The sequence below is a fragment of the Bacillus sp. GW823-FHT06B01 genome (assembly GCF_058952315.1).
The window spans coordinates 171,790-285,013 of record NZ_JBXAHR010000003.1 but is presented as its reverse complement, the minus strand read 5'-3'; the positions used below and the strand labels follow the sequence as shown (position 1 = coordinate 285,013).

Annotated in this window: 127 protein-coding genes, 1 tRNA gene, 7 pseudogenes and 1 riboswitch (2 of these 136 running past the window's edge); of the genes and pseudogenes, 46 read left to right on the top strand and 89 right to left on the bottom strand. The window is 34.5% G+C overall.

The window, feature by feature from the left end:
- A protein-coding gene (ecsB, locus tag AC1Q8N_RS14680; protein WP_098079714.1) for an ABC transporter permease EcsB crosses the window boundary here: on the bottom strand, positions 1-529 show its beginning. The gene continues 683 nt to the left of window position 1, outside the view; 529 of the gene's 1,212 nt are visible here — the first part of the coding sequence; the start codon lies at positions 527-529; the stop codon falls past the left edge of the window.
- On the bottom strand, positions 522-1,265 hold the full coding sequence (ecsA, locus tag AC1Q8N_RS14675) for an ABC transporter ATP-binding protein EcsA (protein ID WP_071711167.1): 744 nt from the start codon (positions 1,263-1,265) through the stop codon (positions 522-524). Before ecsA ends, ecsB begins: the two co-directional genes overlap by 8 nt.
- A 559-nt stretch (positions 1,266-1,824) precedes the next feature.
- Between ecsA and AC1Q8N_RS14670 the strand changes: the two genes are divergently transcribed.
- From AC1Q8N_RS14670 to AC1Q8N_RS14660, 3 genes are all read left to right on the top strand, one after another.
- The gene (locus AC1Q8N_RS14670) at positions 1,825-2,259 is read left to right on the top strand and encodes an HIT family protein (RefSeq protein ID WP_001016839.1); all 435 of its coding nucleotides are present in this window, start codon (positions 1,825-1,827) and stop codon (positions 2,257-2,259) included.
- A 185-nt stretch (positions 2,260-2,444) separates the two neighbouring features.
- Positions 2,445-2,807: a YtxH domain-containing protein gene (locus tag AC1Q8N_RS14665; RefSeq protein ID WP_000030297.1), complete on the top strand. Its 363-nt coding sequence runs from the start codon at positions 2,445-2,447 to the stop codon at positions 2,805-2,807.
- Positions 2,808-3,105: 298 nt separating this feature from the next.
- Positions 3,106-3,663, top strand: coding sequence for an HTH-type transcriptional regulator Hpr (locus AC1Q8N_RS14660; RefSeq protein ID WP_000834920.1), 558 nt, complete (start codon positions 3,106-3,108; stop codon positions 3,661-3,663).
- A gap of 5 nt (positions 3,664-3,668) precedes the next feature.
- Here AC1Q8N_RS14660 and AC1Q8N_RS14655 read toward each other — a convergent pair whose 3' ends face one another.
- The gene (locus tag AC1Q8N_RS14655) at positions 3,669-4,004 is read right to left on the bottom strand and encodes a DUF1878 family protein (RefSeq protein WP_000383652.1); all 336 of its coding nucleotides are present in this window, start codon (positions 4,002-4,004) and stop codon (positions 3,669-3,671) included.
- Positions 4,005-4,121: 117 nt separating this feature from the next.
- On the opposite strand from AC1Q8N_RS14655, the gene AC1Q8N_RS14650 reads away from it, so the two are divergent.
- Positions 4,122-4,316, top strand: coding sequence for a hypothetical protein (locus AC1Q8N_RS14650; protein ID WP_000172690.1), 195 nt, complete (start codon positions 4,122-4,124; stop codon positions 4,314-4,316).
- Positions 4,317-4,346: 30 nt separating this feature from the next.
- Here the strand turns inward: AC1Q8N_RS14650 and AC1Q8N_RS14645 are convergent, their stop codons facing one another.
- Complete coding sequence (locus AC1Q8N_RS14645; RefSeq protein WP_002007073.1) at positions 4,347-4,460, bottom strand: hypothetical protein; 114 nt, start codon at positions 4,458-4,460, stop codon at positions 4,347-4,349.
- 280 nt (positions 4,461-4,740) lie between these two features.
- On the opposite strand from AC1Q8N_RS14645, the gene prsA reads away from it, so the two are divergent.
- The 3 genes from prsA (at position 4,741) to helD (ending at position 8,952) form a co-directional block, all read left to right on the top strand.
- On the top strand, positions 4,741-5,607 hold the full coding sequence (gene prsA / locus AC1Q8N_RS14640) for a peptidylprolyl isomerase PrsA (protein WP_098079716.1): 867 nt from the start codon (positions 4,741-4,743) through the stop codon (positions 5,605-5,607).
- A 128-nt stretch (positions 5,608-5,735) separates the two neighbouring features.
- Positions 5,736-6,353 carry a hypothetical protein gene (locus AC1Q8N_RS14635; protein ID WP_098132263.1) on the top strand — a complete coding sequence of 206 codons (618 nt, stop codon included), beginning with the start codon at positions 5,736-5,738 and terminating at the stop codon, positions 6,351-6,353.
- 262 nt (positions 6,354-6,615) lie between these two features.
- Entirely contained in the window at positions 6,616-8,952 is a 2,337-nt protein-coding gene (helD, locus tag AC1Q8N_RS14630) for an RNA polymerase recycling motor HelD (protein ID WP_493521251.1), read from the top strand.
- Positions 8,953-9,049: 97 nt separating this feature from the next.
- Here helD and AC1Q8N_RS14625 read toward each other — a convergent pair.
- The 5 genes and pseudogenes from AC1Q8N_RS14625 to AC1Q8N_RS14605 form a co-directional block, all read right to left on the bottom strand.
- Positions 9,050-9,883, bottom strand: a pseudogene (locus AC1Q8N_RS14625) (Rpn family recombination-promoting nuclease/putative transposase); the annotation flags it as partial.
- Between the two features lie 29 nt (positions 9,884-9,912).
- Positions 9,913-11,184, bottom strand: a complete 1,272-nt coding sequence (locus AC1Q8N_RS14620; protein ID WP_098079722.1) for an FtsW/RodA/SpoVE family cell cycle protein — start codon at positions 11,182-11,184, stop codon at positions 9,913-9,915.
- Between the two features lie 7 nt (positions 11,185-11,191).
- Positions 11,192-11,599: a PadR family transcriptional regulator gene (locus AC1Q8N_RS14615; RefSeq protein WP_098079724.1), complete on the bottom strand. Its 408-nt coding sequence runs from the start codon at positions 11,597-11,599 to the stop codon at positions 11,192-11,194.
- 4 nt (positions 11,600-11,603) lie between these two features.
- Positions 11,604-12,137, bottom strand: coding sequence for a sigma-70 family RNA polymerase sigma factor (locus tag AC1Q8N_RS14610; protein WP_493521250.1), 534 nt, complete (start codon positions 12,135-12,137; stop codon positions 11,604-11,606).
- A 278-nt stretch (positions 12,138-12,415) separates the two neighbouring features.
- Positions 12,416-12,826 carry a DUF2283 domain-containing protein gene (locus tag AC1Q8N_RS14605; protein WP_493521249.1) on the bottom strand — a complete coding sequence of 137 codons (411 nt, stop codon included), beginning with the start codon at positions 12,824-12,826 and terminating at the stop codon, positions 12,416-12,418.
- A gap of 138 nt (positions 12,827-12,964) precedes the next feature.
- On the opposite strand from AC1Q8N_RS14605, the gene AC1Q8N_RS14600 reads away from it, so the two are divergent.
- Entirely contained in the window at positions 12,965-13,129 is a 165-nt protein-coding gene (locus AC1Q8N_RS14600; RefSeq protein ID WP_000561154.1) for a hypothetical protein, read from the top strand.
- A 197-nt stretch (positions 13,130-13,326) separates the two neighbouring features.
- Here the strand turns inward: AC1Q8N_RS14600 and glpD are convergent, their stop codons facing one another.
- The 11 genes from glpD to AC1Q8N_RS14545 form a co-directional block, all read right to left on the bottom strand.
- Entirely contained in the window at positions 13,327-15,009 is a 1,683-nt protein-coding gene (glpD, locus tag AC1Q8N_RS14595) for an aerobic glycerol-3-phosphate dehydrogenase (protein ID WP_000672824.1), read from the bottom strand.
- Between the two features lie 133 nt (positions 15,010-15,142).
- The gene (gene glpK / locus AC1Q8N_RS14590) at positions 15,143-16,633 is read right to left on the bottom strand and encodes a glycerol kinase GlpK (RefSeq protein WP_000760000.1); all 1,491 of its coding nucleotides are present in this window, start codon (positions 16,631-16,633) and stop codon (positions 15,143-15,145) included.
- 12 nt (positions 16,634-16,645) lie between these two features.
- Positions 16,646-17,467, bottom strand: a complete 822-nt coding sequence (gene glpF / locus AC1Q8N_RS14585; RefSeq protein WP_001272205.1) for a glycerol uptake facilitator protein GlpF — start codon at positions 17,465-17,467, stop codon at positions 16,646-16,648.
- A gap of 228 nt (positions 17,468-17,695) precedes the next feature.
- Positions 17,696-18,256 carry a glycerol uptake operon antiterminator GlpP gene (gene glpP, locus AC1Q8N_RS14580; protein WP_000394296.1) on the bottom strand — a complete coding sequence of 187 codons (561 nt, stop codon included), beginning with the start codon at positions 18,254-18,256 and terminating at the stop codon, positions 17,696-17,698.
- Between the two features lie 87 nt (positions 18,257-18,343).
- Positions 18,344-18,793, bottom strand: a complete 450-nt coding sequence (locus AC1Q8N_RS14575) for a helix-turn-helix domain-containing protein (RefSeq protein ID WP_493521248.1) — start codon at positions 18,791-18,793, stop codon at positions 18,344-18,346.
- Between the two features lie 343 nt (positions 18,794-19,136).
- Positions 19,137-19,337, bottom strand: coding sequence for a sporulation YhaL family protein (locus tag AC1Q8N_RS14570; RefSeq protein ID WP_000449229.1), 201 nt, complete (start codon positions 19,335-19,337; stop codon positions 19,137-19,139).
- Between the two features lie 76 nt (positions 19,338-19,413).
- The gene (locus AC1Q8N_RS14565; protein ID WP_493521247.1) at positions 19,414-20,286 is read right to left on the bottom strand and encodes an alpha/beta fold hydrolase; all 873 of its coding nucleotides are present in this window, start codon (positions 20,284-20,286) and stop codon (positions 19,414-19,416) included.
- 239 nt (positions 20,287-20,525) lie between these two features.
- Positions 20,526-20,756, bottom strand: a complete 231-nt coding sequence (locus AC1Q8N_RS14560) for a Phr family secreted Rap phosphatase inhibitor (RefSeq protein ID WP_048545392.1) — start codon at positions 20,754-20,756, stop codon at positions 20,526-20,528.
- Complete coding sequence (locus AC1Q8N_RS14555) at positions 20,756-21,850, bottom strand: response regulator aspartate phosphatase (protein WP_000500581.1); 1,095 nt, start codon at positions 21,848-21,850, stop codon at positions 20,756-20,758. Before AC1Q8N_RS14555 ends, AC1Q8N_RS14560 begins: the two co-directional genes overlap by 1 nt.
- Before the next feature lie 256 nt (positions 21,851-22,106).
- Complete coding sequence (locus AC1Q8N_RS14550) at positions 22,107-23,084, bottom strand: ring-cleaving dioxygenase (protein WP_098847863.1); 978 nt, start codon at positions 23,082-23,084, stop codon at positions 22,107-22,109.
- Between the two features lie 44 nt (positions 23,085-23,128).
- A complete protein-coding gene (locus AC1Q8N_RS14545) occupies positions 23,129-24,073 on the bottom strand; it encodes a ring-cleaving dioxygenase (RefSeq protein ID WP_098079739.1) in 945 nt (314 codons plus the stop codon).
- 428 nt (positions 24,074-24,501) lie between these two features.
- Between AC1Q8N_RS14545 and AC1Q8N_RS14540 the strand changes: the two genes are divergently transcribed.
- Positions 24,502-25,014, top strand: a complete 513-nt coding sequence (locus AC1Q8N_RS14540) for a hypothetical protein (RefSeq protein ID WP_076535881.1) — start codon at positions 24,502-24,504, stop codon at positions 25,012-25,014.
- A gap of 270 nt (positions 25,015-25,284) precedes the next feature.
- Here the strand turns inward: AC1Q8N_RS14540 and AC1Q8N_RS14535 are convergent, their stop codons facing one another.
- The 4 genes from AC1Q8N_RS14535 to AC1Q8N_RS14520 form a co-directional block, all read right to left on the bottom strand.
- The gene (locus tag AC1Q8N_RS14535) at positions 25,285-26,712 is read right to left on the bottom strand and encodes a serine hydrolase domain-containing protein (RefSeq protein WP_098079741.1); all 1,428 of its coding nucleotides are present in this window, start codon (positions 26,710-26,712) and stop codon (positions 25,285-25,287) included.
- 413 nt (positions 26,713-27,125) lie between these two features.
- A complete protein-coding gene (gene yhaM / locus AC1Q8N_RS14530; RefSeq protein WP_064473804.1) occupies positions 27,126-28,070 on the bottom strand; it encodes a 3'-5' exoribonuclease YhaM in 945 nt (314 codons plus the stop codon).
- 41 nt (positions 28,071-28,111) lie between these two features.
- Entirely contained in the window at positions 28,112-31,036 is a 2,925-nt protein-coding gene (locus tag AC1Q8N_RS14525) for an ATP-binding protein (protein WP_493521246.1), read from the bottom strand.
- Positions 31,033-32,274 carry a metallophosphoesterase family protein gene (locus AC1Q8N_RS14520; RefSeq protein ID WP_048545406.1) on the bottom strand — a complete coding sequence of 414 codons (1,242 nt, stop codon included), beginning with the start codon at positions 32,272-32,274 and terminating at the stop codon, positions 31,033-31,035. The genes AC1Q8N_RS14525 and AC1Q8N_RS14520 overlap by 4 nt, the downstream gene beginning before the upstream one ends.
- A gap of 208 nt (positions 32,275-32,482) precedes the next feature.
- Here AC1Q8N_RS14520 and AC1Q8N_RS14515 point away from each other — a divergent pair, with 208 nt between their 5' ends.
- Entirely contained in the window at positions 32,483-32,668 is a 186-nt protein-coding gene (locus tag AC1Q8N_RS14515; protein WP_000539551.1) for a YhzD family protein, read from the top strand.
- Between the two features lie 26 nt (positions 32,669-32,694).
- On the opposite strand, the gene AC1Q8N_RS14510 is transcribed toward AC1Q8N_RS14515, so the two are convergent.
- Positions 32,695-33,057, bottom strand: a complete 363-nt coding sequence (locus AC1Q8N_RS14510; RefSeq protein ID WP_016136590.1) for a hypothetical protein — start codon at positions 33,055-33,057, stop codon at positions 32,695-32,697.
- Positions 33,058-33,211: 154 nt separating this feature from the next.
- Between AC1Q8N_RS14510 and AC1Q8N_RS14505 the strand changes: the two genes are divergently transcribed.
- The gene (locus tag AC1Q8N_RS14505) at positions 33,212-33,352 is read left to right on the top strand and encodes a YflJ family protein (RefSeq protein WP_000273537.1); all 141 of its coding nucleotides are present in this window, start codon (positions 33,212-33,214) and stop codon (positions 33,350-33,352) included.
- A 65-nt stretch (positions 33,353-33,417) separates the two neighbouring features.
- Here the strand turns inward: AC1Q8N_RS14505 and AC1Q8N_RS14500 are convergent, their stop codons facing one another.
- The 4 genes from AC1Q8N_RS14500 to AC1Q8N_RS14485 all read right to left on the bottom strand — a co-directional run bounded on the left by AC1Q8N_RS14500 (position 33,418) and on the right by AC1Q8N_RS14485 (position 36,369).
- Complete coding sequence (locus AC1Q8N_RS14500) at positions 33,418-33,816, bottom strand: hypothetical protein (protein WP_098079744.1); 399 nt, start codon at positions 33,814-33,816, stop codon at positions 33,418-33,420.
- Positions 33,817-33,923: 107 nt separating this feature from the next.
- A complete protein-coding gene (locus tag AC1Q8N_RS14495; RefSeq protein ID WP_098079746.1) occupies positions 33,924-34,358 on the bottom strand; it encodes a hypothetical protein in 435 nt (144 codons plus the stop codon).
- Between the two features lie 159 nt (positions 34,359-34,517).
- The gene (locus AC1Q8N_RS14490) at positions 34,518-35,162 is read right to left on the bottom strand and encodes a response regulator (protein WP_000876838.1); all 645 of its coding nucleotides are present in this window, start codon (positions 35,160-35,162) and stop codon (positions 34,518-34,520) included.
- Positions 35,152-36,369, bottom strand: coding sequence for a sensor histidine kinase (locus tag AC1Q8N_RS14485; protein ID WP_098079748.1), 1,218 nt, complete (start codon positions 36,367-36,369; stop codon positions 35,152-35,154). Before AC1Q8N_RS14485 ends, AC1Q8N_RS14490 begins: the two co-directional genes overlap by 11 nt.
- Before the next feature lie 103 nt (positions 36,370-36,472).
- Between AC1Q8N_RS14485 and AC1Q8N_RS14480 the strand changes: the two are divergent.
- From AC1Q8N_RS14480 to AC1Q8N_RS14465, 4 genes and pseudogenes are all read left to right on the top strand, one after another.
- Positions 36,473-36,657, top strand: a pseudogene (locus AC1Q8N_RS14480) (hypothetical protein).
- A gap of 325 nt (positions 36,658-36,982) precedes the next feature.
- A complete protein-coding gene (locus AC1Q8N_RS14475) occupies positions 36,983-37,663 on the top strand; it encodes a FadR/GntR family transcriptional regulator (RefSeq protein ID WP_098079750.1) in 681 nt (226 codons plus the stop codon).
- Between the two features lie 76 nt (positions 37,664-37,739).
- Positions 37,740-38,924 (top strand): MFS transporter, encoded by a 1,185-nt coding sequence (locus AC1Q8N_RS14470; protein ID WP_493521245.1) that lies wholly within the window; start codon positions 37,740-37,742, stop codon positions 38,922-38,924.
- Positions 38,925-38,979: 55 nt separating this feature from the next.
- A complete protein-coding gene (locus AC1Q8N_RS14465; protein ID WP_098079754.1) occupies positions 38,980-39,285 on the top strand; it encodes a hypothetical protein in 306 nt (101 codons plus the stop codon).
- Between the two features lie 428 nt (positions 39,286-39,713).
- Here AC1Q8N_RS14465 and AC1Q8N_RS14460 read toward each other — a convergent pair whose 3' ends face one another.
- From AC1Q8N_RS14460 to AC1Q8N_RS14445, 4 genes are all read right to left on the bottom strand, one after another.
- Positions 39,714-40,025 (bottom strand): YbjQ family protein, encoded by a 312-nt coding sequence (locus AC1Q8N_RS14460; RefSeq protein ID WP_000637510.1) that lies wholly within the window; start codon positions 40,023-40,025, stop codon positions 39,714-39,716.
- 134 nt (positions 40,026-40,159) lie between these two features.
- Entirely contained in the window at positions 40,160-40,363 is a 204-nt protein-coding gene (locus AC1Q8N_RS14455) for a DUF4028 family protein (RefSeq protein WP_048545425.1), read from the bottom strand.
- A 137-nt stretch (positions 40,364-40,500) separates the two neighbouring features.
- Positions 40,501-41,031 carry a general stress protein gene (locus AC1Q8N_RS14450; protein ID WP_001100081.1) on the bottom strand — a complete coding sequence of 177 codons (531 nt, stop codon included), beginning with the start codon at positions 41,029-41,031 and terminating at the stop codon, positions 40,501-40,503.
- A gap of 36 nt (positions 41,032-41,067) precedes the next feature.
- The gene (locus AC1Q8N_RS14445; RefSeq protein ID WP_098079759.1) at positions 41,068-41,208 is read right to left on the bottom strand and encodes a hypothetical protein; all 141 of its coding nucleotides are present in this window, start codon (positions 41,206-41,208) and stop codon (positions 41,068-41,070) included.
- Between the two features lie 222 nt (positions 41,209-41,430).
- On the opposite strand from AC1Q8N_RS14445, the gene AC1Q8N_RS14440 reads away from it, so the two are divergent.
- The 3 genes from AC1Q8N_RS14440 (at position 41,431) to AC1Q8N_RS14430 (ending at position 45,452) form a co-directional block, all read left to right on the top strand.
- Positions 41,431-41,682 (top strand): hypothetical protein, encoded by a 252-nt coding sequence (locus tag AC1Q8N_RS14440; protein WP_097845240.1) that lies wholly within the window; start codon positions 41,431-41,433, stop codon positions 41,680-41,682.
- A 205-nt stretch (positions 41,683-41,887) separates the two neighbouring features.
- Positions 41,888-44,578: an ATP-binding protein gene (locus tag AC1Q8N_RS14435; RefSeq protein WP_493521244.1), complete on the top strand. Its 2,691-nt coding sequence runs from the start codon at positions 41,888-41,890 to the stop codon at positions 44,576-44,578.
- Positions 44,579-44,594: 16 nt separating this feature from the next.
- Entirely contained in the window at positions 44,595-45,452 is an 858-nt protein-coding gene (locus AC1Q8N_RS14430) for a CheR family methyltransferase (RefSeq protein ID WP_048545431.1), read from the top strand.
- A 38-nt stretch (positions 45,453-45,490) separates the two neighbouring features.
- Here the strand turns inward: AC1Q8N_RS14430 and AC1Q8N_RS14425 are convergent, their stop codons facing one another.
- From AC1Q8N_RS14425 to rsbV, 5 genes are all read right to left on the bottom strand, one after another.
- Positions 45,491-46,633 (bottom strand): SpoIIE family protein phosphatase, encoded by a 1,143-nt coding sequence (locus tag AC1Q8N_RS14425; RefSeq protein WP_493521243.1) that lies wholly within the window; start codon positions 46,631-46,633, stop codon positions 45,491-45,493.
- 164 nt (positions 46,634-46,797) lie between these two features.
- Positions 46,798-47,238: a ferritin-like domain-containing protein gene (locus AC1Q8N_RS14420; RefSeq protein WP_048545435.1), complete on the bottom strand. Its 441-nt coding sequence runs from the start codon at positions 47,236-47,238 to the stop codon at positions 46,798-46,800.
- A 70-nt stretch (positions 47,239-47,308) separates the two neighbouring features.
- Positions 47,309-48,085 carry an RNA polymerase sigma factor SigB gene (sigB, locus tag AC1Q8N_RS14415; protein WP_098049000.1) on the bottom strand — a complete coding sequence of 259 codons (777 nt, stop codon included), beginning with the start codon at positions 48,083-48,085 and terminating at the stop codon, positions 47,309-47,311.
- Positions 48,048-48,530, bottom strand: coding sequence for an anti-sigma B factor RsbW (gene rsbW, locus AC1Q8N_RS14410; RefSeq protein ID WP_048545439.1), 483 nt, complete (start codon positions 48,528-48,530; stop codon positions 48,048-48,050). The genes sigB and rsbW overlap by 38 nt, the downstream gene beginning before the upstream one ends.
- Positions 48,531-48,536: 6 nt before the next feature.
- A complete protein-coding gene (rsbV, locus tag AC1Q8N_RS14405) occupies positions 48,537-48,875 on the bottom strand; it encodes an anti sigma b factor antagonist RsbV (RefSeq protein WP_141499271.1) in 339 nt (112 codons plus the stop codon).
- 349 nt (positions 48,876-49,224) lie between these two features.
- On the opposite strand from rsbV, the gene AC1Q8N_RS14400 reads away from it, so the two are divergent.
- Positions 49,225-49,425, top strand: coding sequence for a methyltransferase (locus tag AC1Q8N_RS14400; RefSeq protein ID WP_098080285.1), 201 nt, complete (start codon positions 49,225-49,227; stop codon positions 49,423-49,425).
- A 181-nt stretch (positions 49,426-49,606) separates the two neighbouring features.
- Here the strand turns inward: AC1Q8N_RS14400 and AC1Q8N_RS14395 are convergent, their stop codons facing one another.
- The 3 genes from AC1Q8N_RS14395 to AC1Q8N_RS14385 all read right to left on the bottom strand — a co-directional run bounded on the left by AC1Q8N_RS14395 (position 49,607) and on the right by AC1Q8N_RS14385 (position 50,566).
- A complete protein-coding gene (locus AC1Q8N_RS14395) occupies positions 49,607-49,858 on the bottom strand; it encodes a GlsB/YeaQ/YmgE family stress response membrane protein (RefSeq protein WP_000522902.1) in 252 nt (83 codons plus the stop codon).
- A 75-nt stretch (positions 49,859-49,933) separates the two neighbouring features.
- Positions 49,934-50,134: a CsbD family protein gene (locus tag AC1Q8N_RS14390; RefSeq protein WP_048545449.1), complete on the bottom strand. Its 201-nt coding sequence runs from the start codon at positions 50,132-50,134 to the stop codon at positions 49,934-49,936.
- A 42-nt stretch (positions 50,135-50,176) separates the two neighbouring features.
- Positions 50,177-50,566, bottom strand: coding sequence for a YflT domain-containing protein (locus tag AC1Q8N_RS14385; protein WP_098080287.1), 390 nt, complete (start codon positions 50,564-50,566; stop codon positions 50,177-50,179).
- A 212-nt stretch (positions 50,567-50,778) separates the two neighbouring features.
- Here AC1Q8N_RS14385 and AC1Q8N_RS14380 point away from each other — a divergent pair, with 212 nt between their 5' ends.
- Positions 50,779-51,246 carry an LptM family lipoprotein gene (locus AC1Q8N_RS14380; protein ID WP_098847855.1) on the top strand — a complete coding sequence of 156 codons (468 nt, stop codon included), beginning with the start codon at positions 50,779-50,781 and terminating at the stop codon, positions 51,244-51,246.
- Between the two features lie 260 nt (positions 51,247-51,506).
- Here the strand turns inward: AC1Q8N_RS14380 and AC1Q8N_RS14375 are convergent, their stop codons facing one another.
- The 9 genes and pseudogenes from AC1Q8N_RS14375 to AC1Q8N_RS14335 form a co-directional block, all read right to left on the bottom strand.
- Complete coding sequence (locus AC1Q8N_RS14375) at positions 51,507-52,118, bottom strand: DUF2812 domain-containing protein (protein ID WP_098080291.1); 612 nt, start codon at positions 52,116-52,118, stop codon at positions 51,507-51,509.
- A 13-nt stretch (positions 52,119-52,131) separates the two neighbouring features.
- On the bottom strand, positions 52,132-52,446 hold the full coding sequence (locus AC1Q8N_RS14370; protein ID WP_048545456.1) for a PadR family transcriptional regulator: 315 nt from the start codon (positions 52,444-52,446) through the stop codon (positions 52,132-52,134).
- Between the two features lie 142 nt (positions 52,447-52,588).
- Positions 52,589-53,035 (bottom strand): annotated as a pseudogene (locus tag AC1Q8N_RS14365) (S-layer homology domain-containing protein); the annotation flags it as partial.
- Positions 53,036-53,043: 8 nt separating this feature from the next.
- Entirely contained in the window at positions 53,044-53,187 is a 144-nt protein-coding gene (locus tag AC1Q8N_RS14360; protein WP_000471229.1) for a hypothetical protein, read from the bottom strand.
- A 37-nt stretch (positions 53,188-53,224) separates the two neighbouring features.
- The gene (locus AC1Q8N_RS14355; protein ID WP_255258464.1) at positions 53,225-53,470 is read right to left on the bottom strand and encodes a hypothetical protein; all 246 of its coding nucleotides are present in this window, start codon (positions 53,468-53,470) and stop codon (positions 53,225-53,227) included.
- Between the two features lie 207 nt (positions 53,471-53,677).
- Entirely contained in the window at positions 53,678-53,839 is a 162-nt protein-coding gene (locus AC1Q8N_RS14350) for a class IIb bacteriocin, lactobin A/cerein 7B family (protein ID WP_098068737.1), read from the bottom strand.
- A gap of 134 nt (positions 53,840-53,973) precedes the next feature.
- Complete coding sequence (locus tag AC1Q8N_RS14345; protein ID WP_000069042.1) at positions 53,974-54,114, bottom strand: hypothetical protein; 141 nt, start codon at positions 54,112-54,114, stop codon at positions 53,974-53,976.
- Between the two features lie 538 nt (positions 54,115-54,652).
- Entirely contained in the window at positions 54,653-55,609 is a 957-nt protein-coding gene (locus AC1Q8N_RS14340) for an ATP-grasp domain-containing protein (RefSeq protein ID WP_098068736.1), read from the bottom strand.
- Positions 55,602-56,660 carry an LLM class flavin-dependent oxidoreductase gene (locus AC1Q8N_RS14335; RefSeq protein WP_098847853.1) on the bottom strand — a complete coding sequence of 353 codons (1,059 nt, stop codon included), beginning with the start codon at positions 56,658-56,660 and terminating at the stop codon, positions 55,602-55,604. The genes AC1Q8N_RS14340 and AC1Q8N_RS14335 overlap by 8 nt, the downstream gene beginning before the upstream one ends.
- Positions 56,661-56,742: 82 nt before the next feature.
- A riboswitch (SAM riboswitch) is annotated at positions 56,743-56,849 on the bottom strand.
- 240 nt (positions 56,850-57,089) lie between these two features.
- Between AC1Q8N_RS14335 and AC1Q8N_RS14330 the strand changes: the two genes are divergently transcribed.
- Positions 57,090-57,296: a hypothetical protein gene (locus AC1Q8N_RS14330; RefSeq protein ID WP_000792082.1), complete on the top strand. Its 207-nt coding sequence runs from the start codon at positions 57,090-57,092 to the stop codon at positions 57,294-57,296.
- Positions 57,297-57,620: 324 nt separating this feature from the next.
- Here AC1Q8N_RS14330 and AC1Q8N_RS14325 read toward each other — a convergent pair whose 3' ends face one another.
- Positions 57,621-58,010: a hypothetical protein gene (locus AC1Q8N_RS14325; RefSeq protein ID WP_000940657.1), complete on the bottom strand. Its 390-nt coding sequence runs from the start codon at positions 58,008-58,010 to the stop codon at positions 57,621-57,623.
- Positions 58,011-58,301: 291 nt separating this feature from the next.
- On the opposite strand from AC1Q8N_RS14325, the gene AC1Q8N_RS14320 reads away from it, so the two are divergent.
- A complete protein-coding gene (locus AC1Q8N_RS14320; protein ID WP_098847851.1) occupies positions 58,302-58,853 on the top strand; it encodes a DUF4352 domain-containing protein in 552 nt (183 codons plus the stop codon).
- Between the two features lie 192 nt (positions 58,854-59,045).
- On the opposite strand, the gene AC1Q8N_RS14315 is transcribed toward AC1Q8N_RS14320, so the two are convergent.
- From AC1Q8N_RS14315 to AC1Q8N_RS14305, 3 genes are all read right to left on the bottom strand, one after another.
- Complete coding sequence (locus AC1Q8N_RS14315) at positions 59,046-59,396, bottom strand: SH3 domain-containing protein (protein ID WP_098642527.1); 351 nt, start codon at positions 59,394-59,396, stop codon at positions 59,046-59,048.
- A gap of 222 nt (positions 59,397-59,618) precedes the next feature.
- Positions 59,619-59,780 carry a DAK2 domain-containing protein gene (locus AC1Q8N_RS14310; RefSeq protein WP_371411172.1) on the bottom strand — a complete coding sequence of 54 codons (162 nt, stop codon included), beginning with the start codon at positions 59,778-59,780 and terminating at the stop codon, positions 59,619-59,621.
- Positions 59,781-59,980: 200 nt separating this feature from the next.
- A complete protein-coding gene (locus AC1Q8N_RS14305; protein WP_404518727.1) occupies positions 59,981-60,487 on the bottom strand; it encodes an RrF2 family transcriptional regulator in 507 nt (168 codons plus the stop codon).
- A gap of 210 nt (positions 60,488-60,697) precedes the next feature.
- On the opposite strand from AC1Q8N_RS14305, the gene AC1Q8N_RS14300 reads away from it, so the two are divergent.
- The gene (locus AC1Q8N_RS14300) at positions 60,698-61,339 is read left to right on the top strand and encodes an FMN-dependent NADH-azoreductase (RefSeq protein ID WP_001044358.1); all 642 of its coding nucleotides are present in this window, start codon (positions 60,698-60,700) and stop codon (positions 61,337-61,339) included.
- A gap of 74 nt (positions 61,340-61,413) precedes the next feature.
- On the opposite strand, the gene dhaK is transcribed toward AC1Q8N_RS14300, so the two are convergent.
- Positions 61,414-63,165: a dihydroxyacetone kinase subunit DhaK gene (gene dhaK / locus AC1Q8N_RS14295; protein ID WP_098075987.1), complete on the bottom strand. Its 1,752-nt coding sequence runs from the start codon at positions 63,163-63,165 to the stop codon at positions 61,414-61,416.
- A gap of 178 nt (positions 63,166-63,343) precedes the next feature.
- On the opposite strand from dhaK, the gene dhaS reads away from it, so the two are divergent.
- Together dhaS and dhaQ are read left to right on the top strand one after the other, a co-directional pair.
- Entirely contained in the window at positions 63,344-63,910 is a 567-nt protein-coding gene (gene dhaS, locus AC1Q8N_RS14290) for a dihydroxyacetone kinase transcriptional activator DhaS (protein ID WP_000204220.1), read from the top strand.
- A gap of 19 nt (positions 63,911-63,929) precedes the next feature.
- A complete protein-coding gene (gene dhaQ, locus AC1Q8N_RS14285; RefSeq protein WP_098642530.1) occupies positions 63,930-64,928 on the top strand; it encodes a DhaKLM operon coactivator DhaQ in 999 nt (332 codons plus the stop codon).
- Between the two features lie 313 nt (positions 64,929-65,241).
- Here the strand turns inward: dhaQ and AC1Q8N_RS14280 are convergent, their stop codons facing one another.
- The 4 genes from AC1Q8N_RS14280 to AC1Q8N_RS14265 form a co-directional block, all read right to left on the bottom strand.
- Entirely contained in the window at positions 65,242-65,871 is a 630-nt protein-coding gene (locus AC1Q8N_RS14280; RefSeq protein ID WP_042513157.1) for a LysE family translocator, read from the bottom strand.
- Between the two features lie 181 nt (positions 65,872-66,052).
- Positions 66,053-66,706: a DUF2306 domain-containing protein gene (locus tag AC1Q8N_RS14275; protein WP_493521242.1), complete on the bottom strand. Its 654-nt coding sequence runs from the start codon at positions 66,704-66,706 to the stop codon at positions 66,053-66,055.
- A gap of 342 nt (positions 66,707-67,048) precedes the next feature.
- Positions 67,049-67,684 (bottom strand): hypothetical protein, encoded by a 636-nt coding sequence (locus AC1Q8N_RS14270; RefSeq protein WP_098642531.1) that lies wholly within the window; start codon positions 67,682-67,684, stop codon positions 67,049-67,051.
- Between the two features lie 126 nt (positions 67,685-67,810).
- Complete coding sequence (locus AC1Q8N_RS14265; protein ID WP_493521241.1) at positions 67,811-68,440, bottom strand: VanZ family protein; 630 nt, start codon at positions 68,438-68,440, stop codon at positions 67,811-67,813.
- Positions 68,441-68,702: 262 nt separating this feature from the next.
- On the opposite strand from AC1Q8N_RS14265, the gene AC1Q8N_RS14260 reads away from it, so the two are divergent.
- From AC1Q8N_RS14260 to AC1Q8N_RS14230, 7 genes and pseudogenes are all read left to right on the top strand, one after another.
- Positions 68,703-69,143: a hypothetical protein gene (locus AC1Q8N_RS14260; RefSeq protein ID WP_098075977.1), complete on the top strand. Its 441-nt coding sequence runs from the start codon at positions 68,703-68,705 to the stop codon at positions 69,141-69,143.
- Between the two features lie 5 nt (positions 69,144-69,148).
- Positions 69,149-69,301, top strand: a pseudogene (locus tag AC1Q8N_RS14255) (DhaKLM operon coactivator DhaQ); the annotation flags it as partial.
- 362 nt (positions 69,302-69,663) lie between these two features.
- The gene (locus AC1Q8N_RS14250) at positions 69,664-70,164 is read left to right on the top strand and encodes a hypothetical protein (protein WP_048545478.1); all 501 of its coding nucleotides are present in this window, start codon (positions 69,664-69,666) and stop codon (positions 70,162-70,164) included.
- Positions 70,165-70,167: 3 nt separating this feature from the next.
- Positions 70,168-70,647 (top strand): hypothetical protein, encoded by a 480-nt coding sequence (locus AC1Q8N_RS14245; RefSeq protein ID WP_002064076.1) that lies wholly within the window; start codon positions 70,168-70,170, stop codon positions 70,645-70,647.
- A 286-nt stretch (positions 70,648-70,933) separates the two neighbouring features.
- On the top strand, positions 70,934-71,245 hold the full coding sequence (locus AC1Q8N_RS14240) for an ArsR/SmtB family transcription factor (protein WP_000433539.1): 312 nt from the start codon (positions 70,934-70,936) through the stop codon (positions 71,243-71,245).
- 286 nt (positions 71,246-71,531) lie between these two features.
- Positions 71,532-72,707 carry an MFS transporter gene (locus AC1Q8N_RS14235; protein WP_098075975.1) on the top strand — a complete coding sequence of 392 codons (1,176 nt, stop codon included), beginning with the start codon at positions 71,532-71,534 and terminating at the stop codon, positions 72,705-72,707.
- Positions 72,708-73,421: 714 nt separating this feature from the next.
- A complete protein-coding gene (locus tag AC1Q8N_RS14230) occupies positions 73,422-73,526 on the top strand; it encodes a YjcZ family sporulation protein (protein ID WP_000505689.1) in 105 nt (34 codons plus the stop codon).
- A gap of 105 nt (positions 73,527-73,631) precedes the next feature.
- Here the strand turns inward: AC1Q8N_RS14230 and AC1Q8N_RS14225 are convergent, their stop codons facing one another.
- The 6 genes from AC1Q8N_RS14225 to licT form a co-directional block, all read right to left on the bottom strand.
- Complete coding sequence (locus AC1Q8N_RS14225) at positions 73,632-74,003, bottom strand: ATP synthase subunit I (RefSeq protein WP_098847842.1); 372 nt, start codon at positions 74,001-74,003, stop codon at positions 73,632-73,634.
- A 22-nt stretch (positions 74,004-74,025) separates the two neighbouring features.
- Positions 74,026-74,610: a CDP-diacylglycerol--serine O-phosphatidyltransferase gene (pssA, locus tag AC1Q8N_RS14220; protein ID WP_098847841.1), complete on the bottom strand. Its 585-nt coding sequence runs from the start codon at positions 74,608-74,610 to the stop codon at positions 74,026-74,028.
- A complete protein-coding gene (locus tag AC1Q8N_RS14215) occupies positions 74,603-75,061 on the bottom strand; it encodes a MarR family winged helix-turn-helix transcriptional regulator (protein ID WP_098068727.1) in 459 nt (152 codons plus the stop codon). The genes pssA and AC1Q8N_RS14215 overlap by 8 nt, the downstream gene beginning before the upstream one ends.
- 160 nt (positions 75,062-75,221) lie before the next feature.
- A complete protein-coding gene (locus AC1Q8N_RS14210) occupies positions 75,222-76,661 on the bottom strand; it encodes a 6-phospho-beta-glucosidase (RefSeq protein WP_098080446.1) in 1,440 nt (479 codons plus the stop codon).
- Positions 76,662-76,756: 95 nt separating this feature from the next.
- Positions 76,757-78,649 (bottom strand): beta-glucoside-specific PTS transporter subunit IIABC, encoded by a 1,893-nt coding sequence (locus AC1Q8N_RS14205; protein WP_098847839.1) that lies wholly within the window; start codon positions 78,647-78,649, stop codon positions 76,757-76,759.
- Between the two features lie 147 nt (positions 78,650-78,796).
- Entirely contained in the window at positions 78,797-79,645 is an 849-nt protein-coding gene (gene licT, locus AC1Q8N_RS14200) for a BglG family transcription antiterminator LicT (protein WP_098080450.1), read from the bottom strand.
- 557 nt (positions 79,646-80,202) lie between these two features.
- Here licT and AC1Q8N_RS14195 point away from each other — a divergent pair.
- Complete coding sequence (locus tag AC1Q8N_RS14195; RefSeq protein WP_098847838.1) at positions 80,203-80,472, top strand: YmzC family protein; 270 nt, start codon at positions 80,203-80,205, stop codon at positions 80,470-80,472.
- Between the two features lie 148 nt (positions 80,473-80,620).
- Entirely contained in the window at positions 80,621-80,731 is a 111-nt protein-coding gene (locus AC1Q8N_RS14190) for a YjcZ family sporulation protein (RefSeq protein WP_000505686.1), read from the top strand.
- Positions 80,732-80,897: 166 nt separating this feature from the next.
- Here the strand turns inward: AC1Q8N_RS14190 and AC1Q8N_RS14185 are convergent, their stop codons facing one another.
- The 3 genes from AC1Q8N_RS14185 to AC1Q8N_RS14175 all read right to left on the bottom strand — a co-directional run bounded on the left by AC1Q8N_RS14185 (position 80,898) and on the right by AC1Q8N_RS14175 (position 83,066).
- Positions 80,898-81,452: an HPP family protein gene (locus AC1Q8N_RS14185; RefSeq protein WP_098847837.1), complete on the bottom strand. Its 555-nt coding sequence runs from the start codon at positions 81,450-81,452 to the stop codon at positions 80,898-80,900.
- A 119-nt stretch (positions 81,453-81,571) separates the two neighbouring features.
- The gene (locus AC1Q8N_RS14180; RefSeq protein ID WP_098080454.1) at positions 81,572-82,156 is read right to left on the bottom strand and encodes a CGNR zinc finger domain-containing protein; all 585 of its coding nucleotides are present in this window, start codon (positions 82,154-82,156) and stop codon (positions 81,572-81,574) included.
- 664 nt (positions 82,157-82,820) lie between these two features.
- Positions 82,821-83,066, bottom strand: a complete 246-nt coding sequence (locus AC1Q8N_RS14175) for a hypothetical protein (protein WP_141520089.1) — start codon at positions 83,064-83,066, stop codon at positions 82,821-82,823.
- A 200-nt stretch (positions 83,067-83,266) separates the two neighbouring features.
- Here AC1Q8N_RS14175 and AC1Q8N_RS14170 point away from each other — a divergent pair, with 200 nt between their 5' ends.
- From AC1Q8N_RS14170 to AC1Q8N_RS14155, 4 genes are all read left to right on the top strand, one after another.
- Positions 83,267-83,392, top strand: a complete 126-nt coding sequence (locus tag AC1Q8N_RS14170; RefSeq protein ID WP_000540377.1) for a YjcZ family sporulation protein — start codon at positions 83,267-83,269, stop codon at positions 83,390-83,392.
- Positions 83,393-83,622: 230 nt separating this feature from the next.
- Entirely contained in the window at positions 83,623-83,964 is a 342-nt protein-coding gene (locus AC1Q8N_RS14165; protein WP_098642539.1) for a PadR family transcriptional regulator, read from the top strand.
- Positions 83,957-84,439 carry a hypothetical protein gene (locus AC1Q8N_RS14160; RefSeq protein WP_098048610.1) on the top strand — a complete coding sequence of 161 codons (483 nt, stop codon included), beginning with the start codon at positions 83,957-83,959 and terminating at the stop codon, positions 84,437-84,439. Before AC1Q8N_RS14165 ends, AC1Q8N_RS14160 begins: the two co-directional genes overlap by 8 nt.
- Positions 84,436-84,963, top strand: coding sequence for a permease (locus AC1Q8N_RS14155; protein WP_141559084.1), 528 nt, complete (start codon positions 84,436-84,438; stop codon positions 84,961-84,963). Before AC1Q8N_RS14160 ends, AC1Q8N_RS14155 begins: the two co-directional genes overlap by 4 nt.
- A gap of 42 nt (positions 84,964-85,005) precedes the next feature.
- Here AC1Q8N_RS14155 and AC1Q8N_RS14150 read toward each other — a convergent pair whose 3' ends face one another.
- The gene (locus tag AC1Q8N_RS14150) at positions 85,006-86,481 is read right to left on the bottom strand and encodes an MDR family MFS transporter (RefSeq protein WP_098150573.1); all 1,476 of its coding nucleotides are present in this window, start codon (positions 86,479-86,481) and stop codon (positions 85,006-85,008) included.
- A 142-nt stretch (positions 86,482-86,623) separates the two neighbouring features.
- Between AC1Q8N_RS14150 and AC1Q8N_RS14145 the strand changes: the two genes are divergently transcribed.
- The gene (locus AC1Q8N_RS14145) at positions 86,624-87,199 is read left to right on the top strand and encodes a TetR/AcrR family transcriptional regulator (RefSeq protein WP_493521240.1); all 576 of its coding nucleotides are present in this window, start codon (positions 86,624-86,626) and stop codon (positions 87,197-87,199) included.
- Between the two features lie 51 nt (positions 87,200-87,250).
- On the opposite strand, the pseudogene AC1Q8N_RS14140 reads toward AC1Q8N_RS14145, so the two are convergent.
- The 3 genes and pseudogenes from AC1Q8N_RS14140 to AC1Q8N_RS14130 form a co-directional block, all read right to left on the bottom strand.
- Positions 87,251-87,328 (bottom strand): annotated as a pseudogene (locus AC1Q8N_RS14140) (epimerase); the annotation flags it as partial.
- Between the two features lie 2 nt (positions 87,329-87,330).
- Positions 87,331-88,236 carry a hypothetical protein gene (locus tag AC1Q8N_RS14135; RefSeq protein ID WP_098080467.1) on the bottom strand — a complete coding sequence of 302 codons (906 nt, stop codon included), beginning with the start codon at positions 88,234-88,236 and terminating at the stop codon, positions 87,331-87,333.
- Between the two features lie 40 nt (positions 88,237-88,276).
- Positions 88,277-88,516, bottom strand: a complete 240-nt coding sequence (locus AC1Q8N_RS14130; RefSeq protein WP_098080469.1) for a hypothetical protein — start codon at positions 88,514-88,516, stop codon at positions 88,277-88,279.
- A gap of 28 nt (positions 88,517-88,544) precedes the next feature.
- Here AC1Q8N_RS14130 and AC1Q8N_RS14125 point away from each other — a divergent pair, with 28 nt between their 5' ends.
- Positions 88,545-88,787 (top strand): TetR-like C-terminal domain-containing protein, encoded by a 243-nt coding sequence (locus AC1Q8N_RS14125; RefSeq protein WP_493521239.1) that lies wholly within the window; start codon positions 88,545-88,547, stop codon positions 88,785-88,787.
- 170 nt (positions 88,788-88,957) lie between these two features.
- Positions 88,958-89,845, top strand: a complete 888-nt coding sequence (locus AC1Q8N_RS14120) for a DMT family transporter (protein WP_098048612.1) — start codon at positions 88,958-88,960, stop codon at positions 89,843-89,845.
- A gap of 168 nt (positions 89,846-90,013) precedes the next feature.
- Here AC1Q8N_RS14120 and AC1Q8N_RS14115 read toward each other — a convergent pair whose 3' ends face one another.
- Positions 90,014-90,781 (bottom strand): TSUP family transporter, encoded by a 768-nt coding sequence (locus tag AC1Q8N_RS14115; protein WP_493521238.1) that lies wholly within the window; start codon positions 90,779-90,781, stop codon positions 90,014-90,016.
- 265 nt (positions 90,782-91,046) lie between these two features.
- Between AC1Q8N_RS14115 and AC1Q8N_RS14110 the strand changes: the two genes are divergently transcribed.
- Positions 91,047-91,832 carry a TrmB family transcriptional regulator gene (locus AC1Q8N_RS14110; protein WP_493521237.1) on the top strand — a complete coding sequence of 262 codons (786 nt, stop codon included), beginning with the start codon at positions 91,047-91,049 and terminating at the stop codon, positions 91,830-91,832.
- Between the two features lie 96 nt (positions 91,833-91,928).
- Here AC1Q8N_RS14110 and dnaB read toward each other — a convergent pair whose 3' ends face one another.
- The 6 genes and pseudogenes from dnaB to AC1Q8N_RS14080 form a co-directional block, all read right to left on the bottom strand.
- Positions 91,929-93,215: a replicative DNA helicase gene (gene dnaB, locus AC1Q8N_RS14105; RefSeq protein WP_493521236.1), complete on the bottom strand. Its 1,287-nt coding sequence runs from the start codon at positions 93,213-93,215 to the stop codon at positions 91,929-91,931.
- Positions 93,212-94,075 carry a DnaD domain-containing protein gene (locus AC1Q8N_RS14100; protein WP_493521235.1) on the bottom strand — a complete coding sequence of 288 codons (864 nt, stop codon included), beginning with the start codon at positions 94,073-94,075 and terminating at the stop codon, positions 93,212-93,214. Before AC1Q8N_RS14100 ends, dnaB begins: the two co-directional genes overlap by 4 nt.
- Positions 94,076-94,272: 197 nt before the next feature.
- A complete protein-coding gene (locus AC1Q8N_RS14095) occupies positions 94,273-94,599 on the bottom strand; it encodes a nucleoside triphosphate pyrophosphohydrolase (protein WP_493521234.1) in 327 nt (108 codons plus the stop codon).
- A 44-nt stretch (positions 94,600-94,643) separates the two neighbouring features.
- Positions 94,644-95,148, bottom strand: a pseudogene (locus AC1Q8N_RS14090) (IS3 family transposase); the annotation flags it as partial.
- 85 nt (positions 95,149-95,233) lie between these two features.
- Positions 95,234-96,313, bottom strand: a complete 1,080-nt coding sequence (locus tag AC1Q8N_RS14085; protein WP_493521233.1) for a hypothetical protein — start codon at positions 96,311-96,313, stop codon at positions 95,234-95,236.
- A gap of 189 nt (positions 96,314-96,502) precedes the next feature.
- On the bottom strand, positions 96,503-97,570 hold the full coding sequence (locus AC1Q8N_RS14080; protein WP_493521232.1) for a hypothetical protein: 1,068 nt from the start codon (positions 97,568-97,570) through the stop codon (positions 96,503-96,505).
- A gap of 112 nt (positions 97,571-97,682) precedes the next feature.
- Between AC1Q8N_RS14080 and AC1Q8N_RS14075 the strand changes: the two genes are divergently transcribed.
- Positions 97,683-97,754, top strand: a tRNA-Glu gene (locus tag AC1Q8N_RS14075).
- Positions 97,755-97,793: 39 nt separating this feature from the next.
- Here the strand turns inward: AC1Q8N_RS14075 and AC1Q8N_RS14070 are convergent.
- Positions 97,794-98,630 carry a pentapeptide repeat-containing protein gene (locus AC1Q8N_RS14070; protein WP_493521231.1) on the bottom strand — a complete coding sequence of 279 codons (837 nt, stop codon included), beginning with the start codon at positions 98,628-98,630 and terminating at the stop codon, positions 97,794-97,796.
- 542 nt (positions 98,631-99,172) lie between these two features.
- On the opposite strand from AC1Q8N_RS14070, the pseudogene AC1Q8N_RS14065 reads away from it, so the two are divergent.
- Positions 99,173-100,141, top strand: a pseudogene (locus AC1Q8N_RS14065) (IS3 family transposase).
- Between the two features lie 251 nt (positions 100,142-100,392).
- Here AC1Q8N_RS14065 and AC1Q8N_RS14060 read toward each other — a convergent pair.
- The 5 genes from AC1Q8N_RS14060 to AC1Q8N_RS14040 form a co-directional block, all read right to left on the bottom strand.
- Positions 100,393-100,731: a nucleotide pyrophosphohydrolase gene (locus AC1Q8N_RS14060; RefSeq protein ID WP_170961105.1), complete on the bottom strand. Its 339-nt coding sequence runs from the start codon at positions 100,729-100,731 to the stop codon at positions 100,393-100,395.
- 420 nt (positions 100,732-101,151) lie between these two features.
- Entirely contained in the window at positions 101,152-102,897 is a 1,746-nt protein-coding gene (locus AC1Q8N_RS14055) for a DNA/RNA helicase domain-containing protein (RefSeq protein WP_493521230.1), read from the bottom strand.
- Between the two features lie 339 nt (positions 102,898-103,236).
- Positions 103,237-103,470, bottom strand: coding sequence for a hypothetical protein (locus AC1Q8N_RS14050; protein ID WP_493521229.1), 234 nt, complete (start codon positions 103,468-103,470; stop codon positions 103,237-103,239).
- A gap of 88 nt (positions 103,471-103,558) precedes the next feature.
- Positions 103,559-106,459: a DEAD/DEAH box helicase gene (locus tag AC1Q8N_RS14045; RefSeq protein WP_493521228.1), complete on the bottom strand. Its 2,901-nt coding sequence runs from the start codon at positions 106,457-106,459 to the stop codon at positions 103,559-103,561.
- Between the two features lie 114 nt (positions 106,460-106,573).
- Positions 106,574-106,975: a (deoxy)nucleoside triphosphate pyrophosphohydrolase gene (locus AC1Q8N_RS14040; RefSeq protein WP_000739608.1), complete on the bottom strand. Its 402-nt coding sequence runs from the start codon at positions 106,973-106,975 to the stop codon at positions 106,574-106,576.
- A 725-nt stretch (positions 106,976-107,700) separates the two neighbouring features.
- On the opposite strand from AC1Q8N_RS14040, the gene AC1Q8N_RS14035 reads away from it, so the two are divergent.
- Positions 107,701-108,060: a tyrosine-type recombinase/integrase gene (locus AC1Q8N_RS14035; RefSeq protein WP_241670157.1), complete on the top strand. Its 360-nt coding sequence runs from the start codon at positions 107,701-107,703 to the stop codon at positions 108,058-108,060.
- Between the two features lie 157 nt (positions 108,061-108,217).
- Here the strand turns inward: AC1Q8N_RS14035 and AC1Q8N_RS14030 are convergent, their stop codons facing one another.
- Positions 108,218-108,580: a hypothetical protein gene (locus tag AC1Q8N_RS14030; protein ID WP_098829779.1), complete on the bottom strand. Its 363-nt coding sequence runs from the start codon at positions 108,578-108,580 to the stop codon at positions 108,218-108,220.
- Between the two features lie 540 nt (positions 108,581-109,120).
- On the opposite strand from AC1Q8N_RS14030, the gene AC1Q8N_RS14025 reads away from it, so the two are divergent.
- The gene (locus tag AC1Q8N_RS14025) at positions 109,121-109,480 is read left to right on the top strand and encodes a hypothetical protein (RefSeq protein WP_493521227.1); all 360 of its coding nucleotides are present in this window, start codon (positions 109,121-109,123) and stop codon (positions 109,478-109,480) included.
- 249 nt (positions 109,481-109,729) lie between these two features.
- Here AC1Q8N_RS14025 and AC1Q8N_RS14020 read toward each other — a convergent pair whose 3' ends face one another.
- From AC1Q8N_RS14020 to AC1Q8N_RS14010, 3 genes are all read right to left on the bottom strand, one after another.
- Complete coding sequence (locus AC1Q8N_RS14020; protein ID WP_493521226.1) at positions 109,730-110,065, bottom strand: hypothetical protein; 336 nt, start codon at positions 110,063-110,065, stop codon at positions 109,730-109,732.
- Positions 110,066-110,467: 402 nt separating this feature from the next.
- Positions 110,468-111,673 carry a TerD family protein gene (locus AC1Q8N_RS14015; protein WP_493521225.1) on the bottom strand — a complete coding sequence of 402 codons (1,206 nt, stop codon included), beginning with the start codon at positions 111,671-111,673 and terminating at the stop codon, positions 110,468-110,470.
- A 79-nt stretch (positions 111,674-111,752) separates the two neighbouring features.
- A protein-coding gene (locus AC1Q8N_RS14010) for a UvrD-helicase domain-containing protein (protein WP_493521224.1) crosses the window boundary here: on the bottom strand, positions 111,753-113,224 show its 3' portion. It continues 295 nt past the right edge of the window; the window shows 1,472 of its 1,767 coding nt (coding positions 296-1,767); its start codon lies beyond the right edge, outside the window — the gene reads right to left on this strand; its stop codon occupies positions 111,753-111,755.

The following is a 113,224-nucleotide window of genomic DNA, read 5'->3' as shown; positions in this document are numbered from 1 at the left end:
CGTTTAAAATAAAACGAATGAACCAATCAGCTCTTTGTATATTTTGATCTGTTAAAAATGATTTTTCCCATGCTACGAATAAGTTCCATGCTTTTACAATGACAAACGCGAGTACAATCCATATGTAAGCCGCTCCTGTTTGCTTCATTTGCTGGAAGTATAACGGGGCAAGCGCTGCCGCTACGATTGCGATTATGTATAACTGAATCATAAACGTAAAGAGAAATGCCTTTGTGAAGTACGGTTTTAACTTTTCTTCAACTGGCAGCAAGTAAACGAGATCTGCTTCTTTTAATAACGTTTGAATAGATCCGGCCGTTAATACGAGTCCGAGCAACACTGCCATAACGAGCGCCGCCGGAAACGAAGGTGTTAACGTTTGTAACCATTGCTGGTAATAATACGCTCCTGCGCCGATGATAAATACGAAAATAAATTTCAAATGATCATTAAATACGTATTTACTATATGTACGAACTTCTTTTAGAAAGTGACGAAATCGTTCTTTCCATAATGCTGTGCTATTCATAATCTTCTTCCTTCGTTAATGCAATATAAATATCATCTAACGTTGCACCTGGCATATTAAAATCGGATTGCAGTTCAGATAATGTTCCCTTCGCTCTTACTTCGCCTTGATGCAAAATAATAAACGAATCACAATAACGCTCTGCCGTCGCTAAAATATGTGTACTCATTAAAATACCTGCACCGCTCTTTTTCATTTGATCCATCATTTGAAGGAGTGATTGAATCGCTAACGGATCAAGCCCAACGAAAGGTTCGTCCACAATGTAAAGAGATGGTTCCACTAAAAAGGCACTCATAATCATTACTTTTTGTTTCATCCCTTTTGAGAAATGAGACGGAAACCATTTTAAACGATTTTTCATACGAAATTCTTGTAATAGTTGTCCTACACGTTCTTCATATTGTTTTTCATCGACACCGTACGCCATCGCTGTTAACTTCAAATGTTCTTCTAACGTTAGCTCATCATATAATACTGGTGTTTCTGGGATGAACGAAAAACTAGAACGGTACGCTGTCATATCGTCACGAATTGTTTTCCCATTAATTGTGACAGTTCCTTTTTTCGGTTCCATTAAACCGATAATATGTTTAATCGTCGTACTTTTACCCGCTCCATTTAAACCGATTAAGCCGACAAGTTCACCTTTATTCACAGAGAACGAAACATCTTTTAGTACAGGTCGTTTCGTATATCCTCCTGTAACATTTTCTACACGCAATAACTCGCTCATACGACACCACTTTCTTCATTTATATTCGTTCTATATTCATCTTACCAAAAATTACGCTGTACTACATAGTATCGATGCGTTCAAAAAAAATTTAAATTTGTTCGCATATATTTTTACGAAAGCGGACATCATAATTAGTGAAGAAGGAACACATTGAAAAAGCAACCACCTATTGATGAGTACAACAACATAGTGAAGTCATCATGAAATGGGGTGTCCATGTTGGACAAAGAAATTTACACATAACCAGATCATTTGTTTCATTTTAGAAACGGGGTGTCTCCGAAAGAGCATATACTGTTTTAAAAAATAAACAATTTCCTTTTATAAAGATTGCAATTCATTTCACTTGAAAATGGGGTGTCTACGGCAGAAACTTTAGCCGATTTACCGTGCATTTCTTAAATAAATGAGGTGTCTGCGAAACGTAAATTACGATAATGCTTTTTCAATCCCTCTTCAGAAAACAGGAAGCTGAGTCAGCTTCCTGTTTTTCGTGTTTGTTCTCTTATATAATTATGGTAAAATACGGCTAAGGCTACTTGAAAGGATGAGATCAATGAACCATACAGCGGACAATTGTATTTTTTGTAAAATTATTGACGGGCAAATCCCTTGCTCAAAAGTATACGAAGATGAACATGTGCTTGCATTTTTAGATATTAGTCAAGTAACAAAAGGACATACTCTTGTTATTCCAAAAGTTCACAAACAAGACATTTTTGCGTTAACGCCAGAAATCGCATCACACATTTTTTCTGTCGTTCCGAAAATCGCAAATGCGATTAAAGCAGAGTTTAATCCAGTTGGCTTTAACCTACTTAACAATAACGGTGAAAAAGCTGGACAAACTGTGTTCCACTTCCACCTTCATTTAATTCCACGCTACGGTGAAAACGATGGTTTCGGTGCTGTTTGGAAATCACATCAAAATGAATACACAATGGAAAATTTACAGAACATCGCAAGTACAATTGCAAATAGTGTGGAATAGTGACACTATAATAAGAAGTAATACATAACAAGCCACTTTCCTAAAGTGATTACATATTGCATGGCTTGTTTCTCCATTCAAGATGCTGGGGACTGTGCACTGCACACTTTTCTTTCCCTTGTCTTAAAGATATGCATATTTTTTCACATCATGAATACGAACAAAAAATAAGGAGGTTTCCTTTTATGTCAAAAGCTAAATCCTTTATTACAGGTGTCATTTGCGGCGGAGCAGTTGCTGGATTAGCCGTTCTTTTCTCTACTCCTTCTTCTGGTAAAGCTATGCGCGGTAAGCTGAAAGAAAAAGGAACTGATATTAAAAAGACTTTAGCTGATATTACAGCTGATACAAAATTATTAAAACGTCAAATCGTTGAAACTGCTTCGGAAGGTAAAGAAGTGTTTCAAGAATTAAAAGAAGATATGCAAGACACGCTTTCTAACTGGAAGCAAGATATTTCTCAAAACAAACGACATATTGAGCAAGAAATTTTGGACATTCAAAAATCCATTGAGAAACTACAAGAAGCTGTTCCGGAAAAAGCGTAAACAAATTCCTGCTTAGTTTTTTGCATATAACAAATATTTTTTATATAAATTGACCTTAACACGGCATATCACATAGATATGCCGTGTTTTTATGCATTTACAATATATGTTATCACTTAACATGTAAGGACAACACATGTATTCACGACTCATAAAACGCTTCCATAGTTATGCATGATTTGTATAGAATGTCATTTTTCCGAAAAATTTTCACAATTCTCACAAAAAGACTTTATTAATTTTTACTTTACTGGCATAATAGATAGTAATGAAAAAGAATGTTAAAGTGGGTGAGTAAATGAAAAGTGGAGAAAAAGATTACTCGGTAAAAGAAGCGATGATTTTCAGCCAACGCATTGCTCAATTATCGAAAGCGTTATGGAAATGTGTAGAGAAAGATTGGCAACAGTGGATTAAGCCTTACGATTTAAACATTAATGAGCATCATATTTTGTCAATCGCTTATCATTTAAAAGGGGCTTCTATTTCTGAGATTGCTAAGTTTGGAGTTATGCACGTATCAACGGCGTTTAACTTCTCGAAAAAGCTGGAAGAACGCGGCTATCTTGTATTCTCGAAAAAAGAAGATGATAAACGAAATACGTACATTGAGATTACAGACAAAGGGGAAGAATTACTACTTCGCTTAATGGAGGAGTATGATCCTGAAAATAACTCTGTATTTAATGGGGCTCTTGCACTTCGTAATTTCTATGGTAAGTTCCCAGAAAATATCGAACTTATCGCTATCTTGCGCAACATTTACGGACAAGACTTCATCGATATTTTTGAGAAATCATTAGAGAATATTGAGGAGAATTTTACGGAATCCGATCAGAAGTTAGTTAAGAAGTAATCTATTTATTGTTTCGCAATCATGCTTAAGAATTCATTCATAAGCGGCTTAAATAAACCTTGTTTTGCTAGCGCTTCCGCAGTTTCGTGTACTTCGAGCTGATGTGGAAGCGCTTTTTCAAATTGATCTAACAGCGCATCGAACAAAAGAAGCCCTTCTGCTTTCTCCACTACATATTGCTCGTTCAATATTTCACAAAGATTTAGTATACGTTCAATATCTTTTTTACGAGCTTTTTTCTTTATGATCAAAGAATAAAATGGACACTTTTCTTCATCAATCATTTTAAATAGTAGGTCTACGTAGTATTCAGCTTGTTCTAATCTTCTAACAACGTCCATTTTCTCCCTCTCTTTCTAACACAAAGTCTTCTATTTCTGAATTTTATAACACGAACAAAATATCGTATGATACAATATATAAAGTATATGTATTTTACCAAAAGGAGGTCTCGCCTCATGACACTTATAACAGTTGTTTTTGTCGCATTCGCACTTCTTGTTATATTTTACACGAATTTCATGACACATACACTGTGTGAACGAAAACAAATAGCTGCGAGCCGCCAACCCGGTGTCTTTCGGGTTATTAATGTATGTATAACAATTTTATTAATTTCTAGTTATATAGAAATTATATTTCATGGAAAGTGAGGAAGGAAGCCCCTTCCTCACTTTTTTCCTCTATAAGCAAATTATACCTACTATAACCAATAAAATAAACAGTACAAGTAATAAAATAAGTTGAGAATTCATCCCCATCCCCTCCTCTTTTCTGTATATGCGGCATGCGCCCAATATGGAACACCTTCAAAATCTGACACGTACTGGTTAAATTTTCTTTATCAATATGAAATCGAGTCGAAATATGATATATTAAATTTTGTACATATTGCTTATACTATGAAATAAATGACACGCATCTTAACTTTATCCTCAAGCCTCGGTAAGCCCTGTTAAGCGCGCTTTACCAATATACAAAGCAAAAGTATCAGTGAGACTTAATCGGGCTCTTATGAACTAAAATTCATTGGTGTAGGATAAATTAAAAATACATAATAGTAGGAGTGTTTATCGAATGAAGAAAGCTATGCTTGCCTTAGCCGCAACAAGTGTAATCGCATTATCAGCATGTGGAACAGGATCATCATCAGACAAAATCGTTACATCTAAAGCTGGTGACATTACAAAAGACGAGTTCTACAATCAAATGAAGACACAAGCTGGTAAACAAGTACTAAACAACATGGTTATGGAAAAAGTACTTATTAAAAACTACAAAGTTGAAGACAAAGAAGTAGACAAAAAGTTCGATGAAATGAAAAAACAATACGGTGATCAATTCGATACACTATTAAAACAACAAGGTATTAAAGAAGAAACTTTAAAAACTGGTGTGCGTGCTCAATTAGCGCAAGAAAAAGCTATCGAGAAAACAATCACTGATAAAGAATTAAAAGATAACTACAAGCCTCAAGTTAAGGCAAGCCACATTCTTGTAAAAGATGAAGCGACTGCTAAAAAGGTTAAAGAAGAACTTGGACAAGGTAAATCTTTCGAAGAGTTAGCGAAACAATACTCTGAAGATACTGGTTCAAAAGAAAAAGGTGGCGACTTAGGATTCTTCGAACATGGTAAAATGGTTAAAGAATTCGAAGATGCTGCTTATAAACTGAAAAAAGATGAAGTAAGCGAACCTGTAAAAACACAATTCGGTTACCACATCATTAAAGTTACAGACATTAAAGAGCCAGAAAAATCATTCGAGCAATCAAAAGCTGACCTGAAAAAAGAGTTAGTTGCGAAGAAAGCACAAGACGGCGAATTCATGAACGATCTTATGATGAAAGAAATCAAAAAAGCTGACGTAAAAGTTGACGATAAAGATTTAAAAGATCTTTTCGAAGAGAAAAAAACTGACGCTAAGAAAGACGAAAAGAAATAATGAATTGAAAAAAGCTTGGGCTTAGGCCCGAGCTTTTTTATTTTGCAATTTTTATCCTGCTATTTGCGAGCAACAGGATAAATGAATATGGTTTGGTAAGAATATACCTTAAAAAAAGGTGTGCGGAAATGAAAAAAATAATCTTTCCCTTCTTACTTATAATATTTTCTATTGGAACCGTTGAGAAAACCTCTGCTCATTCTACAAAATCAGTTAAAGATACATCAGAAGTCTTTGAACAGCAACAATTATCAGTAAAACAAGCAATTGAGTTGGCATCCCCCTCTGCACTTAAATGGAATAAAAAAGCTCAATTATTACAGGTAATTAATATAGACAAAGATAAACCCGAGAAGTCAATTGGGAGCAATGGTAAAAGAAAGTACTGGAACATTGATTTTGGAGTGCCAAATACTAACAAAATATTTTTAATCACAATCTACGAAGGAATAATTGTTGAAGCGCAGGATGTAACCCGAGATGGTGTTTCACCTTATTCTAGAGAAGAACTTATAAGATTAGAAGATGTTAACTACGATTCTCCTCAGTTACTTAAAAAAGCATTAAAAATAGGTGATATCCATCCCGGTAAAGATTGGGCAAAAGGTTATAATTTCATGCTAAAAAAAGACACTGAGATGAACATCCCTTTAATGTTAGTAATAGGTTGGAATAAAGAACAGACAAAAATGAAGGCTGCTGGTTTTCATGTAACAACCGGAGAATATATTCCACCAAAAAATTGATTTTTTGTTCTCCCCTTTTAACTAATAGATGCTAAAAATCGAACTGAAACAGACTATAATCTACAACAAAAAACCTTGATTCCATCACACATGGAACCAAGGTTTATCTTATTATCATTGATTAAATGAAAAAACTATGTTAAATTAGTACAGAAACACGTTTTCAAAAATATATAGAACGTATTTATCCGTATCTTAATTGTACACCAAAACACATCTTCAGTCAATCTCTATTTTTCACTTTTAAAGGAGTGCTTACCGTATGAACAAAAAACTTGATTTAGAGCAAAAACGATTGGATACCGTAATAGAAACGATTACGGAGCAAATTGATAAACTGGAAAACGAAACTGGCAGACGCCGGGCAGAAGTAATCAATATTCGTAAACACTTTTGGGATGACGTGAAAGTGAATACTGATACTTTCGATGATTACCTTGAAACAGTTATCAACTTAAGACAACAAGCTCAGTCACTAGCTGTCACACAAATTACCCATAAGCACACCTTTAATCGACTTGCCGCATTAAGACGTATGCATAAAGCACCTTATTTCGGACGAATTGATTTCAAAGAAGAAGGAGAATCTGCTGCGGATCAAATTTATATCGGCGTAGCTACACTTACTGATGCAAGCGGAGAAAACTTTCTTATATATGACTGGCGCGCACCTATTTCGAGTGTGTACTACGATTATCCACCAGGGCCAGCTGAATACAGTACACCAGGCGGCGTAATTCACGGTAATGTGGAGAAAAAATTACAATACATTATTCAAAATGGCGAGATTGATTCTATGTTCGATACGAGCCTTACAATTGGCGATGAAATTTTGCAACAAGCGCTCGGAAAAGGTACGAACAAACATATGCAAAGCATCGTCGCTACAATTCAGCGCGAGCAAAATGAAATTATCCGTCACGATGAAGGCCGACTACTTATCGTGCAAGGAGCTGCTGGTAGCGGGAAAACGTCAGCTGCATTGCAACGAATCGCCTACTTACTATATAAATATCGTGAATGGTTAAAAGCAGATCAAATTATTCTCTTCTCCCCTAACTCTATGTTCAATAGCTACGTTTCTAACGTACTACCTGAACTCGGCGAAGAAAATATGCAGCAAGTTACATTCCAAGAATATTTAAACCATAGACTCAGTAAGGCATTCGACGTTGAAGACCCTTATGAACAATTAGAATATATGTTAACTGAAACGAATAGCCCTACCTATAAAACGAGAAATGCTAGCATTCGCTTTAAAGCATCTACTCAATTTTTCGAAATGATTAGAGCGTACAGACAATCTCTTGAATCTTCAGGTATGCTATTTAGAGGAATGAAATTTAGAGGAAAGTTAATTGTTTCTGCTAAAGAAATTACAGAACAATTTTATAATACGGACTCCTCCCTCCGCTTCCATAATCGAATTGAAAAGTTAACGGATTGGCTAAATAAACAAATAGATGCAATTGAAAAAACAGAACTGAAAAAGCCTTGGGTAGAAGAAGAAATTGAATTACTTAGTAAAGATGAATACCAAAAGGCTTATAAATATTTACAGAAAAAAGGCGAGTTCGAAGACAACTCCTTTCATGATTATGAGAAAGAAACGAAAGTACTTGGACGTATGATTGTCCGTAAAAAATTGAAGCCACTTCGTAAAGGCGTTCAAACATTGCGCTTCATCAATTTCACAGGCATATATAAACAACTCTTCACAGATGCATCATGGGTTACTGGGGAAAAACCGAAAGAGTGGGATGACATTTGCTCATTAACAGTAAACATGCTTGATGAAGGAAAGCTATATTATGAGGATGCGACTCCATTTTTACTTTTAAAAGAATTAATTGAAGGCTTCCAAACGAACAGATCGATTAAACACGTACTCGTAGACGAAGCGCAAGATTACTCGCCGTTTCAGTTTGAGTTTTTAAAACGCCTCTTCCCTGCTGCAAGAATGACTGTACTCGGGGACTTTAACCAAGCGATATTTGCCCATGCGAGTGAAGCAGTGAATTTCAATACACTTACTAGCTTATACGGACCAGATGAAACGAACGGTATCAACTTAACTCGTAGCTATCGCTCAACAAAACCGATTATTGAATTTACACGTGCTCTCGTACCGGAAGGAGAGAACATTCACGCCTTTGAACGTGACGGCGAGAAACCTACAGTGACGAAAGTATCAAATGACAGCGAACTGCATGAACATATTACTGCCAAAGTTGCTGAACTACAAAAACAACAGCACAATACGATCGCAATTATATGTAAATCTGCAGCTGAAAGCGCCGCTGCCTACGAAGCACTTAGTCATATCGAGAATATTAAACTTGTGAAAAGTAACTCAGCCGAGTATGAGCAAGGCATTGTCGTGATTCCTGCTTACTTAGCAAAAGGTATCGAATTTGATGCTGTTATTATTTACAATGCTTCTAAAGATGTATACAGCGACGAGAGCGTTCGTAGATTGTTCTACACTGCTTGCACGCGTGCAATGCATGAATTGCAACTTTATAGCGTTGGCGAGGTTAGTCCTTTTATACTTGGGGCTGATGCGGAGAGTTTTGAGCTTATAATGAAAACACCTTGATAATTGAAGTGAGCCCCGAAAACGGGACACATATTAAAACACCTCCCGAATTCGCATATTAAGTATGCAAATTTAATGGAGGTGTTCTTTTTATCATTTAGACTTGTAAAATGCTTCGTATTTCTTCTAAACGTAAATTTGTAAACTTTGCAATATCTTCGATTGTCATTCCATTTTTATGCATTCCACGAATTAATTGAATCTTACCTTCTTCAATCCCCTCTTTCTTTCCTTCATTACGAGCATGAGCGAACTTTGCAGCTTCATCCATCAAAGCTTTCTCTCTTGCCTCATATGCTTGTCGGAAAGAAGAATCTTGACTCATACGCTCCCATTTATTCATCGCTTTTTGTAAAATCGGATCTTGGTTCATCGCAATGTCCTCCAATGTTTGGGTTAGTTGTTCATCCTCGTTTGCCGGAAGTAATAATAACCAACGAACAAACAAATCTTCCCAAGGATTTACTTGTTCATTCCGCCACTGTTGCATAAGTTTCGAAATCTCTACAATGTGAACTTCGATATCACTACTCAACATTTTATGTTGTTGTCGATTCCATAAAACTCCTGTTGTGTGGAATGCCTCGTATTCAGGAAACATAACGAAATTTAACAAATTGATTGTAATTGTTTTATGAAGAGAGCTGTATGGCATTCCCTTTTGAAGTTGAGATGTGTATAGCCTTCCCCAATAATATAAACTACGTTTAATCATATCATGATTATTATTGAGTTGTATTTCTACATTGACTTTTGTTCCTGTGTCTAATGTAGCTGAAATATCTAAGATAGATAACTTATCTTCTTCATGTTCCCTGTGTAAATGTGGATCTGCAAATTGTAACGAAACAATGGGTGATTCTAAAGAATCCTGTAACATCGCATTTAAAAAAGCAATTAAAATATCTTCATTTCCACTTGTGCCAAATAATGAATTTCATATACAACTTATAATAAGTATCAAGGTGTTTTTCTCATTCTAAACGACATATCTTTACGTCGATATACACTCAGCACAATCCCCATTATAAGCGCATGAAATACAGTCGGCGTTAATCCGTAGCTAATAAAAGGTAAGGATATAGCAGCATGCGGCAATAATCCTAGTATCATTCCAACATTATAAATGAACTGGAATACAAAAAGAGTCACTCCACCAACAAGTAGCAATTTACCATACCGATCATTTATTTTATAAGATATGACTACTAATCTTGCTGCAAAAAGAGAAAGAACGAAGACAAGAATGAGCGCAAGCCAATACCCATAATAGTAAGTCAAACTTGCAAACACAAAATCAGTATCCGCAGCAGGGATGAACTTTGTATCTCCAGCTGTACCAAACCAACCTGCTGACGACATTACCTCTTTTAAACGTATATACATAAACCCTGCGCCATGTGCATCACGCTCTGGATTTATATACCCTAAAAATCTCTCCAAGTAATATCTTTTTGCTGAGACCATGGAAAAGGATACCTTAATAATAAATAAACAAATGGGTACAACCGTAATAATCAATGCCTTTTTCTTTCCTAACTTACTCCACCAAAGCATAACGAATACCATCGTGATATAAATAAAAATTGTTGAAATATCTGATCCAAATAAAAATAAATACAAAGAAAATAAATATAAAGCCACAAAGTATCTAACTTTCAACCTACTATTATTGAAAAAAGAAGCCCAAGCTAGAAAAAAGAACGGCAATACCATTAAACGACCAATTGCAACGGGACCAATTTTTATTAACGGTTCTCCATTCACGTAAGCACTCGGAAAACAATTTAATATTAACAAAATAAGTGCACCAATTGTATAAAATAGCCATCCTAATCTTTCTAATTTCCGATAATCAGTCAGCATCATAACTACAACTGTTACAATACCGAGAATAACAGATATCACTTTATTCATTAGTAAATCATTCATATATCCAAAAGCTATAACCGGTAAAAACCCTAACCCCATAGCAGCCACTAATAAAATAAGTAAGAACCAATCCACCTTTGGCTTATGCAGTTTATTAAGCTCCTGCCCTAGTTTAATTGGACTTCCCATTTGTTCCACAGCTTTATTTTCAGCAACTTCCTCACTTAAACCTTTTTCTGTCCATGTGTTCTTCGCCTGTTTTAAGTGAAACTCTAGTTCAGTTGCTACAAAGCTCTTTGCTTCTTTTGATTTAATATGATTCGTAACTTCGCTTACAAAACGCTCCCCTTTTTTATTCAATTTCGCCTCACTCCTGTACTAAGCCTTTTAATATAAATTGTACCTTCGTAGCATTTTTTTCTGCCTTTCGCAGCATCTTTCTTCCTTTATCATTTAGTTGATAATATTTCGCTCCTTCATGATCCCAACTTGAGTGGATAAAACGATTCTGTTCTAGACGATGTAATACGGTATATAAAAACCCTTCATTTCCTTCGAATTTTCGAATCCCTCTCCCTCTTAGTAGCTGTGACAATTCGTATCCTGTTTTTTCATTACTGAGGAGTTGTAAAATCGCTAAAGAGATGTCCTCTTCTTTTTCGTTTGACGCATTGATTTTTTCGCGCACCTGCTTTCGATGTTGATCAGAAAAACTCAAATGTTTAAACGTTGTATTCTCCATTGATTTTCGCAGGCCTTTTAATCGATCTTCCATTTGATTATTCCTCCAATCCTTTCTTCAAAAGCTCCTTCGCTTTTTTCAGTCTCGTTTTTATTGTGTTTTCTTTCACGTCTATTACAATAGCAATTTCTTTAATTGTTAGTTCTTCATAATAAAATAGATAAATGACTTCTCGATATTTTATCGGTAAACTCATCACTGCAGAAGCGAGCTCACGGTCCTCCGCATTTTGAATGACAATTTGTTCGACACTATCATTTTGAACCCCAATATAAGCAGATTCATCCTCTGCCACGATCACCTTTTTGTTATACCAACTCTTTATATAGTCCTTACATTGATTAATCGCAATTCTCCATAACCACGTTTTCACATTCGACTTCCCTTTGTATGTATGAAGAGATTTATAACATTTCACAAATATATCTTGCGTTACATCCTCAGCAACCTCTTTATTATTCACATATGAATACACAAGTTGTAAGACTTCTTGTCCATACTTGTTCATGATTTCATCGATAAGGAGTTCCTTATCTTCTATTTCAAACGCTTCTACCGTTAATTCATCCACATCATTTCCTCCTTCCCATATATTAGACGACGCACTGTATGGAAAAGTTTTATAAATTCATAAAAAAATACGGATGGCAATAATATTTTTATAAAACACTTTCCAGCTACTTACATATAATAAACCGAATAGTCGTTATAATACATTTACTTAAAGAGCGCCTCTCTCCCAAGGCGCTCTTTAAGTTTGTGATAAGGATTTTTATAGTCAAGATTCCCCTCAGCTCTAAAGACCGCTAAATGAAAAAGAGAACCCATTTAATCGAGTCCTCCTTCTTCCTAACGCTCACTTAAAGAATCTAATATTTCATGGCCATACAAAGAGGGCTTCATAATATCAAAACCAATAAAGTCTTCATACTGCTTATCTGAAAAATAAAATACAACATTTTGAAATAACACTTTTTGCAAATAATTATCCTGAGAAACTCTAAATGAATATATGTATGCATTATCGTTTGAAGCTTTCTTTATATATATTTTACTCCTATTTGTTAATTCTTTTAATTTATGAGCATTTTCTCCAAAAAACTCAATCCCCACTATACGATCAAATTGATCTATATCTAAATTTAGTTTTGGATTTTCTTCCAATTCTTCAGTCGATTCAATCTCAATTTCTGAAGTGAATGGAATTACATACAGATATGCCATCTGGATTTCAGAATCATACGTAATTAATTTTTTCATGCTGCACCTCATATCCGTATTCATTTGTCTTGTTCCCTATTTTAAAACATAATACAATTGAAATGTAACTTAATAAGCTATAACTAGTAGGTGTGATAATCATCTCTTCCATTTTGAAAAAAAGGGGGAGGTGATAAAATGATCGCGATGTTTGTAATTAAATTAGTGTATGGTATCCTAACCGGAGCTGGCGTTGTCATCGGTAGAAGATACGTCGGTCCGTGGCTAATTTCTGTATACAAAAAAGCGAGAACCACCCTGCTTCGTGGAAAAGGTAAGGGCGGTTCTCGGCTAAAACGTTAATGTAATTGTCTTATAACCGCACCTACTACCACCACAATAGCAAGTTAGGTTACACAAGGCAGAAGTTTCTCAGGCTTCTGTCTTCTTTATTTTATGCAAAATTCATACTATATACTCTATCATCATTGTAACACATTTTATTTATTTTTAGTCAAGATAAAAACCACCTAAAGGCTCCCCTTCAGGTGGTTTCTATTTTACGCTAATGCAGCTGCTTGTTCTTGTTGATCTACAGGAATGACAGCGTCTGTTAATGCTTTTTCTAATTCTGCTGTGTATTTCATTTGCTCTTCTTTGCTCCAGCCTAGTTTCGCAGCCATGTAGTTGATTACTGCTTCTTTCCACTCGTATACCCAGTGAATGTTGAAGAATACAGCGCCTCTGCGGCGTACGAAGAAGTCAACTGGTTTTGCTGTCATTTCGTAATCCATTGCGTATACAAGTGGGATTAGAACGTCTAGCGGCATGTTGTATTCTTTCGCTTCGTCTTTATGTTTTTTCGCTAAGTCGAACAGTACGTCAACGTTAGAGCCATAGAATTTCGCGAATTCTTCTGCTTGTGCTTTCGTTAAACCAGATTTCGTACCTTCGTCTGCTTTTTTCGCAACGAATGCTGGGAATCCGTGTGAACCACTTACATGTCCACCAGAGATTGGCATATGTTTCGTGTCGCTCTTCGGATATGCACTATGACCCTCTTTTTGTAGTAAGTTCGTTACGTAGTCTACTACCATTTCAGCCATTTTACGGTATCCTGTTAATTTACCACCAGCGATTGTAATTAAACCAGATTCAGAAGTCCAAATTTCATCTTTACGAGAAATTTCAGATGCATTCTTACCTTCTTCATAAATTAACGGACGTACACCAGCCCAGCTTGACTCCACATCTTTTTCTGTAATTTTCACACTTGGGAACATGTAGTTAATCGCATTAATGATATATGTGCGATCTTCTGTTGTCATGTGCGGTACAGCTGCGTCTTTATCATAGAACGTATCTGTTGTACCTACGTATGTTTTTCCGCCGCGAGGAATCGCGAACACCATACGTTTATCTGGTGTATCGAAGTAAATAGCTTGCCCTAATGGGAAACGTTTTTGGTCAATTACTAAATGCACACCTTTTGATAACTGAAGTACTTTCCCTTTTTTCGAGTTATCTTTTTCACGAAGTGTATCTACCCAAGGGCCAGCTGCGTTTACAATTTTCTTACCGTACACTTCATATACTTCGCCATCTAGTAAATCGATTACACGTACACCGCATACTTTTCCATCTTTATATAAGAAACTGTCTACTTTTGCGTAGTTAACAGCTTTCGCACCGTGTTCAATCGCTTCTTTCATTACTTCAATTGTAAGACGCGCATCGTCTGTACGATATTCTACGTAGTAACCGCCGCCTTTTAATCCTTCTTTTTTTACAAGAGGCTCTTTGTTTAATGTTTCTTCACGGTTAAACATTTTTCTGCGCTCGCTTCGTTTTACGCCTGCTAAGAAGTCATATACACGAAGACCAATTGATGTACTGAATGATCCGAACGTACCGCCTGTATGGAACGGAAGTAACATCCACTCTGGTGTTGTTACATGGGGACCGTTCTCATATACGATCGCACGCTCTTTCCCCACCTCTGCTACCATTTTCACTTCAAGTTGTTTTAAATAACGTAGACCACCGTGTACAAGCTTCGTTGAACGACTTGATGTACCTGCTGCAAAGTCCTGCATTTCAAACACAATTGTTGATAACCCGCGTGTTGCTCCATCTAATGCAATACCAGAACCAGTAATACCTCCACCAATTACGATCACATCTAACTCTTGTTTATTTACTCCGTTTAATACGTCTTTACGTTGTTTACTTGAAAATTTCATGGTAATTCCTCCCTTTGATAACGAAAAAAGAGACCACGAACTCCGCTATAGATTTCGCCTCTATAGCGTGTTGTGGTCTCTCCAAATCTCCTACCGAATTATTAACTTGTCACCATTATAACACTGTTTATGATTATTTGAAAGCTTTTGTTGCTTCAATCGCTTTTTTCCATCCAGCATATAGCTCTTCGCTTGTTTCCGCTTCCATCGTTGGTTCAAAGCGTTTGTCCATATGCCACTGTTCTTTAATTTCATCTTGGTTTTTCCAATATCCAACCGCAAGACCAGCTAAGTATGCTGCACCTAAAGCTGTCGTTTCATTGATTACTGGACGCTCTACAGGAACATCTAAAATATCACTTTGGAACTTCATTAAGAAGTTATTTTTAACTGCTCCGCCATCAACGCGTAATGTTTTCAGTTCAATACCTGAATCTGCTTCCATTGCACATAATACATCTTTCGTTTGGTACGCTAAAGATTCTAGTGTTGCACGAATGAAATGCTCTTTCGTCGTACCGCGCGTTACACCAAACATAGCGCCGCGTACTTCACTATCCCAGTATGGTGTACCTAATCCTACGAATGCTGGTACAACGTATACACCGTCAGTTGATTCAACGCGAGAAGCATATACTTCACTCTCACTTGCATCTTTAAACATGCGCATTCCGTCACGTAACCATTGAATTGCAGAACCTGCTACGAAAATACTTCCTTCTAATGCATAGTTTACTTTACCATCTATACCCCATGCAATTGTTGTTAATAGACCATGCTCAGAAGCTACTGCTTTTTCACCTGTGTTCATTAACATGAAGCAACCAGTTCCGTAAGTGTTCTTCGCCATACCTTCACCGAAACAAGCTTGTCCAAATAATGCTGCTTGTTGGTCACCAGCTACACCTGCGATCGGTACATTTTGACCGAAGAAGTGATAATCAATTGTTTCGCCATATATTTCAGATGATGGACGTACTTCTGGAAGCATGCTCTTTGGCACTGTTAACATGTCTAGAAGCTCATCATCCCACTGTAAGTCGTGAATGTTAAACATTAATGTACGTGATGCATTTGAGTAATCCGTTACGTGCGCTTTACCGCCAGACAATTTCCATACAAGCCACGTATCAATCGTTCCGAATAATAGATCGCCGTTTTCTGCTTTTTCTCTAGCACCTTCAACATTATCTAAAATCCATTTTACTTTCGTACCAGAGAAGTATGCGTCAATTAAAAGACCTGTTTTTTCGCGAACCATTTCGCTATAACCTTTTTCTTTTAGCTCATCACAAATTTCAACTGTTTGACGAGATTGCCATACGATTGCGTTGTAAATTGGTTTTCCAGTCGTTTTATCCCATACAACCGCTGTTTCACGTTGGTTCGTAATACCGATACCAGCGATTTGTTCTGGTTTTACATCTGCTTCACTTAAGCAAGTTGCGATAACTGCTAAAATAGATCCCCAAATTTCTTGTGCGTTATGCTCTACCCAGCCTGGCTTTGGAAAATGTTGTGTAAACTCTTTTTGAGCTGAATGAACAATTTCACCTTTTTTATTGAAAAGAATTGCGCGTGAGCTAGTTGTTCCTTGGTCTAAAGAAAGAATATATTTTTTCATAATGGTTTCCCCCTATGCTACTTTTCTACTATTTGTATTGCTTTCACTTTTTTTACTTGTCATATAAGAGATTGCTAGTACAATCACAGTTGCAATAATCACATAAATAAGTGCTGCATTTTGTTTTCCTTCGAATACAACTTGATGGAATAATCCTGCAAGTGATCCACCTAGAATTGGACCAACTACTGGAATCCATGCATACTTCCAGTTCGAACCGCCTTTTCCTGCAATCGGAAGGAAGAAGTGTGCGATACGCGGACCTAAATCACGAGCTGGGTTAATCGCGTATCCTGTCGTTCCACCTAATGATAAACCAATACTTACAATTAAGAAACCTACGATAAATGGATTTAATCCATCTGCAAATTTATTTGCTCCAATTGCTAATATACCAAATACTAAAACGAATGTTCCAATCATTTCACTTAAAAGGTTTGTAAATGTGTTCGGAATTGCTGGGCCTGTTGCAAATACACCTAATTTTGTTCCTGGATCTTCTGTTTCTTTCCAGTGTGGTAAGTAATGTAAATATACAAGAACTGCCCCGATAATTGCCCCAATCATTTGTGCTGCGATATAACCTGGTACGTCACTCCATGGGAACGCTCCCTTAAATGCTAATCCTATCGTTAAAGCCGGATTCAAATGTGCCCCACTAATTGATCCAACTGCATACGCTGCCATAGCAACTGCTAAGCCCCAGCCCATTGTAATAACAATCCAACCAGAATCTTTCGCAAACGATTTCTTTAAACTTACACCAGCGCAAACGCCGCCACCAAGTAAGATTAACAACGCAGTCCCTACTAACTCTCCTAAAAATGCTGACATAGTATCCCTCCACAATCAATTTAAATGCGTTCAAATGTGATAGAGGTAAAATGAATGGCCATTCGTTTTTGTCAAAAGAAAAAGACCCACAGCTTTGCACGCTTCTATATAAATTTATATAGAAACAATGAAATGTGGATCTCTTCTTTTCTCCGTCACGTTTATTAACTTGTCTATAATGTTAACCTTTCATGAAAGCGGTGTCAACAGAATTTTTTCACATTTTCGTCACTTTTTTTGGTAATGTTTCCATAGTTCTTTTTTTGATGTCGTAATTGCTGTCGCACCAGCACTTAAAGCTCTTTCAACATCTTGCACAGTACGAATGAAACCACCCGCTAAAATCGGGACACCAGTACGCTCTTTCACTTCAGCAATCACATCCGTTAGCGCACCAGGGAGCACCTCTATATAATCCGGCTTCGTCTTTTCTAGCAAATTACAGCTCTTTTCCATCGCGCTAGAATCAATTAAAAAGATGCGTTGAATTGAGACGACACCCTTTTGCTTCGCCTTCATAATCACGCTCGCCTTTGTCGACAGTAACCCGTACGGTTTATATTCTTGGCATAAAAACTCCGTCGCATGCCCATCACTTTGTAATCCATGGATTAAATCAACATGTAAAAACACCTTTTTACTATGCTGCTTCGCAAGTGACACAACACTCTTCAATTGACCAACATGAATATCTAAAATAACAATATACTCATATGAACTATGTAATAGCTTTTCCAAATCTTTAATTTGCCTCACTGCCGGCAAAATCTTCTGTTCATGAAATTCCATTCTAAATTTCCCCTTCTTTATGTCATCCTATCCTTTATAGTACACAATTTGAGTAGAAAGAACAGCTAGTGCGGGGAATTATTTCTTCTATCTATATATTTTCTTCAACTTATCAGAAGCCATGCCACCTACAACCATTAAGATGAGGGGTAAAAAATTCATTACATACGGTGCATCTGCTACAAGTGTAATGCTCGCTCCGGCAAACTTATTTAGCATCCATACAACGATTTTTGTAATAAATAAAAATACGCCCACCATAAATAAACTATCGAAAAACACCTTCCATTTTGGATATGCTAACTGTTTACTATCGTTAATTACTTTTTGCGTCAACTCTTCATCACTCCTTAGCAACTCATCAATCGTAATACCGAACAGATCACTTAAATGAATAATAATTTCAATGCTCGGATAGTTCTTTCCTGTCTCCCATTTCGAAACAGATTGTCTACTTACATGAATTTTTTCAGCCAAATCATGTTGCGACCAATTTCGTTTTTCTCGTTCTTCTTTTAAACGTTCACTAAAAATCATACTGTGTTTATCACCTCTCTCCGTCTAGTATGGTCAAATAACGGATGAAGAGTAAAGCGAGTTGTCGTTGCGTAGGTGGTGCAACTTGTGCGTTACAGGTTGTAATGGGGCTATGTAGTGTGTCGATTTCATATATTTTTCTTCTATAATAATTTCCCGAACAATAATTGCGCTCCTTAACATTGTCGTTTCGTGTCGATAAGTCGATATCCCATGTCGAATCGTCGATATATTGAAAAAATCGTTGATATATTCCAAGTTGTGTTCGATATATTTGAAAAATCGTCGATATATTTCAGGAAATAAAAAAGTGGATAACAATACGTTATCCACTCTTCTCTAATTATAATAAAACCGAATCCTTATCACTATCCTGATTCCGCTTCTCTCGCTCTTCTTCTAAACGCTTCATATACACTTCGCCTTCTTTTTCGATAAACTCATTATCCATCTCTTGCTCTTTTTTTGAAGTATATAAAACCATGTAGCCACTTAATACGATCCCGACGATTACAAGATACACCCACCATGGTAAAGTTTCCACTGTACTTCATTCCTTTCCTTAGACAAGCCTTATTAGTTTCACTGTATGAGGAAAGAAGTGGATTTATGCTTAAATTTTATTGTGGATTCTTCGCGAAGAACGCTTGTACATATTCCATAAACTCTATTGGTTCCTGGCGAAACGGTGCGTGGTATCCTTTCTCAATGATATGGAACGTACTATCCGTAAATAGCTGATGATACAGTTCACCATTTTTCCAAGAAACGCTCTTATCGTGTCGTCCCCATATAATTAAAGTCGGCACCTTAATTTTGTCTGCTTCCATCGCAATGCGGCGCTCTCTCATTTTCGTAAGCTGATCATAATGTTCTTTATCGTCGCGACTATTTTTCACCGCACTTTTATTATAATCCGTAATCTCTGTTACAGTTTGTAAGTCTGTCGATAATGGCGGCACTTCATAACTTTCTTTTTGCTGGAAAGACTCTATCCCTGTAGAATCCGCTAAAATGAGATGCGTTACTGCATCCGGATATAAATACGCTAAATTTAGAGACATCTCTCCGCCCATCGAATGACCAAGTACTGCGAATTGATCGTATCCGAGTTTCTTCATTAACTTATAATATAAATTCACTTGCGCAGGAAACGAATACTGAAAATCAACCGGCTTAGAAGAACGACCAAACCCTAAAATATCAACCGCTATAATCGTATGGTCCTTTACAAGTTCCGGATAAATATCACTAAATCCATCAGATGAACCACCAAATCCGTGCAGCATAAGTAAAGGCGGCTTCCCCTCACCAATTTGCTTAAAATAAATCGTCTGTCCATCAATTTGCGCCATACTCTCTTTCGTATTCAGCTTCATCATAACAGTATTTTTCACTTCTCCAACTTTCGCAATCGGCTTATCAACGAAGTTACATACGATTAACAAAACGAGCACAATACCGCTAATAAAATAAAATTTAAACCGTTTCAAAATTCCCGTCTCCTTTCTCTTGTTGCTATTTAAAGTTTTTACATTATTTGGTTGTTTTATGATTAATTTTAATTGTAACTACTTTAGTTACAATTATACTAAAAAAATATTACTTACTTCTATTAATGATGTTCGTTTTGTAACTATTATAGTTACACATTTAAAGTAAGTCAATTCTTTTCTCTACATAGCCTCATAACAAAGAAAGGGACTTCATGTTGAAGTCCCTTTCTTTATCATTATAGTTGGCTTACTTCGCCGTCTCCTCTATTATCTGCTGGTGCTCCTCCATCTCCTTTATTGAAGTTGGCTGGCGCTCCTCCTGTGTCTCCTATATTAACATAGTCTGGTTTTGCTGGTGCTGGAACATCACCGTGCTCCGCTTGTTGTACAAAAGAACTATTTAAACCGACAGATACAATACCAACTAACACTATACCAGTTACAGCCATACCTATTTTTTTAAACATTATTTTAATGCTCCTCTCTCTATCTTCTTCTCTTTTGCCTGTAATGCTTTGTAAAAATAATCACTTGCTTTCATGTAATTAGCATCCTCACGAAACTTTATTGCAAGTTTTTCCACATATTCCTGAGTGTAACTATATAAAGATTCTTTATCAAAATAAGTAATTCCTTTAAGGATAATCTGCTCTAATTCTTTAATAGGAACATTACCATTTACTGCTTTTAAAATACTAAAATGATGTATATACTCTTCATTTTCTAACTCCATACAAATATTTAATCCTCTATCAATTAATTCTTCAGCAATGTTTGTTTCTCCCAGTTTAAAATGTTCCCTAGCTTGTAGGAAAATCGCTTTGAAATGTGCTGGGAATTTCTCTGTTACTTCCGAAAGATGTCGAATAGCTAGTGCAGAAAGGTTTTGACTTGCGTATAGCCATCCTAAATTATGACGTACCCTTAAAAGCAATATAGCGTTATCCTGTTTTTGTAGAATATCTATCGCTGAATTTAGACACTCTTCTGCTTGTTCATATTGCTTTATTTGTATGGCAGTTAGTCCTAAAAGATTTTGAGATAAAGCAATATTCATATCTTGTCCTGCTTGTTTTGAAAAAATTTCTTTAGCTTTATTTACATATTTTATTGTATTCATTGGTTGCCTTGTATTGTAGAAAAATGCAGAAAGACGATAACAGAATTCCCCATATTCTAATTCATCAGGAATATATTTTATTAGTGTTTTGGCCTTCTCATAACATCTACTTGCATCATTGTAATTTGATATTAGAGTTGCATGCATTGCCTTAAAAAAATAATAGTAATATGACAAACGATTTTCAGACGTTTTATAAATTTCATCAATTTTATCAAAACTATTTTTAGTAATTTGTAAGCCATCCGCCAGCACTTTATATCTAAAATCTAATAAAGAGTAATATAGCCATAAATCCCCATCCTCTTTTACATTAGAAAACTCACTCTCAATATCTTCCTTCATTTCCCTAGCTTTCTCTATATTTTGCTGCAACATTACACGATACCAATCATCTAAAGAATGTTTCATTTGCTCCCTTGTTACTACATCTGCTCCCATACACTCGCATCCCCTTTTCTCCAAACTTACAAAATTAGGATATTTATACAATTATCCAAATTGTATATTACCACCCCTTTTCTATGTATTGAAAAATAATTATCAGAAAATTAAATATTTTAATTAATTATACCAAAGTTTTCCTTTTTGATAACTTGAGAAAAAATTGTCAGAAAACTTTATAAAACAAATAAAAAAGCAAGCAGTTCCAGCGATCAGCTAAAACTACTTGCTCTCCTACTTACTATCTCTATTGTTACTCTTTAATAAATTCCTTCGTGCTTCTTACTGTATCAATTGGACGAACTAATTTTTCGATTTCTTCACGTTTTGGCTCTAGGAACGGAGGTAAAGATAATTTTTCGCCAAGTGTTTCATATGGCTCATCTCCCATAAATCCTGGACCATCTGTTGCAAATTCAAATAAGATTTGTGGTGCAACTCTTGCGTATAATGACTCGAAGAAGTGACGATTTACATAGCCAGATGAAGGAATCCCAACGCTACCAATTCTCTCAATCCATTCTTCTAGTACAGCCCGATCTTCTACGCGGAATGCAGCATGGTGCACTGTACCAAAACCTTGTTGCGCTTCTGGAAGAACCGTATTATGTTCTACAATAACAGATGCACCGTTTCCACCTTCGTTTACTTCAAATAAATAGAATTCTCCTTCTTGCGCAATCTCTTTAAATAATAAAACTTTTTCTAACACTTCTTTGAAGAAACTAAAGTTTGCGATACGAATAAATACAGGTCCTAAGCCAGTAATTGCATATTCTAATGGAACTGGACCGTTTTGCCACGGTGTACCTGATTCTATCCCTTTATCTAATTCATCAGAGATTAGTTGATAGTGTTGGTCATCAAAATCAACGAAAGAAAGAGTTTTCTTACCAAATTGTTCTTTAATTCCTGTATGCTCCACTTCAAGACGGTCAAAACGGTTCACCCAATACGCTAATGCTGCATCAGTTGGAACACGGAATGAAGTTTTTGAAATCTCATTTGTACCGTGGATCCCTTTTGGAACACCTGGGAAGTCAAAGAATGTCATATCTGTTCCTGCGCTACCTTTATCATCTGCGAAGAATAAATGGTACGTTTGAATATCATCTTGGTTTACTGTTTTTTTAACTAAACGCATTCCTAAAACGTGAGTGAAAAACTCATAGTTCTTTTCTGCACTACTTGTAATTGCTGTAACGTGGTGAATTCCTTTTAATTGGTTCATTTTATATTCCTCCAGTTGTTTTTAAAGTTTTATTTTTTCTTCTATTATTTCTCTTCAATAGGTGCTAATTTCGCTTCAATTTCTGCTCGCTTTTCTTCTAAGAACGGCGGTAAATCAAGTTTTTCTCCTAAATGCTCTACATCTCCATCAACTGTAAATCCTGGTCCATCTGTCGCAATTTCAAATAGGATTCCATTTGATTCGCGGAAGTATAAGCTTTTAAAGTAGAAACGGTCGATAATTCCAGAAGAATGGAAACCTTTTTGTATCACCTGTTCTTCCCAATAAGCTAGCTCTGCATCGTTTTTTACACGAATTGCTAAATGGTGAATGCTACCGCGGCCCGGTTTTTCAGTAGGACCATCTAAATATTTCACAACGATTTCTCCAAAGGCTTCTCCTTTAATAGACTGGAAAATCGCTTCTTCATCGCTTCGGCTAACTTCTGTATAACCAAATATGTCTGTTAGTGTACTCGCCAGTTTATCAAGTCTACGCACTGTCATTTCCACTGAACCCATTCCTTGAATTTGATGTTCAGCAGGAACTTCTGATTTCTCCCACGTCTCCCAGTGCTCCACTTTTTCTCCGTTTGAAACGATTAGCACGAGGCGAAGACCTTCAGCATCCTCAAATTGCAAAGCAGGACGATTTGCATATGTTGTTATTTCGCTATGTTTCACACCAAATTTCTCAAATCTTTCTTTCCAGTAATGTAAGCTTTCCTCTGAAGGAACGAGTAATCCGATTCGCGTAATTGCATTCGTACCACGGTATGTTTTTCCTACTAAAGGCATTTCAAAAAATGATAGTTCCGTACCTGGGCTTCCTGTTCTATCTCCGTAAAATAAGTGATACATCGATGGATCATCTTGGTTTACCGTCATTTTCACACGACGTAAACCAAGTACGTTTTTATAAAAATGATTATTCTCACTTCCGTTTTTTGTAACCATTGAAATGTGATGATGCCCTTTAATTTCATACATTGATAATTCCTCCGTTTCATTTTACTAGTCAAGTGATATCTAAAAAATAATATGCTTCTTAGCTTTTCAATTTATTCTCATTATGTTTTTGTAAATTCATCTTAGTTTTTACTGAATAAGTTACTTCGTTTTTTTAATCGAAAGCAAGTGAGTGTATGTTTTTCATATGACTCAATCGCTTTCGTTACTATCACTTTACAACTCAAGTGATTAAAAAGCAAGTAATTTATCTCGAATTCGAGATATTTTTTTATTGGATAACATTTTGAACTGGAGAATGATAAAGTGAAGGCTAATAATCAGTGGGGTTTTACTGTCCATTAACGCGGGATAAAGTATTCATACGAAGAGTAGACAACTTCTCCCCTTTAAAAAGGTTTATTACATGGTGAAAAGGAATGTTATCTATAAAAGAAAGGGGTTAATTTATGAATAAAAATATATCATTACTGACCTTATCATTATTCCTATATCTATCCGCTTGTTCGACTGAGACAAACACTGGTAGTACATCTACTACTGAACAACCAAAAGTAAAAACTGCCTCAATACAACAAGAGGAAAATCGTAAACCTATTTTCTTTCAAGGCAAGGAAATAAAGAAAATTGAGCTTATATCCACTAAGGTAAAAAATACAAAAGCAGTTATAAATCTAGAGTTTGATCAAATTATTAAATCCATGGAACATACAGGAATAGATAAGGATCGAGAAAGAGTTATTCCTCTTTTGCTAGATGATGAGGCTAAAGCAAATATTGATTATCAAATGAATGTAAATTACCAAGATCATTCCAATGAAACATATTTAATTTGGCTAGAGGATAAAAAAGTTATAATTGCTCGTCAAGATAATGAAGAACAAAAAAATCTAGAACATTACATAATAAGGGATACAGATGCTCAACAAATATTAAGTTTATTTAAGAACAATGTAGAATAACAATAAGCTGCCCATATGGACAGCTTATTGTATTTTTTCTGAACTGCTGGCGGTACTCAATTAAAAAATTGATATGCTCCCATTCTAGTGGCAAGATATGTTTTATTTGTTCTTCGTTACGCCCATGCGTACTTCTTAACTATTTTATTTTATTTTTAATAAAGTGAAACTTTAATCAGTAGGGGTTTTCTTCACCCCCCACTGATTATCAGCCCTCACCAATCGGACTTTAATGACTTAACATTATGCTTATCTTAGGAGCGAGGTATTTTATCGGTGAGTGTATACAAACCATGTAATGCTTGCTGTTAATAATGCTGACGAAATCAAAGCTGTAAGAACACTATATGTTTGCCACATAAGTATTGTTGACCAATCGAAAGCACAGCACAGTATAACCAGGGCAATCGTAGCGGTCAGGAAAATAACTGTTACGGTTATTCTCTTTTTTGTCATTGGCTGCCGCTCATTCGTTCTCCTTCTGCGTAATCCTAAGAGAAATAGCAAAACAGCCAATAGGAAAAGAATAATTGTGATAGACGACAAAATGATATCCAAAAGCTGTGTGCCGCTTATTTCATATGACTGAGTTAGATTGCCTTCTAATATATCTTTAACTTTTAGTACCATGTTTGTATTGGTATTTGCACCGTTGCTCAGCAAGGAGACGGCTGTTCGTTCATTTAGCAGTATGGCTACTTCGGTTCTGAAATTTGGATTGCCCCCAGTGTGTTCTATAATCGTTTGTTCGGCGTTTACGGACCAGCCTGCCGCATAATACATACCGTTGACAGCCGAAACAGACATATCACCCCTATGTGATTTTTCGATAACCGTGTGAAATATTTCGGGTATGTCCTGCACGATACCCATCTGTATGCCCATCCAACGCGCCATATCTTTTGTATTAGAAATGATGTAGCCTGCGGGTTTATTCCCAGCATAATCCGGAGCTTTAAATGGAGTTGTCATAAAAAAGGAAGAACGGTAGCCCTGTGCCAACTGTCCAGTGGCTTGAGCATCTTCTTTATAAGCATACGTCTGGTGAAGACCTAACGGCTGAAATACCTGTTCCTTCATAAAGTCTTCATAGCTTTGTCGCGACACAATCTCAATAATCAAACCCAATACGTCATAATTAACGGTTCCATAGTTATACTGTTCACCGGGAGGGAACGCCAATTCAGCATCCACGAGCATTTCCACAGTCTTTTGCAACATATCCGGTGTATTGCCTTGTGGAATATTTTGAGTATGCCTAATATTTGTTAGACCACTGGTATGGTGAAGAAAGTTATTTAGTGTAAGACTTTGCATATCAACAGGTTTCCCTTGATACTTTAACGTAAACCAAGGTAAATATTTTTGGACAGGGTCAGTCATTGAGAGCAGCCCTTGCTCTTCCAACAGCATAATACCCATACCGGTAAAAGCTTTACTGACCGAGGCTAACTCATAGAGTGTATTTTCACTTGCAGACAACCCATTTTCACGGTCTGCATACCCTGAAGAAAAGTAGAACACTTCATCATCAGCAAGTATTGAGATTGACATTCCCGGCACACCTGATATACGACAGGCATCATCTAGCAACGCTTGTATTGCCGCAGATTGCGAATCTGACAACGCATAACTTTGTGTTGCAAATCCTGAGAATAATATAAATATCGTTAATACAAAAACAATAATCTTTTTCATAAACCCTCCTTTTTGGAAAATTATAAGAGAATAATATAAAGTGAACCTATAATCAGCCCTCACCAATCGGACGTTTACGGGCAGCCCGACCCCCACCTAACTTCTTTGCTCCAACCAAATTTTGAGGTGGGAGTTTTACTGCCCGTTAATGTCGGATAAATAACCTCCTTTTACAACTACGAAACTAAATTTTAATATATCTTTCTATTCACCTGTATAATATCAAATAATTACGAATAGTTACACTTGAACGGACAGATGGATGTAATTTGAAACAACTTTAAAGAGCCTTGCTACGTAGAATGTAGTAAGGCTCTTAGCTTTTAATAATCAAAATTCAATAACTTTATTATCATTATACAACAGCCCCACTAAGCTTATTAACACTTAATGAGGCCACTTTATTCACACTATTAATTATGGAACGTCGGTTTATAGAACGAACGATTATCAAGAGCAAAGACACGCTCTGTGTATTCACCTGGTTTTGTGCGTCCTAATGCGCGGTCCATCATGTTCATTTTTGCATCTAAGTTATCGATGTAGTGCAGAATTTCTGCTTCTTTTACTAATGGTGGTTTTGGGCTACCCCATTCTGCTTTTCCGTGGTGAGAAAGCACGATGTGTTGAAGAATTAATACTTCTTCTGCATCGATGTTCAGCTCATCTGCCGCTTTACCAATTTCGTTCACCATAATAGAAATGTGGCCTAGTAAATTTCCTTCTAACGTGTACGTCGTAGAAATTGGGCCAGATAATTCGATTACTTTACCAAGGTCGTGTAAAATAACGCCTGCATATAGTAAGTCTTTATCTAACGATGGGTATAAAGCCGCAATAGCTTTCGCTAAATCAAGCATCGATACGACGTGATAAGCTAGTCCAGATACGAACTCGTGATGGTTCTTTGTCGCTGCTGGATATTCTAAAAATTCGTTTTGATGCTTATTTAACAAATGTCTTGTTAGACGCTGAATGTTCGGGTTTCTCATTTCAAATATGTATTGCGTAATTTTTTCAACCATATCTTCTTTTTTCACTGGTGCTTTTTCTACGAAATCCGAGATATCTGTTACTTCATTTTCATTCGCAACACGGATTTGTTTCACACGTAATTGAATACGTCCTTTGTAGTTTAAAATGTCACCAGCTACTTTAACGATTGTTTCTGCTACATATTGTTTCTCAACTTCTGGCGATACGTCCCATAGCTTCGCTTCAATATCTCCACTTGGATCTTGTAAGATTACTGTTAAAAATGGTTTCCCATTGCTTGCTAAACCTTTTGTCGCTGTTTTAATTAACAAGAAAACATCGACTTGTTCACCAACTTCATATTCTGCAATTTTCTTTTTCATTCGAATTCCTCCACCATATCAATTACTTTTAGTATAGCACACTACAACTCATTTTCTTTACGCTTACGCACTAATTTTATAATCTGTTTTTCTGTAAAATACGTTAGTAAATGCGCATGACATGTAAAGAAGATGACTTGTCTATCTTTCGCAATTTCCTTTATTAGTTCAATCGTACGATTCGTCCTTACCGCATCAAAATGTACAAAACTATCATCAATAATAAATGGATAATCATGCTCAAACGTTTTCGCTAACGCAAATCGTAACGATAAATATAACTGCTCTGCTGTCGCTTGACTTAGTTCATGACTGTAAAAACGCATACCGTCATTACGCTCAACAATGAACGGTTCTGCCTCTGACGGTGAAAAGATTTTACTATATCGTCCGCCTGTTAAATAGACGAAATACTCTTCTGATTTTTGTAAAATACGAGGAAGATGTACTTCATGATAATATTGCTTCGTTTTCGTTAATACTGTCTTTGCGGCCGCATAAGCAGCCCACTTCTTCACTTGTTCACGCACTTGCGCTTTTTTCATTTCCCATTCGTGCAGTAAATCACCGTACGTACTACCTTCTTCTAAATTCGCGATTTCCATACGATGTTTCGCAATACGCTCTGTCAGTTCTTTCTCTTTCATAAGACAATTTTGCGCATCTGTCATTTCTTGCTTTAATTTTTCATCATAACCGTCAGCTTCATAATGTTCAGCTAATGATAAACTCGTTAAACGTTGTTCTAACAGATCAATTTGCGGTAATAAACGCCCGATTTGCTGCTCAGCATCTTCACGTTTTTCTGCCAGTTTACCTGCTTTTAAAAACATCTCTTCATCTGTAGAATACGCGATATGCCATAAACTATCTCGTTCTACTAACAGTTGTTTTAATTGCTCTTGCATGAACTCATATTCTTCTTGCCATTCCGTGAGCTTCTCTTTTAGCTGCTTACAAGTTTGTCGCTTTTCTTTCTCATTTTGCATACGGATTTGCGCCTCGTGCAGCTTACTATATTCCGCACTACCGATAACAGTTTCTAGTTTATGTTCAAAATGCGAAATCATTTCATACAATGAAGATTTGCGCTCACTTTTCTTCTCTAAATCACGATATAATTGCTGCATCTTTTCCATACGCTCAAACGCCGGCAATATGTGTGCATACGTATAAAATTCAGGGAACATATAGCGCACTTTATACACATTTACTTGTTCGCTAATGCGGAACGTTTCTCTCTCCCATTCCTCATACGATGAAACGACTTTATCATACGCTCGCTCTATTTGCTGTAACTTATACGACTCACGCTCAAATAATTTACGTATCTCTTCATCTTTTTCTAATCGATAACGAACTGACATTGCTTCTTCACTTTGTCTCCCACCAGCACTTTGCTGAAGAGTAAGAAGCTCTTCTTGTAATCCACTTGACGGATCTTTATATAAAACGAGGGCAAGAACAATCCCTACAAAAATAATAACACTAATAAATAAGAGTAGGCGGTTGTCTATAAATAAGCTTGTGAATAAAACGACTGTGTTAATAAGAAGTAACAGAAGACAAACTCTTTGCCACTGTTTTTTCTTTTGCACTGCCGCTCCTGCCTTCTCTTCATACTTGCGCTTCATTCTCTCTGCGCTCATACTGATAAACGCCGCATCTTGGAATGACTTTTCTTTCTCAACTAGCGTATTTCGTTCTTCATCCGCTAACATTTGTTGCTTAACCTGTTTTATGTTTCCTTCTTGTTCTTCTAATTGCTCCTGCGCTACTTTAAAACGCTCATCAAGCTGTGTTTTTTGCGTTTCTAGTTCGCGCGCCTTTTGCACCGTTTGCGTAATTAACTCTTTCGTTGCCAAACTCATATCAAACGAAAGGACTGTTTCTTTTTCAAAAGTAGCACCGATTTGTTGCTCTAGTTCTGCCAGTTCTTCTTTTATATTCGTAATTGTTCCTATCATGTCACGCATTTCTTGGCGTGCATTTTCATAAGACATATGCTGCATACGAAGTTCTTCTACATAACTTTCTTTTTGTAAAAACTCTTCATCTATTTGAATCGATTCAATTTCCGTTTGCACAGTCTCTATTTTCTTATGGAGTGAATCCACTTGTAATTGAAGCGGCTCCATCTTCGCCTTAATCGCTTCATAGCGTGCCATCCCGTTTACAGGAAACTGCCCGCTCTCGTTTTCTAACACTTTCTCATGCGCACGCTTTTCAATAACGAGAGGCTCTAGCACTGCTAATATTTCATAATCTTGCTTTCGCTTTTCTGCACTCTCTTTTTCCGCACGAACAGAAGCAAGTTTCTCTTCACTTTCTTTTAACTGCTCCACTTGCTTTTCATACGTGCCAATTTTCCCTTGCCACTCTTTCATCTTCTCTTCAAGCTTCTTCATTTCTTGCAGTGACACGTTAATTTCAGGTTTACGCCCGCTCGGCTTAAAGCGCTGATCCATTTCCTTTTCTAGCTTTTTATCTAGTTGTAATAACGCATCGCTTCCGACTGCGCTTGCTGAAAATAAATAATTTCCGATATCCGTTTCGCCGAGCTGATGAATATTTTGAAGGCCGTGCATATCAAATGAAAAGACAGATTCAAATAAACTTTCATTCATCCCGCTTAATATATCGTTTAAAATTTCTTCGCCGCCCGTTTTCCCGTCTTCAAAGTAAACGGTCACCTCGCCAGCTGCCGTCTTTGGCAACCGTTCAATTTTCAAACGGCCGTACTTCTCTGTTTGCACAGTCATCGCACCGCCATACTTGCCGCCTTCTTTCGGCTCATAACGGCGCTGTCCTCTCGTCGGAAAACCGAATAAAATACTTTTCATAAATGAGCGAATTGTCGATTTTCCCGCTTCATTTTCACCGTATAACACTGTCAGCATTGATAGATCCATTTCCACATTTTCTAATTTTCCGTACCCATAAATATGGAGTTTTTCAATTCTCATTTCTTATCCCTCTCTTGCTGGAATAATTGCTCTAAAATAATATTTTCTGCTTCCTTTTGAATCTCTTTCTTCTCTTCTTCTGTAAAAGATTCAATACTATTACGCGCTACAGGAGATGTCCAAATACTGCGCAATACGCCGTCCATATTGGTGAAAGCTTCTAACTCTTTTAGCACACTACCGACGAAATGATTTTCCTCTTTCAAACGCTCGATTTCCGCAAAAGAAACCGTCTCATTTTTCCACTTCATCGCATATACAAAGTCTTTTCGCTCTTCGCCAGCTGCTAAAATATGAAAGATCTCTTCCACACGCTTTTCATCACGTAAATAAGGAGAAAGTGGGCCTTGTCCTGTAAATACGACAGTAAGTAGCGTCCCTTCCTCTTCTCTTCGGCACTCATTCATCGCATTCGATGCGCTCGTCATAAGTTCATCAACAGTTTCAAGTCCATCAATATTCACTTCTATCTCATCCCACACAACATCCGCCGTATGGAAAAATGAACAGTGCGACCCTTGTTTCGTGAGTTCAATCAGGTATGCACCCTTCTCTCCTGTTTCCTTACGATGACGTCCTTGTATATTACCTGGATAAATAATGCACGGCTCTTCTGATAAAATTTCACGTTTATGTATATGACCAAGAGCCCAATAATCAAACTGCTTTTCTTTCAGCTCACGAATTTGAAACGGTGCATAGCGATTATGCTCTGCATCCCCTTCCACACTTCCGTGAAGCATGCCAATATGAAAAGGCGCATCACTCATTTTCGTATACTGCGCTGTCATATTATCCGTTACCGCTTGCTGCAAATAACTAAAACCGTAAATAGAAGCTAACAACTCACCATTTTTATAAAATGATTTCTCTTCTACGTAAGGCTCCGTAAACACGTGAACATTTTCCGGAAACTCAATTGCTGCCCAGCTTCCCCCTAAATGATCGTGGTTACCGTGAATAATAAAAACAGGGATATCGTACTGCGAAAGTCTCTTCATTTGCTCGCGCACAAACACTTGCGCTCTCAAACTTCTCGTCTCCGCATCATACAAATCCCCGGCTAGTAATACGAAATCAACGCGCTCTTGAATCGCTTTATCAACAATACGCTCAAACGATTCAAACGTACTTTGCTTCATTCTTTCCCAAACAGACTGCGGTACATTCATCTCCATTCCTTTAAACGGACTATCCAAATGCAAATCAGCCGCATGTATAAACTTCACTTGTTTCACAAATAACGATCCTTTCTATCTTTCAAAAGTTTCATTTTATCAATATTAAAATTGCTGAAAACTTTAATAAGTAGGCATGAATAGACTCCCCACTAGTTAAAGTTTCACCTTATTGTAACACGCAATGTCATATATTTCTTTGCATATTCTAGTGATTTATGCCAAAATAGTTATAAGATTCTGATTTTTATTATTGGAGGGAATTTTCATGGGAGTATACGTTCTAACAGTCTTTGAAAAAGATGGTTCAAAAGCATTAGACGAATCATTCGAGGCGGCAACTGAAAAAGAAGCGAAAGCAAAAGGTGAATCTATTTTACAAGAAAAAGGATTGTATGAAAAAACACATCGCTGCACATCTTCTGCAGGTAAGCTCGTTTTATTCCAGCGCTAAAAAAAGAAGCGTCCTCCGCTTCTTTTTCACTCTACTATATCTTCGTCACACCACGTAAACACCACATCTAGAATGCGATTACCGATACGTACGCGCTTATTCCATTTTCCTGTTTGGATCTGATGTTGCAATTCTGCTTTCATCTTTTCCGTCCAGTCGTGAATCGTTTCACTACCGTCGTACGGATATACGCTCGGAAACTCTTCCTGCAGTAGATGCAAGCTCTCTGCATCAAAATGAAAATGGAAGAAGTAGTTTGCTGTAAGCGATGGTTCTTGCAATCGTAAAAAATGATCATCAACTTGCTTTCTATTTCTATAGAAAGTAAAGATATTCACTTTACCGCTCGTAATTTGGTCAATTTGAATTTCGTGCTTCTCTATAATCACGTCTTGCCCACCTCGTTATATACTATCCTTAGTATATATGTCTTTTGCAACAAAGTTAACCATTTTCGCGCGAAATTCATTTCCTTCATTATATTACCTGTACCTCCATATGCAATCAGAACAACTAAAAACAAAGTTGAAGGGGAGCGATCACATGTATTTCGGAAGCAAAGGTTGGTATGTAAAAGAACTTAAAAAATTAGGTATCCGTACTTATGAAGGTAAAAAACTAGAATCGTATCGTACGCATGTGTTATCTAGTTTACTTGAAAGAATGAAGAGAGCTTCGGCTTAATTGATGTAGGAAGCGACTACGGTTGCTTCCTTTTTATATAGTGGAAAAAAAGAAATAATCCTATCTTAACGTTCTATCTTTACCGTTATACTCTCTTGATAAAAACCACCCATTATCAACTGCATCTCTATTACCAAATGCTCTTCCAGATAATCATTCGTATATATTTTAAATTCTCCATACTTATTAACCCGTCCACTTCCAACAAACGTATCGCCACTTGTTATGACAATTATTGAATGCGGTTCCGCACAGCCCGATACATAATTAGCACCACATTTTACAAAATCTATATTTATTTCCTTATGAATTTTAGTAACCGAATCTATATATTTCTTGTTACGCAAATTATCATCTTGCTCTTCAGCCCTCAAAAGCGTTTGATTTTTGCTAACTTTTTCTGAAGAGAAAGCAACATTCCCCAGCCAAATAAACCTATCAAATGTAGTAATAGGTAGAAACATCTACGCTAACTCCCCCATTCTTCTTTCCTGTTTTTATCGTCTACAATCTTTTGATGAACTTACAGTAATAATTTCTATATTAATATAAAAAAATATTCTTTTTCCATTCAATTTCGCACTGTTAATTTGTACAGAATACATAGAATACTGTTTTTCACCCCAGATGCAATGGCAACGCTACACAAAATAATCCACGATCCATTAAATGTAAATTCTCCTTCAAATGTGTTAATAATAATTATGTTGCCGATTATTAAAAGAATCCATGAAATGGAATACTGTTTTCCATTTGTAATATATAAAATTCCATCCTCATTACAAACTGTAATTCCTCCACCTTGCCAAACACCAATAGCGAAAGAAAAAATCGTAGCTGCCAATAACTCTGCTTGTAAATCTCTAGTCACTGGTTGCGGCGCCGTATAAGTAATAATCCCTATCATCATGAGAAAAGTAATAATATGTATCCAGTTTAATTTTGTTTGTTTACTTTGCAGCCAAATAAAGAAAATTACTACAGAAATTAAAAACAAAGTTGCCATTTAATTATTCTTCTTCCTTTCCCATATTAAAAACGTCTGTGTAATGCAATTAGAGCGTTCTTAAATCTCTCATACTTTCTAAAGCATAACATGAGAAAATAATAAAAAAATCGTACAAAAGGGCAAGCCTATAATGTACGATTGGGCATATATAATGTTTTAAAAATGAATTAACTTCCTTTCAATAGATACAGCTACTGCTTCTGACCTTGAATTAACACCTAATTTATTGTATATATTTGTTAAATACGCTTTTACTGTTCGCTCAGCTATTCCCATATCGAATGCAATTTCTTTATTCTTATTTCCACGCGCTATAGCTTTCAACACAAACAATTCTTTTTCTGTTAAATTATTTTCTTCAACCTTATCAGCATATACTTCTTTCCTTTTATAATTCACTATCTTTTCCATAATATTGGGTTGTAGTAAAATCTCACCTCGAATAGCCGCTTCCAATGTTCGAAACAAATTCTCACGATCCGTATCTTTTAGCAAATATCCTTTTGCTCCTAACTCAATTCCCTTTAACATTAATTCGTCTTCGTTATAAGTAGTTAATATAATAATCGGCGTATGATTTTGTTTTTTATTTAAAGCTTCAATTGTTTCTAACCCACTCATTTTAGGCATATTTAAATCCATTAAAATAACATCAGGTTTCTTTTTTTCTATGAAAGAAAGGGCTTCTTCTCCATTTGCAGCCTCACCTATAATTTGAAATGAATCACTCGTTTCTATTATTAATTTCAGACCCTCTCTTACAACGAAATGATCATCCACAATTAATACGTTATACTTCATGGCTATCTCCTTCATTATTGATAGGTACTTGAATACACACTTTCGTACCCTTCATCTTTTCACTCAATATATGTATTTCTCCATTAATCAATCGAACTCGCTCATTTAAGCCAATTAATCCATAATGCCCAGGATTCTTACCGATAGATCCAGTGTCAAAGCCCATTCCATTATCTTCAACTTCAATAGTAAGCTTTTCAAGGTTATCGATATATTCAACTTTTAAATTTACATCTGTTGCCTGCGAATGTTTTGCGATATTCGTTAAACATTCACTAATTACATATAAACAATGTTCCTTTACTAAGCTTGAAATATGCGGAGGGCTTTGAATAGTAAATCTCACTTGTATAGACGTAGCCTCAGAAAAACGTTGAACTTCTTCCTCTACTGCTTTATTAAATGAATTGGTAGTATGACGCAAATCATCAATAACCAACCTTGCATCATGTAAAGTTTGTCTCGCTCTTATCATAGTTTGTTTCATAATCTCTTGAGATCGTCCTATATTCCCTTTTTGCATATGGGCGTCTATTGCTTCCAATTGCATAATTAAGCTCGCTACACCTTGCGCTAACGTATCATGTAAATCCCTTGCCATTCGCTGCCTTTCATTAGCTAATGTCAATTCTTCTACTCTCATATATGCAGACTCTAACTCTTGAATGTAGCTCTGTATACGATTACGTGCATCATATTGCTGCTTATTAATATAAGAAAAAGGAATAATAATTGCTAGTACTAAAAGGAACATAGAGATAAGAATAGCTACTTTATTCACACCATAATTCATACTAATCGCAATACAAAATATGGCATACATGAGAGTAAAAACTGCCATTACTTTAAATATATTGTGATAAACATATAAACTTTGAGCAATTAAAATAGGGGTTAATCCAACAAAAATAGCTATTGAACCATTTGGTACAATAAATGCAGCCAAAAACACAATGAAAAGTTGTACAAAAAAGAAATACAACAATTGCCTATTTTTTAATGAACTCGCATACCAATGAAAAATAGTATGAATAACAATGACTATTGTAAAAAAGAAACTATCTATTGAGAGAATATTATTACGAAATTCTAAAAGCATTGAAGCTATATATACGAGTGTAATCCATAAAACAATAAACCTTCTTGGAATAAATACCGCTTCCAATACATTTGTATCCACATCTATATTTGAATTCATTTTTTTCATATTCGACCTCCATCATTATATTATACAAGATGCAGCTTACATTTTGATAAAGTGAAACTTTAATTAGTGGGGCTTTTTTCCATCCCCATTACAGAATATTAATATGAAATATTGCATATCGAAATGCATTGATATAATTGTAAGCGCTTACTATAATAAGCGTATAAAGATTTATTGCATCTTACCATAAAAAAAGGAGGCACTCATATGGAAATCGCAATGGCAGTTTTAAAATTTGTAGGTGGAGTAATTCCATTAGTTCAAGAACTTTTAAAAGCATTCATGTAAGGTTATCATTCAGCAATTATCTATAATAATTATCATACAAATGATCTGTATATCAAAAATAAATTGATACACAGATCATTTGTGTGAGAAAACTTTATACGAGAACTATGTAACCTAGTAGAACAATAATGATACATCTATCTCAAATTAGAAAAAGACGCTCACAAGAGCGTTTTTTTTATATTACTATGTATTCAGGAGAAATCGATTTTTTTATGTCTTATAAACCCTATTTTAGTATCCCATTTCAACTACCTAAAAAATAACATTGTCAACCAAACTTAAATTGGTTATCATAAAAACGAATATAACAGGAGATGAGCAGATGAATATGAACGAAAAGAAATCTTTTTCAAAAGTTGCTCGGCGGAAATTAGTCGATGAAGTGTTGGAACGTCTACAGGAGAAAATCTTTTCTGGCGAGTATGAAGTTGGTGATCGCCTCCCTACAGAGCCGCAATTAATGGAAGAGTTAGGAGTTGGACGATCAACATTGCGAGAGAGCATAAAGATATTAGTACATGCTGGCATATTAGAAGTTCGCCAAGGACAAGGTACTCGTATTGTTTCACTCAATACAACGCAAGATTCATTTGAAAAACGATTGCAAACAGCTAATATACATCATGTGTATGAAGCACGAAATATGTTAGATAAAGAAGTAGCGATGTTAGCAGCACAGCGCCGAACCGACGAGGATCTTTTATACTTAAAAGGACATTTGAGTAAAAGAAAAAATGCCCTTCAAGAAGGAAATTATGTAGCATACATAGATGCAGACATTCAGTTTCATCTAGCCATTGCAAAGGCGAGCAAAAACGAAGTTCTACTTGATTTGTATGAATCTTTCGTACCTGCCCTTCGCCACATTTTAAGCCAATTCATATTACATACAGCGAACTATGAAGATAACTCTGACATTCATGAAAAGTTATTCCAAGCGATTTTAAAACAAAATACTGAAGAGGCACGAACATACGCTATTCAAAATTTGGAGCTGAAATAAGCTCCTTATCTATTACACACAAACATCAGATGATATACTCAATAACATCTGATGTTTAAGAGAGGAGAAAGTGAAATTGAAACATCAAGAACGAACTTATTTGTATATACTAGCACTATTTTTTGTTTCTATTAATTTACGTATCGGAATTACATCTGTTTCACCTGTATTAGAAACAATCCGACAAGACTTAAATATAAGTAATTTTTCCGTTAGTTTTTTAACAGCTATTCCTGTTTTTTGTATGGGGACATTCGCCTTACTGACTGGGAAGGTAATAAAAAAATACGGGGCAGAAAAAGCAATTATGGCTTGTCTTATTCTAATTGGGTTTGCAACATGCATGAGGGCCTTTACCTTTTCCATTTCCACATTATTCGCGAGTTCTTTATTTATCGGTATTGGAATTGCACTTGCAGGTCCGTTACTATCAGGTTTTATTAAAGAAAAATTTCCTACGAAAATCGGCTTAATGATTGGCATATATTCAGTAGGTATGGGAACTGGCGCTTCTTTAAGTGCAGGGTTAACGATTCCTTTACAACATGTGTTAAAAGGATCTTGGAATATGGCACTCGCTTTTTGGGGTGCACTAACTATTATCGCTATTATGTTTTGGTATCCCGTTATGAAACGAAAAAAGAATACGAGTACACAAAATAAAAAGAATAATAGCTTACCTTTAAGAAATAAAAAAGCATGGTTGTTCACAATCTTTTTCGGGATACAATCAGGAACCTTTTATTCCATTACGACTTGGCTTGCGCCGGCAAATCAAAGTATGGGTGTGAGTAGCGAACAAGCGGGGACTCTTATAACTGTTTTTGCAGTGATTCAAATGATATGTAGCTTTTTAATTCCAACGTTAGCGGATATTTATAAAAACAGAGCACTTTGGTTATTAGGGAGTATATGCTTTGTACTCGCAGGTTTATCGCTTATGATTTACCCATTAACCACACCATGGGTTCCTTCTATTTTACTAGGTATCGGGCTCGGCGGCGTATTTCCACTCGCTCTCATGCTACCGCTATATGAAACAAAAACTTCAGAAGATGCGAGTGCATGGACTGCTATGATGCAATCAGGAGGATATATTATGGGCGGATTCATTCCTGTCCTAGCAGGAATCGCTCGTGATTATTTTAATAGTTATACGCAAGTTTTTATTATAATGGCACTTTTAAGCTTCATTTTATTCCTATTAACTTTAGTTATGAATAAAAGGAAAAGAAATGCAGAAGATCTTGTCTCCGCTTAAATTAAAAATGTTAATATATGGTATAATTTAATTAAAAACGAAAGGAGCTTCTAACATGTGGTTCATTTCGGCAATTTGGCCTGTTGTAATAGTTGGTGGAATTGTAGTATTTGTAATAAAAAGATTGGAACATAAATATAAGAACGGAAAATTAGGTAAGAAAAAATCAAATGAGGCTCAAATTTTATTAGACAGTTTCATACCGATAGGAATGCTTGTTGGCTGTATGATTGGTTTGATTTTCGGTATGTTTTTCCCGGAATTCTCCCTGCTTTCATTTAGTTTAGGGGCCGGAATAGGCTATTTATTTGGTTATTTCGCCTATGAAATTTATAGTAAGACAGGAGACAATTTCTCGTAATCCAAAAAGAATAATCAGGACAGTACATAGTCGTCATATACAATATGTACTGTCCTTTATTTTTGCATCAATGCTATCACCTTACCTTTCACATCCTATACACCTTTTCTTACCTCAAATAATAATTTTATTATTTGTCATATAATTAACACCTTCGTTAAACATATATAAAGATTGTTGTATTTCTTACTTTTCTCTTTGAAAACAATATATACTACATTTGAAATAAGCAAGTGTGTCTGCTTATTATCTAAATTCCCGTGCAATACCCCCTCACGAAATGCTAGGAGCAATCCTAGCATTTTTTACAATAACGTTTTGCCCACTTTGAACATATGTAATTATAATTTCTTGTCAACGTTAGTCATAAAACAAAAAAATCCCCTCAAAGCATAAGCTTCAAGGGGTGAGCCTGTATTTTTACTTACTTATATACGTACAGCTGTACCACTTACAGCAACCATTAACATTCCATCACGAACAACCTCATAATCTACGTCAATACCAACGATAGCGTTCGCACCTTTTTGTTTTGCAAGTTCTTTCATTTCATCCATTGCGATATCACGAGCTTCTTTTAGCTTGCTTTCGTAAGAACCAGCACGACCACCGACAACATCACGAACAGAAGCGAATAAATCGCGGACAATATTTGCACCCATAATAGCTTCACCATTTACAATATCGATATACTCAATAATTTCTTTACCTTGAATTCCAGACGTTGTTGTTACAATCATGACTGACACTCTCCTAATAAGTTGTAGTTTGAATAAGCTTTCTTATGTCTTTATTATGACATGGAACAAGCAACGAATCTATTGAATTACCTTACAGGAGTGTGACAATTTTGTAAGAATAAAACGGCTATTATTTAATAAAGCGCTTTTACGTTAGGATACATAAACGATTTTCTATTTTCTTTCCAATCCTTTTCCACTTCTTTAAAGGTTGGTCGCCCTAACTCTTCCTTGTTTTCATGTTTACTAAACCATTTCTTCACATACTTCTCTCCATTTTGATTTTGAACTGTACAAAGGAAACTATTACTACTATCCTTTAATATTTTTACAATCACGAAAAGACACCTCTTCCCTTTTAAACTTGATCTTTTACTATAAGCCCTTCCTCTCTTATAGTCATACGACTCCTCGGCCGCGCCAAAGTTGTAAGATCAAAAACGATATCCACTATGTTTAATATGTGACGTACATATTATTTAAAGAAATCAGAGTTATAAGCATTATGCTTATCAAATATTTTATAGATTTCTAACTTATCATCTAATGTTGCATCTACTAAAATTAATATATTTCCATCGTAAATGTATTCTTCATATTTCTTAGCATGTTCCTCAGGAATGCCTAATCCGATAAATGCTCCTATTAAACTTCCAGCTCCTCCGCCAATACCGGCTCCCCCAATAGCTGCTGCGATAGGTCCTGCCGCTACGATTGGACCCATTCCAGATACGGCAAGTACACCAAGACCTGTTAATAAACCACCGAGTCCGCCTGCTACTCCTCCTGCCACAAGCCCTGTTGCTGAAAAGATATCCGCTTTATGTGCAGTTTCATGATTCACTTTTTCACCCGATTTCTCTTCCAGATGTTCAATTTCCTTTTGATCCTTCGCAATAGCTGAAATGTTATCAGCTGAGTATCCTTTATCACTTAATTCATTAATAACACATGCCGCATCATCAATTGTTCTAAAAACACCTACTATTTTTCTATCTACATTCATAACTAGTAACCTCCTAAAGTTTTATATCATGTATCTTTATCTTTCTTCATTTCTGTATACACTAATCTTCTTATTAACATAACCATTTACGAAAAAAGCGAATAGTAAAAGCATTACAAGCGAACTACTTAACAAGTAAATTAAATCAAATGTAATATCAATTATCAGTTCATTCATGTATACCCGACTCCTTTTTATTTAAAGTAAAAGTATATTTTTATAGACTAGAAATCTTTCAATTCATCTTCATTCAATCTCTTTGTAGTATATGTATACCCTTCGTAACCCTTTCTAAACGTAAAAAACTATAATTATATTTTTTCTTATTTATATGTTTAACATTTTTTAAAACGGGTATGTTTATATTGTTATACTTACTATACGGAAAGGAATATTTCGATGAATGCAATCCAATCTACTACTATTCTTTATAATGAAACACCTACAATAACGCAGATTCATCACTTTTATGCTTTAATGACAACATTTCAAACGAATGTATTTATAAGTAAACATGGAACACTTACTTCTATTAAAAACTTAAGCACATTAGTTTCCTTTTTCCTTACTGTCAAAAAGAAAGAACTTGTATTATTTATCTTTGAAGGAATAGATGCAAACAAAGCTTTAAGAACACTCTTTCCTTCTTAAAAGTTTTATGATCCCCTATTCCCTCGATTGTTACTTTTCATATATCGTTTTATATTTCAAAATGATTTCCTCAATTCAAAAAGAGACCCCCTAATACAATAGGGGGATTTCTAGTTTGGCCTTACGAAAACTGATATAATATATATTACGTTTTTTATTCTGTACAATTGAAAATTGTTAATAACCTTGAAGGTAGGAATTTTTAATGAACTCGAAAGCAAAATTTAGTATTCGCTACAAAATTATGGCTGGTTATTTAGTTATCATTTTGTTCTTACTTATTTCTTTCATTATGCTAAACAATGAGATTTCCAGTTTACAAAAATCTCGTAATTTTATTATTGATCACGATTTTAAAGTTCTTAATTTAACGAATCAAGTGGAGAAAGAATTACTAACAATTGAAAATAAAGCGAAAGGATTTATCACTTCTAATGATGCAAATTACGTTCAATCCCTTAACGCTGCGGAAAAGGATTACGAAAAACATTATCAAGATCTTTTTGCTCTATTAGAGGATAACCCCTCTCAGCAAGAAAAGTTAAAACAGATTAATGAAAACATTACTAGTTGGATTAATAAAGAGATTCACCCACTTATTACAAATAGCAATCGTAATAACGTACAAGCAATCGATACGACTCAAATTCAGTCACTACAATCGCAGGTAACTAACTTCCGTAGTGTAGAGGAGCAACTAACGAAAAAAAGAGCTGCACAATTAGATACTGAAAATAATAAATTAGAGATTTGGTTATACAGTTTATTGTTCTTACTTTCTTGTATTTCTATTATCATTTCACTCTATATTTCGAATTCCATTACAAAAACGATTAAAAATGTAATTCAAGCTATTAAATCTATTTCTTCTAAAGAAAAAATTACGGAAAGAATTCATGTAAACACACATGATGAAATAAAAGATCTTGCTCATACAACGAACCATCTACTAGACGAAATATCGAAAAGAGAGTGGTTACAAACCGAGCTTGCAGAATTAATTTTAATGTATCAAGGTGTACCTTCTATTGAGATGTTAGGTAACAAAATTCTTAGTGGAATTATACAAAAAACGCAAACTTCTTGCGGTGCATTTTATGTACGTGAAGAAATTGAAGACACTGTCTACTATGTGAAGAAAGCTTCTTTCGCCGAGCAAGGTTCTGATATTGGAAAACACTCCATTAAAATGGGTGAAGGCTTAATTGGGCAATCAGCTTTTGAAAAGAAAAGTTTTATTCTCACGGACATACCTGAAGAGTTTCGTTACGTTACTACTGGATTATTAGAAATACGCCCTAAAAACCTACTAGTCATCCCTATCTTATTTGAAGATAAAGTGATTGCAGTAATGGAATTAGTAAGTGTAACTGACATTTCAGACTTGCATCAAGATTTAATTCAACAAACTGTTGATAATCTAGGTTTAACAATCCATAGTATTATGGGACGTATGCGAATTCAAACTCTTTTACATGAATCACAAGCAATGACAGAAGAGTTGCAAGTTCAATCAGAAGAATTGCAAACGCAAGCTGAAGAACTACAAATGCAAGCCGAAGAATTAAGAACAACGAATGAACAACTAGAGTCTAGAACGGAAGAGGCGGAGCAAAAGACAGCTGACTTACAAATTACTAAATCAGAATTAGAGGAAAAAGCAAGTGAGTTATTACGTAGCTCAAAATACAAATCAGAATTTCTAGCAAATATGTCACATGAATTACGCACACCGTTAAATAGTATTTTACTATTATCTGAAATGTTAAAAGAAAATCATGATAATCATTTATCCGACGATGAAATTGAATTAGCAACCGTTATTCATTCATCAGGGAAAGATTTACTTACTTTAATTAATGACATACTAGATTTATCTAAAGTAGAAGCTGGAAAACTGGATGTTATTTTTGAAGCAACGAATATAAGTGACATGGCAGCAAATATGCAGCAAAACTTTTTACATATAGCTGCACAAAAAAATGTCGAATTTACTATTGAAGACAGTGATGCTATTCCTGATCTGTTTTATACAGATGCAAAACGGATTGAACAAATTATTAAAAACTTATTATCCAATGCATTTAAATTCACAGAAAAAGGATCCGTTTCTTTACATTTCGATTCGATAGAAACAACCAATTTGAGTCATGAAATGCATTCTATAAGTAAAGATTGGATTACAATTTCAGTAAAAGATACTGGTATTGGTATCGCTACAGAACAGCATCAACTTATTTTCGAGGCCTTTCAACAGGCAGATGGCGCAACGATTCGAAAATATGGTGGTACAGGCTTAGGGTTATCGATTTGTAAAGAGTTTGCTAGATTGTTAGGTGGTTGGATTACGTTAGAGAGTCATGTAGGAGAAGGCAGTACTTTCACTGTATATATTCCTAATCTTCCAAATGGATTAACTGATATACAAGTATCCAATTTAGAAGTTGCAGCAACGATAGAAGATGTTATTCCTGCTGAAGTTGTGGAGGAAACTATCGTGACTCCTGAAACAAATAACGTCTTCCAAGAGAAAACCATTTTAATTGTCGATGATGATCACCGAAATATATTTGCATTACAAAATGCATTAAAAAAACAACATGCCAACATTATTACTGCACAAAACGGCATAGAGTGTTTAGACATACTAAAAAACAATACAAATATTGACCTTATTTTAATGGATATTATGATGCCGAATATGGACGGTTATGAAACGATGGAACATATTCGAATGAACTTAAGGTTACATGAAATACCTATTATCGCATTAACTGCGAAAGCAATGCCAAATGATAAGGAAAAATGTTTATCTGCTGGTGCTTCAGATTATATAAGTAAACCATTAAATTTACATCAACTCTATTCGGTAATGAGTGTATGGTTAATAAAATAAGTGAGGTTTAGTTTAAGTGGAAAATAAGTATTATAATTTTGATCCATCCGTCGATATGGATAAGCGTACGAACTTAGAAATTGAATTACTATTAGAAGCGGTATTTAAACTATCTGGCTTCGATTTCCGCCAATATGCTCGCACATCTATTTATAGAAGAATTTGTAATCGAATGCAGCTCTCTAATATACCAACCATTTCAAAATTAATTGAAAAAGTAATTCATGAGGAAGGCTTTTTAGAACAGGTATTAAATGATTTCTCCATTAACGTAACTGAAATGTTCCGTAACCCTAACTTTTTTAAAGCGCTAAGAGAGCATGTCATTCCTGAATTAAAAAAGTATCCTGAAATTAGAATTTGGCATGCTGGATGCGCAACTGGTGAAGAAGTATTATCAATGTCCATCTTACTTCACGAAGAAGGATTAAGTGAAAAAGCTGTTATTTACGCAACAGATATGAATACAAATGTGTTAGAAAAAGCAAAACAAGGCATCCTTCCGTTAAATAAAATGCAAACTTATACGAAAAACTATTTACAAGCTGGCGGTACACAAGCATTTTCTAACTACTATTCAACAGATAATCGTTTTGCTTATTTTAATCCATCTCTTTTACAAAACATTATCTTTGCGCAACATAATTTAGTAACTGATCAATCTTTTAATGAATTTCATATTATACTTTGCCGTAACGTTTTAATTTACTTTACAAGTAAACTTCAAAACCAAGTACAGCAACTATTTTATGAAAGTTTAGGCCACAATGGATTCCTATGTTTAGGAAATAAAGAAACTCTTCGTTTTTCAAATATAATGCCGCATTATATCCAGTTTAATCCGAACGAACAAATCTATCAAAAAATACAATAAAAGCGTATGAAATCCTCTGTTTGGATTTCATACGCTTTTTATTTCGCATTCGTTTGTATCATAATTAGGCACATATCATCTGATTGCTTTTTCTTCTGTTCTTCCTTATAAAACCCTTCTATCTCTTCTTCTAAATCTCCCCATTTTCTTTCTGTAAAAGCACGTAATTTCTCTTCAGACTCAAATTCATCATGTGCAATTGCTTCAAGCACACCATCTGTAAATAATAATATTTGAGCGTTCTTCTCAAAAGGTATAACTGTTTTTTCAACTTTTATTTCATCAAAAAATCCTACCGCACAACTCCCGCGATTTAGTTCCACTACATTCGCTTCATCGACTAAAACGTATCCAGAAGGATGTCCTGCATTTACATATTCAATTGTTCTCTTTTCTGTATCAACTACTAAGTATATCGCTGTAAAATAATATGGAATATTGTCATTCTCATTATGTAAAAGAGTCATATATTTATTTAAGTCTTTAATGACAAGTTCTGGATCGATTAAAGATTTAATCGTTTCACGTAATACAGACGAAATAAACATACAAACTAATGAAGCAGATATACCATGTCCCATCACATCTAATAATATAATACCGTAGCGGTTTTCATCGATTTTATACCAATAATACATATCTCCAGCTAGTTTGAATGAAGGTAAATAGCTTGCTTCAATTTTTATATGATCTTCTCTTAATGGGCTACTTAATAAGTTTCTTTGTACTTGTGTAGCTAAATCCAATTCATTACGAAGGTTTTCTTCTTGTTCTTTATGCCAATTTAATTCCGATTTCAAGCGTAATGCTACACGCATACGCGCTAACAATTCAACTTTATTTATCGGTTTCGTAATATAATCCATTGCGCCTATATCAAGCGCTTCAGCTAATTTATTCGAATCTTCTAAAGCTGTTACAAAAATAATAGGAATATCTTTACACTTCTCCTCATTTTGTAATCGCCTACAAACTTCAAGTCCATCAATTTCAGGCATCATAATATCTAATAGTATTAAATCAATTTCATTATGCCTGGAAGAATCTTTTCCAAATTGAATGTATTCGAAAAGCTCTTGTGCAGAATTAAGCGATACAAGATCCTGATATCCGGCTTGTTTTAAAATTTTTTCAATTACAAAGATGTTAACCGGATTATCATCGACAATTAAAATGGACACAAGTTATTTCCCCTTTTCTTATATAAAATGTAAATCTATGATCATTTTCTATTTTTCTAGTATTACATACTCAGTTACAAAATGAAAATTTCCTACTCAAACATATTTATACAGCAAAAGAACAAACCCCCTAGAAATGAGAGTTTGTTCTTTCACTCTATAAATTAATTTAACACCATTGCTTTGTCACTTAAAAGACGATCTAATTCTTCCATATGATTTGTTTCATCTGCGATCATATCTTCTAACTTTACAACTAACTCTGTCATATTTAATTTCGCTGCCTGTTCTTTTCTCGTTTCATAACGCTTAATTGTTTCATATTCTGACTTCCTAGCTTCTTCTAACATTTCTCTAACATCTTCTACTTGTTTCACTGGTAAAGGGATCGTAGTAGGTGTACCACCTAACGTCTTAATTTTCTCCGCTAAATATAGGGCATGTCCTTGTTCATCACTAATTTCAGACTCAAAGAAAGGTTTTAACACTTGTCTATATATACCAGAAACTGTAGCTGCATTATGGTTATACATAATAATTGCTGCGTATTCTCCTGCTAAATCTTCATTCAATCCTTCAATTAGTTCTTTCACATCGTGTGACATTTTTATATCTCCTCCTATACTTAATAACTACCCCTTTTCTCATGTTTTAAACATAATTATTTAAAATTTTTTATGTATCTAAAAACGCTGCTTGCTTCAATTTACTTATCGCTTGTCTTTTAATACGAGAAACGTGCATTTGTGAAATACCTAATCGTTCCCCTGTATCCTTTTGATTTAAATTTTCTCCAAATATATAATGAATAACACTCTTTTCCGTATCATTTAATACGTTAAAAATATCCTTTAAAACGAGACGTCTTTCTGTTTCTTCATATCCTTGCTCTACTTCACCTACAGATTCAATTCTTGCTACCGAACTTCCATCAGATGAATTTTCAACTACATCATCTAAGGAAGATACTCGATAATTATTTTTTGCATCCATAATTTCTAGCACTTCCTCTTCGGATAGTCCTAAATGATCTGCAATCTCTATAATCTTCGGTGAACGTTGTAGATGATCTGTTAGCTCCTCTATCGCAAGTTTAATCTTCCCGCCTAAATCTTTAATCCGCCTTGGAACATGAATACCCCAAGTTTTATCACGTAGATACTTCTTTATTTCCCCTACTATCGTAGGTATTGCAAACGGCTCAAAAGCATTTCCTATCGAATAATCATACCTTCTTATTGCGCCTAAGAGCCCTAACATCCCTACTTGTATAATATCCTCATGCATCGGGCCACCTTTTGAATAGCGATATGCAATGGAATGTACGAGATTTTTATAGTGATGAACTAACCTTTCCTGTGCTTCATCACATTGGTTTTGTTGGAAGTCTGCAATTAGTTTAATAACGTCTTCTTTAGCAAGATTTGTAGGTTGAGATTGGATTTCCATCATTCTCCACCTGCTCTCTTTGTATATATTTTGTCATTAAAACTGTCATGCCCTCATCATGCATAATTTGTATATCATCCATTAACGTATTGATTAAATATAAACCTAAACCATTTTCCGGCAAATGTTCTACTGGTTTACTAATATCATACGGACCAACTTTCCTTTTTAAGGTGCTAAAATCAAAGCTAACCCCATTATCAGCAACCATAATTTCTAATCGATCTTCATATAGCCCAAAGACAATTGCAATTTCTCCAACGTCTTCTTTGTATGCATGTTGTACAATGTTTGTACAAGCTTCACTAATAGCAATTTTCATGTCTTCTATATCGTCATAAGCAAAGCCCATTCGATTCGCAACACCAGCCATTGTTAAACGAATAATAGCCACATATTCTGCTTTTGCAGGAATTTTCATTTCTATCTTTTCAAATCTCTCCATCATCCCTAGTCACCTTCTTTCTACTTTTTCAAAATCGGAATTCAAATTTAATATTTCTGTTAGCCCTGTAATATCAAACAATCTTTTTAGTCGTTTAGATACGCCAATAAACTCTAGCTTTCCATCATTTTTCTTAATTGCTTTTAAAAGAGCTATAAACACGCCTAAACCTGTACTATCCATATAATCTACCTTATTAAAATCTACTATAATATAAACCTCTTTTTCGCTTGCAATAGGCATCATCTTATTTTTCAAATCTGATGCCGTATATGCATCAATTTCACCATTAAGTTGTACTGTATAACCTAAATCATTTTGCAAAATATTTATTGCCAAATTCATCATTTCCGCCCCCTTATCTCAAACTCTTACTATTTAATTACCCATAAAAATTAATTTTAAACATATTTTTTTATTTTAATTATAAAGTGAAACTTTAATCAGTGGGGGTTTTCTTCATCCCCCACTGATTATTAGTTGAACCAATCGGACTTTTATGGGCAGTTGATTCCCCACCTAAATTCTTTGCTTTCGCTGAATTTTGAGGTGGGGGTCTTACTGCCCATTAAAGCGGGATAAATAAATTTTCTACACCTTTCTCAGCTTAACACTAAAAAAAATACTACCAAATGTTTAAACTTTATAAATTTGTGTATGTATAATGTATAAAAATTATTTTTAGGGGGATGTATCTATGGAAGAGCACAACTTAAAAAATGGAGATTTCGTTCAATTTTCTTATCGACACGATCATGCTACAAAATTAATTGGTTCCATTATTAACATACTAACGAATACAATTGTAGTGGATATAGGTAATGATGAGGACTTATCTCATATAGAACCAAGGCAGGTCGTAAGAATAAATAATTGTGAAAAAGTAACGATGGTTTAATACATAATAGAAAGTGTAACGTTAATGAGTGGGGGTTCTTCATCCTCCACTCATTTCTATGCAGATTACATGAAAAAAGCATCCAAATTAGTTTAATTGGATGCTTTTTTATGTATATTTATCAGTTCATTTACTTTATAGCTATATATAATAAACTTAAGATTACTATTTATTATCATACTTACGCTTTCCGCAGCATTCTAGAAAAGAATGTAACGATTAAAATAAAGACGATTGCACCTAATAAAGCTGGAAGAATAAAGATGCCTCCCCATTCAGGACCCCAATGACCAAATAACGCACTACCTACCCAAGATCCGATTAATCCGGCAATAACGTTACCAACTATACCTAAAGGGAAGTCCTTTCCTGTAATCATTCCAGCTAACGCACCAATAAGTCCACCTACAATACACGTAATAATAAGTCCCATAATTAAACCTCCTATATTATTTTTATAATGGATTTATCAAGCTTTGGTATGTAACCAAAGCTTGATAAACATGTATTATTCTTTATGATCCAATCCATCATTTATCTTTTGTTTCACTTTTCCGACTTTTTCTTTTATCGTTCCCTTCGTTTTTTCCCACTTCCCTTCATTTTTCAACTCTCTATCTTCTGTAATTTCACCAATTCCTTCTTTTACTTCGCCCTTTTTCTTTTCAACCTTACCAGTAATTTGTTCTTTTAGCCCGTTCTCACTCATATTTACAATCTCCTTTTCGTAATAGATTTATAGGATACAAATTTAAATAGAATACATGCATCTTCTTTCTTGTAACCATTCACCGACTCTTTCTAAATCCTTAACGAATAACAAGATTTTTCCTTCATCCAGTTTTTCTTCATAAAAGTTAGCTTCTTCCTCATTAAGTCCTAACTCTTGCATCTTATTTCTTAACTGATCTCCCGTTTTTTGAAAGACGTTAATAATACTTGTCCCAAGTCCTTCCTCTTTTATTCCAATTGTATTCACGTCTGCATTGTCTGCGATTCTATCTGTCCTATCTTTCTCATGTGTTAATACGTAAATATCTTTTTGGTTTATCCCTTTCTTCACTAGATCATTCGCCGCATTCATGACCTCTTTCTCCGTAATAAATTCATATACAAAAGGTTTACTATACTTCGTTTCCATCTTTAACTTCCTCCTCTAAAATGAATTATTTGTTATATTATATGTAGTACACCCATTTTCGAAATGTTAAACATAAAATATGAAAAAAGTTATGTGAATTTTGATTTTAATAGAGAATGAACAACATAATTTACCACTTTAAAACATTTTCCCTTACAATAACTACCTTAATTAACAGAAAATTGTTATAATTAAAAGTAAGGAGGGATACTATGAAAAAAATCATATCTATATGCGCTCTAACCGCTCTATCTTTCACTTTAATAGGCTGTGCAAGTACCTCAGCTACAGACAAATCTCCACAAACTAAACAAGAACAGAAACAAAATGCCTTTCAATTAAACTCCGCAAATATTACAGATATCGAAATACTTCAGACAACCAACAATACTACTTCTAAATCTCAAACAGACAACGAAGAAATGATAAATTCTATCGTTTCAGCAGTTCAAAAAGGAACGCCTAAGCAAATCACACTAGATCAAAAAAAGAGACAATCTGCGCATTCTACTATTACCGTTACATATAAAGATGACGCAAAAGAAGAGTTTCTTGTGTGGGTTGATAATAAAGAGCAAGTTACGATTGCTAAAGATGAGAAGAAAGATAAGGTGCAAGGCGTGGTAGTGAACATAAAAGATGTGAAAATGATGAAGGATTTCTTTAAGAAGACATCTTAGAGGATATCTTTTCTTTATATATTAAAAAGGCCCACCTATTTCCGTAGGCGGGCCTTATCTTTATTACACAATAAAAAAGTATACTCTCTTTTCTCTTGAATTTTTATGTAATTATACATATTTACAACAATGAATATAGTAAATTCTAAATTGTAGGCATGCTCTATAAAGCATCCTTTTCCTTTACTCGTTTTAAAAAGGTACCCTTTACAAACTCAAAAAATCCCCTCAAAGCATCAGCTTTAAGGGGACCCATCCTATCATCTTCTCGCCTCATACAACCGATTTGCTTTATACGAGCAAATGAAAAACATACATGTCGCAGCGGGGATAAACGTCCAAAACAGTCCTCTCATTAATGCAAATGGCGTTTCAAATAAGAATGACCATAGAAATGATACACCTTGCTTATCCCATAGTCCTGGCGTCAAATATAGTTCTTTCGGATTTACAAGTGCTCCTAAATGAATCGTGTCATTAAACATAAATAGGAATAATATCGGCAAATAACAGATCGCTAATTCTAAAAATGTTTTAGATAGGCGTTTGTACTTCCCTGCTCGTGACATTTGATCTGAAAAAATGTCATCTTCACTTTCTTCATTTACCTTTTTAAAATAGTACGTACCTGACCACCGATTACCAGCTATATGCTCCCATCCACTGTCTTCAAATAATGTACAGTAATTCATAAAATCACTTTTTCTACTAAATACTCTATGGTCTATTCTAATCGTCGCATCTTCCGGCTCTGTATATCTAAATGTATAACCAAATGTAGTGCTTTCTAGTTGATAGCCTTTCCAAGCCATCTCTTCTAACCATTTTTCCTCTTTCTCAAAGTCTAAAAAGAATTTCAATCTCCACATCATCGTTTCCCCCTAACTATACGTGTAATAAACTTTTTGTAACCTCAATAATGTGCTGCATTCTCATAAAGTCTAAGCGCAATACTTCTTTCCCACGTTCCGTAATGACATACACTTTTCTTCGTTTATCTTCACTTTTTACCGATTCTATTAACCCTTGTTTTAATAAATTTTCAACCGCACCATACAATGTACCCGCTGCGATCTTTACTTGTTGATTACTTAATTCCTCCACCTTTTGCATAATTAAATATCCATGAGCTGGCTCTAATAACGCTAAAAGAACGTAATACGTTGTTTCCGTTAATGGTAAATTTTTATCTCTATTCATAAAGACCTCCAATGTAACGATAAATATATAGCTAAACTATATAGTTTAACTGTATAGTTTGATTTTATACAGTTGGACTGTATATGTCAAATTAAATTATAAAAAAGCAACCTAGATCCAACATGGGATCTAGGTTGCTTTTTTACATAAACGTAATCGTCACTAAAGAATATCCTTCTTTCGCATTATACGGCTCAGCTTTATAAGAAACACGGTTTGCCCCTTGCGGATAACCGATTTCTCCAATTACTTTTTTCACATCTTGCAATGCGCCATCCATTGATTGTTTATAAAGGATTTCAATCTTTGGTAACTTTTCGTTATAACGTTGCTGCATTTTATTTTTGAATTCATTATAGTTATTTGCGATGTATTCATTTCCTAAATAATTCAACTTTGTATCTTTTAAAATTTGCTGGTATGCAGGAGTTTTCGTACCACCTGCCGCAATTTTATTTGTTAATGTACTATAATAATTTGTTGTAGCTTGCGGATAGTCCCCGCGGTTCCACACATGATTTCTTGCGATTTGCTCATCTGATAAGTTGAAATAAGAATATGTTACGCGGCCTTGTTCATCTGGCACTGGACATTTAATTATGAAAAAGTACCAATAACAAAAAAAGTTAAAAATAATGATACATATCCAAGATACATAAAACGTTTATCGTGTGTTTTAAAATATAACGTAATACACAGTAAAGTGACCAGTAAAAAAACTGCTGTAGACACTATGAACATGAATGTTCCTCCTAAAAAGCTAATTTATTATTCTTTGTCAGTTAAGCACATCTAATTTTTCTAATATTAATGAAAGAATATTTCTTTGATCTACTACAATTGCAGCTTTTCCAGTAGAACCTGATCGCAACTTCTTTTTCCCTTTATTTTCAATTGTTCCTTCTACAACAAAAAATGTAGTATCTTTATTCTTGCTAATAATAGGGTCATGATAAATTTGAACTACACTTCCATCTTTAATATCGTATTGTCTCACCCAATAATATTTTTTAAATAAAGACATACTTATTTAAACAACCTCTCATATTTAACTTTTAAATGAATTCTCTCCCACATATGTTAATAAACACAGGAGTTTCAAACTTATTGTACTTAAAGATAACAATACAATTTGTTGGCCTTTCAAAAATTTCATATTGAAAGGCTTTTTATAAAGAAGAAAAGATTGTACTATTAAGCGCATACAATCTTTTCTTCTCTATAAAAATGTTTATTTCTTCTTGTTTGCTTGACTCTCTTCGTAAGCATCCCACATTCCAGCACCAGCAACTCCAGTAATTGCTAAAGGAACCACTCCACCATCAATGTTTTTTAATTCCTCATTACTTAATACTGCTAAATTAGGTATTTCTTTTTTTAATACTGAATTCATAATAATATATTATATACTTAATTTAATTATATTACGTTTAAATAATATAAATTTTATATTAATACACCTTTTGAGAAGATCCTACACTTTTTTGAAAAAATTCTTTTTTCTTGATTAAATAAAATTTTTTCACTTTAAAATACAGCAGAACCCACCCACTTACCTACAATGTAACCAATATAAATAAGCAGAGCTCCTGTTAAGATATAAAAACAAGATTTAAAATACATACTCCTTTCAATCGCATCACCAATTTGATGAAACATGTTTGACATAAAGAAAACACCACCTTTTTATAATTATTAGAGTAGAACACACAGAGATATTATCAGAAAATAACTAATTAACACAACACTTGTTGGAATAATAATATATAAAACAATAACAGTGTTAACAAAAAATTAAAATTTATGAAATGAATTACTTTAGAGTTAATATTTAGAATTCAAAAGGTTTATTAGGTAAAAAACACGTTATATTACAACTAATTATTTCTATTTAATAAAGTGAAACTTTAATCAGTGGGGGTTTTGTTCCTCCCCCACTGATTATTAGTTGAACCAATCGGACGTTTACGGACAGTTGATCTCCCACCTAACTTCTTTGCTCCAACTGAATTTTGAGGTGGGAGTTTTACTGTCCGTTAACGCGGGATAAATCAATTTAAGACATGAACTTTTAACGAAAAGAATTTGGGACTATTTTGCTCCGCAAAGATCACTTCAAACGCATGCACACCTGAATCTGGATAGCCTAAACTTAGTCATACGACAACGATTACTTTAACAAAGGTTTTTACTAGAAACTTATATCTTATTTAACTGATTCTACTTGTTTCTCTAATTCTCTTCCAAGGAATGTAGCAAGCTCAAGCATACCAAATTGATTCGCTACAGACTCTGCATCAGAATTATAGTTTGTGTTTGTATTAATATCATACGTATAAATTGTTCCATCCGCACTGCGAATAAATTCAATACCAGCAACGGTAATTTCATTTTCTTTCAAAAACTCTTTATATTGTTCAATAATTGGCTCGTGGAAGTCCGATATAATTTCAAATTTTGTTGGCGTCTCTTTCTTACTCTCTTCTCCTACTGGGCAAAAAGCATCTTGAATCGAGCATGCATCTGCTGGACAAAGTTCAAATCCTTCTGATGTATCTACCTTAACCGCATATACAAACTGGCCGCCTATAAACTCACAACGTGTAATATATGGTTCGGGCGCTTCAATATATTGCTGAATTAAAGTAATTCCATCAATGGGTTCTTCAAACGCTGGACCATCCAAATATTGTTCTAAAGCATCAATGGAATGAAACAGTTGAACACCAAGGCCTTTACCTGCACGGTTATGCTTTGTAATGAACGGTACTTCCCCTAACTCTTTTGCTGCTTTTACTATATGATCACGGCCCACAGCACCAATTGTTTTCGGCACTTGTATCCCAAATTTTCTTAATGCTGCGTATTGGTTTAATTTACTTACTTCAAGACGTAATGCACGTGATCCATTAAATACTGTGCGCCCGTATCCCTCTAGCCAAGCAAGAACACCTTCAGTTAATTCAGGTGCATATCGATGCCCTCTCGTATGTGAAGAAGCACTCATACGGCTATAAAATACACCTTTTGGAGGTTCTTGTTCTAATGAAAGTGTTCCTTCATTTAAAAGCCATTCCTCATACGGTAACTCCAGTTCTTCCAGCCTTTTCACTAAATGATCCGTCCATTCCTTATTCTCATGTAATATGTAAATTTTACTCATTTGTAATCAATTCCTTTCTTTTCGCTTCAACTAATGGCATCACTTTTTCAGAAAATCGTTTCATCTCTTCAAGCTGTGGCGAAAATTGTAAAAGTAATAACGTCACACCCACTTTTTCAAAAGCAAGTATTCCTTCTGCAATTTGTTCTGGTGTTCCGATTAAATTAGGACGTAACCCGCGATTCGATACGGAATAATCATTGAGCTTCACTTGCTGTTCCAACTGCGATTTACTCACAAAATCTTGGTAACCCGCGTAACCTAACGCATCATCTTTCACATCCGTTATGCGTTTCCATTCTTCTAATGCCTCTTCTTCTGTATCACGACAAATGACGTAAGCCGCAAGCCCGAATGACTGCAATGGCTCCTCTGTAACTTTCTTTCTACGATTCTTCATATCTTCTATTTTCACAGCTACTTCTTCCACTGTTCCCCCGTGCATTACATATGCATCTGCGTGATTTACAATGACCTCTTTTCCTCTCTCGCTCTCACCACCTGCATAAAGCTTAATGCCTTGCTTTTGCACAGGTTTTGGATTTAAATGTGTATCATGAAGCTCATAAAAGTTCCCTTTATAAGAAAACTCTTCTTCTTTCCAAAGCTCCTTCAAAATTGTTACAAATTCCTCTGTGCGATCATATCTTTCATCATGTGCGGTAAATACTCCGCCGTACTGTCTCGCTTCTTCTTCCCACCATGCTGAAACTACATTTAATGTAAAACGACCATTACTTAATTGATCGATATTCGCTGCCATTTTCGCTGTAACCGCTGGATTGTGGAAGCCAGGTCTTACAGCTGTCATAATCTCTAATTTATCCGTTACTGCTGCAAGTGCTGCCGCAGTTGTCCACGCTTCTAAACTTGGTGCTGACACACCTTTTATATCATTTAAATTTAATTCCGCAATAAGAGTTGTTGAAAAACCTAATTGTTCTGCCGCTTGCGCTGTTTGTTTTGCATACTCAAACGTAGGCGGCATAGATTCATCATCTACATTTCGAAGCCATCCCCCAAAAATCGGTAACCAAAAACCGTACTCCACTACCTATTCCCCCTTTATCTTTTAGCCATAAAAAAAGCTACTCTTATCGAAATAAGAGTAGCCTTCTTGACTAAGTGAACCACTCTTATCTTTCAGGTGTTTTTTCACCTGCAGGATTTGGCACCTTTCGTCTAAAACGAGGTTGCCGAAGTTTCATAGGGCCCGTCCCTCCACTTCTCAACATAAGAATTGTTTGGTTTTCATTTATTATAATCATCAGAATAATAAAAATCAATCCTTTAATACTTATTTTTCCGATATACATTAAATGATATACGAAAAATTATATTGTTATAGATAATTATAGGGGTATTATATTGTTTTACTTGCGAATAGTTAAAGGGGTATGTTATATCATGTCGAAAACATCATATATAACCAAGTTGATTTACTTCTATCTTAAAAATACAGAAAAAGAGGTGTTAATGCATGAAAAATAAACGATGCGAGAATTGTGGTTCTACTACATTTAAAGAAGGAAGAGTTGGATTTGCTTATCATGCATATGTTTGTGAAGATGATTCCAGTAGGCTCTTTTCAGTGGGAAAACGTTCCAAACTATTAACTACATTTTGTTTAGAGTGCGGTGAGGTGAAATCATTTAGAGTGGAGAAGCCGGAGATATTTGAAGAGTAGAATAATACTAATTACATATTATAAAGATGTTTATTAATGATGGTAACATTCAAGCATTTCGCCTACCTTTAGAATTGGAATATTGAGTACTTTCATCTATAGGTGCTACTTCACTAGGAAAAATCCGTTCCTCTGTAAAGTTGCTTTCGAAATAATAGACACGAAATTTCATATAAAATGCAAATAAACAAGGAACGTATTAGTCGGTTCCTTGTTTATTTAGCTAAAGCAGACTTCTTTGGAGAACCCAAATAAAAGTTAAATCAACTCCTATTTAACTTTCCCCTTCAAATATATGACAGTAAAGAATACATCATCACGGTGTCAGCAAGCAAAAGTGTATTCTGCATTTCTGAAAACAGTAGATGGCAGATTGTGACCTGCTGAATCTGCTAAGAAAGAATATACAAGGACATCCTTAACATCATCTTTATTTCCACTAATGATGACATCAAGAAAATCTTCTATTTGGAATTCTGGCGTAAACAACACAATCTTAGTTGTTCTGTTTGGTTCTAAAGAAACAAAAGTACGAGAGATTTCAACTAACTCATTTTGAGTCGGGAAAGAAATGTTTCGACTTCTCTTAACAGTTACCGTTACATTACTAGTATGGCAGCGTGAATCATTGTTTAACATAATGTTGAGAGCAGTTGGAATAATCCCATTTTCAGAAACTGGAACTCGAAACACTCCCGTAGATTTATGAGCCATATAATCACATCCTTTCAAAATAAAATATACTTACAATATATTAGATGCAAAAAACGTTCATTTTGATAGGGACAAATTATATGATTAATATATCTATAATAACCCTCAGTATTACTAAGCCAATGATTTAAAAGATTAAAAAATATCGTGAGAACCAATTGGATGTATATTAAAAGTAAAAAAATAAGGTGTCTAAAAGATTCCCTATTTTGAGCCAATAATGAGACATTATGTTAATCTTATATGTATAGTTGCACAAAATTGAGAAACTTAAGGAGACAGATTAATTTTATGAGAAAATCATTCATATTACTTACTTTCATTCTAGTATTAGTCAGTGTTACGGCTGCTTGCACACAAGATAAAAAAGATAGTGCCGTTGAAAATGGTCCAATAGAAGAACCAACCGCAAAAAATGAAAATGAAGAATTAATAAATCTTGAAGAAAAAGAAGATATGAGCCGCTTGGAACAAGGTATTTTATTAGTTGGTGAGAGTGTTAAGGGAGGCTATTACTTGACCGCCGTTCAAAATGCATATTTAAATGCTAGTAACGATTCCGTCGTTGTTAATGTCTCTGTAAAAAATGTACGAGGTCAAACGATTGGACTATCAGAATTAAAATATAACCTAAAAGATGAAAAAGCCGGAAAGACCTATGAAGGAAAGGTGCTTGATCAAAACCTTTCTGATATACAAGTTAAACCAAATGAAACGGTAGAATTGAAAATAGCTTTTGAAGTACCAAGTACCGCAGATGAATATATGTTTTATATTGAAAGCTCTTTAGATCCTCTAGGAGCACACTGGAAAATCGATAAGCTGCAATCACAAAAAAGCTAAGTCTCAAATAAGCAAAAAGCAATGAAAAATTTGATATAGATACAAATGAATAATATATAAACATAAAACCATCGATTTAATGAATCGTTGGTTTTTTTCAAAAAATGCTCCATTAAAAACTAGGAGACAAAAAAGAACTAATCCCTAGAAGAGATTAGCTCAATACATCAAAAGCTATTATAGTACATAGTTTTATGAGCAAACGTTATATAATGTTGTATGGGATACATAACCTGTCATCCCTTTATAGGTAACTTTTAACCACTGTTTAGAATTACTGTAATGACCTTGAACATATTCACCAGTTACCCATGTTCCAGTAATTTTCGCACCATCATTAAATGTATGTAAGACAGGTGATCCAACAGTGTAACCACTGCGCATCTTTGCACCATATACACCTACCGTACCTCCCTTTGCACAAGCTGATACTACTGTTTCATTTTCAGTAGTATTCGTAGCCGCGAAAGCAGAGCCGTTAAATGTAAACAAAGTAAACATAAAAGCTGTTAATAAAGTACAAATAGATAAGCGACGTAACAAAATAAATTCCCCCTTTTTTTATAATTTATTTCTTCACAAACGATTATCTTAAATATTCTAACTATTTTAAATATATTAATATTGAGAAATATTAGTTGTATTTTTGAAATAAGATTTTATCAAAAATATTAACAAACTCATATTTTACAGAGAGCCCGAAAGTAGTCTTCTACCAACTATATAAAAGCCCCTCCACCTTAAGGCAAAGGGACTTTCTCATTCCTATTTCAAACTACCCGCAATCTCCGTAAAGATAACTCCAAGCGCATGTGCACCTACATCTGGGTAGCCTAAACTTCTTTCACCAACTGTACCGGCGCGGCCCATGCGAGCAACGATTTCTTTCGTGTACTCTGCTCCTTTTTCAAAGGCAATTTTCACTATGTTTAAAATATCTGAACACATAAATTCATTTACTTTTTACGAAAATAAAATTGTATTGTTTAGAATTTTAATGTTAATCAATTTGAAACTTTACGAGTTAATTAAATGTGATATTTAAAGAAGGAATTTCTAATGAAGTACTCACATGATGGTATTAATGTTAAAAAACAAAAAAACTCTAACTAATTCGTCATGGCGATTTAGTTAGAGTTTTTTTGTTTGAAGTATTCACGAGTATCTACCCTTGTCTTTTCAGGTAAAACAATATCAAGTTCTTTATCTAACCATGCAAGAGTCTTTTTACGAAGAAACTCACGCATGTGTTCTTCTGCTTCAAGCATTACTAAGTTAATTGTACAAGAAGAATTGCTAGGCTCACAAGAATTACAAGCTTCGTCTCGATATAGTAGACCATTTTGTACAATATTTTTACATTGAAAGATAGGTTTTGGGCCTTCGACGGCTTCTATTACATCCCAAAAAGAAATATCTTCTGGAGACTTAGCTAACCTGTATCCTCCTTTTACACCTGGGACAGAATTCACAATGTCAGCTTTAGATAATTTACCGAAAACTTTTGAAAGAAATGTTTCAGAAAGTCCTTGAAACTCTGCCAAATCTTTTATTCCAACACTTTCCTTGGAAGGAGCATTGATTAAATAAACTAGGCAATGCAAGGCATATTCAACCCCAACACTATATTGCATATACAAATCACCTGCTTTTTATTTTAAGGGTTATCAAATTGTATCTTAGGACCATTTAGAATTTTAGTCAAATAAAAAAAGGCTCTTTTAGAATAGTATGTATTTCATTTGACAAAAATAATTTCAGAGATTATATTAAAGACAATATTAATCGACGATTAATATTGTCGACAATTAAAACGTAAAAACTTTTAAAAAGGGGAAATACAAATGAACAAAACACTTATTATAAACGCACATCCGAAAGTGGATGATACATCATCAGTCAGCATTAAGGTTCTTAACCACTTTTTAGTATCTTATAAAGAATTAATTCCTAATAATGAAACGATTGAACAGATTAATTTATACGATGATGTAGTACCAATGATAGATAAAACTGTTTTAAGCGCATGGGAAAAGCAAGGAAATGGACAAAAGTTAACTGATGAAGAACAAAAAGTAATAGAGCGTATGTCCGAAATTTTACAACAATTTAAAAGTGCAAATACGTATGTGATCGTATTACCTTTGCACAACTTTAATATTCCATCAAAGTTAAAAGATTACATGGACAATATCATGATTGCACGTGAAACATTTAAATATACTGAAACTGGATCAGTGGGACTACTTAAAGATGGAAGAAGAATGCTTGTTATACAAGCAAGTGGAGGGATCTATACAAATGATGATTGGTATACAGAAGTGGAATACTCTCATAAATATTTAAAAGCAATGTTTAATTTCCTTGGTATTGAAGATTATCAAATCGTTCGTGCACAAGGAACAGCAGTACTAGATCCAAATGAAGTATTACAAAATGCATATAAAGAAGTTGAAGACGTAGCTTCTAGATTAGCTAACAAATAAATTTTTTCACTGGAAGAATGATGGTTATAAATAAAAATCCCCTCCACCACAAGGCAGAGGGGATCTTCTCATTCCTATCTCAAACTACCCGCAATCTCCGTAAAGATAACCCCAAGCGCATGTGCACCTGCATCTGGATAGCCTAAACTTCTTTCACCAACTGTACCAGCGCGGCCCATGCGAGCTACGATTTCTTTCGTATACTCTGCTCCTTTAACCGCTGCTTCTGCTCCTTTTTCAAAGGCAGTTTTCATATCTTCTTCGCTTGAAGCGCTAGCTAACCAAGAATCTACACATGGAGCAAGTGCGTCAACAAGTGTTTTATCACCAACTACTGCTCCTCTGCCAAATGATCTTTCACCGATAGATTGTATGCCTTGCAGTGCTGCTTGCAACATTTCAGCGAATTCTTTCACTGTTAACTCACGCTTCTCGCCTGCTGCTTTACTAGCTGCGCGGAATGCTCCGCCCCAAATTGGACCAGATGCGCCGCCGCAATGTTCCATAATAATCATCGAACAACCGTCAAGGAATGATCCGATCGTTACGTTCTCTTGTTCTACAATAGAATGCCACTCACGTTTTAATTGCTTAAATCCTTTTGCCACACTCATTCCGAAGTCCCCGTCACCAGCGTGCGTGTCTAACTCACAGAACGGTACTTCATTTTTAATAATAATGTCGCTCATTTTATCAACGAGATAAACCATATTGTTTAATGTGATGACATTATCTTTTATAACAGCGTGCTCTTCAGCTGTTTCTATTTCAAAAGAAACTTCTTTCTCTTCTGCTCCTTCAAGCACATTCACGTACTCTACACTTTCAACTGGTCCATCTACTTTAAACGCTGGTGTATTACACTCTTTTGATAGTAATGTTTTTAGCTCATCGTCTAGTTTCATTACTGTTAAAGACATACCAGCCATATCGATACTCGTCATATAGTTTCCGACGAATACTCTATTGATTTTAATGTTTCTAGCAGCTAATTCTCGCGTAACTGCGTTATTAAATAAGTAAAGTTCTTGCAGTGGTGTTCCGCCAAAACCGTTAACTAGAAGTGCAATTTCTTCGCCGTCTTTTACTCCTAAATCTTTCATTAGATCATTTGTCATACGGTTCGCTAGTTCATCTGCTGATAACATTTTTTCACGTTTAATTCCTGGCTCGCCATGAATACCTACGCCGTATTCCATTTCATCTTCCGCAAGTGTGAAAGTAGGTGATCCGCTCGCTGGAACTGTACAAGAAGTTAACGCTAAACCGATTGTACGCACGTTAGCCGCTGCTTTTTCCGCTACAGCTTTCACCGCACCTAAATCCATACCTGCTTCCGCTGCTGCGCCGGCAATTTTATGAACGAGAATAACGCCCGCAACGCCGCGGCGTCCTACTGTATACAAACTATCTTCTACCGCAATATCATCGTCCACTTTTACGTAGTCGACTTCAATTCCATCTTCCGTCGCTAAATGCGCACCGTTTTTGAAATTCATAATATCGCCGCTGTAATTTTTAATAATTAATAACGTACCTTTTTTACTCGCTGTCTCTTTAATTGCTTGATACACCTGAATTTGTGAAGGCGAAGCAAACACATCTCCGCACACTGCCGCATCTAACATTCCTTTTCCGACTAATCCTGCATGCGCTGGCTCATGACCACTACCGCCGCCACTAATTAACGTTACTTTATTTTCGTTCATTTCTTTCTTCTTAATTACTTTATATTTTTTCAAAAGCTCAAGCTCTGGGTGAGCCATAACCATTCCGTTACACATTTCCATTACTAATGTTTCTGGTTTGTTTATAATCTTTTTCATTGTGATTCTCCCTCAATTCCTTTAATATATTGTGATATATTTGAAATCTTCTTCTTACTATCCATGTTAAAATGAAAGCGTTTTATAGTAAACGGACAAAATGGACAATCTGTCTAAAGACACCGCTCTCATTTATGGATAGGATTTTCATATTACTAACATTCTAGGGATGATTCACATGACCTCTTCTATAATTTCTAAAAAGATAATCGCGAATTCATTGAAGTATTTAATGGAAACAGAGTCGTTTCATAAAATATCAGTGAGCGATATTATGTTACACTGTCAAATGCGCAGGCAAACTTTTTATTATCATTTTAAAGATAAATTTGAACTATTAAGCTGGATTTATAGAGAAGAAACGAAAGAGAACATTATCGACTTTCTCGACTATGAAACGTGGGAAAACATTTTCGATTTACTATTTGATTACTTTTATGAAAATCAAAAATTTTACCGAAATGCTTTTAAAGTCATTGAGCAAAACTCGTTTAATCACTATTTATTTGAGCATACGAAAAACTTATATATGAAGATTATTGATGAACTATCTGTGAGCTGTGGATTCAGCCTTTCTGATGAGACAAAAAATACGATCGCCTCCTTTTATAGTCACGGCTTCGTTGGAACGATAAAAGATTGGATTGAAAGCAAGTGCGAAGTAGATCCGTCCATTATGTCTTCTCTCATGAAAAATATGATAAACAATCAATTACTACTATTACTGGAGCAATCTGCAAAGTAATTAAAGGGTGGCAAAAGCAATGAAAAAGATTATGAATGATGTACAAAATGTTGTTCAAGATATGATGCATGGCTTTTATTTTGAACATAACGACAAAGTAAATTACGACGAAACAAATAACATCATTTATGTAAAAGATATCGAAAAACTGAAACAAGACGTTGTCATTATAAGCGGCGGTGGTAGCGGACATGAACCTGCTGATATTGGTTATGTAGGAAAAGGTATGCTTACAGCGGCCGTAAACGGCAATATTTTCACTCCGCCTACAGTGGAACAAATTATTACGGCAACTCGCCTCATGCCAAAAAATAAAAGTATTTTATTCATCATCAAAAACTTTAAAGATGACGTAGCAAACTTTCTTGCGGCTGAACAAATTGCTAAAGAAGAAGGAAGAAAAATTGACCATATCATCGTAAATGACGACGTTTCAATTGAAGATGATGCTTCGTTTAATAAAAGAAGACGCGGCGTCGCTGGTACTGTTTTCGTTCAAAAAATACTCGGTGCGGCTGCTGAGAGCGGACATTCTTTAGAAGAACTAACAACACTTGGCCGTTCTATCACCGAAAACTTACATACATTAGGAGTCGCACTTTCACCTGCAAATGATCCGGTGAAAGGAAAAGCTTCATTCACATTAAACGACGATGAAGTATTTTACGGCGTCGGCATTCACGGCGAAAAAGGTTACCGTAAAGAAGCACTATCCTCTTCTGAAATATTAGCGATCGAACTAATGAACAAACTAAAAAGCATTTACCGCTGGAGAAAAGGTGACAACTTCGCCATCCTCATTAACGGATTAGGCGCAACTCCACTAATGGAACAATACATTTTCGCAAATGACATTCGCCGTTTATGTGAGCTGGAAGGATTACAGATTACATTCGTAAAAGTTGGTACATTGCTAACTTCTTTAGATATGAAAGGTGTTTCGCTTAGTTTGCTTAAGGTGGAAGATTCTGATTGGGTGAAGTGGTTGAAAGAAAGTACGGAAACTGCTAGTTGGTAATACAAATAAAGTGAAACTTTAATCAGTTGGGGGTTTTGTTCATCCCCACTGATTATCAGCCCTCACCAATCGGACTTTTACGGGCAGATCGATCCCCACCTTGAAATATCCGCTGTGCTTACCCCATTGCTATCAAGTTAAACTCGCACAACGTCAATTAAAGTATAGGTTGTTTCTTGAAATGAATTTTTAAATAACTCAAAATAACAAGCAAAAAGTCCCTTCAAAGTTAAAGGGACTTTTTAGTATGTAGAAATTAGCCTAAACCTAAGATTACATCTCTTGAAAGGGGGCATTTTTATGTTATTCAGGTTTATTGAGGAGCTTTTGTTTGAAGCAACTTTAACCCCATACCAATAAAAATCAGTCCTGTTATCTTATTTAGAATCATTCCTACCTTTTGGTTTCCTCTTAATTTTTTTGTAACATATGAAGAGAAATAAGCAACAAATAAACACCATAATAGTCCAGTTACTGTAAAAGTAAGTCCTAAAATGATAAAAGGCATAGGACCTGAAGCCTTTGTATCTATAAATTGCGGAAGAAACGCAATAAAGAATAAAGAGACTTTTGGATTCGTCAGACTTGTTAAAAGTCCTTGTACATATATCTTTCTAATGTTCAATTTATTGGATGAGGCCTGGAAAGCTACATTTGTCTTATCAAGTATCATTTTAATCCCTAAATATACAAGATAGATAACACCTATAACCTTAATAGTGTTAAATAGCACAATGGATTTTGTAAGTATAATAGATAAACCAAAAGCAACCAACAACGTATGAACTAAAGAACCAGTAATAATACCAAACACAGAATACACACCTGCTTTTCTACCTTGTGAAATACTTCTCCCCACAATGTACATGGTGTCTGCACCAGGAATTAAATTCAATAAAATTCCTGTTAGTAAAAACACTTCATAATTAATAATACCGTACATTTTAGCACCTCTATCTATTTTTTTGGTGCCCTTATTGATATTAAATTAAACAGACGAAAAAAGAAAGTATTTTCTATTTATTCAATAAAATTAGTGGATTTTTGAATCTACAAACAAAATCCAGCTATTAAATGATTCAATTACTGAAGAATTCTGCCCTCAATATTACAGCAAATTTATATCAAAAATGTAAATTCTCATTTCCCTGGTACTTTCCTTTATTAAGTCTTTTTCTTATGAATAATTCTGCAACAATTAAATTAGGTACCCACGCTAACCAAGCAATAATAGCGTAACTAAGTTCAAACCGCTCTATTCCAAATAGAACGATAAACAACGGTAGCCAAATTCTTAATGTAACTGCTCCAAAGGTTAAAGAATAATTTCTAATCATCCAATTCCGATGCTCTTTAATTTTTTTATTCTTAACTCTATGTAACGCTTCATATGCTGATGTTAGCCAAGATACGGATAACAAACCGAAACCTAGCTTCGCTACCAATCCTCCCGTAGCATAAAAGGATAGATATAATCCAGAAACGCCTCCTAATAATATACCAACCATATAGATTCTCCCAACTATTCGATGACGGTTCATATTCCTTTCTCTAAATCTAGTGGATAATGTAAAAGGACCAATCACTAATGCTACTATACTAGTTGTAATATGTGTAAATAGCATCATATACCAAAACGCACTTAATTTAGATCCAAACATAAGCTTCACTTTTACAAGCCCTGTTTGAAATCCATCCATAATAAAATATTGGACAACAATATAACTAGCTACTAAAAAAGAAAAACAAGTAACTACAAACCAAATTTTCCTGTTCAAATTTTACTACCTCCTTATTACATTAAGGAATTAGATTATTCATTACTGTTCATTCTAGGGAAAATTTGAAAAGCCTTCTTTAATGATCTATTCGACACCTTGTTTTTATAAAGTGAAACTTTAATCAGCCCTCACCAATCGGGCTTTTACGGGCAGTTGATCCCCGACCTAACTTCTTTGCTTTCGCTGAATTTTGAGGTAGGGATCTTACTGCCCGGCAAATAGCGGGATCCACCGAATGACTTACATGGAACGACGAATAAAATATATGATATAAGTTCCTTCTTCATACATAAAAAAACCTCAAGTATATCGTTCTATACTTGAGGGTTTACTCATCTCTCATTTTCTTACATCAATAATTAGCTCATCTGTAATCTGCTCAAGATGAAAAAAACTTTTTATATAATGGATATCAGACCATTTCTCTTCTCCACCAATAATAAATAATTCTTGCGCATCATACATAAATGAAAAGCTTGGGTAGAAACTGTCAGCCTTTATTTCAATCTCACCAGTACGATTACTGATCATCTTACAGTCTGCTGAATAGCTTAATAACGTATAGAGCGAATCTTGTGCTGATTGGAAGAAATACTTCATAAGTGTAGTTATATCATCACTATTGGTAATGAATACTTTAAAAAAGTTCGTATCCCTTTTCTTATTAGTAAAAACTAGCTCAAAATGAAGTTTATTCTCTTCTAAAAATCCTTCAATAAAGTCTCTACCAAAATGAGTTTCAAATAACATATACATAGGAAATTTTTTATTTGCACCTATCAATCCTTTAATGATTTCTTCGAATCCTTTATGCTGATTCCAATTCGTTCCCACTCCTATCATAATAGGACGATTTAAATAGATAGGATACGGTGAGAACCCTTCATCTTTTAACACATACTCTCGTTTTTCATCTATATGAAGAGCTGGTTGAGACTCTTTTAGTACGTATTGGGATAATTGAACATGTAACATATTTACACCTGCCTATCATGTCATACATAAACTATATCTATTAAATTAGAAAAAAGGATGAATAATTCACATTTTATCGTGTTTAAGCGAAGAGAACTAGAATCAATTTATAAACGAAATCGTAGCTTACAGATCTCTAGGATAATAAATGAACATCGCACCTACAAATGAACAAACTAAACAAAAAACAGCCTCGTATTTTATGACTAAAGAGGCGTTCGTATCCAGCTTTTTCCCCTCTCTTTTCAATATCAATTTAAATAACGCTGTATATAATACTTTATATAATACATACCCAACAATCGCCCCGAGGGTATTCGTAAATACATCATCAATATCTGTAATTCTATTATTTAGTAATTGATTTAACTCAATTGCCAATGAAAAAAAGAATCCCGAACATACGGTGTTTTTCATTTTTCTAAACTGCGGCCAAATAGTCGGTAGTAAAAAACCTAACGGCATAAACAGTACAATGTTCAAAAGATACGTAGTACTACCTGCCGTATCAAATAGAGTCAAGTTGATTTGACTTACACGAATCCACATTTCATATCTACTTATATCCCATACAGTCGCGATCTGAGTCACTTTATACACTAGCGAAAGGTAGAAGAGAAAAACATATACCCATAGAAAATGCCGAACAGATATAGCTCTTTTCACTTTAAAATAAAATCCAATTTGAAACACAATACAAAACATAATAGTAAAAAAATAAGTATACAAATAACTCATCAAAACTCCTGTATGCATGTAGAATCCCCTAACTTTACAATTTCATCTATGACTTTGTTGTTTATAGGATAGGAAAAACTTTTAAAATAAAAAGTGGGGTAAACATAAAATTTTTCTTAAATCTTCCACATGCAACCTTGTAGTATTTTCATCCATACAGTATATATAAGTTAAAGTCTGACTCAACCAGATATACTTATTCTGACAAGAGGAAAACAGGAAGCATGAATGAAAGGGTACTTGATAAAATAAGAATTCATGATGCGTGGGTGAATACATAATGTTAAAAAAGCTAGAAAATCTAATCACTTCGGCCGCTTTCGAAGAAGCTGAAAAGTTATTTAAAAACAATAGCTTTAAGGACTTCTCAGAAGAAATGCTATATGTTACTTATGAAAACAGCAGTATTACCAATTATAGTTTTATACATTATTTATTAACGAAAAAAGAATCAAGTGAGTTACATGATCTTGCATTTGATTTATTAGTAAATCCTTTATGCCATATTGAAGGAGCATATCATTCTGCTTTGTATCATGCTAAAAGATCCGTGGATTTAACAAAGGAAGAAAATGTGGATAGTTTATTGCAATTACTGTTTCTTCATTCCGTACCAGATAAATTGATTTCTGATCAAAAGGCAATTGCAATTTGTAATACAATTTTAGAGCTGGATGCTTTTAATATAATCGCTACAGAAACTATTAAGGAATTATATTAATTAAGGGCGTCGGCATCCACAATGAAAAAAGGGTACCGTAACGAAGTACTGTCCTCTCTGAAATATTAACGATCGAACTAATGAACAAACTTAAAAGTATTTACCACTGGAGAAAAGGTGATAACTTTGCCATCCTTATTAATCGACTCGGCGTAACTACCACCATAATCTCTCCTTTGAGTAGGAGTGGAAATGCAAGGTCACACATGTATTTTAACGGATTCAGTTTACTTTATATTTTTAAGCATTAATTGAGCAGGCCCTTTAAGAAAAAAAGAGCAGAAACCCTAAGTCCCCTTCCTCCTACTTGATAACCACATTTTATGTATTAAGCTGCTATCCAATATTATTGTAGTTCAAATTATTTTTCTGAAAATTCATAACCGTACACTTCATTAAGTTTACATTTATTTACAAGGTAATCTTATCAAAAAAAAATATAAAAAACTAGACTTGTAATAAATACCTATTAAACTTAACATTTGGTTGTACAGTAAAAAATTACAAGAGGATGAATTAATTGAAAAGATTTATTAAACCACTTCTAATCGCTTCAGCATTTGCTTTAGGGATTACAACAATTGCACCTGAGAAGGGGTTTGCAGAAGTATCTAATTATGAAAATAAAATTGAAAGCACTTACGAATTAGAGTACAATAACGATGTTTCATTTGAAAATAATTTTGAAGTGAAGGATTACAGTGAGTTAGAGCAATCTAATCTACAAGGTACTGAAGGTCTTCCTGAACATGGCGTACAGTATGCACTACCTTTAATTCCAGTTGCTATTGCTGCGATTATGCGCCTTGTTCCAGTGGCATTAAAAGCTGGATCTAGACATATTAATATGTCTAAGTTTACTCAAAGGGTATCAGGTCAACTATTTAAAGATCCTAAATCAGGATGGTCTATTTCTAAAGAAAGGTCTGGTAACCCTCATGGAGGAAGTGCATGGAAGTTGATAAGTCCAAAAGGAAAAAAGGAAGCTACTTTAGATAGTAAAGGAAAGGTTCTTAGATAAAAAATGTGTGAAATCAAAGATTTGTTTCAAAAGTTAATTGAAGAATATTATGAGAAAGAAGATACCGATTTTTACGTTGTAGATACTTTTCCAAAAATAGTAAAGAGTGAAAAGTATTTTGATTTTGAAGAGAATATATTGCTACAGAATAAATATAACATTTTAAACAAAAGTGTTTTAGCTTTAAGTAAGTTATATTTATATGATGAGAATATTTACATTTTGGATAATGTAGAATCCCTAAATTATAGCAAATACACAAAATCTATAACTGAATTTAATGATGATGTGTTGAAATTTTTACCGTGTACAGAAGTAGATAAGCTCATATTAGTATTTTCTGATTTAAAAATAGGCGTAATAATTGGTGATGGTTGTTTTGCCTATGTAAGTTTTGAATCGAAAGATTTAAAACTAGTTGAGCAACTTTGTATATCTGAAGGCTTATTTGTAGCACACACTAAAGACCCTGACAGAAATTAAAAAAGGAATGCTGGTATTAATATCAGCATTCTTTTTTAATTTGAATATTTTATGTATATTCGAAAATATTAGATGAATTTAAATTCCTGCGAATGGCAGCCAATTTAATATTATTGTCCTGCTACTTCTTGCCGTTGACAAACATACTATATAACAGCAAACGAAGAAAAAACAAGCCCTATTACTAGAGCATCTCATTCAGATTTAAAAGAATCTACATATACCTTCTCCCCTTAAAATCACTAAAACCCATTTACAAATCTATAAAAGTAGATATAATATCCTTATGGAACCTTTATTAATTTATAAAGCATTGTCAAATGAAACAAGATGTCAAATTTTATCATGGTTAAAAAATCCAGAAAACCATTTCGACGAAAAACCTTATCTAGAACAAGACCTTAACTTTCAAGTTGGCGTATGTGTAGGAGATATCCAGCTTAAAACTGGATTAGCTCAATCGGTTATTTCTAGTTATTTATTAACTATGAAAAAAGCAGGCTTACTAGAGTCTGACCGAATTGGAAAATGGACCTACTATCGTCGAAATGAAAAAACAATACGAGAGTTTTCTGAATACGTCCAAAACGAATTATAAAATGAAAGCTAATAATCAATCAGCATACTAATTGATTATTAGCTTTCACACATTCTGCTTTTTTACAGGTATTCAATTACTTTTTATAAATTGCACTGCCTATAAAAGCAAGAAACATCGAAAGGAGAATTTTTTTTAATATATCATATCTAGTTATTTAGATATCTGTTATTGTATTTAAGATTACATACTCCTGATAATATTGGCATCCAATCATGCTTATAATAATGCTTCTTTGTTAATGAATTTACTTTCAAAATACTGATACGAATGGAGAGTTTTATAAATGAAAAAAGTAAATCCTTTACTTATTCTGACACTCGCAATAGGTGTGTTCGGAATTATTACTACCGAGATGGGTATTGTCGGCGTATTACCACAAATCACTGAAAAATTCGGAATTTCAACTACACAAGCTGGATTTTTAGTAAGTATATTTGCACTAGTTGTTGCTATTTCTGGTCCATTTTTAATTCTGCTCGTCTCTAGTATGAATCGCAAAATAATTTTATTAACAGCAATTTTTATATTTGTTATTTCAAATTTAATCTACGCTTATACAACACAATTTGAAATCATGCTTGTTTTTCGTATTTTACCGGCAGCGCTTCATCCACTCTTCTTTTCAATCGCTCTTGTAACAGCTGCTAAACTTGTCCCTCCAGAAAAGAGCGGTCAAGCAGTTACAAAAGTTTTCATGGGAATTACTGTTGGTTTTGCTTTAGGTGTACCACTAACCTCTTACCTTGCAGACCAATTTTCACTCGAAATCGCTTTCTTATTCGGAGCATTCGTTAACACTGTTGCATTCATTGGAATACTACTCCTACTTCCTTCTATGCCTGTTAAAGAAAAAATGTCTTTCGGCAAACAAATTCGTATACTCGGCAAACCAGGATTATGGTTAAATATTTTAACCGTCACATTCCTTTTTGCAGCCATGTTTTCCGTATACAGCTACTTCGCTGAGTACCTTGCAAAAGTAACTTCCATGAATGGATCTCTCATCAGTATCATGCTATTCATATTTGGTATAGTTATGATTTTAGGTAATCATTTATTTGGAGGTCTCCTGCAAAAAAGCATAATAAACACTGTAATATCATTCCCTATTCTATATTCTATTGTTTACATATTGGTTTATTATTTAGGTTCCTACCTTGTTCCAATGATTTTTATAGTATTCATTTGGGGAATCGTACATGCTGGTGGATTAATTGTTGGTCAAACATGGTTAATAAGTGAAGCTAAAGAAGCACCTGAATTTGGTAACAGTCTATTCGTTTCGTTCTCAAATCTCGGAATTACTTTAGGAACCACTTTTGGAGGCTGGTTCATTTCAAACTTAGGTATTCATCAGCTTATTTGGAGCGGATTTATATTCACACTACTCTCATTTCTATTAATTATAATAAAACTAAAATTTTTCAATTCTAATAGCCAGGCTTCATTATCAAGCTAGTACATTTTCAGTTCCAAATTCGATAAAAAACATTATAAATTCTTCTTATAAGATTTTATTAACTAAAAAGTATAATGCTCAAAGCCTTTAGCCATAATTACGACTAAAGGCTTTTTTGTATATAAAGTGAAACTTTAATCAGCCCTCACCAATCGGACTTTTATGAGCAGTTGATCCCCCACCTAACTTCTTTGCTTTCGCTGAATTTTGAGGTGGGGGTCTTACTGCCCATTAAAGCGGGATAAAAATAATTCTAAAAGGAGCTAATTTTATGGAACATAATCAAAATGGAGTACTTGCTTTAATTGTTTTGTTTTTAGGATTAGTGTTTTTTGTTAGTGGAATGGTTTATCATTTATGGGGTTCTTTTTAATGGTATGATTGTAATCACTCATAAAAACCCTCAAGTATATCGTTCCCTTATTAATTTCAACGTTTAGACAGATACATAATTCCAAAACTAAACCGTTTATTGCAATTATCGATATGGAACATTTCCAAAAACAACTTAACATGGTAAAATAATATTCGGACGGGAGTCCAATATTATTAAAATTAAGATGGTTCAAGTCGGAGAAAGGCACCTTAGGGTGTCTTTTCTTTATTTTCAAAAGGACCTGCTCAATTATTGTGTAAAAAACATAAAGTAAGTTGAATCCATTAAAATACATGAGTGACCCCTTGTTTTCCCCTCTTATTAAAGGAGGAACTATTATGGGATTTGGTGGTAGTTGTAGTAGTGGTTGTGGCGGCGGCTTTGCTTTACTAGTTGTATTGTTTATTTTATTGATCATTGTTGGAGCTTCTTGCTTCTGCTAAAAAACTATCGGAAAAGACACTCTTATATGGGTGTCTTTTCTTTGTAATAAAAAGCTCTCTATAAAGGAAAGTTTTCACATCCAAATTAGTGATTTACACAGCACTTTATTCCTTCGCATCCCTCATATTGTAATACCCTAAATTAATAATAATTAAGAAATACCCACCCATAATTCCAGCTGTAAATGTCCACATGTACTCACGGTGTTCAATTTCATACATAATAATCGCACCGAGTATGGCGGCTGCAAACCGATTCATCATGCCAAGCATTGGTGCTTTTTCTTTTTTTACGATGCTATCTCCGAACTTTTCGATACGCCTTCCTAAAATCCAGGCGCAGTACATACTTACTAAAAGGCCAATGCTTATCCCTACAAACTGGGCTCGAAAAGGTGTCATCAGCCATCCCAATAACATCACGCCTAGCAAACAATATATTTGTATGTTGAATGACCTTAATGCCATACGAATCATGTTATGCTCCTTATCTTTCCTATTAATCCCATCTTTCGGACTTCAAGCTTTCTGATATATCCTTTTTAAAATGGGGGAATTTGATTTTGCTCACCATTAAATAAGCGAGTACGCATGTGCCAACTGCCACGGAAACTGGGTTATTTAGGAGGCATAAAATAAGAAGACACATTGCCGCAAATGGAATGGGCATTCCGATGAATGTTGGGAGTTTGCTTTGTTGCGTGTTAAATCTAGCAAGCCGCAGCATTCCGCAAATACTATACGCGAGGGCACATATCATCCCAATAAACTGCAAATCTTTTAACGAGGCACTATATGCAAGAATAGACGGTGCCACACCAAAGGTAACTAAATCCGCAAATGAGTCTAACTCTCCACCAATGTCCGAAACAGCATCAAGTTTCCGAGCAACCATACCATCAAACAGATCAAATACCATACCTGTAATAATGAATAGAACTGCACCATACATATCTTGAACGAAAACAGCGTGAATAGCTAAAAGCCCACACACAAAATTTGATATCGTAAGCATATTCGGTATGTAACTCATCACATGCTTCTCCTCCTTTCTACTAATTGCTTCATCTTGCTTCTTACTCATTAGACTCAAGATCCTTCTGTTTTTCTTCCAATATCACTTTATTTATTTTCGTTAACGTATCAGTCATTTGCTGCAAAGCTTCGATATCAATTTTCGAGAAATATTTCTCGATTAACACATCATCTAACTCAGACAATCGTTCGATATATTTACTACCGTTTGGACCGAGCGTAAGGAAATACTCCCTTTTATTATTCGGATTAACTTGTTTTGAAATCATCTGTTGCTTTTCCAATTTCGATAAAACTTGGCTCACAGCACTTTTCGTTATATTAAACGTACTCGCAATGTTATTTGCTGTCGTGTTTTCATTTAAATTAATATGAAACAGCATGCTCTCTTGCTGCCCAGTAAGACCGAACTCATCCTTTAAATCTTGAAATAGTAAAATGTAGAGTTCCGTGTAGGCTCGATTCATTTCATTAATTACTTCTTTATATGATCTAGTCATAGTGTTCTTCCTCCAATTATGCTGCTCTTTCATCTTATCTAATAGTTTAGTTCACTTAACTAAACTATATTACACCTTTATGTTTGTGTAAAGGGAAATGTCGCTTTATCATTCACAATGAAAAAAAGAAGACATCAATTAAGATGCCTCCTTTTCATACTTAAGACTCCAAACTCTCACCATTCGTCTTAATTACTTCCTTATACCAATCGAAGCTTTTCTTCTTCGATCTTTTTAATGAACCTTTTCCTTCATTATCTTTATCAACGTATATATATCCGTAACGTTTTTTCATTTCTCCAGTAGAAGCACTTACAAGATCAATCGGGCCCCAGCTTGTATAACCGATAATATCTACTCCATCTTGGATTGCTTCGGACATTTCAATCATATGTTTTTGCAAGTAATCAATACGGTATTCATCATTCACTTCGTCTTCACCATTTAATTGATCGATTGCGCCGAGACCATTTTCAACGACAAATAACGGTTTTTGGTAACGATCGTACAGTTGGTTCGCTGTAATACGGAAGCCTTTCGGATCAATTGTCCATCCCCACTCTGATTTTTCAAGATATGGATTTTCAACAGAACCGAATACATTCCCGCTCGTTATACTTTTTAACACTTCTGGATCTGTACTTGTTGCTCGGCTTGAATAGTAGCTAAAGCCAATATAATCAACTGTATGCTCTTTTAAAATTTCCTCGTCTTCTTTTTCCATTTCAATTGTTACATTGTTATCTTTAAAGAATCGTCTTGCGTATCCAGGATATGCTCCTCTTGCTTGTACATCAATGAAGAAGAATGATTCACGGTCTTGTTCCATCGCACGAAGTACGTCGTCGGGATTACATGTGTACGGATACGTTGCACCTGCCGCAAGCATACAACCGATTTTTGCATCTGGAATGATTTCATGACACGCTTTTACAGCTAACGCACTTGCGACAAGTTGGTGATGCGCTGCTTGATATTGAATTTGTTTTTTATTATCACCTTCTTTAAATGCTAGACCTGCTCCCATGAAAGGTAAATGTAAAAGCATATTAATTTCATTAAACGTCATCCAATATTTCACTTTATCTTTATATCTATTAAAAATAGTTTTTGCGTACGTCTCGAAGAAGTTTACAAGCTTTCTACTTCTCCAGCTTCCATACTTTTCTACTAAATGAACAGGCACATCGAAGTGAGCCATCGTAACGACTGGTTCAATACCGTGCTTTAACAGTTCATCAAACAAATTATCATAAAACTGTAATCCTGCTTCATTTGGCTTTTCATCTTCACCACTTGGGAAAATACGCGTCCACGCAATCGATACACGTAACGCTTTAAATCCCATTTCTGCAAAAAGAGCGATATCTTCTTTATATCGATGATAAAAATCAATCGCTTCGTGTGACGGGTAAAACTCTCCTTCTACGGGCGTAAAGGAATGAATATTTCCTTTCATAATATCCCAACGATTTTCACCAGTTGGTAATAGATCAACCGTCGTTAATCCTTTTCCATCTTCTACATATGCGCCTTCAACTTGATTGGCTGCAGTTGCTCCACCCCATAAAAATCCTTTTGGAAAATTAACTTTAGACATATAGAAAAACTCCTTTATATAAGAATGAACGAGGAAAGATATTGTAAGTTTTAAAGAATACCTTTCTTCGTTTGAACCTGTATGAAATGTAACTACTATTTAACTCCTAACTTTAGTAAGGAATCTCCTGCTTGAATCTTTTCTATTTCGGTTTTTTTGATGCTATATTTATCATAATTTGTAACAACAACTGGTGTTGTCACAATATAACCCGCCTTTTGAATTTCAGCTATATTAAACTCAATAAGTAATTGCCCTTTTTCTACTCTCGCTCCTTGTTCAATATGAGAAGAGAAAAATTCACCATTTAATTTCACAGTATCCATCCCAATATGGATTAAAATTTCAGCACCTGAATCCGCCGTAATTCCTACTGCATGATTCGTCGGGAAAAGCGCAGCAATCGTACCTGAAACTGGTGAAAACAACTTTCCTTCTGAAGGCTCAATCGCAACTCCTTCACCTAGCGCACCTGATGCAAATGCAGCATCTTCAATATTTTGAAGCGGCATAACGGCGCCATGGAAAGGACTAAAGATTACTTCATCATCGTTTGATGCAGCAATTTTATTACTTGTTTCCTCTGTTTCTGTAGATGTTTTCTTTTTCGTAAAACCAAATAAGTAAGTTAGAATAAAACCTACTACTAAAGAAACAATCATTGAAACAATTGCGCCCCAAAATCCAGCTGTAATCCCATCTTTCGGACTAATGAATGTAGGAAGCGTAAATATACCAAGTCCACCTGTCATATAAGCTTGTGTACCAAATACGCCAAGTATTGCGCCGCCAATTCCTCCAGCAATACAGCTCATAATAAACGGCTTTTTTAGCGGAAGTGTAATACCATAAATCGCTGGCTCTGTAACACCGAAAATACCTGAAATAAAAGCTGGAATGCTAAGTGTTTTTAATTTCTTGTCTTTCGTTTTCATCCAAACACCCAGCACAGCACCAATTTGAGCAAATGAAGCGGCAAATATAAGTGCTAATATCGGATCAACACCGTTTACTGCTAAATTGTTATAGCCAATCGGAACGACGCCCCAATGAAGGCCAAATATGACAAGTACTTGCCAGAAAGCACCGAGTAAAGCACCCGCTACTAATGGACTTGCATGATAAACCCAAAGCGTCGCCTGTCCTAAAAACTGCCCTGCCCACGTCGCAATTGGACCAATAACGAGAAATGTAACTGGTACAACGATTAATAATGTGAAGAATGGTAATAAAAATGTTTTCACAACATCTGGAATAACTTTCTTTAAAGAATGTTCTACTTTCGCTCCAAAATAAGCAGCGAGAATAATTGGAATAACAGATGATGCATAGTTCATTAAAATAACTGGTATTCCTAAAAACGTAATATGAATTGGTGATTCAAACATCGTTCCTGCAAATAACGTATATAATGGCTCACTTGCTTTTAAACCTGATAAAGCCGGATAGACTAAAGCTCCCCCAATTGCCATACCGATGAATGGTGATCCTCCGAATTTCTTACTTGCTGTATATCCAAGGAAGATCGGGAAGAAATAAAATAACGAATCGCCAACTGCATTTAATATTTGATACGTTCCTGACTGTGTACTTAACCAGCCTAACGCTACAAATAATGCATTAAATCCTTTAATCATCCCTGTTGCAGCTAACACTCCTAAAATAGGAGTGAAAATGCTAGAAAGAATATCTATAAGACTACTCTTTTTCTTCTCACTCGTATTTTCTTCCTCAGCTTCCTGAAAGCCTCCAGCAGCAATAACCGCTTTGTATACGTCAGATACATGGTTACCAATTACAACTTGATATTGTCCGCCGCTTTTCATAACAGTCACAACATCTTCCATACTTTTCAGTACTTCTGTATTCGCTTTCCCCTCATCTTTTAATTGAAATCGTAAGCGAGTTATACAATGTACAACGCTATGTATATTTTCTCTCCCGCCGACATTCTTCAGTATGTCTTTTGCTAATTTTTCATACTTCATAGTAACTTTCCCTCCCTACAATCATCCCATTTATTATTTTTTATAAAAGAAAAAACCTAAACTAACCGTAACGGCGCGATACATACGAATCACTCCATTACAAGTCAATTTAGGTTTTGCCTGCCAAACAGTAACAATCCCGTTTATTCAATTACATAATTCATTGCGTTTCGTTACACGATGAATGTGCAACGTTACATACACTTTTTCATCTTTTGAAAGATGACTATTATGTGCTTTTCGTAAATACGCTTCAATTTTTTCTGTACAACAATATGCCTCTTCATACTTACTTTTCACTTGCTCGTATAAAAAATCATCATCGGCCGAGTTCAATTCCTTCTGCATTAAACGCTGCGCAAAATATCGTAAATGCGTTACAAAACGACTATAATTAAATGAATTCTCATCTAAGTTCATCTTATAGTGGTACTTTACAACATTTAAAATATCTTGGACGATTTTCGTCATCGCTACCGTTTGTTGCATCGCCGGCTCTCCTTGCTGCGCATTAACGAAATGTAGTGCAATTGACCCTGCTTCATCTTCAGAAAGTCTAAGCCCAGTCTCTTCTTCAATTATGTTCAAAGCTTGTAGACCAATTTCAAACTCTTTCTGATAGAACCTCTTAATCTCCCAAAGCAAAGTATTTTTAAGATCCATTCCTTCTTTATGCCGAGTTAAGGCAAAACTTAAGTGATCCGTTAATGTAAGATAAATATAATCACTTAAAGTCCCCGGCAAAGCGTTCTTAGCAAACTGAATAATTCTCTCTGTAATCTCTAAATTTTCTACAGGAATTTCAGTTAGCAACCTAGCAAGTTTCTCTGATAATTCTCTTGTTTCTAGCACAAAGGTCTTTTCTACCTTAGATTCATCAATGGCATCGCCGACTTTTTTCTGAAATCCCAAACCTCTGCCCATAAGTACAACTTCTGTCTCGTTATCCTTCATCGTACAAACAACATTGTTATTTAAGATTTTATGGATTCTCATATTGTTCCGCCTTCTTCTTCTTAAAGTCACAAAAGGTAATAAAAAAACCTAAACTGATTCCAAAAGCCACACTACACCCGTAGCCTCTAGATCAATTTAGGTTTTGCCTGCCGAACAGTAACAATCCTTTTACTTATTAACTTACCTTTATTATACACAAAGAGTAAGCGGTTGCAATGATAAATTATTGAATATTTTTTTACAAAGAAAATACTAACAATCAATCAGCTGTTGCTTACATTCATTACAAGACTAGTTATGTACATCATTATATTTTACAATTACCGTATATAACTTACATATTTCACCATGTTTATCATCCTGAATAATCAAACATAATCATTAATAAAATTCCATATAGACCCAGTAATGGTTAAAATGTTATAATGAAACTACCCTACATAGTTACTCATATTCAAACTGAGGAACTAGCGTCTTATTAAGCAATGCGCATAACTCAAATAAAAAAGACACTTTACAGTGTCTTTTTTATTTATTTTCATAAGAATTATCTCTTTTATAAACAAAATCTATTAAACAACAAAGGAGAATATCGAATGGAGAATACTGTATCGAGAGAACTACGTAACATACGTATATGCCTTATTATCTTGATCATTGTCATTGCGTTTTGGGATCGTGAGAAAACTGTGGAAATCACTGATCACGGTAGTGATCCTATCGTAAACACGAGCAATATGACCCCAGTTGGCGATAATACATTTGCCTATAAAGACGAATCTAATCAAATTAAAATATTTAAATTTAACCCAGATACAAATGAAATAAAACTAATAAAAGAATTTTATACTAACGAATATGAATGAAATACATGGGACAAAAGGCACCTCAAGGTGTCTTTTTTATTTTCAAAAGGACCTGCTCATATTCATACGTCAAACATAAAGTAAATAGAATCCGTTAAAAAACATGAGTGACCCTTTGTTTTCCCCTCTTATTAAAGGAGGAACTATTATGGGATTTGGTGGTAGTTGCGGCGGAAGCTGCGGTTTTTCTGGAGGATTTGCACTATTAGTTGTATTATTTATTTTATTAATCATCGTTGGAGCTTCTTGCTTCTGCTAAACAAACTATCGGAAAGACACTCTTATATGGGTGTCTTTTCTTTGTAAACTAAAAAGCATGAGAATAAAAGCCTTTGGTCGTAATTACGACTAAAGGCTTTTTCTATATAAAAAATGAAACATAGTAAAAATAATATAATTACTTATATTGTTTTTCACTTTACAAACTATATCCAAAAAGTTGGATAGCTCCTTTTACTACTCATATTATTAATAAATAAAGCAATAACTACAATAACAAGGGAACCAACTAAAACCGGTGTTACTAAATAACTCCAACCGTATGCTCCTAAAATAACGACAATGGGATCAGCCCCTGCCGGAGGATGCGTTGTTCTTGTTAACATCATAATAGCAATCGACATACCAACTGCTAAAGCAATTGTCCAATATTCATTTCCAAACAAATGATATATTGATAGACCAATGAAAGTTGAAATCAAATGTCCTCCAATAATATTACGCGGCTGAGATAGCGGTGCATTCCAAACTCCAAACGCTAATACACAACTCGCTCCAAATGGAGCCATTAGTAATTCTGTAGAAGTTATACTCGTTAAATATGTTAAGGTGAGAATCGTTAAAAATCCCCCCAATAATCCCGTTAAAGAGTCCTTTATATTTACTTGTAATGGACTTCTTCCTTTCCCTTTCATTTTTGCAAAATATCGTACACTTATTGGTTGATCCTCTTTCTGCTTAGCTGCTGTTATATTACTCATCATTCTCCTCCTTTATTTACCAATAATTATATCCCGAACTAACTAACCAGTCAATGTTGATTCTAGAGGTTAGTTTAAAGACGCAGAAAAAAAAGAATCAACTGTTATAAGTTGATTCCCTAAACTTCTTCAGACTTTCGAACCTGAAATTTTGCTACCTTTTTTCGGTTCCCACATATTTTCATAGAACACCATTTTCGCTTTCCACTTTTATCTATAAATAATAAAACACAGTCAGGGTTTGAACACCTTTTAAGAGAAATAAGCTCATTTTCTGCTATTAACGTTAAAGCATCAAATGCAATTAACGATACAATTACATCCTCAATTTTTCCAACTGGAATAGGTACTAAACTCTGTTCAATAACTTTATATGTAAATGGTGCCTTCTCAATTTGTTTTTCTAAATACGTAATAAAATCATCAGAAATTTCGTGCTGATCCGCAATTGCCTCAAACTGTTTTCTCAGTAATTCTCTTAGCTCCAGTATGCTAGATGTAACTTGATTCATTCGCTTTTGAATCCCTATAAGTGTTTTTTCATTCCAGAAAGGAAGATTAACCTTTATTACATGTAGCCATTCTAATACATCTTCATCTGTTATTAATAAATCATAACGTTGTCCACGCCTAACTAACTCTGTATTCACTAAATCTAATGAGAGATTTCCAGATATAAGCGGGAATTGTTTTCTTTCCTGCATGTACTCATCACCTACTCTTTAAACAATCATATTCCAAATTAATACAGAAGTGCAACTTTTTTATAAACTACAAAGTATGAAGACCAAAACCTTTAGCCATAATTACGACTAAAGGCTTTTTTATATGTAAATAAAAAAGGAGCTGACTGTATGGAACATAATAAAAACAGAATGCTTGCTTTAACCGTTTTGTTTGTAGGACTAGCATTTTTTGTTATCGGCATGGTTTATCATTTATGGGGAACAGCTTAAAAATAAATAGTAATCCATTTAGAAGAAATTCAGATACAACATCCGGGTCTTCATCTCATTAAGCACCAATAATCTTTTTCCTAGTCATGAAACCCCTCATAATGCTTCAGGGGTTTCCACCTTAAAACAATTATAAAAAAAGGCCCCATCAATGGGGCGCTCAAAAAATAATATAAGTAAATGAATGAAAACAAATAACAGACAACTAAAATATATAAGATTAACATCACATAATCTATATATATGCAACATTACATAAAAAATCTTTATTATTACATGCTATACTAAAAAAGGAGTCGACAATCGTTATTTTCTTCTTATTTTTAAAGCAATATGGATATACCTTCTTAACTCATTTGGATTGTACAAGCAAAAGAAGACATCGTAATCGATGTCTTCTTTTCTTATATTTTTATGAATTCTTTTGAGCAGATGCTCTCCAAGCACGAAAAGATGTCGGGTGTCCAGAATGAGCTCTTTGCTTTGCAGCAGCAACAGCTGGTTTTTCTTCAATAGTCGCTGGTTTCTCTTCCACAATCGCTGATTTTTCTTCAAGAGTAGTCACAGCTGTTTGTATTTTTTCCAACTGCTCTTTTAAAGCTTGCTGTTCAATCTTTAAATCCGTAAGTAATCGTAAAATCATTTCAGAATTGGCCATAAAGATCCTCCTTCCCCCAATACACAGAATAAAATACAATATGTCATCAGCATAATACCCGTGACAAAAATAAGGTCGTCAACTCTTTTAAAATCTAAGCACTTTTTATTTTTCAAAAGGACCTGCTCAAGTTTATCCGTAAAAACATAAAGTAAATTAAATCCATTAATTAAATGGTCTATATGGAAGGAGGAGTTAATATGGGATATGGCGGTAGTTGTGGTGGAGGCTGTGGTTTCGGCGGCGGATTTGCTTTACTTGTTGTGCTCTTTATCTTATTAATCATCGTAGGAGCTAGTTGTTGGGGCGGCGGATTCGGCTGCTAAGGAGAGGCACTCTTGAGAGTGTCTTTTTTTGTGTTTTTTGATGTACAACCCTTCTCATTGGTAGTTTATCAACGTTAATAGTTACTGTCATAAGGAAATCGTATGATTTTAATTCCCCTCGAAATTCTCACATTTTAAAATTGACATAGCACTTCATGCACCATATACTGTTAACAACAGTATACTGTCATTAACAGTATAAATCCTAATTCATTCAAGGAGGTATATCCATGAAACATACAGGAAGACATACAGGTGCATTTCTTTTGTTATTTTTAGCAGAAGGTGATAACTATGGCGGGCAATTACTGCAAAAGTGCGAGGAAGAACTTCCCGTCAATCCAATCGATAGTGCCATTTTATATCGTACGCTAAAAAAATTAGAAAACGAAGGTGCAATTGAATCTTATGTAAGTACAGATCATCAAGACAAACCGAGAAAGATGTACAAAATTACGCCTGCTGGAAGAGGACAATTGGCAGATTTCCAAATGGATATTGAAGAAAAAATGAAGAACTTATCCTTTTTCATAGACAAATATAAAGACTTAAAGGAATCCGATCATGATTAACGGCGTGATCCTTTACACTTTAGCCATTATTCTTACGGGGATTTCTTTTATGAAAGACCGCAATAAAACGAAAGAAGCTCTAATGAAGTCGTGGAAAATGTTTCGCAATCTTCTACCTGCGATGCTCTCCATCATGCTCTTCGTTGGCTTATCGCTTTCTATATTAACACCGTCTTTCATCTCTTCTATTATTGGGGAGCAATCTGGATTGTTAGGTATTATTTATTCAGCGATACTCGGCTCCGTTGCACTTATTCCCAGCTTCGTCGTATTCCCACTTGGTAATACGTTAGTACAACACGGCGCAGGCCTTCCTCAAGTTGCGGCACTTATGTCTACACTCATGTCAGTAGGAATTACAACATTACCGATGGAACAAAAAATATTTGGGCGAAGCTTTGCTTACGCACGTAATGCATCTGCATTACTCATGTCACTCCTATTCTCCTACATCATTTGGGTGGTGATGGTATGAAGGAACTAAAAAGATATCGCTTCTTTTTCATCTTACTACTAGGACTCTTTGCCTTAACTTTTATAAATCAATCTTTAGGATGGAGCGCATTACAACTAACAGGAAATAGCATTTTAGATATGTTGTTTCTCCTTCCCCCTATCCTACTATTTGTAGGATTACTTGATCAATGGGTGAAGAAAGAAACGCTCATGAAATACATGGGCGAAAAATCCGGCATATACGGAATCTTATTCTCTCTATTATTAGGCGGCATTGCAGCGGGTCCCCTCTACGTTGCCTTCCCAATTGCAGCACTACTCTTACAAAAAGGCGCAAGCATTCGGTACATCGTATTTTTCTTAGGCGTTTGGACAACTGCGAAATTGCCAATTCTCGTGTATGAATTTTCTTCATTTGGAGCTACTTTTACACTCATTCATATTGGTTTCGGGCTAGTATTCTTTTATGTAATGGGGGTTCTTTTTGAAAGATTTTATGATCAGGGGCAGTTGCTAAAGTATGATGTTACGGAGGAAATATAAAAAGACATCTTTATCTCTTAAAGATGTCTTTTTATATAAACCTTAATTCTCGTTCTGTAAAACACTCGCTGCCTTTACTCCCTTTTTCTCTTCTTTTAAAAACAGCGATACGATACATGCAATAATGATAAAGACTAACCCTAGTGCAAATGCACCTTGGAATCCAGATGTTAAACCATTTAACTTCTCTACTGGATCCATTGGATTTGCGGAACTTTCCATATAGCTAGCTGTTCCTGAAGACATTTTCGAAATAAAGATAGCTGTTCCAATTGCGCCAGCTACTTGTTGCAACGTACTAAATAGTGCTGTTCCGTGCGGATATAAATCTGGTGTTAACTGATTTAAACCGTATGTTTGTGCTGTCATGACAAACATGAGTCCAACCATTAATACGCTATGCATGACAATAATTTGTACCATTGATGTGTCAGGAGTAATGCCTTTAAATAAGAACATTGCAATCCCTACTAATACAATGCCGGGAACGATAATAACTTTCGGACTAAATTTATCAAATAGTTTACCTGCGATTGGTCCCATGATGGCGCTAATAACACTTCCCGGAAGCATGATGATTCCTGATTTAAAGGCTGTAACGAGTAAAACTGTTTGCAGGAACATCGGTAATAAAGTCATCGTTGAAAATAACGACATCATCACAATGACAATTAATCCAACTGATAATGTAAACATCGGAACTTTAAATGCGCGTAATTCTAAAATTGGATTCTCAATTTTCAATTGTCGAACGACAAAAATACATAATGAGATAAGCCCCACAATTAAGGTGCCATACACTTTCGCATCGGACCATCCTAAGTCACCTGATGCACTAAAGCTATACACAAGTCCGCCAAATCCTAATGTTGATAAAAGGATAGATGGATAATCTACTTTTGGCCTTGTTAACTCTGAAACATTTTGAATGTACTTCATCCCAATCATAATTGAAATGATCACGATAGGAATAACGATATAGAATAACCAGCGCCAATTTAATGAATCCACAATTACTCCAGATAATGTAGGGCCAATTGCTGGAGCTGCCATCATCACAAGTGCGATTAATCCCATTGTGGCACCACGTTTTTCAGGCGGACAAATGATTAAAATCGTATTCATTAATAACGGTGTAATTAATCCCGTCGCTACAGCTTGGACGATACGGCCGACTAATAAAACGGAAAATGTCGGTGCGAATCCCGCAATTAATGTACCTACTAAAAACGTTACCATAGCGATTAAAAACATTTTTCTCGTTGTGAGCCATTGCTGAAGTAACGCTGTAATCGGGACTAAAACACCAACCACTAACATGTATGCTGTAGACAGCCATTGAATCGTTGAAGCTGTTACGTCAAATTCTTTCATTAATACGGTTAACGCATTACCAAGTAATGTTTCGTTTAATAATGCAACCATTGCCCCTAAAAGTAATGCAATTAAAATGGGGGTATGTTTCATATTAGAAGTATCAACTTTGCCACTTGTAGGGCTCTTAGTTGTCATATTCATTTACAAATTCTCCTCCTGTTTCTTACTTAAAAAGCTTTAAATAAACCCGAACACATGTAATATAATATACATATGTAGATTAAAAAGGGAGAATCAATTTTCAGCCATTGTATATTTAATCTACAAAAAAGGAGAATTGTAGATGAATGATAATGAAAAACAACTTGATTTACGTATTAGACGTACACATAAATTACTATGGGATTCCTTATTTGAATTAATGACGCAATCAAAACAGAAATATAGTACGATCACGATTAACCAAATTTGTGATCTTGCGATGGTACACCGAACAACTTTTTATAAACACTTTGAAGATAAAGATGCTTTATTAGCATTTGGATTTAAACGATATGGAACGATGATTGCTGAAATACCACTTTTAGATCGCTTAAGTAAGCCATTTCAAGTGATGGAACAATTCCTTCACCATGAAGAAATCGGTAAAATATTAGAGGCACAAATGTCTGATGAACAATTCACTAGCCGCATGTATTATTTAAGCCACGAAACAAGAAAACAAGAAACAGAAGCGTTAAATCAACTTTGTAAAAATCATACGATGCCAAATGATTTAATCATTGAATTTTATTCAGGGGCAATCACCTCATTAAGCGCATGGTGGTTTAAAAATGAAAGAAGCGTTTCTGCGGCTGAAATGGATAGGTATCTCCACCAACTTATTAATCGGGAGATTTTTCAGTTTGAAGAGGAATAACTTCCCCATCAAAAAAAACGCCTATATGAAATAGGCGTTTTTTTGTACATACTACATACCAACTTTCTTCAAATCCGAACTTTCAATAATCGAATGGGAATATCCATCTTTCCCAACTCGCACCATCGCATCTATCTACCTTTAAATACAAAATCAGTCGTTATGTAAATTAACATTAACCACAATAAACTTAATATAAAATTTTCAGCTGTAAAAAGGTGGAATAGACCACCTTTAAACTTTTTTGAAGCATTCTCTGCCTCTTGAATTTCCTCAAAGTAGGTCAGTAAAAAATAAATATCCTCCCCTAATTCTTTAAAAATCAAAGCAAATTCTTCAGGTGAAAATATAGCATTAGTAGTATTTAAAGGGACATTAAAGTCCATAGGAGTGGTAAAAACCCCTGATTGCAAAGTATCTTCTACTTTAAATAATCTTTCTCTTAAATCCTCAGGAATTACTGATATGTATTTTGTTATAAATGAGTCCATATCCTTAGAATTTTTAACTTTGAAATACTTTGTATATGTTTGGACAGTCCATCCAACCTCTTTGAACATTTCCAAAATGTTATTTGTTTGTACTGTAGAATCAAATTCTAATACCTTTACATTTTCACTTAAAAAATTGGATTTCACATGAGTTTTTATATTGGTATGTAAATTTAAGACCTGTTCTTTAACATCCTCAATATTGTTGATGTCCCCTTTTGTTTCACATGGTTTTTTTGTTATGAAATTAATATAGTCTTTAGCTAATTCCATCACCATTTTCTCATATCTTTTCCCTAGCATTTTATATACTTTATTTTTCGCTCTCTTCTCTTCATTCTTTTGCAATAAGTAAGTAATAAAATAAGACCCAATAAGGATAAATAAGCTATCAATTATAATGCTTGGAATTAATGAAAGCCAGAAGCCTTCTGTTAGTCCAGTTCTATAATACTGAATTATCAGCATTACTATAGATAAAGCAATAACAAAAATCCAAATTACTATATGCTCTTTTAATGTCATTAACTTTTTAAATTTCTTCATTTCTTAACCACCTACTTAATTTATGAAAATTATACCATTTTCATAAACTAAATAGATATAAATGGTGGTTCATTCTTTCCCTAGTAATTAATTTAATAAAACAAATAAATTGATACTGCACAATTCCATAATTACCTTTTAAATAAATAGCAGAGTGAGGACTTACAGCTTGAATTTCACGAACAACTGCCAGTGGGAAACGTAAACGATTTTCTAAAGAATCACCCCCACTTTCGCAGCTAAGCTTTAGAGAAGCATGCATCGCCTGGTTCGAAAACATGGAACAGCACTACTTCCTCTTTTCAACAATGCTAGCAGGAAAAGGAGCTTCCGCTTTCCGCAAACACTTCTTCGACTACATCATCGAACAAATAAAAGATGACATAGATATTAAAGAAGGTGTAAACAAAGGATTTAGTGAAGACATGATTATTACATTCTTCGGATACGCTAGCGTAGGAGTCGTAGAAACATACTTCATGAAGGGACTTCCTGATCCGCCGGAGGTTGTCGCAGAGCAGCTTGGATTATTATTAAATCGGAACTTTTAAACGAAAAGAGGCTATTGTATGCACCGATTGGACCGGATTATACAGTAGCCTTTTTCTTATGGAGTAAAACGTCGATAAATTTAAGTTACAAATATTCAGAATTAATATTAAAATAAAAATGGGGATAGGGGTATGGGATTCTAAAATTTATACATAACGAGGGAATAGAAATGAAACTACAATTAAAAGCGGATTTAGGGCTACTACTAGTTACATTCTTTTGGGGTGCATCCATCTTACTTACAAAGGTTGGACTTGAAGGCATCGAAGAATACAACTTAATTGCATTACGATTTATCATCGCCTTTCTTTTATCAGGTTTAATATTTTACAAACATTTATTCAAATTCGATTTTAAAACGGTAAAATATGCATTTATACTCGCTTCTGTCTTATTTATCGTTTACATTTTCGCGACATTCGGCACAAAGTATACGAGTGTTTCTAATGCTGGTTTCTTACTATGTCTCACAGTCATTTTCATTCCGATATTATCAGCTATATTTTTAAAACACATTCCGGAAAAGAAAGTGATAGTAGGAATCTTTTTAACGATAATTGGAATCGGCTTATTAACATTAACGAGCGAATTCAAGATCGGTAATGGCGATATATTTTGCATATTGTCTGCCTTATTTTATGCGATTCACGTCATCATTACTGGTAGCGTAACGAAACATGTGAACTCCATTGCACTTGGAGTCATACAACTCGGTTTCGTCGGCCTATTTAGTCTTATTTTTTCATTCATTATCGAAACGCCAAAACTGCCTAGCACAACCAACTCATGGCTCATCATCCTAGCCTTAAGCATATTCTGCACCGCAGTCGCTTTCATCGTGCAAGTAATCGCCCAGCAATACACGACGCCTACACATACCGGACTTATCTTTTCATTAGAACCTGTCTTTTCCGCAGGCTTTGCTTTCGTTTTCACTGGTGAAACACTTACTGGGAAAGGATACTTAGGGGCGACACTTATATTAGTGAGTGTTTTGATTGCTGAGGTGGATTTTAAGGGGTTGTTGCGGGTTAATTATAAGAAGAATATGGAATAGTTACTTCGCTAACGTACATAAACATACCCCGAAAATATTCGTTTGTATTATTTTCACCCTATTACCTTAATTTTTTAGATGCTATCTTTGAATAAGGTAGCATCTAAAATATGTTACAAAGAATTATTATATTTATGTAGCCTGCATAGCTAACCTTTTCTACATTACTTACTGCACATAGTCATACAGATTTTTCGCTAACAATAAACAAGTTACTGTAATGAAAAGAGCACGAACATACCCGCTTCCTTTTTTTATAGCAAATTTGGAGCCAACGATCCCTCCAGCAATTTGAGCAATCCCCATTATAAAACCATACGCATAGTTTACTTGCCCTACATACATAAATATTAACAATGCACCAACATTACTTCCTAAATTAAGAAACTTCGCATTACCTGCCGCTTTTAAAAAATCATATCCAATAAATAAAAGAGCAAACATTAAAAACGAACCTGTGCCAGGCCCTAGAAATCCATCATAAAAACCAATAGCAAAAATAAAAAAGGTAAAAATAATGACGTGTCGACCAGATAGTTTCTTATGAGTAGAAATACTACCCCAATCCTTTTTAAATATCGTATAAATAGCGACCACACCAAGCATTACCAGCATCAATGGCTTCAGTACTTCTGGGTTCATTAAATGAACGGTCCATGCACCTACTATAGAGCCTATAAAAGTGAGTGGAAATAATTTAAAAGCCGATTTCAAATCAAGATTACCAGAACGATAAAACACAATATTACTAGTTGCACTTCCCATTGTTGATGCTAATTTATTCGTGGCTACTGCACTTGCTGGATTCAGCCCTGTAAATAATAAAGCGGGTAAGGCAATCAATCCACCACCACCTACAACTGAATCAATAAATGCAGCCACAAACCCAAAAACAATCAAAATAATTAATATAGATGGGTCTAAATAAAAATCCATACTAGTAGCCTCCCCTTTAGTCACTATTGTAATAGTAACTATCAATTTGCTAAATGTAAAGAGTTATTGTAACGTTGAAATATAAAGTGAAACTTTAATCAGTGAGGGGTTTTGTTCATCCCCCACTGATTATCAGCCCTCACCAATCGGGCTTTTACGGGCAGCCCGACCCCCACCTAACTTCTTTGCTTCCGCTGAATTTTGAGGTGGGGTCTTACTGCCCGGCAAATAGCGGGATAAAAGCAAACATCGGAGGACGAAAAAAGTGGACTACATAGTACAACAGCTTAAAAAAATTGGTTTTAATGAATATGAAGCTAAATCTTATGTATCTCTTGTGAAACAAGGGCCTGCTACAGCCTACCAAGTGAGTAAGGATTCGGGTGTCCCAAGAGCGCGCATTTATGAGATTTTGGGTAACCTTGTAGAAAAAGGAGTTGTCATGAAGGAAGAAATAAATGATACCACCCGCTATTCACCTCTACCGGTTGAAGTCTTTTTACAGAAGGCTCAATCAGAATGGCAGTCTACTTATGAAGGAATCAGTGATTCATTAAAAAAATTAGAAACTTCCGAGGAAAAAACGGATAATCGAGTGATTACGTTAAAAGACAATAAAACAATCATTAGCTATTGTCAGGCATTAATAAAAAAAGCAGAACAACGTATTGTCATTTCAATGTGGGATGAAATGTATGAAGCGTTAAAAGAAGATCTATCTGAAGTAGCTGATAAAGTTACAATACAAGGTATTACCCTGCATGTTGAAAATCCCATCAAAAATCTAGAAGCTCATCGTATAACACCTTATACAGAAACCTTATCTACAGAACATTGGTTTATTTTATCGATAGATTCTAAAGAGATGATTTATGGACCATCACTTGAAGAGCGTAATATTGCTTTTTATACAGATGACCCCGTTCATATATACCTATTAGAGGATTATGTATGGCATGATGTTTTAGTAAATCGACTTGTCCGACGTAGCCAAGATGATTTGCAGCAATGGATTACTGCAGAGAGAAGATCTTTCTTTATGGGGAAATAAGAAACATATTTAAAGAATCAAAGAATAAAGCATAAGTTAATGAAATGAAACACTTATGCTTTATTTTATTTGCAAAGCGATACTCGATCCTTTTCACTATTTCTCCTCCACAAACCGCCCAAACTCCTTCAAAAATCGCAGTTTAAAACTACCCACAGGTCCATTCCGATGCTTCGCCACATGAATCTCCGTCATCTCTTTCTGCACCGTTTCCTTATCATAATAATCTTCGCGATACATAAGCATAATGACATCCGCATCTTGCTCAATTTGTCCTGTCTCTCTTAAATCAGATAAAAGAGGTCGCTTATCTTGCCGTGCTTCTACGGAACGAGATAATTGCGACAACGCTACTACACAAACATTTAATTCACGTGCTAATTGCTTAAGCTTACGAGAAATTTCACTAATCTCTTGAAATCGATTGCCCTTATGCTTCGAATCTCCCGTAATAAGCTGCAAGTAATCTACAATAACTAAAATCTTTTTATCCCCATGCTTCCTCTTTAACTTACGAGTCTGCATCCAAATATCTTGCACCGAAATACCTGCGTTATCGTAAATCTCAAATGGTAATTCCCCAATCTCCGCAAACGCCTTACTCACCTTTTCCCAGTCCTCTATCGCAAAACGATGCTTCGGATTTTTCAGCCTACCTCCTGACACTTCACCTACGCAAGACGCCATCCTTTTTAACAATTGCTTACTACTCGTCTCTAATGAAAACAATCCTACCGCCGCTCCAGACTTCGCCGCATGTAGTCCCACATTTAACGTAAACGCAGTCTTCCCCATAGAAGGACGCGCACCAAGAACGACAAAATCACCTTCCTGCAATCCGCACGTCATTTTATTTAGCGATGTATAACCAGTCTCAATACCAGTAATCTCTTTCGCATCTTGATGAAGCTCTTCATATAAATCAACTAGCGCATCCTTCAAATCAAACTCACATACACAGTCCTTTTCCTCTAACTCACAAAGTGCCGTAATCGTCTCACCAATAATTTCCTCATTCTTCTCCGCAATAAGACGTTCTCCCATCTTGTGCCCGAGAACACCCGCCTGATACATTTTCCAGGCACCTCGAACAAGCCCCTCATAATAAGAGAAGTTGGCAGTTGTAGGCACACCATCCATTAACCCTATAAAATACTCCATTCCCCCGATCCCCTCTAAAAACTTCGGATCTACCCTAGAAATGAACGTCACAAGATCAATCGGTTGCCCCTCTTCTTCCATTTTTCGCATTAACTGAAATATAGACTTATGCACTGACAGAGAAAAATACTGCACCGTCAAACGGCACTCCTTAATAAGCTCTCCATCAAGTAATAGAGAACCTAATACCGTCTTTTCCGCCTCCACATTTTGAATACTCATGGACGCCACCCGCGCTCCGCTAAAAAGCGCTGCAACTCTTCCTCAGACGGCGCATTCTTCTCCCACTCCTCACACCTCGCCAAAAACTCCTCCGTCTCCCCCGTACTAACAGACGGCTCCTTCTTCCGAAAGCTCGCCGTATCCGCCTCAACCTCAGAAACTTTCGTAAATCCTTTCCCATGCCAACCTCTCAAAATGCCCTTCACATAAGCAACCGTCCTCTTATTATTCTCAAACGCAATTTGAAGAGCCTTCAGCACAAGCTCCTCTGACAAATCTTCCATCCACGCACTTAATTCTTCCACAGTATGAGGGGACAAACTACCGAAATGCTCCTCATAAAAAGAAAACACGCGTCTCCCCGTTTCTTCCTCTATAACCTCTTCTTCCGCCTCTGTCTCCTCGCAAACCGGCTCAACATCATCCACAGCCAATTCACCAGGCATACCAAAATGTGCTAAAAGCATCGGAACACTCAGCTCCTCCTCAGCGCACCTCTGAAGAAACATATGTACAAACTCCTTATTCTTCACACCCTTAAGCTCACGAAGCACACACTTCTCCACATTCGTATTCGTCACAGGATTATAACGAAGCCAATTCAAAACGAATAACTCCCGCGTATCCGCATCATAAAGAATCTTCCCATAATCAATGAAGCGCTGCACAAGCTTATCAACAGTCTCCCGATTATAACCCGTCTCCATCTCAGCTAACCGCTTTGGAAAAGGAAAAATCCCACACTGCGTCGTCTTCGAACAAGTTAACAAATACACATAAAAATACCGCTCCTCCGGCGTCAAATCCAAAACAAAATCATCCTGCCAAAAATTCACCTGCACAGTACGATACACCGCCATCCCAATTCCTCCCGTCCTAATTCAAAAATGAAAATTTCCTCTTTGTACTATATATAGGAAGGAGGGCCGGGTTTTTGGCGTATTATTTCAAAATTTTTTTCGACTCCTACTACGGTGTTTGTTGGTGTTTTTGTTTTGTTATGTTTTTTCTTAGTGATTTATTACTTGGTAGGGGCTTGTAAGGGGCTTATAAGGGGCTAGTTATCGGTTACTTCGATTAGAAACACACGATCTGAAAAGCCACCTCGTTCTTCTGCTTTCTTTTTACGGATGCTGTTGATTTCTTCTAGTGTTGTGCCTTCGTGTTCGGCTAGGGCGTTGATTAGTTCTAGTAGATCGGATAGTTCTTCTAGTTTATGTGCTTTTGTGTCTGCTTCTAGATATTCGGTTAGTTCTTCTTCTGTTTTCTTGCAGAGTTCCTCTATGTATTCATCTTCGTTTAGGATTCTTGTTGTGGGTGTATTTCCGTTGGATTTTATTATTTGTGGGATTTTGTTTCGGATTAGTTTGTTGTATGTTGGCATGGGTGGTTCCTCCGTTTGGTTTTTCTTTTATATACTTTAAATTATGTTATATCTGTAACCCATTTTTCATTTGGCTTTTCAGCCTTAAAGTTACGTTCTAAAATATTGAGCGCAATCTTACCTACATTCCCTTTATAAGAACAATATTTTTTCATACGACCTAAACTTTTCAGGCCTAATTCTTTCATAATTCATTGAACTTTTTATGGTTGATTTTGTATCCTTGGTCCATTAGCTCATCGCGAATACGGCGGTATCCATAACAACCTTGGTGTTCATCTTAAATGTTTTGAATTAAAATCTTTAACTCTTTGTCTTTATCTGGACGATTAGAATTCTGTATCCAGTAATAATACATGCTTCGTGGGAGTTCCACTAACTTTAAAAGTGCCTTCACCGGAAATGCTTTCCTTATTTCATAGATCACTTGAGCCTTATCTTGTTTGGTGATTTCCCCCTGTTTTGAACTAAGGCATTCAACTTTTTTAAATAAGCATTCTCCATACATAAACGCTCCAACTCAGCTCGTAATGCTTCTACTGGTTCTTCTGTTTGTAGGTGGATACTACAACGAAAAGCAATAACGGTATTATCTAGACAATACCATACACATAGTTACTAGATACTCTTTATACTAGTACACTTCAATATCATGATATTTACTAAATAATATCACTAGCATTTCAGGCGCTGGTTTTACATAACGAACTGTATTTTTTCTTCTTTTTAAATCCTGCAGCCAATTGTATGTAATACCATGTGATTCTGAAAACTCTTTTTCCAAATCCGCTAAAGTCATGTTTAATATTTTAGTTTCAATCAATTTATCTATTATATACTTAATACTTCCCTCTTTAATCTCCGTTTCCGTCAATTTACCTGTATCAAACTGCTGCAAAATCTCCGCTAAATTTTCAGGTTTTATTGGAGAAAGGTTTGAATATTTATTTTTCTTTATTCCTGATACTACAGTACTAGATTCTGCAAAATAATCTGCAACTTCTCTTTGGTTTGTTTTGATTAAATTCTGTTCTAATAAATTTAATACATATTTTATATTTCCAAATTTAACATCTCTATCAGTTAACTTGTCTGCATCGTACTCTTGAAGAATATATTCTATATTATCTGGACATTTCGGCAATACTTTATTATATTTATTCTCACTATCAGATTCATCTAGGTTAAATAATTGATTTACTAACACATGATAGGATTCCGTTTCTAATGCTATTGCATCTTGAGACATCTTAATTATTCCTGATTTTACTAGTCTTATTAAATATTTAATATTTGATAAGGTCTCTATATCAATTCCTAGACTATTTCCACTTAACTTATTAGTTAAACTCATTCCCTCTTCTCTATATTTTTGTATTAACTCTTTTTCATATTGAAGAGCTTCTTCCTCATCTATCGCTTCTTTAACAATTCTATGTCCAAATCCAACAATTCTTTTAAAACTTTCACACTTCATATTTCGAATACCCGCTGAAATTCTATTTCCTAGACCTTTTCCAACGTAATAAACATCTCCACTTTTTAAATTGTAAGTTTCTTCTTTAAATTCAATACTCCCATCATGTAGTGCAAAATATTCATAAACATAATAATTTTTCTCCATAATTTCACGATTAGTTAATTTCCCTTCCACTTTCAATTCAATCACTTGCCTTTTTATAGCTTCCGGATAAATTTTTTTCTTTTTCTCCATATAGAAAAACACCTCCAACTAGTCGTTATATCTACATACGACAGCAGGGGTGTTTTTCCTTGTCTCACTTTATTGGGTCACTTTATTGGGTCACTCTACTTAGTATGCGAATTCAGGAGGTGTTTTTTCATGTACCACTATTCGGGTTCACTTCACGTTGATTAGAAAAAATTTTTATATAATGTCTCTTTACTTCCACCCCTTTCTAGTTCTTAAAAATTCTTTCACATCATTTTCAAGAATTAAACATAAGCTCCTTAACTTATCTAATCTTTCTTCTACACTTTCATTTTGTATAATAAAATTATATAAACGTTTTTCTTGAATCTTACTGTAATGCTTATTTATTTGTTCCATTTCGTCCATATTCCAATTACATTTAGAAAAATCTATTTCTATAAAAGGTGGATGAACAAACTTCTCACTATCACTAAACATATACTTCATTTTCATTGAATCAAATATTAACCAAAGTAATTCATCTCTTGTTACAAACACCGGAATCTTTTTCGCAGAGCTAAATCTCCCACTAACTAGTGTAGGTAACGTAAGGTCTAATGCAGCATTCCAAATTCCATGTATAAAGTGTGGAATAGTTTTCTTACTCGAATGGATTAAACTTACCGCCTTAGGATGACCACTTAATAATAAATTACCATAAATCACATGAGTTAAACTCATTATATTGATTTCATTAGCTAGAAAATCAATATAATTAATCATTTTTTTCACATTAGAAGATTCAGTTACATCATTATAAATTAAATATAATTTAAGTAAACATGCATAGCTTAAAATAATCAAACTTTGAAATGAACTTTCCTGCTCTAAGCTTTCAGCTTTAGATGATTTTCGTTTTGACTTATCTTTTACAGGTTCCGAAAATTGAATCAATTTACTATGTTCAATTATTTGTAAAAAATCCATTTTGAATAGATCACTTAAAATATCAACTGTCTCATCTAACTTCTCATAATTTATTTTAAAATTATTAAGATTCCTACAGGATTCCTCTACCCCTAGAGAGTAATCAATGGATACATTATATTGTTCAATATGCATAAAAAATTTTTTCAATTCATCCCAAAGTACTTCATCTACTATTGTCTTACTAGGTGTCCTATAAAAATCTCTAAGATATATACAAATATTAGCATCTAATTGTAATTGGATTGCACTTGGATTTAATATCTTTACCAACTCTTCTATAGATCCAATGTCTTCTCTGATATACATAGAACTATATCTAAATTTCATAATTTTCCCCCTCCATTTCGGCTTCCATTACATATTCCCTAATTTAAATTGTAGTTTAATAGAAATTCAAAATATTGTTCTCTTTTCTCCATACCTATGATATTATTACGATAGTCCCATAGCTTAATCTGGTTTAAAGCGCCCCTTTCTGGGGAAGTTGCAGGTTCAAGCCCTGCTGGGCTTAGAAAATTATTTTATAGTTTTCTAAGCCCAGCAGGATTTTTTATTTTCTTAATAAATCAGGATTAATTTTTTTGATTTCTTCCCAAATATGTTTGTCAAATTTAGCTCTCTTTAAAGACTTACATTCCATTAACTTATGAATATCCAAATTCAAAGCTCCTTTGAAATTAGAATCGTGAAACAGTGAATCCTTAAAACTTACTTCAGATAAATCGGCTTTCTTAAAATTTGTATTCTGAAATGTTGAATTCTCAAGCTTAGCCCGTGTTAAATTTGCTTCCCCTAAATCAGCACTTTTAAAATTGGTTTCACTACACTTAATATTTTTTAGACAAGTCTGTGTTAAATTTGCACCTTGCAGATTACTTCCACATAAATTTGCACCCTGTAAATCTGCTTTCTTTAAATTTATCTTTTTCATTCTGGCTCTCGCTAATTTAGCACCCATTAATTTAGCACCTACTAACTGTATGGATTCACCATCAATAGGTTCTAATTTTGCTTCTTCTAAATAACATCGTGTCAAATTTATATTTTCTAGCCCATGGTCACTTAGTTTCCTAATACAGTGTGCAATTTTATGAGATACATCTTGCGTTTGTAAATCTCTATATTCCTCTATTGTATCCTTATACATTCGAATTTCTCTTGATATGTCTATTTTTTTTGTAAAAAAAGTCAACATAATACCAAATATAAAAACATCTAATAATGAATTATGCAAATTAACCAGAAATCCCGACCAAAAATCTGCACTATCATAAATCCCTTTATAAATTGAAAGTATAACCGTTATTCCTAATGCACCCATAAGAATTAAAAAGGGACTCCTTATATCTTGTAAAACCTCTATAAGAAATTTCTTTTTTAATTTCAAATTAATTCTCCTTTCTTATTATCTTCAAATCCCTTACTACATCCCCTAACAAAATAACACAATATCTCCCTGATTATTTGGAAATATAAACTTAATCAATACAAACGAACGTTTTTCTAATTATATAGAATGGACTAAATCACTAGACGGTTAGAAAAGTTGATTTTTATACCACTTAAACATCAACTTTTTTCCTAACCTCCCTCTTTGAATAGACTATAATATAAAATACTCTTACTATTTTACTTAAAATCATTATTCAAGTCCCTGCTTCACTTGAATAAAATAAGCAATATTTTATTTAATATAATCATAAAGCTTATTACTAACTGATTTCTCCATGATCATATTCATCGTAACAACCGGTAGTTCTGTCCCATTTTCATCTTGTATTTCAGTTTGTTCGACACTCACTTTATCAGGTCTCGCTTTCTCTTAACTCTTTAGCTTATAAAACACTTATAAGAAATAAATGTTGGATAGGCTACACTAATTTGGACAGATAAAATAAGGGCATGTAAACTTAGATTATCAAATTAAGGGTGCTTGCTACTGTAACACGTCAACATCAAACTTTTACACCCAAATTTAAACTACAAGTAGTGAAAATTTATGAAAATGGGAAATCTCGTGCAGATATTTCCCGTGAATATGACATAACACCTTCAGCATTAGGTCGTTGGACTAAAAGCCATACAGAAACAAGCACTTTCGTTGCGAAAGATAATCGAACAGAAGAAGAAACGAACTGGCTCGATTACGCAAAGAAAACCAACGTTTATTGATAGAGAACAATATTTCAAAGCAGACGGCGCCGATCATGGAACGAAAATAGATGCGATTCGAAATAACGCTTACAACTATTCGGTATCAGCAATATGTGACGTCCTCGATATTCCGAAAAGCACATATTACTACCATGCTGATTTAAATGGCAAACGTGCGCTTAAAAAAGAAGAGAAGGAACTTCCGAAAGATATTCGCAACAATTATGGTACGCGAAAAATCAAGAAAGAGCTGACTAAATTGGCTCAGCCCAAACAAATCTCACGTCGTCGAATTGGTCGTTTAATGAATAAATTAGGTCCTACCTACACAATAACGCAATATAAGTCACATCATTCAGCGTGTAATAAATCACCTATAAAAATGAATTACAACATCAATTCAATCAAGAAAAAGAGTTAGCAGTGATTGTTAGCGATTTGACATACGTCCGTGTCGGAGCGAAGTGGCATTATGTATGCCTATTTGTGGACTTTTTTAATCGTGAAATCATTGACCATAGTGCTGGTGTAAATACGACTGCAAACCTTGTGTACCAAGCTTTAGTGAGCATTAAAAGTAATTTAAATACCATCGGGATGTTTCATACAGATCGAGGAAAAGAGTTTGATAATAAGCTCATTTCTCTTGAACTGGATGATTACGTTCATTGGTTCAACAACATTCGAATTCACGGAACATTAGGCTATTTAACACCAGTGGAATTCAATCAACAGATCTTATAATTTTTGTCCAGTTTAGTGTTGACATACCAGATTTTGTCTCGGATTATTTTGTTGTAGGTTGGCATGGGATTTCCCCTCCGGTGTTTTTTTCTTCTATTATAATGGAAAAAGCAGTTTAATTAGTTTGAACTGCACCCCAATTGTTAGACACAGACTATCAATTAAAGATGCAGCTCACTCTTTACTTACTGCCTTTTACAGCCACTTCACCGAGGTTGCTTTTAAATAGCCTCATTACTAAAAACTATCACCTATAGCTTCGTATACTTCTTACTCACTCCGTATGCTTTCTCTACAGGATATTTTTCATTATTCTTCTGAAGTTTCTCTTCAATCGCCTGTTTAATATCTACTCCTACCTCATGTGCAAATAGCAATGCATACATTAATACATCCGCAAGTTCTTCTTTCATATCTTCACGCTTTTGGGATACCGCTTCATTGCTACTTTGCCATTGAAAATTTTCAAGTAACTCACTTGCTTCAAGGGAAAGAGATAATGCTAGATCTTTTGGATTGTGAAATTGTTTCCAATTACGCTCATCCCTAAACTTAATCACTTTATCTGTTAGTTCTTTAATTTCATCCATACATTCACCTTATTTCATTAATTTATCAATCTGAAATAGCACATATAGTATTTATATCTCACCTTCAAACAAAGTGCACCTTCCTTTTGCTCTCTAAAGAATAACACTATTTATATGTTTTTAACTAATTATCTCAAAATATTTGTTGCATTTACAAAACAACTCACTTATTACTATTGTAATTCTTCACCTATAAATAAAGGACTAATACTACTTCTATAATTACATGTCGGAAAAGCTTTAAGTAACCTTTCCATCATATTAATATTACCTACAGAGTCACTGTTTGAGATACTTATATTATTAAATATCAATATAAATTTTGACAAAGACAAATATTTTTCATCCGTCCAAAGGAATTTAAATTGAATTTCTCCATCCATCATTCCGAAAGTGTTATTTTAAATGTTTCATTCATATTTATACAACAGAAAAAGGCCTAGAAGTAGGTGTACCTTCAGAAATTTTCTTTTCAAAATACTCTCTTACATTCGGATTTTCAAAATATACTTTACACCCTTCAATTCCTCTAGTCAGTAAGATATAATAGATGTTTAATATATAAGCCGTAAACTCTTCTTCATTAAATTCTTTCAATAAAGGTGTTCCACCTGTATCCTTATAGTTTTCTTTTACACCTACAAGATTTCCTTGATCATTTACTTCTATATCATTTCCAATAATTACACCAACATAATCAATATCAGCACCTTGAATCGCATGAATAGAACCAATTTCCATTTTAGAACTTTCTAATTCAATCCATTTTTCATGTTGACTATTCCAACGCCATTTATTGCAGTCATCTTCCCAGTCATGCGGCAACTGCGATTTTTCCTTGCCCTTATTACCTTTAGACTTCGGATTTGACTTCCATTCCTTCGTATAACCGGCAATGACACGATTTGTAGTATTAGCATAAAACTTTTCCATATCTGTCGTGAAGTGGAATAACTCACTAATTGAATCCACAATTTGGAAATAAGAATCTTTATTCTTATATTCAAAAATAGCAGGATCAAAATTACTATCCTCTAAAATATTTAAAGCATACTGAATGCCTTTTACAAAACTTTCTCCATCAAATTCTTCATTGTTAATGATATTACTTTTAATTCGAAACTGCTGCTCTAAGCTATGCTTTTTATATTCAGCTGTCTGATGATTAAATTCACTACGTGTAATATCCTGTGGACGTATAGATTGAAATGCATCGTAAAATAACACAATTCCTTTTGATACTTCTTCTAGCATATGCAGTTCATTAATATAAGGCTCTTCTTTATTAAAATGTCTTTTAGATTCTGGATGACCTTTTGGATAATAACGTTGTAGGCGATGCGATTCATCTACTAAAACCATATCAAATGCAATTTCCTCTTTTTTCGCTCTACTAATTAATTGACCTGCTCTTTCGAACTTCAGTTTCCCAGCTAAATTAAGTTGCTTTAACACTCGATTAAATTTATCAGTTAAATTCCCTGTTGTTACAATACCAATCTTTAAATCTGGATTTTCATTAATCAACTTGTACATTATAGACATTAATAAAATAGACTTACCTGTTCCCGCTCCACCGATTACCATATGTTTATTATGTATATTTTCTACAATTTCCTTTTCATATTCAGCTTGTTGCTTGCTTAGCTGCTTAAAAGGTGAATACTTGAATAAAATTTTATTTCGAATCTTTGACAGTTCTCGTGTAACTACTAACTTTCTAACAAACAAGTGTTTCTCCCAAAGCTTTACAAAGACAACTTGTTCCATTTCATTTTTTCCATTGTATACTGGCTGTACCTGACCGTTATTGCGATTAAGAAAATTAAATTTTGTTATATCTTTCTCAGCAAACATATGATTGATAAGCATAAATTCTAAATCTTTCACATGAGATTCTGTAAACTGTGAGGCATTGTAAATGACCATACATTGATTAAACTTCCCTTTTAAGAAGTAGGAATCCCCCATATGTTGATTGTGTCTTGTGCAAAAATCTTTTGTCTCACCTATATAAATATTTTTTAAATCCAAGTTGTAATAAATATAAGTAACAAATACATCTTCTAATACCTTACGTTCAATATTTGATAGTTTTTGAATATCTTTTTGATATACTACTGTTTTATTTATTTCTAATGGAAATTCTAATATATTAAAATCCATAAAAATCCTCCTATTTAATAATTTCACTTATAATCTTTATTATAAAAAAGTTCAAATTTAAATAAACAGCTCATTTTCTATGCTTTCTACAATTTTTATTACTTTTTAATACATGACTCTTTTTATATTTTTCAACTCCCCCTCCCCCATTAGGTATCTGCACTACTTTGTAGATACCCTAACAGTAATCATATCTTTCTACCTGATGACGTTAATTACTTCTTTAAACGGGTAAGTCGCAAGTCTCTTGATATTCCCCTTCTAGCACCACAACAATAATTAGCTTTACTTACGAACTAAAGGACCTTACACTAATTAACCCTTTAATTACCTTAATAGTTAAATTATAGCACGGTTTTTATAATAACGAAGCATCCACACCGTAACATCCCTAATATTTGCAAACTCACTAATCATCCATGTCATATCATCATCTACTCCGATAATTTCTCTTTCACATACTGAAGTATTTAAGAAATATCTCCCCGTGCTGGCCTGCACCATTAAAATGAACCCACAACAACCAATAAAAAACACATTACAATCCAATAAATAAGGCCATATCAAAAACATACTATGATGTCATTTTGATACAGCCTTATCTTATCTACTAATACTACTATCCCTTTAATCATTTTAAGCGCATAAAGGTATTATCCACCTACAAAACATTACCATCCTTTAAATAATCATAAAGCTTATTATCCATCGATTTCTCCATAATCATGTTCATCGTAACAACCGGTAGTTCTTTTCCATTTTTATCTTGCATTTCAGTTTGTTCTACACTTGCTTTATCAGGTGTCGCTTTCCCTAAATAGTAAAAGTCACTTCCCTCGTCATCATCTTTTTTCACAAAAATATGGACGTCAATATTATTTTCTTTAGCATCAATAATTGTTTGAACTTCCTTTGATTTTAATGTTCTATTACTTCTTGTATACCATTTAAGAACATCTTGATTAAGGAATTCATCACCGTAGTCCACACTGGATTCTACCTCATCATTTTTATGGTATGTGATAAATATTGGACAAGTATAGTACTTTGTCTTATAACCATACATAGTTGAGCTCTCATCATTATGCCAATTTAAAAGTTTACAAACATCTTTTCTTGAGTATTTTTTATATACAGTAAGGTTACTATCACACTCATAGTTTTTGCTCTTTTCCCTTGCACTTTTAATAATATCCATAACCATACGCTTAAAGTATTCATTTTGTTCTAAGCTTTTTCGGATAGAATCATTAAACATATACGTCTTATCGTCCTGTAAAGAGAGAATTGGCTTTTCTCCATATTTCTTTTGGCTGTTTTGCAAGAAAAATTCTAATTCAAAAATTCGTTGCACAGAAGTAATCGTGTCATCATCTGTTAAGCAATTAGATTTTTCAAGTTGTTTTATATACTCATCTTTATCAACTTTTTCTTGCTTTAGTAACAATTCTAATAAAACGATTTCGTTTTTACGTTTTCCATTCAATACTTCCAATGAAAACATCGTTAAAACTTTATTTTCGTACTCTGTTAATGCAGGGACGTCTTCTTTCATTTTCAATAAGAACTGATAATAGTTCGAATATCCTTCTGCAAGTACAACTGGATCAATAGAATGATTTACTATAAAATCATATAGATATGGAGTTCTTCCTATTCTATTTTTCAACTCAGCAAAAGCTTCCTTCAATACTTTCATTGCTGTTAAATTACTATTGTTAATCGCTTTAAAGATCTGCTTTTTCGCTATTTCTTCAAAGTTAACTGTTGAAATACCTTTAATATAACTCGTGTCATTTGTATATCTACGTATATTATCTTTATTTTGTGATCTATCTCCTGAAAGGGCAATCGGAATTAAATAGTTATTTTTATAGTTTCCAATAAAATCAATAATCGTAACAAAAGCTTTCGAATCGTGTTTTCGAAGTCCACGCCCTAGCTGCTGTATAAAGATAATACTTGATTGAGTTTGTCTCAACATAACAACTTGGTTCACACTTGGAATATCAATTCCTTCATTAAAAATATCTACTGTTAAAATATAATCCAGTACGCCATTTTCTAATTGATTAACCCGCAGTTCTCTTTCCTCTTGGGAATGATCGCCGGTTAATGCAAATGTGCGAAAACCTCTATTATTTAAGGCATATGATAATTTTTCTGCCTCATCTTTTCTGCTGCAAAACATTAATCCTGTTACTTTCTCACCAGAATAACCATAGTATTTTACTTTTTCAACTACATGATCCACTCGCTCTTCCGTAACAAGTTTAGATAAAGCAGTAGTGTCATCTATCTTTTCACCATTATATTCAAAATCAGTAACTCCAAAATAATGAAAAGGACAAAGCATATCTTCTTCAAGTGCTTCTTGCAAACGAATTTCATAAGCAATATTGTAATCAAATAGCTCATAAATATTAAAATTATCTGTACGTTCAGGTGTAGCAGTCATTCCCATTAAAAATTTTGGTTTAAAATAATCAATAACTCTATGATAAGAACTAGCACCAGCTTTATGAACTTCATCTATTAAAATATAATCAAATAGCTCAGGATCAAATTGATGTAAATTTTCTTCTTTTGAAATAGTCTGGATTGTCGCAAATAAATATTTAGCATTTATTTGCTTATTTGATCCTGATAAAACTCCAAAGTCCTCATCGGCTCCACCAAGAACCTTTTGAAAATCTGATTTTGCTTTATTTAATATTTGCTCTCGGTGAACAATAAATAGCATCCGTTTAGGTGCAAAATTTCTAACATCAAATGCTGAAAGATATGTCTTACCCGTTCCTGTTGCAGAGATAACTAATCCTTTTTCTTTTCCAGCGTCTCGAATAGCTTGTATTTCTTTTAACGCAGCTTGTTGCATTTTATTTGGCGTAATTTTCAACGCTTCTTCAATTGCATTATGATATTGACCAGGTAATTCTATAACTCGATCTAGCAACTTATTTTCTGTAACTTGTTCATATATTGTTTCGTAATTTGCAATTAACTCTTCAGTTAATACTTGAGAATGCTCCCAGACTTCTTCAAATTGATTTTTAAAATGTTGAACAATCTCTCCATCTTCATGCGATGTTAACTTAACGTTCCATTCATAGTTTACCTTCAAAGCATGTGCAGTCAGATTTGAACTACCGACAATTAATGAACAATGTGTTTTATTATCAAATATGTACCCCTTTGAATGAAAACCAGATAAGTTTGTTAATCTTACTTCTACATTTTCAAGTTTCATTAATTCTCTAAACACTTTTGGTGTATTAAAATTTAAGAATGTAGATGTTAATATACGTCCTTTAACCCCTCTTTGTTTAAGATCAAGGAAATGCGATTTTAAAGTCGCCAGTCCACTTTCAGTAATAAAAGCCACTGAAAAAATAAAGGATGTACTATTTTCTAGCTCCTCCAACAATGAACTTAAAACATTTTCATTTTTTTTCGTATTGTTTACTAATAATTTAGGCTTATATATTCCGGGATGACTATGTTTTTGATCAATAAACCCTTTATATAAAGACCCCTCTAATTTTTGAATAAAATTCTCCATATGATCACCATTTATGACAAATTTTTATATTAATTGTATTACTCACTGATTTAAAGTGCAAATTTATTACAATATAAAAAACTATCCGCCTAAAACGGATAGTTTTTTATCAAATTACTTTACAATAGATTCTTTTGATAACTTCTCAATAGTTGGGATATCCGCAGGTGCCCATTCTAAAGCTGCTAGTTCATTCGGATATAACCATTTAATTGCTACGTGCTCAGTTAGAACTGGACTTCCTTCAACAAGTTTACAATAGAAAGTTTTCAAATGAACAATACCAAAATCATACTCATAGGCTGTATAATCAATTTGTTCACCAATCTGCACGCTACAATGCATTTCTTCATCAATTTCACGCTTTAACGCCTCTTGAGGTGTTTCTCCCTCTTCTATTTTTCCACCTGGAAATTCCCACATAAGAGGTAGCGATTTAGATGGCCCTCTTTGCGCACATAAAATTTTCTCATCTTGAACAATTACCGCTCCAACAACATAAATATTTTTTTTCATAATGTCCTCCTTAAATCTCACAGAAACTCTATAATATACGTTTCGAATCTTATAGCGTGAAAAATGCCTTCTATATATTTTTAATCGGCGAGATAGATTTTTACAGATTCCCTCTCATCCACCGTCTTTAATTTAGTTAGCCTGACATTTCCGTCTCTATCATATTAATAGAAGTAACTACAAAAGAAAAGAGTAGCTTGATACCTCACCGACTTATCACAACTAAAACCATGTATTCTACACACTACACCGCCATACAAAAAAGAGAGCGCCTATTTAAAGTGCATCCTAAAATCTAGACACGTATTTTTTGTATATCACTGAGTTTACAAAAGCAGCCAATATGTACCGTGAAATATATAGATCTGTTGAATCTGACATATTCGAACTTGGATTAGAGCTATAGCATTATTTTGAATATACACTAGGCGATATAATATATACTGGAAATAAAAAATTGGTATGACATATACACAGACTGGTACTCTTCACACAAAAATTATTGATAAGAAATTTTTAAAAACTTAGCAAGATATTAAAAATTTTAAAGACAGTATAAACAATTTATCTTTTAAAATTAATACAGAAAAAAACGATATCAAAAAAGAGAAGGGGAAATACATAAAAGTGATGCAAGACTAAACAACTCCGAAATGCTTGTATTACATTAGAAAAATTTCACCAGTTACCATTGGGTATAACAGATGAGGAATGTTTAAAATTTATTGAAAGATTTGATAAAAGAGAACGAAGAGTTTGAAACGGATTACGTTTTTGTTAAGAACGATGGAGAGCAAATCGATCGTAATCATTTTCGGAAACGACTGAGGAAGTATGTAGAAGAAACAGGAATTATAAAGCGAGTACATCCCCACCTATTCCGGCATACTTGTACTACGATGTTTTTAGAGGCTGGTGGAGATATACGTCATTTGCAGATATTGCTTGGGTACACTGATTTGCGTATGTTGTTGATACGATATACGCATTTATCGAAACAGGCGTTGCTTAATCAACACGATAAATTTTCACCATTGAATCCCTTGATAGATAAGCTAAATAAGGAACGAAAAATATTACGTTAAATTATACTATTTAGAGGGTTTAAAGAGCGAAATGTAAATTTACATTTTTCTTTTTCTTTTTCTTTTTCTTTTTCTTTTTCTTTTTCTTTTTCTTTTTCTTTTTCTTTTTCTTAATTAAAAACCTAAATTAAATTCACTACAATACATTTAAAACAAATTACTCTTCATTATTCAAATGTTTAGTAATTGATACTAATAAATTTTCTATTCCTTCTTTTCTAAGCTTATTCTCTTCTATATTTTTTCTGTGTTCTATAATAACCTGTTCAGATTTTTTAATTTTTTCATTTATTAATCCTAATTCTTTTTCTATAATTACTTTTATTTCATGTGAATAGGAATGCATATCCATCTGGATTCTATTTTCATCTGGCACTTTATATTCTATATTTAAACTTTCATTAACATTTATAGAAGGAAATAACATTTCCAATTCTTGTTTAGCATAACGTCTATGTCCCCTATCAGTTTTCTCAAACTTATGTCCTCTTTCTTCAGCCTCAATCGCTTTTTTTCTCAAAGTATTTACACTTACACTAAGGATGATAGTCCTTGAATTTCACAAAATAAAAAACCTATTCTATTTAATTAGATTTTACGCATGCATATTCTTAATTATTCAATAAAACGTTACAACTTATTACTAACATTGTCCTACTCAACTATTTCCCTCTAATTTCGCCATCCCATTCACTCTACATACAGATTCTACAGATGCAGTCTCTTAACACCTAAATCATGACCCTCAACTATGTGTAGAAGTGTTTAATTAACTTTAGGCTTACGCACATAGTCTGCTTCATTTTCAACTATAAAATGGTTAAGATTCATCAAACATTTCTAAAAACAAAAAATATCAAGTTTGTGTTTTTGAAGACCCATCAACTTTAAGACCAGATATTGCACATCTCAAAGACCAAGAATACAGTGAAAATCAAGAACAAGAAAAGGTTAAAAACTATTCATAATATTAAAAAATTAAATTCTGAGCAAAATAAAAAATTACCATTATTTTCATGTATAATTAAAGTGAAAATTCCATACATAGGAAGGAGATTTTATGACTGATATAGTTAAAGATTCAATTAACCAGGTTATTGAACAACTTACAATTAATCAATTACACTCAATAGTTGAGGTGATAGATAACAAAGGTTTCATTACCGATGAATGTGCGACTGCTGATGATAAACTCCTATTAAATAAAATGATGATTAAATATGGTTCTAAGAAGATTATCAATAGATTGCAACAAGAAGCTGGTTATCTTTACAAATTGGGCTCCGCTGGTTCATATGATAGTAACTACGGTGAAGTATTAGCTATATTTAGTTATGACTTTTTTAAAGATGCTCTTGATTTTGAAAGACAAGCACTTGTTCCTTTTATTGAAAAAGAAAAAAATAATATGTACTCCTAAGCACCTGAAACGGATTCCTTTAAATTTTACCGAAGATAGTCGCATTGTGACTATCCTTTACGATATGGCAAAAGGGGCCTCAAATTGGTCCTACTTTAAATTAAAAAGGGAGCTCACATTATGAGCCCTCTTTATTGGTGTTGAAAGGGTTGAATGTTTCGTTTCTCCCTTTTTGATAATAGGTGCCTTACAAAACACCAGATGCCTAATTCATAAGTAATCCTTGAAATGGGAGTACCTATTTTTTCATTACAAGGCTAATGGGCTGAAGTCTGGTTTAGTTGCTTCAGTAGTAGAAATCCACTCTCCCAGTTTGTCAAAATACTCCTTCACTTCTTCTTCACTTTTTGTTTGAGAAGCCTCCCAAATATCAGACAGGAAATATCCTAAGTCAGCTGGATATGAAATCCCTTCACCTGTAAAAGCTTTTTCTAAGCCAGGGCTTGCGTATGTGTCAGATTCAACTTTTCCTTTTGCTGTTCCAACTACCCAGCCCTTTTCAGTTTTCGTCAAATTGTAAGTGTCTTTATGTCCCCAACGTTTGCTATGTACTTTTAGTTTAAATTCCACGCCAATATTTTGCATGTTCATTCCTCCTTTGATAATACTTTTATTCTATATCAAAAAAGGTAAATTTAGCAATCTGTCATAATGATAAACTCCTACTTGTTAGTCACCCTCTCCATTATGACGAATTTCTACATTGTCTCGTACTTCTAATAATTCTGGTTGTTCTGCTTTAATCTATTCAATTAAATCAAATTTATTTCCCAAACAAAAAATTTGTCTATATGATTGAACAGTCTGTAAGTAATTATAAAAACCAATATTCTCCACATTGTCTAATACAAAGAATTGATTTTCGATAGGTAACCAATACGAATAATAACTTCTTTCCGCCGTTGCAACAAATTACAATTAATACCATTTCACTAAACTATGTATAAAAGAAAAATCATACAATATGATGTATGATTTTCTACTCTATTATTTAAAATACTTCTGATAATCCTCTTCATTTTTAAATTCAATCGGTCCGACATCCATTCGAAACTTCCCGTTCTCATACAACAGTGGTGAAGCCTCTGAATGGTCTTTTGAGTAGCTTTCTACATGTGAAATTTTCATCTCATTTGAATTCGTGAAATCAATATGAGCAATACACACCCAATAAGCATGGTCATTTATTTCTAATAATGGTGCCGTTACAACGCTTCCCATATGATTATCGACAACTGCTTTAGCTTTCATAGAATAGAAACTACCTACCCCATTTCCGACAGCACTATACGCAGCAAATAAAACATATTTTAAAGCTTCTGGTCGGTAAATACGAATTGTTTCTTTTCCTGGCTCTTGCGAATCACCATCTAACACAATATATGGCGAGACTTTAGACGAACCTAGATTTTTATAATAAACCTTTCCTATTTCTCCATTAGTTGTTACGTAAAAACAGTATAAGTCTAAATCTTTATTTGTTTCCCATTCTAAAGTAGCTGTTACCATTTTAGATTTTTGTATATTTATAGATTGTTTTTTCTTCAATTCAACCTTCACTGCATTAATAGTTTTTTGTACTGGAGGCGGAGTAGGAACTATTTTCTTCTCTACAGGAGGAGCCAATTGTTTTTCATCTTCTGCGATTTCTATTCCAAAATTTGTACACAATGCAGCTAACCCACCAAAATAACCAGCTCCTATAGGATTGAACTTCCATCCTCCTCCATGTCGATATAGCTCTCCAACAATAATGGCACTTTCATCTGTAAATGGATACGTGATAGGAAAATGAATCATTTCTAATCCTGATTGTGCGTTGTTTATTTTCAATTGAATATGGGAAACATCTCGTAGCACCTGTTTCTTCTCTTCAGCATTATGAATTGTAATCGAAAATACAACCTTTTGTACCTCATCTTTTATATGAGTAAAATCTATCGAAAATCTTTGTTTACTTCCATTTGCGATATTTTGATTTAATTGAACAGATCGACAACTAGAATAAGGTTGTCCATAAAAAACGAAATCCTCTTCTTTAGTAATTTTCCCATTAAAACCTACTAAAAAAGCTGATGCATCTACATCCATATTCATCGGGGCATTCCAAGTTAAATCTACCAGTAATCCTTTCATCTCTGGATGATTCTTTGTAACATCTATCTTTTGTCCCCTTACTAAAGTATGTATCATTATAATTCCCCCGTCCTACACCTTTAATGTTTTAATATTCAGTTCAATTATACTCCTCTTTAGATTTTCAAGGATATCCTCAAGATATTTCGTTCCTTAATACTTGTCCAAAGGAAGGTTTATCATAACTTCCAGCATGAATGTATAAATGCTCAGATGATCTTGTCATGCCTACATATAATAGCTTACGTAGTTTAATATCATTTTGTTCAAGCTCCATTCTTTCAAACTTGTCCACATCAACTAAAAAGACAATTGGTGCCTCAAGACCTTTTGATGAATGATATGTTGTAATAATTAAATGTCCTTCAGTAATATTTTTTGTAACTTTTACTTTTTGGCGTATCTCACGATTTAATTTCTTTTGTATATTCTCACAATCTTTTCCTTCTCTACACAAAATTAATATATCTTCTGGCTTATAGCCCTTGCGCTTAATAAGCTCGTAGACTTTATTACTAATATCTTCATACGATCCTTCAATAAAACTAACTCCATCTTTCATTTCATTCTCAAAAGATAGTTCGCTCATTGGACAATAAAATTTATTTACTTCCTCTTCCAATTTCTTTTCTTGTTTCAAGAAATTAAGAGCTAAATCTATATGTTGACTACCGGCACGATAAGATTTCTTTAATAAAGAACTTCTCCCGCGCATATCAATACCTAAGCTCTTCCAGCTATGATCTGAGTTGTTATAGATGCTCTGTAGTCTATCTCCTGCTAAAAATAAATTTATCCCCGTAACAGTTTCCTTTTGATTATTAACATACGTATGTTCTTTACAAGACTTCACACATAATCGAATCCAATCATCTAGAAAGTCTTGGTATTCGTCCACTAAAACAGCATCATATGATGATTGAGCTCGCTGTATAGCTACTTCCGGCAATTCTTCATTCCACCATTTCACTGTATTTTTTTGGGGTACACATATACTTGCTGTATCTAGCGCAAATTTATGAAAAGTGCTAACGTCTATATTCTCCAAGCGCACATTCATAAAGGCAAGATCAGCTGCTAAGGAATTCAATTTGTTTTCAATTTTTGTTTTTAACGACCTATTATACGTTAATATTTTTATTTTCCATTCTGGATGTTCACGTACTAGATGAATTGCACGAGCTAGCAATAAAACCGTTTTCCCACTACCCGGAACTCCAGTTACCATATAGTGACCGTACGGTACACGCTTTGCGAAACGCTCTTGCTCTGCATCTAGTGCTGTAATTAATTCTTTTGTACTGATTTGATTATCGCTACAACTAACCTTAATTTCTGGAAATAACAGTGTTCGTATTGCAATAATTTCATCTTCTTCTACGAAACTAAATTCATTTTTAAATAATTGATTTATATTTACTGTACTTAACATGTCAGATGAAATACACTGCGCTGGTGGCTGATTAAATACTTGATCTAATCCACTCTCTTCAATCTTATTAGAATGAAGATACGGAAATATAGCATTAGTATGTAATTTAAACTTTAATTCGTTCCGTTCATTTTTTAAAATATCGTGCAACCTAAATAACCTCTGTGCTGCAGTAT

What these genes read in the sequence shown, in the direction of transcription:
- AC1Q8N_RS14495 (WP_098079746.1), bottom strand. Translation starts at nt 34,358, where the DNA reads ATGGCAACTTTGTTTTTAATTTCTGTAGTAATTTTCTTTATTTGGCTG.
- AC1Q8N_RS14395 (WP_000522902.1), bottom strand. Translation starts at nt 49,858, where the DNA reads ATGGGACTTATTATTACGTGTATTGTAGGTGGACTTATTGGTGCGTTA.
- AC1Q8N_RS14215 (WP_098068727.1), bottom strand. Translation starts at nt 75,061, where the DNA reads ATGACTAGATCATATAAAGAAGTAATTAATGAAATGAATCGAGCCTAC.
- AC1Q8N_RS14210 (WP_098080446.1), bottom strand. Translation starts at nt 76,661, where the DNA reads ATGTCTAAAGTTAATTTTCCAAAAGGATTTTTATGGGGTGGAGCAACT.
- AC1Q8N_RS14020 (WP_493521226.1), bottom strand. Translation starts at nt 110,065, where the DNA reads ATGCAAAATATTGGCGTGGAATTTAAACTAAAAGTACATAGCAAACGT.
- ecsA (WP_071711167.1), bottom strand. Translation starts at nt 1,265, where the DNA reads ATGAGCGAGTTATTGCGTGTAGAAAATGTTACAGGAGGATATACGAAA.
- AC1Q8N_RS14380 (WP_098847855.1), top strand. Translation starts at nt 50,779, where the DNA reads ATGAAAAAAATCATATCTATATGCGCTCTAACCGCTCTATCTTTCACT.
- AC1Q8N_RS14130 (WP_098080469.1), bottom strand. Translation starts at nt 88,516, where the DNA reads ATGTTTTCGAACCAGGCGATGCATGCTTCTCTAAAGCTTAGCTGCGAA.
- dhaS (WP_000204220.1), top strand. Translation starts at nt 63,344, where the DNA reads ATGACCTCTTCTATAATTTCTAAAAAGATAATCGCGAATTCATTGAAG.
- AC1Q8N_RS14345 (WP_000069042.1), bottom strand. Translation starts at nt 54,114, where the DNA reads ATGTCAAACATGTTTCATCAAATTGGTGATGCGATTGAAAGGAGTATG.
- AC1Q8N_RS14205 (WP_098847839.1), bottom strand. Translation starts at nt 78,649, where the DNA reads ATGAAGTATGAAAAATTAGCAAAAGACATACTGAAGAATGTCGGCGGG.
- AC1Q8N_RS14280 (WP_042513157.1), bottom strand. Translation starts at nt 65,871, where the DNA reads ATGTACGGTATTATTAATTATGAAGTGTTTTTACTAACAGGAATTTTA.
- AC1Q8N_RS14545 (WP_098079739.1), bottom strand. Translation starts at nt 24,073, where the DNA reads ATGTATGAAATTAAAGGGCATCATCACATTTCAATGGTTACAAAAAAC.
- AC1Q8N_RS14505 (WP_000273537.1), top strand. Translation starts at nt 33,212, where the DNA reads ATGTATTTCGGAAGCAAAGGTTGGTATGTAAAAGAACTTAAAAAATTA.
- AC1Q8N_RS14190 (WP_000505686.1), top strand. Translation starts at nt 80,621, where the DNA reads ATGGGATTTGGTGGTAGTTGCGGCGGAAGCTGCGGTTTTTCTGGAGGA.
- AC1Q8N_RS14160 (WP_098048610.1), top strand. Translation starts at nt 83,957, where the DNA reads ATGATTAACGGCGTGATCCTTTACACTTTAGCCATTATTCTTACGGGG.
- dhaQ (WP_098642530.1), top strand. Translation starts at nt 63,930, where the DNA reads ATGAAAAAGATTATGAATGATGTACAAAATGTTGTTCAAGATATGATG.
- dhaK (WP_098075987.1), bottom strand. Translation starts at nt 63,165, where the DNA reads ATGAAAAAGATTATAAACAAACCAGAAACATTAGTAATGGAAATGTGT.
- AC1Q8N_RS14460 (WP_000637510.1), bottom strand. Translation starts at nt 40,025, where the DNA reads ATGATTGTAACAACAACGTCTGGAATTCAAGGTAAAGAAATTATTGAG.
- AC1Q8N_RS14050 (WP_493521229.1), bottom strand. Translation starts at nt 103,470, where the DNA reads ATGTTTTTGATATGGCCTTATTTATTGGATTGTAATGTGTTTTTTATT.
- AC1Q8N_RS14120 (WP_098048612.1), top strand. Translation starts at nt 88,958, where the DNA reads ATGAAACTACAATTAAAAGCGGATTTAGGGCTACTACTAGTTACATTC.
- AC1Q8N_RS14615 (WP_098079724.1), bottom strand. Translation starts at nt 11,599, where the DNA reads ATGGAAGATCGATTAAAAGGCCTGCGAAAATCAATGGAGAATACAACG.
- AC1Q8N_RS14145 (WP_493521240.1), top strand. Translation starts at nt 86,624, where the DNA reads ATGAATGATAATGAAAAACAACTTGATTTACGTATTAGACGTACACAT.
- AC1Q8N_RS14485 (WP_098079748.1), bottom strand. Translation starts at nt 36,369, where the DNA reads ATGAAAAAAATGAATTCAAATATAGATGTGGATACAAATGTATTGGAA.
- glpP (WP_000394296.1), bottom strand. Translation starts at nt 18,256, where the DNA reads ATGGAATTTCATGAACAGAAGATTTTGCCGGCAGTGAGGCAAATTAAA.
- AC1Q8N_RS14670 (WP_001016839.1), top strand. Translation starts at nt 1,825, where the DNA reads ATGAACCATACAGCGGACAATTGTATTTTTTGTAAAATTATTGACGGG.
- AC1Q8N_RS14440 (WP_097845240.1), top strand. Translation starts at nt 41,431, where the DNA reads ATGAATGCAATCCAATCTACTACTATTCTTTATAATGAAACACCTACA.
- AC1Q8N_RS14465 (WP_098079754.1), top strand. Translation starts at nt 38,980, where the DNA reads ATGTGGTTCATTTCGGCAATTTGGCCTGTTGTAATAGTTGGTGGAATT.
- AC1Q8N_RS14635 (WP_098132263.1), top strand. Translation starts at nt 5,736, where the DNA reads ATGAAAAAAATAATCTTTCCCTTCTTACTTATAATATTTTCTATTGGA.
- AC1Q8N_RS14435 (WP_493521244.1), top strand. Translation starts at nt 41,888, where the DNA reads ATGAACTCGAAAGCAAAATTTAGTATTCGCTACAAAATTATGGCTGGT.
- AC1Q8N_RS14575 (WP_493521248.1), bottom strand. Translation starts at nt 18,793, where the DNA reads ATGATTTTTAGTGAACGTTTAAAAGAAGAACGAGAAAAACGAAATTGG.
- AC1Q8N_RS14515 (WP_000539551.1), top strand. Translation starts at nt 32,483, where the DNA reads ATGGGAGTATACGTTCTAACAGTCTTTGAAAAAGATGGTTCAAAAGCA.
- AC1Q8N_RS14320 (WP_098847851.1), top strand. Translation starts at nt 58,302, where the DNA reads ATGAGAAAATCATTCATATTACTTACTTTCATTCTAGTATTAGTCAGT.
- prsA (WP_098079716.1), top strand. Translation starts at nt 4,741, where the DNA reads ATGAAGAAAGCTATGCTTGCCTTAGCCGCAACAAGTGTAATCGCATTA.
- AC1Q8N_RS14270 (WP_098642531.1), bottom strand. Translation starts at nt 67,684, where the DNA reads ATGTTACATGTTCAATTATCCCAATACGTACTAAAAGAGTCTCAACCA.
- sigB (WP_098049000.1), bottom strand. Translation starts at nt 48,085, where the DNA reads ATGATGGAAATCCAATCTCAACCTACAAATCTTGCTAAAGAAGACGTT.
- AC1Q8N_RS14150 (WP_098150573.1), bottom strand. Translation starts at nt 86,481, where the DNA reads ATGAATATGACAACTAAGAGCCCTACAAGTGGCAAAGTTGATACTTCT.
- dnaB (WP_493521236.1), bottom strand. Translation starts at nt 93,215, where the DNA reads ATGAGTATTCAAAATGTGGAGGCGGAAAAGACGGTATTAGGTTCTCTA.
- AC1Q8N_RS14560 (WP_048545392.1), bottom strand. Translation starts at nt 20,756, where the DNA reads ATGTTTAAAAAAATAGGTATGGCTGTAACTGGTATAGTGTTAGTTGGT.
- AC1Q8N_RS14450 (WP_001100081.1), bottom strand. Translation starts at nt 41,031, where the DNA reads ATGAATGTAGATAGAAAAATAGTAGGTGTTTTTAGAACAATTGATGAT.
- AC1Q8N_RS14025 (WP_493521227.1), top strand. Translation starts at nt 109,121, where the DNA reads ATGACTGATATAGTTAAAGATTCAATTAACCAGGTTATTGAACAACTT.
- AC1Q8N_RS14015 (WP_493521225.1), bottom strand. Translation starts at nt 111,673, where the DNA reads ATGATACATACTTTAGTAAGGGGACAAAAGATAGATGTTACAAAGAAT.
- AC1Q8N_RS14385 (WP_098080287.1), bottom strand. Translation starts at nt 50,566, where the DNA reads ATGGAAACGAAGTATAGTAAACCTTTTGTATATGAATTTATTACGGAG.
- glpF (WP_001272205.1), bottom strand. Translation starts at nt 17,467, where the DNA reads ATGTCAGCATTTTTAGGAGAGTTAGTAGGGACTGCGTTGTTAATCTTA.
- glpK (WP_000760000.1), bottom strand. Translation starts at nt 16,633, where the DNA reads ATGAAAAAATATATTCTTTCTTTAGACCAAGGAACAACTAGCTCACGC.
- AC1Q8N_RS14550 (WP_098847863.1), bottom strand. Translation starts at nt 23,084, where the DNA reads ATGAACCAATTAAAAGGAATTCACCACGTTACAGCAATTACAAGTAGT.
- AC1Q8N_RS14540 (WP_076535881.1), top strand. Translation starts at nt 24,502, where the DNA reads ATGAATAAAAATATATCATTACTGACCTTATCATTATTCCTATATCTA.
- AC1Q8N_RS14165 (WP_098642539.1), top strand. Translation starts at nt 83,623, where the DNA reads ATGAAACATACAGGAAGACATACAGGTGCATTTCTTTTGTTATTTTTA.
- AC1Q8N_RS14525 (WP_493521246.1), bottom strand. Translation starts at nt 31,036, where the DNA reads ATGAGAATTGAAAAACTCCATATTTATGGGTACGGAAAATTAGAAAAT.
- licT (WP_098080450.1), bottom strand. Translation starts at nt 79,645, where the DNA reads ATGAGAATCCATAAAATCTTAAATAACAATGTTGTTTGTACGATGAAG.
- AC1Q8N_RS14490 (WP_000876838.1), bottom strand. Translation starts at nt 35,162, where the DNA reads ATGAAGTATAACGTATTAATTGTGGATGATCATTTCGTTGTAAGAGAG.
- AC1Q8N_RS14650 (WP_000172690.1), top strand. Translation starts at nt 4,122, where the DNA reads ATGACACTTATAACAGTTGTTTTTGTCGCATTCGCACTTCTTGTTATA.
- AC1Q8N_RS14235 (WP_098075975.1), top strand. Translation starts at nt 71,532, where the DNA reads ATGAAAAAAGTAAATCCTTTACTTATTCTGACACTCGCAATAGGTGTG.
- AC1Q8N_RS14225 (WP_098847842.1), bottom strand. Translation starts at nt 74,003, where the DNA reads ATGATTCGTATGGCATTAAGGTCATTCAACATACAAATATATTGTTTG.
- AC1Q8N_RS14055 (WP_493521230.1), bottom strand. Translation starts at nt 102,897, where the DNA reads ATGGATTTTAATATATTAGAATTTCCATTAGAAATAAATAAAACAGTA.
- AC1Q8N_RS14360 (WP_000471229.1), bottom strand. Translation starts at nt 53,187, where the DNA reads ATGTTCATAGTGTCTACAGCAGTTTTTTTACTGGTCACTTTACTGTGT.
- AC1Q8N_RS14475 (WP_098079750.1), top strand. Translation starts at nt 36,983, where the DNA reads ATGAATATGAACGAAAAGAAATCTTTTTCAAAAGTTGCTCGGCGGAAA.
- AC1Q8N_RS14230 (WP_000505689.1), top strand. Translation starts at nt 73,422, where the DNA reads ATGGGATTTGGTGGTAGTTGTAGTAGTGGTTGTGGCGGCGGCTTTGCT.
- AC1Q8N_RS14305 (WP_404518727.1), bottom strand. Translation starts at nt 60,487, where the DNA reads ATGCAATATAGTGTTGGGGTTGAATATGCCTTGCATTGCCTAGTTTAT.
- AC1Q8N_RS14180 (WP_098080454.1), bottom strand. Translation starts at nt 82,156, where the DNA reads ATGCAGGAAAGAAAACAATTCCCGCTTATATCTGGAAATCTCTCATTA.
- AC1Q8N_RS14240 (WP_000433539.1), top strand. Translation starts at nt 70,934, where the DNA reads ATGGAACCTTTATTAATTTATAAAGCATTGTCAAATGAAACAAGATGT.
- AC1Q8N_RS14100 (WP_493521235.1), bottom strand. Translation starts at nt 94,075, where the DNA reads ATGGCGGTGTATCGTACTGTGCAGGTGAATTTTTGGCAGGATGATTTT.
- AC1Q8N_RS14500 (WP_098079744.1), bottom strand. Translation starts at nt 33,816, where the DNA reads ATGTTTCTACCTATTACTACATTTGATAGGTTTATTTGGCTGGGGAAT.
- AC1Q8N_RS14535 (WP_098079741.1), bottom strand. Translation starts at nt 26,712, where the DNA reads ATGAAAAAGATTATTGTTTTTGTATTAACGATATTTATATTATTCTCA.
- AC1Q8N_RS14155 (WP_141559084.1), top strand. Translation starts at nt 84,436, where the DNA reads ATGAAGGAACTAAAAAGATATCGCTTCTTTTTCATCTTACTACTAGGA.
- AC1Q8N_RS14665 (WP_000030297.1), top strand. Translation starts at nt 2,445, where the DNA reads ATGTCAAAAGCTAAATCCTTTATTACAGGTGTCATTTGCGGCGGAGCA.
- AC1Q8N_RS14265 (WP_493521241.1), bottom strand. Translation starts at nt 68,440, where the DNA reads ATGCATACAGGAGTTTTGATGAGTTATTTGTATACTTATTTTTTTACT.
- AC1Q8N_RS14300 (WP_001044358.1), top strand. Translation starts at nt 60,698, where the DNA reads ATGAACAAAACACTTATTATAAACGCACATCCGAAAGTGGATGATACA.
- AC1Q8N_RS14085 (WP_493521233.1), bottom strand. Translation starts at nt 96,313, where the DNA reads ATGGAGAAAAAGAAAAAAATTTATCCGGAAGCTATAAAAAGGCAAGTG.
- AC1Q8N_RS14060 (WP_170961105.1), bottom strand. Translation starts at nt 100,731, where the DNA reads ATGGATGAAATTAAAGAACTAACAGATAAAGTGATTAAGTTTAGGGAT.
- yhaM (WP_064473804.1), bottom strand. Translation starts at nt 28,070, where the DNA reads ATGAAAAAGAAAATTGCAGAATATGAAGTTGGTGAACAAGTCGATGTT.
- AC1Q8N_RS14555 (WP_000500581.1), bottom strand. Translation starts at nt 21,850, where the DNA reads ATGGGAGCAGATGTAGTAACAAGGGAGCAAATGAAACATTCTTTAGAT.
- AC1Q8N_RS14135 (WP_098080467.1), bottom strand. Translation starts at nt 88,236, where the DNA reads ATGAAGAAATTTAAAAAGTTAATGACATTAAAAGAGCATATAGTAATT.
- AC1Q8N_RS14175 (WP_141520089.1), bottom strand. Translation starts at nt 83,066, where the DNA reads ATGGCCAATTCTGAAATGATTTTACGATTACTTACGGATTTAAAGATT.
- AC1Q8N_RS14260 (WP_098075977.1), top strand. Translation starts at nt 68,703, where the DNA reads ATGTTAAAAAAGCTAGAAAATCTAATCACTTCGGCCGCTTTCGAAGAA.
- AC1Q8N_RS14350 (WP_098068737.1), bottom strand. Translation starts at nt 53,839, where the DNA reads ATGAATTCAGTATTAAAAAAAGAAATACCTAATTTAGCAGTATTAAGT.
- AC1Q8N_RS14045 (WP_493521228.1), bottom strand. Translation starts at nt 106,459, where the DNA reads ATGGAGAATTTTATTCAAAAATTAGAGGGGTCTTTATATAAAGGGTTT.
- AC1Q8N_RS14040 (WP_000739608.1), bottom strand. Translation starts at nt 106,975, where the DNA reads ATGAAAAAAAATATTTATGTTGTTGGAGCGGTAATTGTTCAAGATGAG.
- AC1Q8N_RS14370 (WP_048545456.1), bottom strand. Translation starts at nt 52,446, where the DNA reads ATGAATAGAGATAAAAATTTACCATTAACGGAAACAACGTATTACGTT.
- AC1Q8N_RS14095 (WP_493521234.1), bottom strand. Translation starts at nt 94,599, where the DNA reads ATGCCAACATACAACAAACTAATCCGAAACAAAATCCCACAAATAATA.
- AC1Q8N_RS14355 (WP_255258464.1), bottom strand. Translation starts at nt 53,470, where the DNA reads ATGTCTTTATTTAAAAAATATTATTGGGTGAGACAATACGATATTAAA.
- AC1Q8N_RS14330 (WP_000792082.1), top strand. Translation starts at nt 57,090, where the DNA reads ATGAAAAATAAACGATGCGAGAATTGTGGTTCTACTACATTTAAAGAA.
- glpD (WP_000672824.1), bottom strand. Translation starts at nt 15,009, where the DNA reads ATGAAATTTTCAAGTAAACAACGTAAAGACGTATTAAACGGAGTAAAT.
- AC1Q8N_RS14605 (WP_493521249.1), bottom strand. Translation starts at nt 12,826, where the DNA reads ATGAAAAAATTAATTACGTATGATTCTGAAATCCAGATGGCATATCTG.
- AC1Q8N_RS14170 (WP_000540377.1), top strand. Translation starts at nt 83,267, where the DNA reads ATGGGATATGGCGGTAGTTGTGGTGGAGGCTGTGGTTTCGGCGGCGGA.
- AC1Q8N_RS14660 (WP_000834920.1), top strand. Translation starts at nt 3,106, where the DNA reads ATGAAAAGTGGAGAAAAAGATTACTCGGTAAAAGAAGCGATGATTTTC.
- helD (WP_493521251.1), top strand. Translation starts at nt 6,616, where the DNA reads ATGAACAAAAAACTTGATTTAGAGCAAAAACGATTGGATACCGTAATA.
- AC1Q8N_RS14340 (WP_098068736.1), bottom strand. Translation starts at nt 55,609, where the DNA reads ATGAGTAAAATTTACATATTACATGAGAATAAGGAATGGACGGATCAT.
- AC1Q8N_RS14445 (WP_098079759.1), bottom strand. Translation starts at nt 41,208, where the DNA reads ATGAATGAACTGATAATTGATATTACATTTGATTTAATTTACTTGTTA.
- AC1Q8N_RS14390 (WP_048545449.1), bottom strand. Translation starts at nt 50,134, where the DNA reads ATGAGTGAGAACGGGCTAAAAGAACAAATTACTGGTAAGGTTGAAAAG.
- AC1Q8N_RS14655 (WP_000383652.1), bottom strand. Translation starts at nt 4,004, where the DNA reads ATGGACGTTGTTAGAAGATTAGAACAAGCTGAATACTACGTAGACCTA.
- AC1Q8N_RS14080 (WP_493521232.1), bottom strand. Translation starts at nt 97,570, where the DNA reads ATGAAATTTAGATATAGTTCTATGTATATCAGAGAAGACATTGGATCT.
- AC1Q8N_RS14245 (WP_002064076.1), top strand. Translation starts at nt 70,168, where the DNA reads ATGTGTGAAATCAAAGATTTGTTTCAAAAGTTAATTGAAGAATATTAT.
- AC1Q8N_RS14420 (WP_048545435.1), bottom strand. Translation starts at nt 47,238, where the DNA reads ATGTCACACGATGTGAAAGAACTAATTGAAGGATTGAATGAAGATTTA.
- rsbW (WP_048545439.1), bottom strand. Translation starts at nt 48,530, where the DNA reads ATGATGGAGAGATTTGAAAAGATAGAAATGAAAATTCCTGCAAAAGCA.
- AC1Q8N_RS14185 (WP_098847837.1), bottom strand. Translation starts at nt 81,452, where the DNA reads ATGAGTAATATAACAGCAGCTAAGCAGAAAGAGGATCAACCAATAAGT.
- AC1Q8N_RS14325 (WP_000940657.1), bottom strand. Translation starts at nt 58,010, where the DNA reads ATGGCTCATAAATCTACGGGAGTGTTTCGAGTTCCAGTTTCTGAAAAT.
- AC1Q8N_RS14375 (WP_098080291.1), bottom strand. Translation starts at nt 52,118, where the DNA reads ATGATGTGGAGATTGAAATTCTTTTTAGACTTTGAGAAAGAGGAAAAA.
- pssA (WP_098847841.1), bottom strand. Translation starts at nt 74,610, where the DNA reads ATGAGTAAGAAGCAAGATGAAGCAATTAGTAGAAAGGAGGAGAAGCAT.
- AC1Q8N_RS14195 (WP_098847838.1), top strand. Translation starts at nt 80,203, where the DNA reads ATGGAGAATACTGTATCGAGAGAACTACGTAACATACGTATATGCCTT.
- rsbV (WP_141499271.1), bottom strand. Translation starts at nt 48,875, where the DNA reads ATGATGAATTTGGCAATAAATATTTTGCAAAATGATTTAGGTTATACA.
- AC1Q8N_RS14115 (WP_493521238.1), bottom strand. Translation starts at nt 90,781, where the DNA reads ATGGATTTTTATTTAGACCCATCTATATTAATTATTTTGATTGTTTTT.
- AC1Q8N_RS14400 (WP_098080285.1), top strand. Translation starts at nt 49,225, where the DNA reads ATGGAAGAGCACAACTTAAAAAATGGAGATTTCGTTCAATTTTCTTAT.
- AC1Q8N_RS14600 (WP_000561154.1), top strand. Translation starts at nt 12,965, where the DNA reads ATGATCGCGATGTTTGTAATTAAATTAGTGTATGGTATCCTAACCGGA.
- AC1Q8N_RS14125 (WP_493521239.1), top strand. Translation starts at nt 88,545, where the DNA reads ATGCTAGCAGGAAAAGGAGCTTCCGCTTTCCGCAAACACTTCTTCGAC.